Annotated in this window: 117 protein-coding genes and 5 pseudogenes; 57 read left to right on the top strand and 65 right to left on the bottom strand. The window is 47.3% G+C overall.

Annotation, left to right across the window (positions count from 1 at the left end; translation table 11 throughout):
- The 4 genes and pseudogenes from J0L70_RS24300 to J0L70_RS24285 form a co-directional block, all read left to right on the top strand.
- A partial coding sequence (locus J0L70_RS24300; protein ID WP_502711026.1) for an IS1 family transposase occupies nucleotides 1-98 on the top strand: 98 nt, incomplete at its 5' end.
- Nucleotides 99-329: 231 nt separating this feature from the next.
- Complete coding sequence (locus J0L70_RS24295; RefSeq protein ID WP_287456250.1) at nucleotides 330-1,559, top strand: hypothetical protein; 1,230 nt, start codon at nucleotides 330-332, stop codon at nucleotides 1,557-1,559.
- 101 nt (nucleotides 1,560-1,660) lie between these two features.
- Nucleotides 1,661-1,773: pseudogene (locus tag J0L70_RS24290) on the top strand (IS6 family transposase); the annotation flags it as partial.
- Between the two features lie 518 nt (nucleotides 1,774-2,291).
- Nucleotides 2,292-3,669 (top strand): annotated as a pseudogene (locus J0L70_RS24285) (IS110 family RNA-guided transposase).
- Nucleotides 3,670-3,688: 19 nt separating this feature from the next.
- Here the strand turns inward: J0L70_RS24285 and J0L70_RS24280 are convergent.
- Genes J0L70_RS24280 through J0L70_RS24250 form a run of 7 tightly spaced genes read right to left on the bottom strand, consistent with a single transcriptional unit; the run spans nucleotide 3,689 to nucleotide 6,740 of the window.
- Nucleotides 3,689-4,585 (bottom strand): ion channel, encoded by an 897-nt coding sequence (locus J0L70_RS24280; RefSeq protein WP_287456249.1) that lies wholly within the window; start codon nucleotides 4,583-4,585, stop codon nucleotides 3,689-3,691.
- 32 nt (nucleotides 4,586-4,617) lie between these two features.
- Nucleotides 4,618-4,998: a rhodanese-like domain-containing protein gene (locus tag J0L70_RS24275; protein WP_287456248.1), complete on the bottom strand. Its 381-nt coding sequence runs from the start codon at nucleotides 4,996-4,998 to the stop codon at nucleotides 4,618-4,620.
- 57 nt (nucleotides 4,999-5,055) lie between these two features.
- The gene (locus J0L70_RS24270) at nucleotides 5,056-5,457 is read right to left on the bottom strand and encodes a NifB/NifX family molybdenum-iron cluster-binding protein (RefSeq protein WP_287456247.1); all 402 of its coding nucleotides are present in this window, start codon (nucleotides 5,455-5,457) and stop codon (nucleotides 5,056-5,058) included.
- 52 nt (nucleotides 5,458-5,509) lie between these two features.
- Entirely contained in the window at nucleotides 5,510-6,046 is a 537-nt protein-coding gene (petC, locus tag J0L70_RS24265) for a cytochrome b6-f complex iron-sulfur subunit (RefSeq protein ID WP_287456246.1), read from the bottom strand.
- Between the two features lie 16 nt (nucleotides 6,047-6,062).
- Entirely contained in the window at nucleotides 6,063-6,284 is a 222-nt protein-coding gene (locus tag J0L70_RS24260; RefSeq protein ID WP_287456245.1) for a DUF302 domain-containing protein, read from the bottom strand.
- Nucleotides 6,202-6,492: a DUF302 domain-containing protein gene (locus J0L70_RS24255; protein WP_287456244.1), complete on the bottom strand. Its 291-nt coding sequence runs from the start codon at nucleotides 6,490-6,492 to the stop codon at nucleotides 6,202-6,204. Before J0L70_RS24255 ends, J0L70_RS24260 begins: the two co-directional genes overlap by 83 nt.
- Before the next feature lie 35 nt (nucleotides 6,493-6,527).
- On the bottom strand, nucleotides 6,528-6,740 hold the full coding sequence (locus J0L70_RS24250) for a YgaP family membrane protein (protein ID WP_287456243.1): 213 nt from the start codon (nucleotides 6,738-6,740) through the stop codon (nucleotides 6,528-6,530).
- A gap of 170 nt (nucleotides 6,741-6,910) precedes the next feature.
- Here J0L70_RS24250 and J0L70_RS24245 point away from each other — a divergent pair, with 170 nt between their 5' ends.
- Together J0L70_RS24245 and J0L70_RS24240 are read left to right on the top strand one after the other, a co-directional pair.
- A complete protein-coding gene (locus J0L70_RS24245) occupies nucleotides 6,911-7,399 on the top strand; it encodes a DUF4079 domain-containing protein (protein ID WP_287456242.1) in 489 nt (162 codons plus the stop codon).
- Nucleotides 7,400-7,607: 208 nt separating this feature from the next.
- Nucleotides 7,608-8,132, top strand: coding sequence for a GNAT family N-acetyltransferase (locus tag J0L70_RS24240; RefSeq protein ID WP_287456241.1), 525 nt, complete (start codon nucleotides 7,608-7,610; stop codon nucleotides 8,130-8,132).
- Between the two features lie 74 nt (nucleotides 8,133-8,206).
- Here J0L70_RS24240 and J0L70_RS24235 read toward each other — a convergent pair whose 3' ends face one another.
- The 5 genes from J0L70_RS24235 to J0L70_RS24215 all read right to left on the bottom strand — a co-directional run bounded on the left by J0L70_RS24235 (nucleotide 8,207) and on the right by J0L70_RS24215 (nucleotide 11,804).
- The gene (locus J0L70_RS24235; protein WP_287456240.1) at nucleotides 8,207-8,728 is read right to left on the bottom strand and encodes a rhodanese-like domain-containing protein; all 522 of its coding nucleotides are present in this window, start codon (nucleotides 8,726-8,728) and stop codon (nucleotides 8,207-8,209) included.
- Nucleotides 8,729-8,775: 47 nt separating this feature from the next.
- The gene (locus J0L70_RS24230; protein ID WP_287456239.1) at nucleotides 8,776-9,453 is read right to left on the bottom strand and encodes a class I SAM-dependent methyltransferase; all 678 of its coding nucleotides are present in this window, start codon (nucleotides 9,451-9,453) and stop codon (nucleotides 8,776-8,778) included.
- A 126-nt stretch (nucleotides 9,454-9,579) separates the two neighbouring features.
- Nucleotides 9,580-9,795, bottom strand: coding sequence for a hypothetical protein (locus J0L70_RS24225; protein ID WP_287456238.1), 216 nt, complete (start codon nucleotides 9,793-9,795; stop codon nucleotides 9,580-9,582).
- Between the two features lie 25 nt (nucleotides 9,796-9,820).
- Nucleotides 9,821-10,915: an NAD(P)H-dependent flavin oxidoreductase gene (locus tag J0L70_RS24220; RefSeq protein WP_287456237.1), complete on the bottom strand. Its 1,095-nt coding sequence runs from the start codon at nucleotides 10,913-10,915 to the stop codon at nucleotides 9,821-9,823.
- A 136-nt stretch (nucleotides 10,916-11,051) separates the two neighbouring features.
- Nucleotides 11,052-11,804, bottom strand: a complete 753-nt coding sequence (locus tag J0L70_RS24215; RefSeq protein ID WP_287456236.1) for a biliverdin-producing heme oxygenase — start codon at nucleotides 11,802-11,804, stop codon at nucleotides 11,052-11,054.
- Between the two features lie 160 nt (nucleotides 11,805-11,964).
- Here J0L70_RS24215 and J0L70_RS24210 point away from each other — a divergent pair.
- Nucleotides 11,965-12,086: pseudogene (locus J0L70_RS24210) on the top strand (photosystem II q(b) protein); the annotation flags it as partial.
- Between the two features lie 187 nt (nucleotides 12,087-12,273).
- Here J0L70_RS24210 and J0L70_RS24205 read toward each other — a convergent pair.
- The 10 genes and pseudogenes from J0L70_RS24205 to J0L70_RS24160 form a co-directional block, all read right to left on the bottom strand.
- Entirely contained in the window at nucleotides 12,274-12,897 is a 624-nt protein-coding gene (locus J0L70_RS24205; RefSeq protein ID WP_287456235.1) for an NUDIX domain-containing protein, read from the bottom strand.
- Nucleotides 12,890-13,873: a cysteine synthase A gene (gene cysK, locus J0L70_RS24200; protein ID WP_287456234.1), complete on the bottom strand. Its 984-nt coding sequence runs from the start codon at nucleotides 13,871-13,873 to the stop codon at nucleotides 12,890-12,892. Before cysK ends, J0L70_RS24205 begins: the two co-directional genes overlap by 8 nt.
- A 19-nt stretch (nucleotides 13,874-13,892) precedes the next feature.
- Nucleotides 13,893-16,613, bottom strand: a complete 2,721-nt coding sequence (locus tag J0L70_RS24195) for a cyclic nucleotide-binding domain-containing protein (protein ID WP_287456233.1) — start codon at nucleotides 16,611-16,613, stop codon at nucleotides 13,893-13,895.
- Nucleotides 16,614-16,626: 13 nt separating this feature from the next.
- Nucleotides 16,627-17,619 carry an arsenic resistance protein gene (locus J0L70_RS24190; RefSeq protein WP_287456232.1) on the bottom strand — a complete coding sequence of 331 codons (993 nt, stop codon included), beginning with the start codon at nucleotides 17,617-17,619 and terminating at the stop codon, nucleotides 16,627-16,629.
- A gap of 22 nt (nucleotides 17,620-17,641) precedes the next feature.
- Nucleotides 17,642-17,986 carry a hypothetical protein gene (locus J0L70_RS24185; RefSeq protein ID WP_287456230.1) on the bottom strand — a complete coding sequence of 115 codons (345 nt, stop codon included), beginning with the start codon at nucleotides 17,984-17,986 and terminating at the stop codon, nucleotides 17,642-17,644.
- A gap of 94 nt (nucleotides 17,987-18,080) precedes the next feature.
- Nucleotides 18,081-18,644 carry a ferritin-like domain-containing protein gene (locus J0L70_RS24180; protein WP_287456229.1) on the bottom strand — a complete coding sequence of 188 codons (564 nt, stop codon included), beginning with the start codon at nucleotides 18,642-18,644 and terminating at the stop codon, nucleotides 18,081-18,083.
- 13 nt (nucleotides 18,645-18,657) lie between these two features.
- Nucleotides 18,658-19,046 (bottom strand): annotated as a pseudogene (locus J0L70_RS24175) (DUF3122 domain-containing protein).
- A gap of 110 nt (nucleotides 19,047-19,156) precedes the next feature.
- Nucleotides 19,157-19,762, bottom strand: a complete 606-nt coding sequence (locus J0L70_RS24170; protein WP_287456227.1) for a Tll0287-like domain-containing protein — start codon at nucleotides 19,760-19,762, stop codon at nucleotides 19,157-19,159.
- Nucleotides 19,763-19,782: 20 nt separating this feature from the next.
- A complete protein-coding gene (locus J0L70_RS24165; RefSeq protein ID WP_287456225.1) occupies nucleotides 19,783-20,154 on the bottom strand; it encodes an ArsR/SmtB family transcription factor in 372 nt (123 codons plus the stop codon).
- Nucleotides 20,155-20,198: 44 nt separating this feature from the next.
- Nucleotides 20,199-21,500: an NAD(P)/FAD-dependent oxidoreductase gene (locus J0L70_RS24160; RefSeq protein ID WP_287456223.1), complete on the bottom strand. Its 1,302-nt coding sequence runs from the start codon at nucleotides 21,498-21,500 to the stop codon at nucleotides 20,199-20,201.
- 646 nt (nucleotides 21,501-22,146) lie between these two features.
- On the opposite strand from J0L70_RS24160, the gene J0L70_RS24155 reads away from it, so the two are divergent.
- Nucleotides 22,147-23,586 carry a dihydrolipoyl dehydrogenase family protein gene (locus J0L70_RS24155; protein ID WP_287456221.1) on the top strand — a complete coding sequence of 480 codons (1,440 nt, stop codon included), beginning with the start codon at nucleotides 22,147-22,149 and terminating at the stop codon, nucleotides 23,584-23,586.
- Nucleotides 23,587-23,656: 70 nt separating this feature from the next.
- A complete protein-coding gene (locus tag J0L70_RS24150) occupies nucleotides 23,657-24,061 on the top strand; it encodes a DUF302 domain-containing protein (RefSeq protein WP_190653905.1) in 405 nt (134 codons plus the stop codon).
- A gap of 40 nt (nucleotides 24,062-24,101) precedes the next feature.
- Here the strand turns inward: J0L70_RS24150 and J0L70_RS24145 are convergent, their stop codons facing one another.
- The 3 genes from J0L70_RS24145 to J0L70_RS24135 all read right to left on the bottom strand — a co-directional run bounded on the left by J0L70_RS24145 (nucleotide 24,102) and on the right by J0L70_RS24135 (nucleotide 27,245).
- Entirely contained in the window at nucleotides 24,102-24,689 is a 588-nt protein-coding gene (locus J0L70_RS24145) for a class I SAM-dependent methyltransferase (protein ID WP_190653906.1), read from the bottom strand.
- A 90-nt stretch (nucleotides 24,690-24,779) separates the two neighbouring features.
- Nucleotides 24,780-25,793, bottom strand: coding sequence for a cytochrome d ubiquinol oxidase subunit II (gene cydB, locus J0L70_RS24140; RefSeq protein WP_190653907.1), 1,014 nt, complete (start codon nucleotides 25,791-25,793; stop codon nucleotides 24,780-24,782).
- A gap of 9 nt (nucleotides 25,794-25,802) precedes the next feature.
- Nucleotides 25,803-27,245, bottom strand: a complete 1,443-nt coding sequence (locus J0L70_RS24135) for a cytochrome ubiquinol oxidase subunit I (protein WP_287456217.1) — start codon at nucleotides 27,243-27,245, stop codon at nucleotides 25,803-25,805.
- A 323-nt stretch (nucleotides 27,246-27,568) separates the two neighbouring features.
- On the opposite strand from J0L70_RS24135, the gene J0L70_RS24130 reads away from it, so the two are divergent.
- Nucleotides 27,569-27,745, top strand: coding sequence for a hypothetical protein (locus J0L70_RS24130; RefSeq protein WP_190653367.1), 177 nt, complete (start codon nucleotides 27,569-27,571; stop codon nucleotides 27,743-27,745).
- Nucleotides 27,746-27,833: 88 nt separating this feature from the next.
- Here the strand turns inward: J0L70_RS24130 and J0L70_RS24125 are convergent, their stop codons facing one another.
- Nucleotides 27,834-29,564 (bottom strand): type IV secretory system conjugative DNA transfer family protein, encoded by a 1,731-nt coding sequence (locus tag J0L70_RS24125; protein ID WP_287456215.1) that lies wholly within the window; start codon nucleotides 29,562-29,564, stop codon nucleotides 27,834-27,836.
- 110 nt (nucleotides 29,565-29,674) lie between these two features.
- Here J0L70_RS24125 and J0L70_RS24120 point away from each other — a divergent pair, with 110 nt between their 5' ends.
- From J0L70_RS24120 to J0L70_RS24090, 7 genes are all read left to right on the top strand, one after another.
- Nucleotides 29,675-30,319, top strand: a complete 645-nt coding sequence (locus J0L70_RS24120; protein ID WP_190653369.1) for a hypothetical protein — start codon at nucleotides 29,675-29,677, stop codon at nucleotides 30,317-30,319.
- Complete coding sequence (locus J0L70_RS24115; protein WP_287456214.1) at nucleotides 30,316-30,906, top strand: methyltransferase; 591 nt, start codon at nucleotides 30,316-30,318, stop codon at nucleotides 30,904-30,906. Before J0L70_RS24120 ends, J0L70_RS24115 begins: the two co-directional genes overlap by 4 nt.
- Nucleotides 30,907-30,949: 43 nt before the next feature.
- Nucleotides 30,950-31,198 carry a DUF5895 domain-containing protein gene (locus J0L70_RS24110; protein WP_287456213.1) on the top strand — a complete coding sequence of 83 codons (249 nt, stop codon included), beginning with the start codon at nucleotides 30,950-30,952 and terminating at the stop codon, nucleotides 31,196-31,198.
- Between the two features lie 14 nt (nucleotides 31,199-31,212).
- On the top strand, nucleotides 31,213-31,929 hold the full coding sequence (locus tag J0L70_RS24105) for a DUF5895 domain-containing protein (protein WP_287456211.1): 717 nt from the start codon (nucleotides 31,213-31,215) through the stop codon (nucleotides 31,927-31,929).
- Nucleotides 31,930-32,055: 126 nt separating this feature from the next.
- A complete protein-coding gene (locus J0L70_RS24100) occupies nucleotides 32,056-32,775 on the top strand; it encodes a LuxR C-terminal-related transcriptional regulator (RefSeq protein WP_287456210.1) in 720 nt (239 codons plus the stop codon).
- 39 nt (nucleotides 32,776-32,814) lie between these two features.
- The gene (locus J0L70_RS24095; RefSeq protein ID WP_287456209.1) at nucleotides 32,815-34,635 is read left to right on the top strand and encodes a DNA polymerase; all 1,821 of its coding nucleotides are present in this window, start codon (nucleotides 32,815-32,817) and stop codon (nucleotides 34,633-34,635) included.
- Nucleotides 34,636-34,719: 84 nt separating this feature from the next.
- On the top strand, nucleotides 34,720-35,274 hold the full coding sequence (locus tag J0L70_RS24090; protein ID WP_190653374.1) for a primosomal protein: 555 nt from the start codon (nucleotides 34,720-34,722) through the stop codon (nucleotides 35,272-35,274).
- Nucleotides 35,275-35,352: 78 nt separating this feature from the next.
- On the opposite strand, the gene J0L70_RS24085 is transcribed toward J0L70_RS24090, so the two are convergent.
- From J0L70_RS24085 to J0L70_RS24065, 5 genes are all read right to left on the bottom strand, one after another.
- A complete protein-coding gene (locus tag J0L70_RS24085) occupies nucleotides 35,353-36,135 on the bottom strand; it encodes a DUF6753 family protein (protein ID WP_190653375.1) in 783 nt (260 codons plus the stop codon).
- 14 nt (nucleotides 36,136-36,149) lie between these two features.
- On the bottom strand, nucleotides 36,150-37,001 hold the full coding sequence (locus J0L70_RS24080; RefSeq protein ID WP_287456207.1) for a P-loop NTPase family protein: 852 nt from the start codon (nucleotides 36,999-37,001) through the stop codon (nucleotides 36,150-36,152).
- A gap of 14 nt (nucleotides 37,002-37,015) precedes the next feature.
- Complete coding sequence (locus J0L70_RS24075; RefSeq protein WP_287456206.1) at nucleotides 37,016-38,110, bottom strand: ParM/StbA family protein; 1,095 nt, start codon at nucleotides 38,108-38,110, stop codon at nucleotides 37,016-37,018.
- A complete protein-coding gene (locus tag J0L70_RS24070) occupies nucleotides 38,097-38,537 on the bottom strand; it encodes a hypothetical protein (protein ID WP_287456205.1) in 441 nt (146 codons plus the stop codon). Before J0L70_RS24070 ends, J0L70_RS24075 begins: the two co-directional genes overlap by 14 nt.
- A gap of 169 nt (nucleotides 38,538-38,706) precedes the next feature.
- Nucleotides 38,707-38,952, bottom strand: a complete 246-nt coding sequence (locus J0L70_RS24065; RefSeq protein WP_190653379.1) for a helix-turn-helix domain-containing protein — start codon at nucleotides 38,950-38,952, stop codon at nucleotides 38,707-38,709.
- Nucleotides 38,953-39,559: 607 nt separating this feature from the next.
- Between J0L70_RS24065 and J0L70_RS24060 the strand changes: the two genes are divergently transcribed.
- The 3 genes from J0L70_RS24060 to J0L70_RS24050 all read left to right on the top strand — a co-directional run bounded on the left by J0L70_RS24060 (nucleotide 39,560) and on the right by J0L70_RS24050 (nucleotide 41,300).
- The gene (locus tag J0L70_RS24060; protein WP_287456204.1) at nucleotides 39,560-39,904 is read left to right on the top strand and encodes a hypothetical protein; all 345 of its coding nucleotides are present in this window, start codon (nucleotides 39,560-39,562) and stop codon (nucleotides 39,902-39,904) included.
- A gap of 549 nt (nucleotides 39,905-40,453) precedes the next feature.
- Nucleotides 40,454-40,771, top strand: a complete 318-nt coding sequence (locus J0L70_RS24055) for a plasmid mobilization protein (protein ID WP_287456203.1) — start codon at nucleotides 40,454-40,456, stop codon at nucleotides 40,769-40,771.
- Between the two features lie 4 nt (nucleotides 40,772-40,775).
- The gene (locus J0L70_RS24050; protein WP_287456202.1) at nucleotides 40,776-41,300 is read left to right on the top strand and encodes a relaxase/mobilization nuclease domain-containing protein; all 525 of its coding nucleotides are present in this window, start codon (nucleotides 40,776-40,778) and stop codon (nucleotides 41,298-41,300) included.
- 112 nt (nucleotides 41,301-41,412) lie between these two features.
- Here the strand turns inward: J0L70_RS24050 and J0L70_RS24045 are convergent, their stop codons facing one another.
- A complete protein-coding gene (locus J0L70_RS24045) occupies nucleotides 41,413-42,420 on the bottom strand; it encodes an NAD(P)-dependent alcohol dehydrogenase (protein WP_242044306.1) in 1,008 nt (335 codons plus the stop codon).
- A gap of 155 nt (nucleotides 42,421-42,575) precedes the next feature.
- Between J0L70_RS24045 and J0L70_RS24040 the strand changes: the two genes are divergently transcribed.
- From J0L70_RS24040 to J0L70_RS24010, 7 genes are all read left to right on the top strand, one after another.
- Entirely contained in the window at nucleotides 42,576-43,244 is a 669-nt protein-coding gene (locus tag J0L70_RS24040) for a TetR/AcrR family transcriptional regulator (RefSeq protein ID WP_287456201.1), read from the top strand.
- Nucleotides 43,241-43,738 carry a helicase-related protein gene (locus J0L70_RS24035; protein ID WP_287456200.1) on the top strand — a complete coding sequence of 166 codons (498 nt, stop codon included), beginning with the start codon at nucleotides 43,241-43,243 and terminating at the stop codon, nucleotides 43,736-43,738. Before J0L70_RS24040 ends, J0L70_RS24035 begins: the two co-directional genes overlap by 4 nt.
- Complete coding sequence (locus J0L70_RS24030; RefSeq protein ID WP_287456199.1) at nucleotides 43,671-43,940, top strand: hypothetical protein; 270 nt, start codon at nucleotides 43,671-43,673, stop codon at nucleotides 43,938-43,940. Before J0L70_RS24035 ends, J0L70_RS24030 begins: the two co-directional genes overlap by 68 nt.
- Before the next feature lie 51 nt (nucleotides 43,941-43,991).
- Nucleotides 43,992-44,180: a hypothetical protein gene (locus tag J0L70_RS24025; RefSeq protein ID WP_287456197.1), complete on the top strand. Its 189-nt coding sequence runs from the start codon at nucleotides 43,992-43,994 to the stop codon at nucleotides 44,178-44,180.
- Between the two features lie 2 nt (nucleotides 44,181-44,182).
- Nucleotides 44,183-44,770, top strand: coding sequence for a siphovirus Gp157 family protein (locus tag J0L70_RS24020; protein WP_287456196.1), 588 nt, complete (start codon nucleotides 44,183-44,185; stop codon nucleotides 44,768-44,770).
- A 97-nt stretch (nucleotides 44,771-44,867) separates the two neighbouring features.
- Complete coding sequence (locus J0L70_RS24015) at nucleotides 44,868-45,806, top strand: XamI family restriction endonuclease (protein WP_287456194.1); 939 nt, start codon at nucleotides 44,868-44,870, stop codon at nucleotides 45,804-45,806.
- Entirely contained in the window at nucleotides 45,806-47,377 is a 1,572-nt protein-coding gene (locus J0L70_RS24010) for an Eco57I restriction-modification methylase domain-containing protein (RefSeq protein WP_190649459.1), read from the top strand. The genes J0L70_RS24015 and J0L70_RS24010 overlap by 1 nt, the downstream gene beginning before the upstream one ends.
- A gap of 4 nt (nucleotides 47,378-47,381) precedes the next feature.
- Here J0L70_RS24010 and J0L70_RS24005 read toward each other — a convergent pair whose 3' ends face one another.
- The 8 genes from J0L70_RS24005 to J0L70_RS23970 are packed head-to-tail and all read right to left on the bottom strand — an operon-like array spanning nucleotide 47,382 to nucleotide 58,398.
- Nucleotides 47,382-47,963, bottom strand: coding sequence for a Uma2 family endonuclease (locus J0L70_RS24005; RefSeq protein ID WP_190649457.1), 582 nt, complete (start codon nucleotides 47,961-47,963; stop codon nucleotides 47,382-47,384).
- Between the two features lie 53 nt (nucleotides 47,964-48,016).
- Nucleotides 48,017-51,172: a hypothetical protein gene (locus J0L70_RS24000; RefSeq protein WP_190649455.1), complete on the bottom strand. Its 3,156-nt coding sequence runs from the start codon at nucleotides 51,170-51,172 to the stop codon at nucleotides 48,017-48,019.
- A gap of 3 nt (nucleotides 51,173-51,175) precedes the next feature.
- A complete protein-coding gene (locus J0L70_RS23995) occupies nucleotides 51,176-52,708 on the bottom strand; it encodes a hypothetical protein (RefSeq protein ID WP_190649453.1) in 1,533 nt (510 codons plus the stop codon).
- 8 nt (nucleotides 52,709-52,716) lie between these two features.
- Nucleotides 52,717-53,826: a hypothetical protein gene (locus J0L70_RS23990; RefSeq protein ID WP_190649451.1), complete on the bottom strand. Its 1,110-nt coding sequence runs from the start codon at nucleotides 53,824-53,826 to the stop codon at nucleotides 52,717-52,719.
- Between the two features lie 10 nt (nucleotides 53,827-53,836).
- Nucleotides 53,837-54,700, bottom strand: a complete 864-nt coding sequence (locus tag J0L70_RS23985; RefSeq protein ID WP_190649450.1) for a hypothetical protein — start codon at nucleotides 54,698-54,700, stop codon at nucleotides 53,837-53,839.
- An 11-nt stretch (nucleotides 54,701-54,711) separates the two neighbouring features.
- The gene (locus tag J0L70_RS23980; RefSeq protein WP_190649448.1) at nucleotides 54,712-57,498 is read right to left on the bottom strand and encodes a putative type IV secretion/conjugal transfer ATPase; all 2,787 of its coding nucleotides are present in this window, start codon (nucleotides 57,496-57,498) and stop codon (nucleotides 54,712-54,714) included.
- Nucleotides 57,495-57,836 (bottom strand): hypothetical protein, encoded by a 342-nt coding sequence (locus tag J0L70_RS23975; RefSeq protein WP_190649446.1) that lies wholly within the window; start codon nucleotides 57,834-57,836, stop codon nucleotides 57,495-57,497. The genes J0L70_RS23980 and J0L70_RS23975 overlap by 4 nt, the downstream gene beginning before the upstream one ends.
- A 4-nt stretch (nucleotides 57,837-57,840) precedes the next feature.
- Nucleotides 57,841-58,398 (bottom strand): hypothetical protein, encoded by a 558-nt coding sequence (locus J0L70_RS23970; RefSeq protein ID WP_199329366.1) that lies wholly within the window; start codon nucleotides 58,396-58,398, stop codon nucleotides 57,841-57,843.
- Between the two features lie 230 nt (nucleotides 58,399-58,628).
- Here J0L70_RS23970 and J0L70_RS23965 point away from each other — a divergent pair, with 230 nt between their 5' ends.
- Genes J0L70_RS23965 through J0L70_RS23950 form a run of 4 tightly spaced genes read left to right on the top strand, consistent with a single transcriptional unit; the run spans nucleotide 58,629 to nucleotide 62,896 of the window.
- Nucleotides 58,629-59,366, top strand: coding sequence for a hypothetical protein (locus tag J0L70_RS23965; RefSeq protein WP_190649443.1), 738 nt, complete (start codon nucleotides 58,629-58,631; stop codon nucleotides 59,364-59,366).
- A gap of 3 nt (nucleotides 59,367-59,369) precedes the next feature.
- Complete coding sequence (locus tag J0L70_RS23960) at nucleotides 59,370-60,920, top strand: TraB/TrbI/VirB10 family type IV secretion system protein (RefSeq protein WP_190649441.1); 1,551 nt, start codon at nucleotides 59,370-59,372, stop codon at nucleotides 60,918-60,920.
- Between the two features lie 2 nt (nucleotides 60,921-60,922).
- A complete protein-coding gene (locus J0L70_RS23955; protein ID WP_287456191.1) occupies nucleotides 60,923-61,375 on the top strand; it encodes a hypothetical protein in 453 nt (150 codons plus the stop codon).
- Between the two features lie 21 nt (nucleotides 61,376-61,396).
- Nucleotides 61,397-62,896, top strand: a complete 1,500-nt coding sequence (locus J0L70_RS23950; RefSeq protein WP_287456189.1) for a helix-turn-helix domain-containing protein — start codon at nucleotides 61,397-61,399, stop codon at nucleotides 62,894-62,896.
- Here the strand turns inward: J0L70_RS23950 and aac(6') are convergent.
- Entirely contained in the window at nucleotides 62,871-63,323 is a 453-nt protein-coding gene (gene aac(6') / locus J0L70_RS23945) for an aminoglycoside 6'-N-acetyltransferase (protein WP_287456188.1), read from the bottom strand. The genes J0L70_RS23950 and aac(6') overlap by 26 nt on opposite strands.
- Before the next feature lie 3 nt (nucleotides 63,324-63,326).
- Nucleotides 63,327-66,422 (bottom strand): HEAT repeat domain-containing protein, encoded by a 3,096-nt coding sequence (locus J0L70_RS23940; protein WP_287456186.1) that lies wholly within the window; start codon nucleotides 66,420-66,422, stop codon nucleotides 63,327-63,329.
- 98 nt (nucleotides 66,423-66,520) lie between these two features.
- On the opposite strand from J0L70_RS23940, the gene J0L70_RS23935 reads away from it, so the two are divergent.
- Together J0L70_RS23935 and J0L70_RS23930 are read left to right on the top strand one after the other, a co-directional pair.
- The gene (locus J0L70_RS23935; protein ID WP_287456185.1) at nucleotides 66,521-66,763 is read left to right on the top strand and encodes a hypothetical protein; all 243 of its coding nucleotides are present in this window, start codon (nucleotides 66,521-66,523) and stop codon (nucleotides 66,761-66,763) included.
- Between the two features lie 433 nt (nucleotides 66,764-67,196).
- Nucleotides 67,197-68,972 carry a hypothetical protein gene (locus tag J0L70_RS23930; protein ID WP_287456184.1) on the top strand — a complete coding sequence of 592 codons (1,776 nt, stop codon included), beginning with the start codon at nucleotides 67,197-67,199 and terminating at the stop codon, nucleotides 68,970-68,972.
- A gap of 9 nt (nucleotides 68,973-68,981) precedes the next feature.
- Here J0L70_RS23930 and J0L70_RS23925 read toward each other — a convergent pair whose 3' ends face one another.
- Nucleotides 68,982-69,632, bottom strand: coding sequence for a response regulator (locus J0L70_RS23925; protein ID WP_190649406.1), 651 nt, complete (start codon nucleotides 69,630-69,632; stop codon nucleotides 68,982-68,984).
- Nucleotides 69,633-70,153: 521 nt separating this feature from the next.
- Here J0L70_RS23925 and J0L70_RS23920 point away from each other — a divergent pair.
- The 4 genes from J0L70_RS23920 (at nucleotide 70,154) to J0L70_RS23905 (ending at nucleotide 73,575) form a co-directional block, all read left to right on the top strand.
- Entirely contained in the window at nucleotides 70,154-70,534 is a 381-nt protein-coding gene (locus J0L70_RS23920) for a hypothetical protein (RefSeq protein ID WP_190649404.1), read from the top strand.
- A 388-nt stretch (nucleotides 70,535-70,922) separates the two neighbouring features.
- A complete protein-coding gene (locus J0L70_RS23915) occupies nucleotides 70,923-72,026 on the top strand; it encodes a hybrid sensor histidine kinase/response regulator (RefSeq protein ID WP_190649402.1) in 1,104 nt (367 codons plus the stop codon).
- Between the two features lie 61 nt (nucleotides 72,027-72,087).
- Entirely contained in the window at nucleotides 72,088-72,957 is an 870-nt protein-coding gene (gene recA, locus J0L70_RS23910) for a recombinase RecA (protein ID WP_190649400.1), read from the top strand.
- 300 nt (nucleotides 72,958-73,257) lie between these two features.
- On the top strand, nucleotides 73,258-73,575 hold the full coding sequence (locus J0L70_RS23905; RefSeq protein ID WP_190649398.1) for a hypothetical protein: 318 nt from the start codon (nucleotides 73,258-73,260) through the stop codon (nucleotides 73,573-73,575).
- Between the two features lie 43 nt (nucleotides 73,576-73,618).
- On the opposite strand, the gene J0L70_RS23900 is transcribed toward J0L70_RS23905, so the two are convergent.
- The 3 genes from J0L70_RS23900 to J0L70_RS23890 all read right to left on the bottom strand — a co-directional run bounded on the left by J0L70_RS23900 (nucleotide 73,619) and on the right by J0L70_RS23890 (nucleotide 76,695).
- Complete coding sequence (locus J0L70_RS23900; RefSeq protein WP_190649396.1) at nucleotides 73,619-74,101, bottom strand: hypothetical protein; 483 nt, start codon at nucleotides 74,099-74,101, stop codon at nucleotides 73,619-73,621.
- Nucleotides 74,102-74,133: 32 nt separating this feature from the next.
- The gene (locus tag J0L70_RS23895) at nucleotides 74,134-75,054 is read right to left on the bottom strand and encodes a hypothetical protein (RefSeq protein ID WP_287456182.1); all 921 of its coding nucleotides are present in this window, start codon (nucleotides 75,052-75,054) and stop codon (nucleotides 74,134-74,136) included.
- An 84-nt stretch (nucleotides 75,055-75,138) separates the two neighbouring features.
- On the bottom strand, nucleotides 75,139-76,695 hold the full coding sequence (locus J0L70_RS23890) for an ATP-binding protein (RefSeq protein ID WP_287456181.1): 1,557 nt from the start codon (nucleotides 76,693-76,695) through the stop codon (nucleotides 75,139-75,141).
- A 190-nt stretch (nucleotides 76,696-76,885) separates the two neighbouring features.
- Here J0L70_RS23890 and J0L70_RS23885 point away from each other — a divergent pair, with 190 nt between their 5' ends.
- The 3 genes from J0L70_RS23885 to J0L70_RS23875 are packed head-to-tail and all read left to right on the top strand — an operon-like array spanning nucleotide 76,886 to nucleotide 79,697.
- A complete protein-coding gene (locus tag J0L70_RS23885) occupies nucleotides 76,886-78,679 on the top strand; it encodes a M23 family peptidase (RefSeq protein WP_190649392.1) in 1,794 nt (597 codons plus the stop codon).
- A gap of 17 nt (nucleotides 78,680-78,696) precedes the next feature.
- On the top strand, nucleotides 78,697-79,260 hold the full coding sequence (locus tag J0L70_RS23880) for a hypothetical protein (RefSeq protein WP_190649390.1): 564 nt from the start codon (nucleotides 78,697-78,699) through the stop codon (nucleotides 79,258-79,260).
- A gap of 50 nt (nucleotides 79,261-79,310) precedes the next feature.
- Nucleotides 79,311-79,697 (top strand): hypothetical protein, encoded by a 387-nt coding sequence (locus J0L70_RS23875; protein ID WP_190649388.1) that lies wholly within the window; start codon nucleotides 79,311-79,313, stop codon nucleotides 79,695-79,697.
- Here J0L70_RS23875 and J0L70_RS23870 read toward each other — a convergent pair.
- The 14 genes from J0L70_RS23870 to J0L70_RS23805 form a co-directional block, all read right to left on the bottom strand.
- Nucleotides 79,694-80,851, bottom strand: coding sequence for a tyrosine-type recombinase/integrase (locus J0L70_RS23870; protein WP_190649386.1), 1,158 nt, complete (start codon nucleotides 80,849-80,851; stop codon nucleotides 79,694-79,696). The two genes, J0L70_RS23875 and J0L70_RS23870, sit on opposite strands and share 4 nt — an antisense overlap.
- Nucleotides 80,852-81,704: 853 nt before the next feature.
- Nucleotides 81,705-84,413, bottom strand: coding sequence for a DUF3987 domain-containing protein (locus J0L70_RS23865; protein ID WP_287456179.1), 2,709 nt, complete (start codon nucleotides 84,411-84,413; stop codon nucleotides 81,705-81,707).
- Nucleotides 84,414-84,720: 307 nt separating this feature from the next.
- A complete protein-coding gene (locus J0L70_RS23860) occupies nucleotides 84,721-85,062 on the bottom strand; it encodes a hypothetical protein (RefSeq protein WP_287456178.1) in 342 nt (113 codons plus the stop codon).
- Nucleotides 85,063-85,353: a hypothetical protein gene (locus J0L70_RS23855; RefSeq protein ID WP_287456177.1), complete on the bottom strand. Its 291-nt coding sequence runs from the start codon at nucleotides 85,351-85,353 to the stop codon at nucleotides 85,063-85,065.
- Nucleotides 85,354-85,420: 67 nt separating this feature from the next.
- The gene (locus J0L70_RS23850; RefSeq protein ID WP_287456176.1) at nucleotides 85,421-85,549 is read right to left on the bottom strand and encodes a hypothetical protein; all 129 of its coding nucleotides are present in this window, start codon (nucleotides 85,547-85,549) and stop codon (nucleotides 85,421-85,423) included.
- A gap of 3 nt (nucleotides 85,550-85,552) precedes the next feature.
- Entirely contained in the window at nucleotides 85,553-85,726 is a 174-nt protein-coding gene (locus tag J0L70_RS23845; protein ID WP_287456175.1) for a hypothetical protein, read from the bottom strand.
- Nucleotides 85,727-85,915: 189 nt separating this feature from the next.
- The gene (locus J0L70_RS23840) at nucleotides 85,916-87,538 is read right to left on the bottom strand and encodes a hypothetical protein (protein ID WP_287456174.1); all 1,623 of its coding nucleotides are present in this window, start codon (nucleotides 87,536-87,538) and stop codon (nucleotides 85,916-85,918) included.
- Nucleotides 87,539-87,593: 55 nt separating this feature from the next.
- A complete protein-coding gene (locus tag J0L70_RS23835; protein WP_287456173.1) occupies nucleotides 87,594-88,286 on the bottom strand; it encodes a hypothetical protein in 693 nt (230 codons plus the stop codon).
- Nucleotides 88,287-88,346: 60 nt separating this feature from the next.
- Nucleotides 88,347-88,886 carry a hypothetical protein gene (locus J0L70_RS23830; RefSeq protein WP_287456172.1) on the bottom strand — a complete coding sequence of 180 codons (540 nt, stop codon included), beginning with the start codon at nucleotides 88,884-88,886 and terminating at the stop codon, nucleotides 88,347-88,349.
- 91 nt (nucleotides 88,887-88,977) lie between these two features.
- Complete coding sequence (locus J0L70_RS23825) at nucleotides 88,978-89,280, bottom strand: hypothetical protein (protein ID WP_287456171.1); 303 nt, start codon at nucleotides 89,278-89,280, stop codon at nucleotides 88,978-88,980.
- An 8-nt stretch (nucleotides 89,281-89,288) separates the two neighbouring features.
- A complete protein-coding gene (locus tag J0L70_RS23820; protein WP_287456170.1) occupies nucleotides 89,289-90,323 on the bottom strand; it encodes a ParM/StbA family protein in 1,035 nt (344 codons plus the stop codon).
- 65 nt (nucleotides 90,324-90,388) lie between these two features.
- Nucleotides 90,389-90,520 carry a hypothetical protein gene (locus J0L70_RS23815; RefSeq protein ID WP_287456169.1) on the bottom strand — a complete coding sequence of 44 codons (132 nt, stop codon included), beginning with the start codon at nucleotides 90,518-90,520 and terminating at the stop codon, nucleotides 90,389-90,391.
- Nucleotides 90,521-90,554: 34 nt separating this feature from the next.
- Nucleotides 90,555-90,758: a hypothetical protein gene (locus J0L70_RS23810; RefSeq protein WP_287456168.1), complete on the bottom strand. Its 204-nt coding sequence runs from the start codon at nucleotides 90,756-90,758 to the stop codon at nucleotides 90,555-90,557.
- Nucleotides 90,759-90,934: 176 nt separating this feature from the next.
- Complete coding sequence (locus tag J0L70_RS23805; RefSeq protein WP_287456167.1) at nucleotides 90,935-91,096, bottom strand: hypothetical protein; 162 nt, start codon at nucleotides 91,094-91,096, stop codon at nucleotides 90,935-90,937.
- A 262-nt stretch (nucleotides 91,097-91,358) separates the two neighbouring features.
- On the opposite strand from J0L70_RS23805, the gene J0L70_RS23800 reads away from it, so the two are divergent.
- The 5 genes from J0L70_RS23800 to J0L70_RS23780 all read left to right on the top strand — a co-directional run bounded on the left by J0L70_RS23800 (nucleotide 91,359) and on the right by J0L70_RS23780 (nucleotide 95,077).
- Complete coding sequence (locus J0L70_RS23800; protein ID WP_287456166.1) at nucleotides 91,359-91,637, top strand: YlcI/YnfO family protein; 279 nt, start codon at nucleotides 91,359-91,361, stop codon at nucleotides 91,635-91,637.
- On the top strand, nucleotides 91,634-92,158 hold the full coding sequence (locus J0L70_RS23795) for a hypothetical protein (protein ID WP_287456164.1): 525 nt from the start codon (nucleotides 91,634-91,636) through the stop codon (nucleotides 92,156-92,158). Before J0L70_RS23800 ends, J0L70_RS23795 begins: the two co-directional genes overlap by 4 nt.
- 340 nt (nucleotides 92,159-92,498) lie before the next feature.
- Nucleotides 92,499-93,137, top strand: coding sequence for a hypothetical protein (locus J0L70_RS23790; protein ID WP_287456163.1), 639 nt, complete (start codon nucleotides 92,499-92,501; stop codon nucleotides 93,135-93,137).
- 43 nt (nucleotides 93,138-93,180) lie between these two features.
- Nucleotides 93,181-93,603: a helix-turn-helix domain-containing protein gene (locus J0L70_RS23785; protein ID WP_287456162.1), complete on the top strand. Its 423-nt coding sequence runs from the start codon at nucleotides 93,181-93,183 to the stop codon at nucleotides 93,601-93,603.
- Nucleotides 93,604-93,682: 79 nt separating this feature from the next.
- The gene (locus tag J0L70_RS23780; RefSeq protein ID WP_287456160.1) at nucleotides 93,683-95,077 is read left to right on the top strand and encodes a pentapeptide repeat-containing protein; all 1,395 of its coding nucleotides are present in this window, start codon (nucleotides 93,683-93,685) and stop codon (nucleotides 95,075-95,077) included.
- A 133-nt stretch (nucleotides 95,078-95,210) separates the two neighbouring features.
- Here the strand turns inward: J0L70_RS23780 and J0L70_RS23775 are convergent, their stop codons facing one another.
- Nucleotides 95,211-95,468, bottom strand: coding sequence for a hypothetical protein (locus tag J0L70_RS23775; RefSeq protein WP_287456159.1), 258 nt, complete (start codon nucleotides 95,466-95,468; stop codon nucleotides 95,211-95,213).
- A 418-nt stretch (nucleotides 95,469-95,886) separates the two neighbouring features.
- Between J0L70_RS23775 and J0L70_RS23770 the strand changes: the two genes are divergently transcribed.
- Together J0L70_RS23770 and J0L70_RS23765 are read left to right on the top strand one after the other, a co-directional pair.
- Complete coding sequence (locus J0L70_RS23770; protein ID WP_287456158.1) at nucleotides 95,887-96,813, top strand: hypothetical protein; 927 nt, start codon at nucleotides 95,887-95,889, stop codon at nucleotides 96,811-96,813.
- A gap of 404 nt (nucleotides 96,814-97,217) precedes the next feature.
- Nucleotides 97,218-98,075, top strand: coding sequence for a trypsin-like peptidase domain-containing protein (locus J0L70_RS23765; protein ID WP_287456157.1), 858 nt, complete (start codon nucleotides 97,218-97,220; stop codon nucleotides 98,073-98,075).
- A 61-nt stretch (nucleotides 98,076-98,136) separates the two neighbouring features.
- On the opposite strand, the gene J0L70_RS23760 is transcribed toward J0L70_RS23765, so the two are convergent.
- Nucleotides 98,137-98,340 carry a hypothetical protein gene (locus tag J0L70_RS23760; RefSeq protein ID WP_287456156.1) on the bottom strand — a complete coding sequence of 68 codons (204 nt, stop codon included), beginning with the start codon at nucleotides 98,338-98,340 and terminating at the stop codon, nucleotides 98,137-98,139.
- 154 nt (nucleotides 98,341-98,494) lie between these two features.
- Here J0L70_RS23760 and J0L70_RS23755 point away from each other — a divergent pair, with 154 nt between their 5' ends.
- On the top strand, nucleotides 98,495-98,917 hold the full coding sequence (locus J0L70_RS23755) for a hypothetical protein (RefSeq protein WP_287456155.1): 423 nt from the start codon (nucleotides 98,495-98,497) through the stop codon (nucleotides 98,915-98,917).
- A 394-nt stretch (nucleotides 98,918-99,311) separates the two neighbouring features.
- Here J0L70_RS23755 and J0L70_RS23750 read toward each other — a convergent pair whose 3' ends face one another.
- Complete coding sequence (locus J0L70_RS23750) at nucleotides 99,312-99,524, bottom strand: hypothetical protein (RefSeq protein WP_287456154.1); 213 nt, start codon at nucleotides 99,522-99,524, stop codon at nucleotides 99,312-99,314.
- Nucleotides 99,525-99,869: 345 nt separating this feature from the next.
- On the opposite strand from J0L70_RS23750, the gene J0L70_RS23745 reads away from it, so the two are divergent.
- From J0L70_RS23745 to J0L70_RS23735, 3 genes are all read left to right on the top strand, one after another.
- Complete coding sequence (locus tag J0L70_RS23745) at nucleotides 99,870-100,439, top strand: J domain-containing protein (protein ID WP_287456153.1); 570 nt, start codon at nucleotides 99,870-99,872, stop codon at nucleotides 100,437-100,439.
- 32 nt (nucleotides 100,440-100,471) lie between these two features.
- On the top strand, nucleotides 100,472-101,515 hold the full coding sequence (locus tag J0L70_RS23740; protein WP_287456152.1) for a hypothetical protein: 1,044 nt from the start codon (nucleotides 100,472-100,474) through the stop codon (nucleotides 101,513-101,515).
- A gap of 238 nt (nucleotides 101,516-101,753) precedes the next feature.
- Nucleotides 101,754-102,290, top strand: a complete 537-nt coding sequence (locus J0L70_RS23735) for a hypothetical protein (RefSeq protein ID WP_287456150.1) — start codon at nucleotides 101,754-101,756, stop codon at nucleotides 102,288-102,290.
- Between the two features lie 51 nt (nucleotides 102,291-102,341).
- Here J0L70_RS23735 and J0L70_RS23730 read toward each other — a convergent pair whose 3' ends face one another.
- Nucleotides 102,342-102,512, bottom strand: coding sequence for a hypothetical protein (locus J0L70_RS23730; RefSeq protein ID WP_287456149.1), 171 nt, complete (start codon nucleotides 102,510-102,512; stop codon nucleotides 102,342-102,344).
- A 30-nt stretch (nucleotides 102,513-102,542) separates the two neighbouring features.
- Between J0L70_RS23730 and J0L70_RS23725 the strand changes: the two genes are divergently transcribed.
- On the top strand, nucleotides 102,543-103,307 hold the full coding sequence (locus J0L70_RS23725) for a tetratricopeptide repeat protein (RefSeq protein ID WP_287456148.1): 765 nt from the start codon (nucleotides 102,543-102,545) through the stop codon (nucleotides 103,305-103,307).
- A gap of 147 nt (nucleotides 103,308-103,454) precedes the next feature.
- Here J0L70_RS23725 and J0L70_RS23720 read toward each other — a convergent pair whose 3' ends face one another.
- On the bottom strand, nucleotides 103,455-104,570 hold the full coding sequence (locus tag J0L70_RS23720) for a tyrosine-type recombinase/integrase (protein WP_287456146.1): 1,116 nt from the start codon (nucleotides 104,568-104,570) through the stop codon (nucleotides 103,455-103,457).
- A 48-nt stretch (nucleotides 104,571-104,618) separates the two neighbouring features.
- Between J0L70_RS23720 and J0L70_RS23715 the strand changes: the two genes are divergently transcribed.
- The 5 genes and pseudogenes from J0L70_RS23715 to J0L70_RS23695 all read left to right on the top strand — a co-directional run.
- Complete coding sequence (locus J0L70_RS23715; protein ID WP_287456145.1) at nucleotides 104,619-104,762, top strand: hypothetical protein; 144 nt, start codon at nucleotides 104,619-104,621, stop codon at nucleotides 104,760-104,762.
- 221 nt (nucleotides 104,763-104,983) lie between these two features.
- On the top strand, nucleotides 104,984-105,124 hold the full coding sequence (locus tag J0L70_RS23710) for a hypothetical protein (RefSeq protein ID WP_287456143.1): 141 nt from the start codon (nucleotides 104,984-104,986) through the stop codon (nucleotides 105,122-105,124).
- 224 nt (nucleotides 105,125-105,348) lie between these two features.
- Entirely contained in the window at nucleotides 105,349-105,696 is a 348-nt protein-coding gene (locus J0L70_RS23705; RefSeq protein ID WP_287456142.1) for a hypothetical protein, read from the top strand.
- Nucleotides 105,697-105,721: 25 nt separating this feature from the next.
- Entirely contained in the window at nucleotides 105,722-105,916 is a 195-nt protein-coding gene (locus J0L70_RS23700) for a hypothetical protein (RefSeq protein WP_287456141.1), read from the top strand.
- Nucleotides 105,917-106,071: 155 nt separating this feature from the next.
- A pseudogene (locus J0L70_RS23695) lies at nucleotides 106,072-106,259 on the top strand (rhodanese-like domain-containing protein); the annotation flags it as partial.

The following is a 106,259-nucleotide window of genomic DNA, read 5'->3' as shown; positions in this document are numbered from 1 at the left end:
TTGCCAGAAAGACGATCTGTTTTTCCAAGACTGAGAAGATGCATGATACTGTGATTGGATTATTCATCAATCGTCATGAGTTCGGGCGAGCAGTATAACGTTATGCCCACACATCTAGAACACTACCCTCGAATCTTTGTAATCGTTATTGTTCTGCAATACTCCAGTAGGAATTTAGCCACGATCGCTCACAAGACGTTGGTGAAGAAGTTAAAAAAACATGACACGGCTTTCATCGCAATCGAGTAACTGGCACATCTTTTCAGTTTTGCGAAACGACCACAGCTATAACAAAGCATCCTTGCTTCTCAGATCATCGGTGAGCTTTTATGCGAATCTTTCTCTGTTTGATCCTGTTAGTGATTTCCTTTGCATTTCCCTTCGCTTCGCATGGACAATCGCCAGAATTTGAATCTTACCTCATCAATGGCAAGTTCCAAGCAGGCGAAACCGCGCTTCTGGCAAAACTACAACAAACGCCCAACGACGATCTCACTCGCTTTAGGGTCGGGGTTCTGCAATTAATGGACGGAACCGAACGACTCATGCAGTCACTCTACCGCTATGGACTGCGTCAGAATACACTGACTAGCTTTTTCCCGATTTTGCGCTTACCTGTCCCGCCCAACTCCAATCCGCAACCTGTCACTTACGAAGCGACGCGGCAGGTGCTTCAGACGTTGCTCAACGACCTTGCAAAAGTTCGATCAACACTTGACCCGATTCAAGACCCAACCATAAAACTTCCGATGCGGATCGGATTGACTCGCATGGACTTTAATGGCGATGGCAAGCTTGACAAGACAGAATCATTTTGGAATGTTCTCACTCGCATCACCGGAATTCGAGCGACCGAGCAAGCTGCCAAAGCGTTCACGATTAACTTTGATGCTGGAGATGTGGCTTGGCTACGGGGATACTGCAACTTGTTAGCGGCGATCGGGGAAACGGTTCTTGCCTACGATGAGCGTCAATTATTTGATGCCACCGCCCATTTAATGTTTACCAAACCCCAAACGCCTTATCCGTTTCTTGCAGATGGTCGAAAAGTGTTTCAGTATGGGGATAATCTTGATCTCGTCGATGTGGTCGCATTCTTTCATTTGATCAATTTCCCATTGCTAGAGCCGCAACGACTGACGACGGCACTACAGCATTTACAAACCACGCTGACACTCAGTCGCGACTCTTGGAAACTGATTGTTGCAGAAAAAGATAACGATCGAGAATGGTTACCGAATCCGAAGCAGAAGGGTGTGATTCCCAATGCTGTTGTGACTCAAGCCATGATCGATAGCTGGATTAGTTTCGTGGGGGAATCGGAAGATCTGTTAGCGGGTAAAAAGCTCGTTCCGTTTTGGCGCTCCCGCGAAATTCGAGGGATCAATCTCAACAAAGCGTTTACGCAGCCGCGCAACTTAGACTTAGTACTCTGGGTACAGGGAACTGCACCTGCGCCTTATCTGGAACTGGGCAAGCAGACCGATGCCAATGTTTGGCAACAACTTCTATCTGTATTTGGTGGACGCTTTTTCGGATTCGCGGCTTGGTTCAACTAGCGAAAACGGTTTTGTCGCAAAGATGATAGCTTAGGAAAGCTCAATTTTCTCTAACCTTGCTCAAAATGACGACTGCCTCGCTGTTCAAATAGCACCACTTTTTGCCTGAAATCATCTTGCTGAACGTGCGGTGGTATTGTCGCTACTCGTTGAGCTATCGGAATCTGGAGAGATGATAGCAAAAAGAGGAGTTGAAGTAGATCATGCCACAATCAAGATACTGTCCCATGCGTCCACGACTGACTCGAACCTGTTGCTGTAACTGTTCGAGCAATCCACTCTGATTCCAGTATTGTCCCACCAAAAGTGCTTCTGCCAACCAAGTTGGAATCGCAAGATTGGATTGTTCTGTTGCTGTGACTTCTAACAAATCTGCTACAGTATAGCTAACATTGTTTTCTGACATCGGGAACTGCCTCCATGCAGTACGACTCGATGTCTCTTTCTAGCGAATTAGTCGGGCTTTAGAACCCCCTCTGTGTCTTGTTTCCGGCATTTATCCTTGCACTGGTTGCGTATCTCGTGGGCATAGAAGGGAATCCTGAGTTTGAAGCCGAGGGGTCAATAGTACCCTGAAGGGTCTGATTAGGAGCGTGGTTCTGGGGTGTACTGGCAATGATATTGGTGAAGGGTGTAACCCTATCCCGTTTGAGAGATTAGCCATTCATTCTGCCCCAACTCAGGAGGTTCACCTGACTGAGGAGCATTATGGACAAGACCTCGCTAAAGCGGATGCAGCAGGAATCTGGGGCTCAAGCCTTACCTGCTGAATTTGCTCAACTTGAGCAACTGAATCTCCATGCTGCTTGCATTGATGTAGGGTCTGCTGAGCATTGGGTTTGCGTCCCTGCAGCAAGCAGCGAGAACAATGTCCGGGTGCTTTGGCTGCTTTACCCCAGACCTACAAGCAATAGCAACCTGGCTGAAAAGTTGTGGGGTGACAACGGTGGCGATGGAATCGACCGGAGTGCATTGGATTCCAGTCTTTCAGATTCTGGAGTCAGTCGGACTAGAGGTCAAGTTGGTGAATGCACATCATCTCAAAACCGTTCCTGGACGCAAGAGCGATGTGCTCGATTGTCAATGGCTGCAGAAATTACACACCTATGGTCTGTTAGCCGGGTCGTTTCGACCGGATGACCAAGTCTGTGTTTTACGCAGCTATGTTCGCCAACGCGAGCAATTGATTCAAAGTGCTGCAGTGCATATTCAACGCATGCAACACGCCTTGATTCAAATGAATCTGCATTTACATAAGGTGATTAGTGACATTACTGGTTTAACCGGCATGGCGATTATTCGAGCGATTGTGGCAGGAGAGCGTGATCTTCATGTCTTAGCCGGTCTCAAACACTCGCGCATCCGAAGTGCTCATGAGCAGATCGCTCAAGCCCTCAGTGGCAATTATCGGGCTGAGTTGGTGTTCATTTTGCAGCAAGAATTGGCGCTCTATGATCTCCATCAACAGCAGTTGGCTGCTTGTGACATGCAAATCGAGCAGTGCCTGCTGAGGTTTGATGCCAAAACGGATCAACCCCCTCCTGAAGCAAAGAACAAACGGCGCAAGACCACTCAAAATGCACCTGCTTTTGAGTTGCGCAAGCAGTTGTACCGGATCAGTGGCATCGATTTTACCCAGATTCCGGGTCTCGATGCATTAATTGTCCAGACGATCCTCTCCGAGGTGGGCTTAGATTCAACTCGTTTTCCCAGTGTCAAGCACTTCTGTTCCTGGTTGGGATTATGTCCTGGAGCGCGAATTACTGGAGGAAAGTCGGTGAGTTCTCAAACTCGCTCCGTCGTGAATCGAGCCACGAATGCTTTTCGCTTAGCCGCTCAAGCCGTCAGCCATAGTCATTCAGCTTTAGGAGCATTCTATCGGCGAATGCGCGCTCGTTTAGGAGCGCCTAAGGCAATTACGGCAACCGCTCACAAGATTGCACGTCTGTTTTACAAGCTGTGGTCTGTGGGTGGAACATATGCTGGCCCTGGAGAAAACTATTATGAGCAACAATACCGAGAACGCCTGGTGAAGCATCTGAAGAAAACAGCTCAGTTGCTTGGCTTTGAACTTGTGCCCCAGCCTCCTGCCGTCGAGAGTGTTTCTTGACAGAGGGATTTAATCAGGGTCAGGGTTCTGTCGGTACAACATCATGGAAATGAGTAAAGTCGATGTAGTATTCTCCACATTTGGTTGCGTGAATAATATCCACGAGTTGGTAATTCCATAAAATTTCTTGTGCTTGGTAAAGATGTCGGGCATGAACAGCTTGAGTCACCGTTTCATCAATGCCACTCAACGAAACAACAATTTGGGCTTTGAGTTGAGCTAAGGATTCTGCGGTTTGTCCCTGGAGAGGACTTTCTGCGTCGATCGGATGAATCGCTGTCCAAGTCAGTGCAAAGCTAGGAGTCTGACTACGTAAGAGCTGCAATGGATAAAGGCGGCGCATAAACTGACCTTCCAGACTGATTTCATCTCGCAATAGATATGCCCACATCTGGGCTTCTACAATTTGGTTGCCTCGCTGGTTAGCGGTGCGGAACATCAGTGTCGGCATCCCGTTGTAGCGGGTCACGACGGCAAAGCGACTGAAGAGAATACGGGCAGTGGATTGAGAGAAACGGGCAAACGCTAGCCCAGTGACGACTGCAAAACCCAATAGCCCGACCAATGCCTCAATCGTCACGACAGTATTGGCATACAAGGTTTGAGGATATAGGGCACCATAGCCGATCGATGCCAGTGTTTGCACACTGAAAAAGAACGCATCCCAAAATGATCCGGGTTGAGCATTGGCAATGCTATCTCCCCCAGCTAAATACGCCAGCGCAAATAGGGTATTCAGCATGCCATACACCAGCACAATCAGCAGGAGAAACCCTGACCAGGGAATCGTCAACAACATATGGTAGGGATCGCTCCAGTAAGAGTGCCAGACTCCAGAATTGGGTAGTTGCAAGACTCCTTTCGGCGCTAACCAGTGTTGTTGGTTTTTGAGTTGTCTCTTGGGTCGAACCTGCATAGTTCAGATTCACTCATCTCTATCTTAATGGGTTAGCCAGCTTGAGTTTTTAACTCCGTTTTCAAGCCCAGGCGACGCCATTCCACCATCCCGCCACTGATGTTGTAGACCCTTGTGAAACCTGCCTTCAGGAGTTGCCTCGCTGCAATAGGGCTACGGTGAGCCGTCAAACAGATAACGGCGATCGCCTGATCCTTGGACAATTCCTGAAACCATTGCGGCAAGAACCATTTCGAGATACCCAAACCCAGTAGAATTCGGGGCAGGCTGAGATTGCGGGCATTGGGGGCATGACCTGTGACGTACTCCAGAGAACTGCGAACATCAATCAGGAGGGGAGAATCAGGTAGGTGAGTAAATTCTGTGGGTGACAGATCAACCACAGTTTCATTTGGACTGGTCAGTTTGGACACAGGGCACCTCATTGCTAAGTTGGGCGATCGCGTAATTAGTGTGCAACTAGACGGAGCTTACGCCTGGTTACAGCCACATTCACCCTCAGGGTCATGTCCTTGCTCATGGTCATGGTGATGTTCAACTTCTTCTGAAGTCAGGATGGCGAGAGAACCTGTTAGATATGCCGTTATGGCTGCATCCAAGTCAGTTTCAGGGGTGATAATGGGCTGAATCCCCTTAGATTCCAAACGGCGGACTAATCCACGCCCCATACTGCCGCTAATCAGGACTTGTACTGTATCCAGGGAGTGAGGGTCTTTGGGCGAACTCTCATGAAAGCTCTGGTCTTTGGTCAGTTGTAGCAGTTCTTTGTTTTGGATGGTGCCATTGTCTACGTCATAAATCCAGAATTTTTGACAATGTCCGAGATGGGCAGTTACGTTAGTCTGGTTTTGGCTGGATACAGCAATTTTCATAGGATACCTAGCGATTGAAAAGAGAGAATTTCTTGGATATTGGCAACCCAGATCAAACCCACCAGGGGGGTTCTCCAGTGCGTGGATCGGTTTCGGTCCAGGGTGAAATTAAAATGCTGTTATCGATGACAGCAACGTGAACGATTTTGAGTGGAAGGGGAGCTGGACCGCGAACGACGGTTCCATCAGGGGCATAGAGAGAACCATGACAGGGACATTGAAACTGCTGATCGATTGCATTCCAGGGGAAAGTGCAGCCCAGGTGGGTGCAATTATCAACAATTCCCATAGCATCCAGCTTGTTATCTTCTTTGACGATCAGGTAAGTGGGTTCTCCTGCCAGACCTGCAACTAAGGCACGAGTGCCCGGTGCTTCTGCCAGAATTTGCGTCGCTGGGATTGGATTCCCCAGAATATCTTTAGCAAGAATGGCTCCCCCTGCTCCGGTTGTTTCTGCGGGAGGAATAAAGAACTTGCCAACGGTGTAGAGCGCAGAACCAGCGCTGGCAGCGACCGTGGCTCCGGTTAAAAAATTGAGCAGTTGTCGCCGCGATAGGGATGGACTTTCGAGTGGAAGACTGTCGTCCATGATGAACCTCCTTGCGTTAAATAACGTGTTCAGTTGGCAAAGCAGCCAGTTTGGCTTCAGGTAGGCGATCGATCACTCGTTGCATCTTCTGACTAGCATCGATCGCGATTTCTTTCGCTTTCGGGCTATGCAAAGTCAGAAACATCATCAACGGATCAACTGCTGAGACTTCGACGCTGCCATCTGCGTGTTCCTGCACCACGACATTGCAGGGGATATAACACACCCGCTTTGTCATCGGTTTGGAGCATTTGATAGGCAATCTGAGGATGGCAAGCTCCCAGAATTTTGTATTGACGAAACTCGATGTCCAGTTTCTTCTTGAAGGCAGTCTGCACGTCAATTTCAGTCAATACGCCCATGCCTTCCTGCTTGAGAGATTCGGTGACTTGAGCGATCTCCGCTTCAAAGGAGGCATCCACAACCTTGCTGAAGTGGTAGGTCATAGTATTTTCCTAAAAGAGTTGATGAGTGAATACTTCTACAGTTGTTCATCAGGTTGGTTGGTGTGAATCCCCAGGAGGCGATAAAGACCACAAAAACCAACCAGTGCGGTTATCAGCAGTATGCTACCCACAACGACTAGCCCAATGCCCAAGGCAGAACCGCTGTAGAGGAACAGTCCCGAATAAAACAGCACCGAAGCCAGCAGTAGACGGATCAAGCGATCGATTGAACCCACATTCGTTTTCATGACTGAAATCTCCAATATTGAACGGATGGCAAAAGCTTTGGTGGAGTAATGCCAGTAGCGATTCTCAAAGTCTTGCAAGGTTTTTTATTGTAACCTTCTTTAATATAACTAATTAGTCATAGAATAGTAAAGTGAATTTAAGACGTGCGATCAACTCAGAGGTAACTGTTATGAATTTTGAAGGTCTGGAGGCTCTCAACCCCTATCTCAGCTTTTTCCACCCCGTTACGATGTGGATCTCGTTGGTGGTTGCGCTCTACGCGATGTATCTAGGTGTGCAAGTCCGACGGGCGCGGTTGGCAGACGGCGATCTCAAGAAAGAACTGGTGAAGAGCCGGTTTGCGATTCGTCATCACCAAATTGGCTCCATCCTCCTGGCACTGATAGTGATGGGGGCGATCGGAGGTATCACCGTAACCTATATCAACAATGGCAAGATTGTGATTGGTCCCCACCTGTTTGCAGGCTTAGGAATGGTGGGGTTGGTTTCCACGTCTGCCGCGCTGGTTCCTTTTATGCAAAAGCAGGATTGGGTTCGCAGCCTCCACGTTTCGTTGAACTTGATTCTGCTGGGATTGTCTGGCTGGCAAGCCGTGACCGGGGTGCAAATTGTGCAAAAGATTCTGCGTCAGCTATTACCAAATGTTGCCAATCAGTGATGTTTGGTCACTGAAAACCTAATTGATTGAGCACGATCGCCTAAACCATAACTTTGACCATCCGTCTTTTGAAAATCTTGTTCGGAGAAGTACGAGTCAGTTCCGTCTCCCCATAAAGTGCGTGTACCGGACTGACCAAAATACTTTCTGCTCCGTTTTACGATTCTTGCAGCCAGTGACGCTAGTCGTTAGCATTTTTGGAAACTCCATGAAGATTCGAGAAGCTACAGCAGTCGATTCCGAACTGATCAGGAATCTACATCTTGACACTTTTGGCAAAGAAGAAGGCCCTGCTGTATCAAGGCTGGCGATTGATTTGCTAGCAGATGAGACTGCAAAGCCTTTGCTTGCCTTAATTGCCGAAAACGGAACAGATATTGTTGGTAGCATCATATTCAGCGCCGTAGGGGTGAGGGGCAGCGAGGGGATAGTCGCCTACATTCTCGCGCCGCTGGCAGTAGCAAGCGCCTTTCAGAGAAGGGGGGTCGGGCGTGCGCTGATTGAGCGCGGACTGAAAATGCTGAAAGATAGAGGCACCGACCTAGTGTTTGTCCTAGGAGATCCGAGGTACTACAGTCGGTTTGGCTTTACCCATAATCACCATGTCTCTCCGCCCTATGAACTGCCGTATCGCGAGGCATGGATGGCGATCGCACTGAGGGGTAATGCGCTTGAGTCAGCAAGTGGTCAGATCTTATGCGCTCGCTCGCTTAATGCTCCAGAGCACTGGTGAAAATTGCTAACGCTGTGGTTGCAGCGGCTTGACGAGCGATTACTAATCGGCCAACAAGTAGGCTAAGGGAATGATTACTGAGCGATCGCTTCCCCTGCTGCTTTCCAAGCAGCAAAGCTCGGCGGGAATCCCCGGACATTTTCATAATTCAACAGATGCAACGTCATGACTCCCATTGCCGATCGATAGCCCGTTGAACAGTACAACACCACAGAGTGATCGTGCGGGATTTTATCCAGACTATGAGTTAGAGTACGGAGTGGAATGTTGATGGCATCCGGAATATGTCCAGCACGATATTCGGAAGGTTCGCGCACATCTACCAAAATGGTTTGAGGATTTTTTAACTGATCTTTCAATCCTGCGACATTGCCGATCGTGTAATAGCCTAATGGAATTGAGATAAGAAAGCGATCAACTCCTGATTTTAGATTGAGAACTTCTTCAGGCACAGCTTGTATCTGTTCCTGAGATGCCGATCCAGCTGCTACGTCTAGAGTTGCTGCCATGATCGGGCTTTGTCCAACACCAGACAAAAGACAAACCCATAGGGCGAATCCCAGCAATATCGTCCGAATTGACTTCTTGAATAGCATAGATTTCTCCCAAAAGGGCTATTTCTTATTATCCCACCTTCTCATCATCACTTCCTCTGTTGGCGGGTTGCAACTCCGGCAATATGAGGGCTAACAATGGGAACAGACAGTCGGAATGATTGATAATTCACAGACTCAAAGCCTGCTGCTTCAAGATACATCCAAGTTTCCTGGTTTGGGTGACAGTGATCAAACACCGTTTTCCAGACTGGAGTAATCCCTTCTTGAACCGTGCGAGTAAAGGTGCCATTGGTCGCGGCAACGTGTTCAATGAAAACAAAAGTGCCACCCGGTTTGAGGACGCGTTGAATATCCTTCAAGGTGGCGTGAATGTTAGTTACAGAGCAAAGAACATAGGTGCTGACTACGGTATCAATACTGTCATCTTCAACAAGTAATATCTCAGCTCGTTCTCCATGCAGTTCAATAGTTTTGAGTCCGTGACGTTCTGCTTCTTGCTCAATGTAGGGATGCATGAAGGGATTCGGTTCTATCCCAATCCAGTGAATGTTGGTTGGGTAATAGGATAAATTTGCCCCTGCCCCCGGTCCAATTTCTAAAACTCTGCCATGCAAGTTGCTCAGGAGCGATCGTTTCAGGTCTGCCATTGTGGCATAGTTCTGGCAGTCGTGTAGTATAATTGCCCGATCATCAGCATGATTCGCTTTTGCCATACCCCAGGCAAACAGCCGTTGATGGCAACCCTTCAGAAATGAGATGTTCATGCGCTGGCTCACAGTAAACGGGGAACTTTCCCTAATTTATTCAACTTGTAATATTTTTCCTATGCTTTTTGTCTGCTCAACGAGTGAATGATCAAACCCCTTACTCAGCGAAACTTTCCAGCATCGTTACGGGAATGGCGATCGCAAAACTAGTGCATTCCCGCTAAGCTCGCTGATAGAATCAGAATCTGCACAAATCTGGATGCCTAGGCAAAAGCTCACCAGCAGGCTCATTGCCATGACAATGACGAAGAAGGCTTTCACAATTTCTTCCTGGCTTTGATAGGCAATAAAGGCAGAAAGCAAAGCGATCGCAAAAGGAATTAAGGAAGATGTTGTCATACGACTGATATGTAGTCCTGAAAGATTAAGCGACTAACTCTGCCATCAGCTCAGCAACAGGCATCATGTGTTTGGCACGTCCAGCATTGCTGCCTGAAAAAATCAGCCCGTTTTCAATATCCCCTCGTGCCGCTTTATCCAAGGCTTGAACAATGCAGTAGTATTGTTGTTCATCCCGGCATTTGCAAGCATGGAGACAATTGAATAAACACCGTTTTTCCAAATCAGGGGAACCTGCGATCGCCTTCTCCACAAATGCGTTCCGCAACGCTCGTCCTGGTAGTCCGACTGGGCTGGAAATAATCACCACATCCTCTGGTTTGGCATGGAGATGAAATTCTTTGTAGCGAATATCGGCATCACATTCGTTTGTAGTTATAAATCGGGTTCCAATTTGAACACCACTTGCACCCAATGCCAGCATCCGATCGATATCTACCCGATCCCACACACCGCCAGCGGCAATCACCGGAATGGTTTGACCCACTTCTTGTTGTAGATACGTTACTAATTCTGGGATGACCTGCTCTGCTTCCAAAGCGCGATCTCCCAACTCTTCCAATTTAGCCCCCAGATGTCCTCCTGCCGAATTGGGATTTTCCACCACAAACGCATCCGGCAATCGCCCATATTGGCGTTCCCATTTACGGCACATAATTCGAGCCGCACGAGTGCTGGATACGATCGGCACCAATGCCACTTTTGGATACGCGGCGGTATATTCCGGCAATTGCAGCGGCAAGCCTGCGCCAGAGATAATCAGATTGACCCCTTCTTCAGCCGCTGTCCGCACCAGCGTTTCATAATCTTGGGCAACGACCATCGCATTGATGCCCAGAATTCCAGTCGGGCTTAGCGTTCGTGCTTTTCTAATTTCATCAATCAGCGCCAACCGATTCGCCTCAAAAAACTGCTCTCTGCGTTTGCGACCATTTGGCTGATTAATATCAAAATATGGTGAGTTTAGTCCTAGCGCAGCAGCAGATATTATGCCAATTCCACCTGTATTGGCAACGGCAGCGGCGAGCTGTGCTCCAGAGATACGGATGCCCATGCCTCCCTGAACAATGGGATAGCGGGCAAGATGTTGACCAATTTGAAGCGAGGGTAAGAATGCCATAAATTCGTAGTTAACAGTAAAAATCAGTGGTTCCGCCCCTTCCGGTACCACCCTTGGTCAGGGAAGCCAAAGGCTTATTTCTTGATAATAAAGATGATTTGAGAAGAGGCAAAGTGGTTATCGCAGGTGGCAAAGCTTATTCTGAAGCAACTAACTCCACAGACGTATTGCCTGGAGCACGTTCGGTACTCCCCGGCTTGTCTTGTCGGGTGACGAGATCAAAGACATGATCACCGATCGCCGCTTTTACATCGTTTTCCAGCTCATGCATGACATTCCAGTTGAGTTTGAAAGCAGCATTGGCTTCATCCACAAGGCGTTGCATCGTCGCCTCATCAATCGGCAATGAATCGAGTGCTTGGCGATACTTCTCTTTAAAAGCACGTCTTGCTTCCACAGTCGGAATTTGTTCAAAAGTATGCAACCCGGTGCCCTGATCGGGCGGCAAATTCAACGCGGAACGGACAATGTTTTTCAAACTCTGTCCACCAGAGAGGTCACCCATATAACGGGTATAGGCATGGGCAACCAGGAGGGCTGGGTCTGAGTTAGCAACCTCACGAATGCGATCGACATAAACCCGACCCGACTCCAATGGCACAATCTGGTCTTGCCAGTGATTGCCATAATAGAACTCCAGATCCTTTTCCAGAGTGGCTTTTCGGTTCAGTTCAGGGAAATACATGGGACCCACGATCGGATGATCGGCATAACGCTGGAGTTCTGCTTCCAACGTGCTATAGACCAGATACAAATTGGCAAGCAACTTGCGGAAGGGTTCCCGTTCCACAATTCCCTTCAAGAAGCACTTCATAAATGCGGTATTTTCGGCAGCCGTATGGGACTGTTTGGTTCCATCCCGCAGGCTGCTGGCTAAAGTCTGATTCATATTAGGTTCCTCGTTGGCAATCGTTGATTTTGAAGGTCACACTCACAAGAATTGGAAGATACAGCGAGTAAGTGTCTTGTTGGTAATTATATAACTATAAAACTATAAAACGATTTAAAAGAATAATTGCGTTTTCTATCCTCATCATTAAGTTGCAATCATGACTACATTTTTGGAACGCCGCAGCCGGAGCAATTTTTGGGATAGATTCTGTAACTGGATTACCAGTACCGAGAATCGGCATATGTGGGTTGGTTTGGCATGCTGTCAATCCCAACACTCAGCCTGTTTAGACCAGCAGGTGATTGGGGGCGATCACCTGCGGTGGTTGAGAATGGCATTGGGGCAACGGCAATTTCAAAGTGGATGGTGAATAAAGAAGTCCGGTTTGGCATCTTACGAACAATAGCAATTACCGATGCAACCCAAGCAACTCCGTTACCAGATGTTATGAGATCATTCAAATTACTCAAGCATCGGGAACGCTTCCAAACTCGCATTGCCCAGAGTTTTGAACAGTTATTGCTGGATGCAAAGACAAGTTCAGCATTGCCCATTCCAGGAGCACGGCACGACATTGCAAGCAGTTGAGGTCTTGAAGTAACTGATGAGCGCCTGCGGCATTGACGGGGTAGGTGGTTGCAATAGCCTTGGGAAATAGGGTTGAGATGCTATGGATATGAGCTACGAAACCATACAGTTTTTGGTTGGAGAAGGAACTGTTCACTGCCCACCCTTCGGTGTTTAAAGGAATTAGTTGAGTGATATTTGCTGCTTCAATCCCTAATTCTCGCTTTAAGGTCGTGATCGCTGCCTCTTCAGAAGTCTGTCCCTCTGATACTCGACCACCCGGAAAATCCAATGTCACCTGCCCAACGCCAGGACGATAGCTTGAAGGCGGAAGCAAAAACTGACCATTCTGAATCGGTAAAACAATCACGGAATCTGTCTTCTCAATCCGCCAGTATTCCAGGATTTCCCCCTGATGGTCTTGCAGATGTTCGCCAATCAATGTTATCCAACGCGAATGCAGTTCCAGGAAGCGATCTTGCACTCGCCAGGGTTGGTTAGTATGAGATGGTATTTTAGCCATGACTTAATGCAGTGGGAGGCGCTTGTAAAGCAGTTTCTGTACTAATTTCGTGCCACATGGCTGTACTAAGATAGCGTTCGCCAGCACTGGGTTGAATAATCACAATCCGTTGATTCTGGTAGTGCGATCGTTGCCCGATGTGTAATCCCACATAGACCGCCGCTCCCGTTGAAATACCGCTCATAATGCCTTCTAGTTGCGCTAATTGTCGTCCTGTCTCGTAAGCCTGCACTTCGGTAACAGTGACAATTTCATCAATCAAATCCACTCGCAAGACATCCGGTATAAAGCCTGCGCCAATCCCTTGTAAATTATGTTCACCCGCAGGCTTGCCACTCAGCACCGCACTGTTTGCGGGTTCGACAGCAACAATCTGGAGGTTAGGATTTTGCTGTTTGAGATAGCGCCCAGCGCCTGTGAGAGTACCACCCGTCCCCACACCTAAGACCAATGCGGCGAGTTGTCCCTCGGTGTCCTGCCAGATTTCAGGTCCAGTGGTGTCGTAATGGATTTTGGGATTGGCAGGATTGCTGAACTGATGGGGTGAAAAGGCGTGGGGAAGTGTTGTAAGTAGCCGACTTGCATAGGCGATCGCCCCTTGCATATCTTCTACGGCAGGAGTCAAGATGACCTCTGCTCCATACGCCTGCATAATCTGCCGTCGTTCCTGACTCATGTTGTCTGGCATCGTCAGAATCAAGCGATAGCCTTTGGCGGCACACACCATCGCTAACCCAATGCCAGTATTACCGGAGGTCGCCTCCACGATCGTCGAAACTCTAGGTTGAATCAGCCCTACTCGTTCTGCTTCTAATATCATGCTGACGGCGATGCGATCTTTCACGGACTTTGCCGGATTCATGCCTTCTAGCTTCAGCACAATTTCAGCGACACAGCCAAACTGCTGGGGTAAACGTTGCAGCTTGACTAGCGGTGTGTGACCAGTCATTTCAGTAATGTCCTTATAAATATTCATAAAGTAAATTGAAAATTCCTCAGATAATGAGCCAGAAACTCGTCACCGTCAGTCCTGCGATTAACAGCAAATGAGGCAGATTGCTGAGCAATGTGCACTTGGTAATACGTAACAGCGGATAGACACTGAAAATCAGAGCGGAGAGTAGCGTGACTCCCTGAAGGAAAGCCACCACATCTATACTCCAGGTAAGAGTTGGTAAGCTCGCGCCGCTAAAGCCTAAGGTTCGCGCCAGAACAGGCAGAATTTGACCCGCTTCTGTGACTGCTGCTGGGATATAGTGCGCTAGATTGGCTGCCAGGGTAAAGGGCAGATAGGCGTAGATGACAGTGAGATAGGTGGGTTGTTCGGGATCAAGCAAGCGGGCGATCGCGTGCGTCCCATACGTCAATACAACCGGAAGACTCAGCAGGACAAGAACGATCGGCGTACTGGTCAGTAAATGATCTGCATCAATAGGAAGATCGTGAAATCCTAGCCAACCTAAAAGTCGTTGGGCATGGTGCATAAACACACCCCCAAACAGCAGCAAGAGGAGCGCGACTTCTGCCCAAAAGCCCCGGTGATTGTCCAGTAAATCTGACGTGGGAAACCGCAGGTTTAACTGCACTGAACGGTGAGGACAGGCTTTGAGGCAGGTCATACATAGCACACAGTCTCGGTTGTCCGGCAATTGTGCGGGATGCGAATAGAGCGGACATCCCCCCGTTGCCTGTCCTTCAGTCGGCAGGGCATCAACAAAGGTAACAGGGGTGACGCTACTGCCTTTATAGCAGCCGAATGTGCTGCACTGACTCCCACACACCTGTTGAGTCGATCGCAACTCCACCATTGCCAGTTTGGCAAACATCCCGTTCATGCCACCGATCGGGCAGAGATAACGGCACCAGAGCCGCCGCTCATAAATCAAGCTAAAAATCACCGCTCCGGCTGTAATCGTCAGAAGCAACCAGGCGGATAGATAGGCATGATGCGGTAAGTCCCAGAGCTTTTCCCACAGGTAAATCGCGACAAACCCACCAAATAAAATCCAGGCTCCCCAGCGATTCAGCCATTGCGTATTCCAGGTCAGTTGCTGACGTGGAAACAGCCACAGCGAAAGCCGCCGCAACCATTCGGCAGTAATCATGAAGGGGCAGACGGCACACCACAGTCGCCCAACAAAAACAAACAAAAACAAATAACCCGGCCACCACCATGCCCAAAAGAGATTCAGCGTCACACTGCTGTCTCGCGTCTGAGGTCCAAGGAACCCGGCGATCGTGACGGGGACAAAAAATGCCATCATCACCATCCAGATTCCCTCTGGATACCAGCGACTCAGCAACGCTTGCCGCAACCGGGGTACATGGGTGAGCAAATCCACCCGGAAGGCGTTTTTTGCAGACTGCACCGACCATAGCGCCTGTTCGGGAATCACGGTTTGTCCGGGTGGGGTCATGATCACCGCCCGATGCAGGATTTCTGCCAGTTCGGTGAGGTTGCCCGGATAGTCATAACTAATCAAGCGACGCAGATTGGACTGATCTAGGCTCAGTAGCGGACGATTTTGTTCCTGACAAAACTGGGCTAAAAAGTAACGGGCAAATGCTGGAATATCTGCCTTACGCTGGGGCAAGCTAAACAGCTTGATGGAAATTGCGTCTACGTCTGGCAAGTCTAGTTTGTCAGGAGAGGCAAAGATTAAGCGCACCCAGGACTGGACGGGTTTGGGCGGCTCGGTCGTCAGGGTGTTGGATCCACTCAGTCCATGATTCGGCAGGATGCCCCCCGTTTTGCAGTAGTGGAACACGCGGGCACGATCCCCCTCGCTCAACACCTGGATATTATTCAGCAGTAGCGTTCCCCGCTCCAACAGTTCGAGAATGCCCGGTTGTCCACCAATTCTGCCAAATAAAAAGTCGGTATTGAGTCTGCTATCCTCTGAGCGCGGCAACCTGGCACAATCTAGCTCCGCAAACGGTTGGTCTGCTAGGGCAGAGCGGGCATGGATCAGCCCTGCTAGAAAGGTTTTTCCGGTGCCCGGTTGGGCTTGAAACGCTACAGGCTTAAGGCTGGCAGCGGCTCGATCAATTTGTTCGATCAGCTTTTGGCTGGCTTTGCTGTGACCCAGGATCGTTTCCCCAATGGGAACTGCTTGAATATAGGACTGTAAGCCTTGAATCCGTCGTTGTTCCTGAGCAATCCGGGCACTGAACGCATTTAAGTCCTGTGCGAGCAGGGCGTTGAATAAGCGTTCAATTTCGGCGTGCTGCTGCATTAGTTGACGAAACCGAACCTGGGGTAAAAACCAGATTTCGCTAACCGTGAGGGCGATCGCCTGCGTCTGATGTCTGCTATTTTCGGGGTTTGCCATCAGCGACACATACCCAAACAGTTCGCCCGCATTGCGATAGCGAATCAGGGATTTGCCAATGGGAGAAAGGCGGGAAATTTCAACCGTGCCCCACTTCAGCAGATAGAGTCCAGTGGAGGGGTGTCCTTCTTGATAAATGAACGTCTGTGGTTCTACGCGAAAGCAGTAAAAGGATTGGGCGATCGCTTGCAATGCCTCTATGGGTAATTGTCCCCAAACCCGATGAAAACTTAACCAATTTCGACAATCTTCAATCGTCTTGTGATCAGGCTTCACGGCACTGGTGACATCTATGCTCAAGGGCAAAGGTTGATCGGTTGCAGTCAGCAGGGAAGGTTGAGTCGATGCTGTAGAGGATATGCAATTTTGACCAGAACCGGGCATAGCGATATGAGTCCTAACTGCTCTTTAATTGAACCGTTTCTTCAGCAGGACCAAAGATTTTATCGGTCAACTTCACATACCAGGCTGCTGCCTGTACCTGAATGATGTACGCCATCGCAATAATCAAGGCAATCTCAGAACCCTGTTCGCCACCAAAGACCGTAACGGCAATCGCCAATGCAATCGACAAATTCCGCATCACCGTACCGTAGACGAGAGCGATCGCATCTCCCCGGTTAAATAGCGACTTACCTACGATCGTACTCAAAAGGAAGTTGCCTAAATAGAGGATTGCCAGGGGAATCAAGAAAGACAGCAGGATCATTGGATTTGCTACGATGTCTTTTGCTTTCAGCGCCATAGCAACGAATACAACTCCTAGAACACCCAATGTTGAAAAGGCTGGAAACTTTTGTTTGAGGTTTTTGTTGTATTTGTCAGCACCGACCACCTGGATCACAATCAGACGGGTGGCAATTCCTAGTAGCATGGGCAGGAATACGATGATGGCAATTTGGCGGAATGTATCAGCAAGAGGGATTTCAATCACCGTTCCCATGAGCCACTTGGCATAAAAGGGAGTGGCGATCGATCCTAAAATCAGCCCAATCACGGTCATCTTTACGGCAGCACTGAGATTACCTTTGGCAAATCCAGTCCAGGAGATTGTCATGCCGCTGGTTGGCAGGAGGGATGCCAGAAGCAATCCCAGTGCAACTAAGGGGCGATCGGCAAAGAACGCTTTTCCCATTCCGTAAGCAAAGAAGGGAACAATAGCAAAGTTAATTAACTGAGTAATCAACTGCAATTTGTAATCTTTGCCAGACAGAACTTTTTGAATCTGCAAATTGATCATCATGGGATAAACCATGAGGAACGTGAGCGGTACAATCCAGGCTTTAAGCGGAGATGGATTGATCAAGTACCCTACGACAATACCAGCGACCATAGACGATGGAATCGTCCACACTAAATTCTTTTGAATGGCTTCTAATAACTTCCACACAGCAATGATGCTCCTTAGTTGTTTAGTGAGAAACTTGCAGACTGCGATCGAGTTCCGACACGAGTTGAGAAAGGCGATCGCGAACCTCATCAATTTTGGGAGACGGTTCGGCTTCGATGCCCATTGCTAACAGTTGCAGCCCAATCTCGATCGCATCTGACAATCCCATCATCAATACCAACATTTCCTCTGGATTATTGGTTACCTGAAAATTGACATGAATGGTAGCAGGGTTTTGCTGCTCCTGACCTTCTACTGCTCCAATTCGAGAAATTTTACTACCCCGAACGGTAGCGACATCGTTTACATTCCCCATGACTGTGATGTCATTGGTGTTGAGAGTATGGGTTACAAATTTGACGGTCATTGTTCTTACTCCTTCCTATTTCGTGTGAATCATGAAAATTTGCGTCTCAAAATTGACCTGGATGCAATGAGCATCCAGGCGATACATTGCCTGCTCAGTGTCTTGCTCGTCTGCCTGCCTGGTGTGGGTGGTATTCACCACCCACACCAGGATTATTAACACATCGTTCAAAAGCTGGCTTGTGATTGTTCTGTGAAACGTGACGCAGTTGAGTGAAAGCGGCCCGCAGATCCGGTTCCTGCACAAACTCTAGAAACCGGTCATACATCTGCACATTAGCAATTTCTGCCTTAACTCCCATCTGACAAGCATCCTGAAGAGTTGCAGGAGCCTCAATATTGCCAGCAAACGTATCGTCAGGAATGGGCAATCCATATTGCGTGAATAGCCTGTTCCAGAGTTGTACGTGCCGATCTTCAGCTTGAACAATATTGCTAAACGGGCGGATGGAACCAAACTGATCAATCACAGCATTGTAGAATGCACGGGCATAATATTCATCGTTAATGGCATCTATCATTGCCTGTTGGGTTCTGGAATCTGGCTGGGTTGGGTTAGATGCAAACGCCGAAAAGGTTATTAAGCCAACCAATCCAATACCGAAGATGATTGATTTCAAAGAGTTCCAGCTTTGTCTCTGCCAATTTCTGTTTTTCATATTCGATCTTTACTTAATAATTTGCCAGGGTTTGCCATTCCTTAACGAGGGAGGGAGGAACTCGCAGCGTCAGGGGAGAACCCTCTGCAGTCAGTAACCTCAAACGCCAGAGAAGTTCCGCTTGCAGTTGAGGAAGTAGTGGTTGTAAGTCATACTGTCCAACATTGGGTTCGGAGGCGTTGGCATCCGTGAAAATTTGTTGAGACGCATCTGCTGCGGTTAGCATTTCGCCCATCGAACTTTGGAGGGTCAGCGGTTGGGAACGATCGACCTTGTTCCCGGAAAGCCCACCAGCCGCAGGTAGAAGTGGCGACTGCCATCGGGACAAATGCGCTTGAAGGCGATCGCTTGCCAACTCATGCCATTCTGATCTTTGAGGTTTCGCCGCGATTGATAAACCACCTGACCGGGAGCCTCTTCCAGTTGGCGGATAGCAGCGATCGCTGGAGGAGTTTCAACCAAGCTCCAATGAAAGAACAGAACACCCAAACTGAGTACCAAAACGCCAACCTTCACTCCTGCATTGCCTGCTCTAGAGCCGCTTTTACATCAGGAATGAAGACGGCATACATACCCCGCAAATCTCCCACATGGAAGTTATAGGCTAAATCTTGGGGATAGTTATCTTTCACAAACTGTGGCCGATTGTTGCCTGCACCGTGACAGGCTAAACAGCTTGCTTCGACATTAATGCGGCGATAGTAGCGAGTTCCTTCCTGCCCGTTGATCGTTTCCCGATCCCAAAATCCCATTAAATCAGGATTTTGTTCAAAGCGAGCCAGCGCAATTTTTGAGGGCAAATTGTCGGGTGCGTGATCCGGATTGCGATACTTGCTGGCGATCTGTTTCACCTGCCATTGATTCTCTTGGCTGAGCTGCATGGCTCGCATTCCTACAGGTTTGCAAACTTCTTTCATGGTTTGTATTGTAGGTTCTTCAGTGTGTCCTTCCAGCATGGATGCCAGTCCCGATCGCAAACCATCCAACAACTCAATTTCCTGTACCGCTTTCGCTAGTTCTGCGGGGTCAGATTGTGCCAAAGCATTGGCTGGATTGATATTGAACAAGGCGATCACCAACCCGATGCCAACTATCATTCGATAAATGCGCTTTAACATACCACTCCTTTATTCAAAACTTAATAGTCTCTTCGGAATTCATGGCAGCGATGCTGAGCAAGTTCTTCTCGAACACTGCAACAAACTAACATTAACGCTGTATCAATCAAGCAGTAATACCGAAAAATTCCTTCTCGACGGCAAGTGACAATTCCAGTTGCTTTAAGCAACTGAAGATGTTTAGAAACGTTCGCTTGTAACAATCCGGTTTGCTCACAGAGTTCTTGAACATTTCTCTCGCCATCACACAGGATGGTTAGAATTCGTAATCGGGCGGGTTCGCCTAGGAGTTTGAAGCGATTAGCTAATTGTTCAAACTCATCATTTCCAAAGATGTTGTTTGGTGGTGTTTCACCAGCGTGATCGAAATGATCTGTTCGATTGATAGTCATAGCGATTCCAGGGGTTCATGGGTTCCCAGAGGAGAAAGGTTGCATTAAACATTAACAACGGTCTTTTGTGGAGTGGGGGCTGGTTTTACCAGATCAACTCCAAACAATGCCTTGAGTCCCAATCGCTCAAACCAGGGAACCGCTGCCCCAAACCGCATTTTGGTCATAAAGTATTGCTCAAATGCCGTTTTGCCCCAAACCACCCAGGGACCTTGCACCGCGTAAGCGTATCGCCGTTGCTGAGTTGCAGGGTCAGGTAAAACAGGAGCCGCTACGTAAAGAATTCCAGTATCCCCAAATTCGGCAAAGCAAATGGCTTCCAGAGTTGGCACTGTCAACGGAGCTTGAATTGCACCCAATTCAACAGCGATATTGTGGGCAACTGCCATTCCCATCGCTTCCGTCATTTGACCACTCTTGGGCATCCCGATCGCCACATGGGCTTGGTCGGGTTGTGTCAGATTGACACTGACCCCCAGAGCGTAGATCTCTGGAAACTGTGGATGTTGTTGGGTCGGTAGGATGGGAATAAACCCTTTCTCAGTTCCTAAACCAGGTGTATTGAGGATAAATTGCACTCCCCGGAAGGCAGGCAGAATCATCGCGTAGTCTTGTGGCAGAGTGCGACCGTTATCAAGGGTGATGTGGTCAGGGGCGATCGCGGTAATGGCGGCATCGGCAATAATTTCAACTCCATGTTTCCGTAACAACGCCTCCGTGAGTTTCTGAGCGTTTTTCACTCCGCTGACGCCCAGGTGTCCGGCGTAGGGTTCAGGGGTGACGAGCGTTAAGGTTGCCTTGTCCCGGAGTCCTTTGCGCCGCAAAATCCAGTCTGCCATGAGGACAAATTCGTAAGCAGGACCAAAGCATCCGGCTCCCGGTGCGGCTCCTACAACGAAATGACCGGGCTTTTCGAGAAACTGAAGCCATGCTTCTCGTGCTTCCAGCGCATGGGAGGCAGAACAAATGGAATGGGTGTAGCCTCCATGCGGTCCCAATCCGGGAATCTGGTCAAAGGCAAAGCCCGGACCCGTGGCAATCACTACATAGTCATAATCAATCGTCTGCCCATTCTCAACAGTGATCCATTTGCTGTGAGGATTAAACGCCGTTACCCGACCATTGACCAGATCCAAACCATGTTGTCTGGCTAACGGCTCTATCTCAAGCTGAAAGTGATCCAATGGGTCAATGTCCAGGGCAACTCGCGCCAGACCAGGAATAAAGGTAAATTTAGGTTGGTCTGAGATGAGTGTGACAGTATGGCAATCGGGCAATAAATGCCTCAACTCATACGCCGTTGGCAACCCCCCTAACCCTGCACCGATCACTACAATATTTGCCATATTTATGCCGCTCCTATAGTTCAGGTCAATCAGCTTTGCCAACGTCATGACCAGTTGAGTCAATGCATTCAAAGCATCTGCTGAGGAACACTCAAGGTTCTACGTCTCCCTCGAACCCCCAATTAGCTTTGCTTGAAGTTCAGTTTTTTAAAGCTCTTGATCGACAGGCACGAATACCTCCTGGCAGGGCATCCAAAGCCAATTCCATGTAACTCGCTTGAATCGCCCTTTTGATACTATATAACCATACGACAATATAAAGTTCAAGCTGTATCTATTATTTTTTTGTTAAAAACTGTAAATCTTGCTCCATCCTGTACAAAGAGAAGTGCAAGAGAGGGCAAGGGTTCCACCTTCGCTGAGGTATGAAGCCTGCGTGTTAATTTCCTTGGCTCTCCTTGGATTCAGGCACGATCGTAGCCCAATCTCAAAATCAGAATTACTACTCCGTTGCCGCATTTGTTGACAAGATAACTGTATGGTTATATAAACAAATATAGGATTGTGAACAAAGGGGTTCGCTACATTGATTGGCAGTTGGTGTAATGCAAGGAGTTTCCTTTGTGGAACTCACCCCTGACTTGTTTGCTTTTGTCCTTTTAAGAATCCCACCCATTCTATCGATACGTTTGTAAGGGGTTAAGTCATGGCATACGACTATGATGTTCTGGTGATTGGTATGGGGCCTGCTGGCATGGCTGTATCTGCAATGGCAGCGGAAATGGATCTTAAGGTTTGCGGCATTGAGAGCCATCGCCTAGGCGGAGAGTGTATGAATGTGGGATGTATTCCCAGTAAGGCATTACTTCGCATGGCGAAAACTCGTAATGCAGTACGCCTGCTCGATCGCATGGAACTGGAAACCGTCTCCCTGCCCCAGGTACGCAATCCCTTTCAGCGCATCCAATCGGATATTCATTACATCAACAACAGCAAAACGAAGCGAATGTTTGAGAAGGTCGATCTGGTTCTCCAACAGGGAACCGCTTCCTTCGTAGATCCACACACGGTTGCTGTAGGCGATTTCCAAGAAGACGGCACAGCCGAATGCACCATCATCGCCAAGCGTATCTTCATCGCCACTGGAACTCAACCCGCCATTCCTCCCTTCCCCGGCATTGACTCGGTAGAGGTGCTGACGAATAACAATTTGTTCAGCCTTGATCGCATTCCCGAAAGTCTTGTGATTTTGGGAGGTGGCGCGATCGCCTGTGAAATGGCTCAAGCGTTTTCCCGTCTGGGGAGTCGCTGCACGATGATCATTCGCGGCCCGAATTTGCTGCGAGGGGTTGATGCCGATGCTGTGAAATTGTTGGAAGATACCTTTCAGCAAGAAGGCATTGAGATCTTGCGCCGTCAGACGATTCAGCAAATTATGCCGACACCAGAGGGTGGGGTAAAAGTGCTGACAGAAGAGGGTGAGGTTGTGGAAGCCGAAAAACTTCTGGTTGCCACAGGTCGCAAGATGGACTTTTCGGGGCTAAACCTGGAAAAGGCAGGGGTCAAATATGACTCCACAGGGATTCAGGTCAACCCCTATCTGCAAACGAGCCAGAAGCATATTTTCGCGGTAGGAGATTGCAACGGCTATGCTCAATTTTCTCACGCTGCTATGCACCAGGGCATGATCGCCCTGATCAACACGCTGATGCCTCACCCCCTCAAACAGGATTTCCGTCAATTCGTCGTGCCTTGGACGGTCTTCACCGAACCCCAAATTTCTCATGTTGGCCCGAGTGAGGAAGATCTGCAAGCGCAGAAAACTGCTTACGAAACGGTGCAAGTGCGCTACGAAGATTATGGAGCAGCGATCGCAGAGGGAGTTGATATCGGGTTTGTCAAAGTGCTGACCAATGCCACTGGAAAACTCTTTGCGGCGACGGTGGTGGGGGAAGGGTCAGGAGAGATGGTCAACGAGTGGGGATTAGCCATCCAGCGCAAATTGCGAATGGTGGACATTCTATTCCTCCAGCACTCGTTCCCATCGATGGCGTTTCTCAATAAACGCATTGCCGAAACCTGGATGATGAAGCGGATGAAATTGTCCTGGCTTAGGGCGATCACACGTACGCTGTATCGTCTGTAGATCGACTATTCCGATCAGTTACGGCTTGTCTTCAAGGTTTGTTTTTTGTAGTTCATTAGGACATTCAATCATGTATCATTTCAGCAAAGTTGTTGATTGTTCATTTGATGAGGCGATCGCTCAGGTTACTGAAGCACTCCAGCAAGAAGGCATGGGAGTGTTAACCGAAATTGACGCACAGGCCGCTTTCAAGAAGAAGCTGGGAGTTGATTTCCGTCGCTATCGCATTCTGGGAGCCTGTCATCCTCAAACGGCTTATCAGATGCTTCATGAGGATGATAAAGCTGGAGTGTTGTACCCCTGTAACGTAGTTGTGCAGGAACATGAAGATGGTCGTGTGGAAGTGTCAGCCGTTGATCCGATCGCGATGTTTGCCGCGATTCCTTCCCCCAATGCAAAGGAAATTGCCACGAATGCCAGCCAGAAGGTGAAGGCGGTGATCGCTCGCCTCCCTGCGGTTCAATCCCTAGTCTAAATGGGATAATATAGCAGTTTTTTGCTCGATAAGCGGTCGATTATGCTTTCATAGCAACCACTTGCACAACTGAACTGCGTCCTTGATGAAATAACCCTTCCTGGATGTCTCGCTCCAATTCAACCGCGTGCTTAAACTCCAAGCCTTCCAATTCTTGCTGGAGGACGGTTAATTCCACCGTCAACTCAGCAGTGGGTGGGCCTCCCGTTTTGAATTGGAGTTGACGGGGGGTATATGCCTCTAACACAAATACTCCGCCCGATCGCAATCCAGAAACCACCTGCCGATGAACATGGGCGCGGACAATCGGAGGGAGATGACAGAAGATAGAGACGATCGCATTCCAAGAATTTGGTTGAATGGGAAATTCAGCCAGATCTGCGATGATCGTTTCTATCTCTACAGAACGCTCTGCTGACAATTTTCGGGCTTTCTCCAATCCGACAGAAGAAGCATCAACTGCTGTCACCTGGTATCCTTGTTGCGCTAGATATACCCCATTTCTGCCTTCTCCATCTGCCAGACAGAGAACTTGCCCCTTGGGGATCTGCTGAACCACTTCCACCAGAAAATCATTGGGGTGCTTACCATACACATATTCAGCTTGGCTGTAGCGTTCATTCCACATAATTCATATCACAATTTAAGACCATGGGATCTTGAGAAGGTGATTGAGAGGTGATGAGAAAAATTACTCTTTTATCATCTCACTCTCTCATTACTCTCCATACACATCACCAACGACTTTGCCTCGGAACACTACATAATTGTAGATGTTGTAAAACAACATAATGGGAATCAGAAAGCCAATAAAGATAAGCATGAATACTAACGCACTGGGAGCAGCAGCAGCTTGGTAGATTGTGATTTGGTTCGGGATGATGTAAGGAAATACGATTAGTCCTAACCCAATAAAAGTGAGTAAGAAGATCAGCATCGTCCAGATCAAGGGCGTGTTTTCTTCTTCCCGATTAAGGCTTCGTAAGAGCAGTCCCACCAGCACCACACCCAGTACCGGAATGACAGCAAAGATGTAAACCAACGGTGGGCTAAACAATCGAGTTCGTGCCGCTTCATAGACGATGGGAGTGGCGATCGTGATTAAAATTGCGCCAATAAACGTGGTGATCGCGGCAAGCTTAGCAGTGCGAAAGTGAGTTTTTTGTAATTCTCCTTCCGTTTTCAAAATGAGATAAGTAGAGCCAATCAGGACATAGCCCTGGATCAAAGTGAGGGCAACCAGGAGCGATCGCCAGTCTAACCAATCCCAGGTGGAGCCGATAAAGTGACCGGCCTCATCCACCGCGATCCCTTCAATCACGCTACCTAGCGCAAAGCCCTGTCCCAGTGCCGCCATAAAGCTGCCAGCCCCGAAGGCAAAGTTCCACAGAAACTTTCGATCGGAATGCTCTCGGAATTCAAACGCCACCGCCCGAAAAATCAGCCCGAAAATCATCATGAAAATGGGGATATACAGGGCATTGAGGATCGTGCTATAAGCCAGGGGGAACGCTCCAAACAAGGCTCCCCCCATCAGCACTAGCCAGGTTTCATTCGCATCCCAAATGTTCCCCAGACTGGTCATCAAAAGGCTCCGGCGTGCTTCATCTGAACTGGTCAGAGAAAGAATGCCAACCCCCAGATCAAAGCCATCCAGCAGAACATAAAGAAACAGGAACAGTGCTAGAATCACAAACCAAACTTGCGGCAAAAAGTGGAGTAATGCGTCCATATTAGTGACCTACTGTTGAGCCTCTACAGGACGTTGATCAGGAACAAATGTCGCGGGTTCTGTTTCGATCGCCGATTGATTGTCTAGCCCTGGTACGGGCAACTCTAGATTGGGGCCGTGGCGGATAATTCGACTCCCAAAGTACAGCGTTGAGACAAACAGAATGGAGTAAACCACCGCAAACAGGGTGAGGGAAGTCAGCACATTGCTGGCGGGAAGTTGAGACGCTGCATCAGCGGTGCGAATTTGCCCGTACAGCGTCCAGGGTTGTCGCCCTACACAGCGGACAATCCAGCCTGATTCAACGGCGATGTAGCCCAGCGGAGCGGCAAAAATCCAGGTGCGGAGGAACCACTTTTGCTGAGCAATTTTTTCAGGTGAGAGGTTACCCAATAGCCATTTCAGCACGCTCCACAGCATCAATCCCGCCAAAAAGAAGCCAATCCCACTCATAATCCGGAACGAATAGTAGATCAGTCCCACCATGCGAGGGCGATCGCTCGGTGCCCATTCTTTCAAGCCCCGGATGGGTTCAGACAGGTTCTTCTTAAATTCCAGGATGTAGCCTAACCCATTCGGGATGGTAATTTCCCATTTATTGGTTTGGCTGGCTTCATCGGGGAGTGCAAGCAGGCTCCAATCGGCAGGCTGTCCAGCAGGACTAGTTTCCCACTTAGCTTCCATCGCCGCCAGTTTGGTGGGTTGATAGTGAGCCACTTGCTCAGCGCTCAGGTGTCCGATGTAGATTTGCAGTGGGGTAACGGTGATCGCAGCGGCTAGCACAATTTTGAGCGATCGGGCAAAGAAGGTTTGATGGCGGTTGTTGAGAATATACCAGGCACTAATGCCACCAATCACAAATAAAGAGGTTTCCAGCGTGGCAAAAAACATGTGCAACACGCTTTTCACCATAAAAGGATTCGAGATCGCCTGGAAGTAATCACTGACGATGAACTTACCATCGACCATCTCACCGCCTGCTGGGGTTTGTAGCCAAGAATTTGCCACCAAAATCCAGAAAGTGGACAGATTAGCACCAAAGGCAACCATGATGGTGGCAAGGTAGTGAATCACTGGATGCACCCGCTCCCAACCGAACAGCATAATGCCTAGAAAGCCCGCTTCTAGCATGAACGCCATTGCGCCTTCAAAGCCAAGAATGCTGCCCAAAAAATCACCCACGGCTTCCGAGAAGGGTGCCCAGTTCGTCCCAAACTGAAACTCCATTGGTAATCCTGATGCCACGCCAATGCCAAAGTTGAGGACGTAGAGCTTTGACCAGAAGCGGGCATGATGGTAATAATCTGGGTTGCGTGTCTTTAACCACATTCCTTCGACAATCACCAGATAAATTGCCATCCCAGTCGTCAGGACGGGCCAGAGCATATGAAAGATAGCAGTGAGTGCAAACTGCATCCGAGAGAGCGCAACAGTGTCCGCAAGAAACTGCATGAATGTCTACCTTCGTAATATTTCAAGTCTTTAGGTTACTTTCTGGTTTTGCCAAGTTGACAAAAGGATTGATTACCTGATCGAGCAATGAGATGGGTCTCAGCATGTTGAATTTGTTGCTCTAGATTGTTCAGAAGTCCATTAAGGTTGCTAGTCATAAAAAGTGCAAACCCGACTTTGTTAAGTTAATCTTCTAATCTGAATATAAAACTATTCAATCATATAATCAGTATATTGGCTGACATATTCCTGTTTGTTTTGTCAAAAGACTCAGTAATAAGCCGCCAGACTTGATAAAACCTCATTGAAAAAGGAGTGCGATTATGACCGTCAAGTATGTCACGCATCTTCTGAAAACCGGAGATGTCACGGTCACGGGTTACATTGAAGATGCTTTGACCGTGACAGGGCAACGGGTTTCTCGTATTGGCGCTGTGGAAAGACAGGAAGAACAAAACCCGCTAGCCATCCATGTTAATAGAACAGAAGTCAAATACTGAAGTAGTTTCAATAGGTGCTACGGAGACGCTAGATGGTCTAATACATTTGAATAGCTCTCCGCGTTTCCCATCGCTGGATTGCTGCCCTTCATTTCGACGATCTCTCTTCATCTAGATCTAGCAGGGGTAGCAGCTTTTCTGCGGCTTCAATTCGAGCATACAATGCCTCAGTTAGCGCTTGGCGATCCAATAAGTTAACTCGTCGCTGCAACGCAGGCTTAACTTGCTGTTCCCATAACTGCTCGGTTCGCTTGCGGTATGCGAACTCGGATTGCGCGATCTCAATTTTCAACAAATAGGGAATCGAGCCTTCACCCCGCGATCGATATGCTGGATTCGTAATCACGCACTTCCCTTGCTCAAATCGCAAAATCTCATCAGGGGTCAGGATTGAAATCTTCTGAAGCGACTCATTCCAACTCGTTGAGCGGTTTTGATGGACTCCCGTACTTTGGCTGGTTGATCGATTCCGTACCGTGATTTCCTTTTCACCATACCGTTTTGAGTATTCTTCGGCAGTTTTGAAGTCGCCAGGATTGAACAAAATGTGAGTGCTACAGGCGTATGCGATTGCATTCCCTAATTTCTCGCCATACTGCTCATAAAGCTGATTCAGCGATTGAATTCCTAGTAGAAAACAAGCACCATTCGATCGATACTCATTAATCCACTGTGGCAAACGTTCCAGCTTCAAAGATGGTAACTCATCAAGTGAAATAATCAAGGGATCTGTACGAGGTTGAGAGAGATTCGCGACAATTACTAAATGCAATGCTGCGGCTAACAATGAACCAATCACACCCCGACGAGCATCATCCAGTTTGAAGACAATCATCTGTCTGCCCTGAATTTGAGTTGGAATGTCTGATTCGCCAATAAAAGAGCGAAGTAAATCTGCTTGGATAAAGTTGCTAAATGTTGCAGCAGCAGTCGTGAGAATTCCAGAAATCGTTTTCTCTGCATCTTTCGCACTCAGGAACTGATTGAAAGAGGTCGCAATCCATTCATCGAGTTGACGCGACTGAACGGCATGATTCAGCCGTTCAACTAAGTTGGGCAGTCGCAACAAGGCGTAAACCATTGCCATATCTGCGTGTTGAGTCACTTTTGCTAATTGTAATAATGCTTTGGCAAGTAAATCCCCAGCCGTTGAGAAAAACTCATCACTCTTGCCACCCTTTGAAGCATTGCGATTGATCACCTGTCCGATCTCGCCTGCCATGACGGAATCATAGCCATCTCGCATAAAGTCAAGCGGATTTAGGACTCCACTGTATGGTTCACCCGGTGCAAACACCCAAACTTGATATCCATAACGAGCCGCGAGAGCAGCATGAAGTTGCATTTGTGAACCTTTCTTATCGTAGAGAATGACCGGAAATCCTTGAACAAAGGCACTCTCCAAAGCAGAGTCGATCACACTGGCAGTTTTTCCGCTTCCAGGTGTCCCAATAACCAAGGTACTGCGTTGAGCATCCGGTAGATAAAGGGTTGGGGGTGTTCCTAGTAATGTTTGCAGACGAGTTCCAACTCCTCCTAATGAACCTTTGAGCCAAGATCTCGGCTTTCCACACCAGAGCGTGATGCGATCGTGCTTCCGTTCTCGAATTTGCTTCAGTGCTGTATTCACCGCAGCCAGCTTTTCAGCCGTTCCCACCATTCGCCCAGTCGTAATCTTGCCTTTACGGTTACCACTGATACGTAGTAGAACGATGACGACAACTAGCACACTTACAAGTAACCAACTTCCAGGTGCTTGTTCACCCTGAAAAAGTTTGAGTAAAGGAGAGAAATAGTTGTCTAGGGAAATCTGAGACATAAGAAGGCTACAGTACAGCAACGCTAATCATGTGCTGTTCAATGTCACCCATACACTGCTAAATGGGCTGATTTTAATCGCTATCTGGGAGATGACTCGAAGAGGTCGATATGCCTTCCGGCAAGTCAGGCAGCAGCATTTCATCAGCGTGTATGTTATTAACGATCGCAGATTTTCAACCCTCTCACCCCCCGTTACAGTCTTCTCGGTTTCAATCCCTACAAGAGCATTTACAGTTGGCGATTCGACAACAGCAGATGGGACTACCGATTCAGCCTTTGTTGGACAACAATCCGACATTGCGATCGCTGGTTGAGCAAGTTCAGGAATTGCTTCCGAATTCACTACAGTCCAACAAAAAACTAAAACTACAGCATCCGATTTCGGCTCATTTGTGCGATCGCGCTTATGTACAGGTTGAGATCAATGTTGGCTTTCATCATGGGTTTCCCAAGCTGTTTGAGTGGGCGATTCGAGAGCCAGAGTTGAATTGGGTGGATCGCATCAAACTGTGGGCAGCAACCCAGCATTATGAAGCAGACCCAAATCAAGTCAAACTGATTGTCTTGGCGTTGCACCCAGATCGACCTGTCAAGAAAGCAATGCACTGCTGGAATGAAGATTTGCAAGCGATCACGACACAGACATTGCTCACTCAATTAAAGGATCAATCTAGCGCTGAGCCAATTGATCCTTCTAATCAACCTAACATTGACACGATTGATTTAAGTAGCATTCATGAAGTCGCACTATGAACATCATCAATTTTCCGTCCAAGCTCCGATCTCTTTATGATGAAATTCTTCAAAACCCTCCCTATGGCTGGTTTCCCTCAACTCCAGAATTGACAGAAATCATGCTGGAACAAGTCGTCATTGAAGCCCGAATGCAAGCATTAGAGCCGAGCGCGGGATCAGGCGTGTTAGCAGAAGCCATGAGAAATCAGGGCATTGAAGTAGATGTCATCGAACGTGATCCACGATTTCAACTTCTACTCTTTCAACAAGGATTTAGGCTCGTTGGGCAAGATTTCTTAGCTTGTCAGCCGATTCAGCAATACGATCTGATTTTGATGAATCCTCCCTTCTCTGCCAGCATTCATCAGCGCGGCGTTGATTTACTACATATCAAGCGGGCTTACGATGAGTTTCTTGCTGCAAATGGTCAATTGGTCAGTGTAGTGAGCAATTCGATGAAGCATACAAGTTGTCCGAGGGCACAGCATTTTCGGAGCTTTTTACATCGCGTTCAAGCTGAACTGATCGAGCTTCCGTTTGAGATTTTCTGGAACAGCGATCGCCCCGTCACTGTCGAGAGCCATCTAGTCATTATCAGGAAATAGGTGGCTATCGCCCCTTTTGCAGTGATGAATTGAATGTTGGGTTATGGTCAACACCAAAGCAAAATCTTCTCGAACCACAACCGTCAAAGCCGCCAAAGCTGCGAAGCCAAAAGCAATCGCTTTTGAGATCGATCCAGAACTGCTGCATGAGTCGTATAACCAAATTCGTCGTCCGCAGTTGCCGTATGGCATTGTGGTAAACGATAAACCCGCAGGAATTCTAATCCCAACTGACCAACTGGACAAAGCAGGTTGGCTCAATCTACCCACTGAGAAGAACTGCACACGGTAGAACTCACTGAAGAAGTGAATGGACTGCTAATCACTGAAACTCGAATGCTCGTGCTGGCATTTGTTCCAGAATACATTCGCTACAAGAACGACGTTGAAGATTTAGGCAGCACTGTAGTTGGACTCTATGACGAATATCGCAATGCGTTTGACAAGAAGACGATGGATGCCTGCTCAGAACACGCGATCGTCTTTCTCGACGAAGACAATCAACCGTTGCACACGACCCCGATCGTCGTGCGTTTCAAGAATGTGGCGCTATGGAGTTTCAAATCTGCGCGTGAAGAGTTCTACCGCAAGCTCGAAAGAACGTTCTCGGATTATTCCGGACAACGCTACTCCGGCAAAAGTGACAAGTGGCGCAGTCTGGGCGTTCTGGAGGTCACGTTCAAGGCGGTAAAAGAAGGTGAAGGCAACAATAAATCGTGGTGCTGCAAGACTGAAGCGATTACCTCACCCATGATCGAGAACTTGCCTCAGCTTTTCCTTGGAACTTCAACCACCAAAGCACTGATCTGGGGTATTCACGACAACATTGCAGGTTTTACCGAACCGCAAGCGTTGCCATCCCTCTCCGCAGAACCTGACCTGCTCCCAGGCGCAACTCAGCGACTCAAATCGGCTCGATTAGAACTGGATGATGAACTGGATGACCTCAACATTTTGGATACTGATGCAGAGACGCTGTCGGACGACGAGTTTGACTTTGACGATGACGAACTGGAAGATTGAGCCATCTGCAATTTTTGTCCAGGTGACTGCGATCGTTTAGTCATCTGGATGATGCCTGACCGCCCCCTTCGATGTCATTAATACTGGGCAAAGACGTGTAAAAATGACATCAGAAGGGGAATCAGGATGGTCAACCAGACGATTCGGATTATCTTAATCGAGCCACAGGATTTAGTCAGAGTTGGACTCGCAACAGCGCTGCCAAAACAGATTCCAAAAGCAGAAGTCGTCGGTCATGGGGCAACTGGCGAGAAAGGCTTAGCATTGGTCAAAGCCAAGTTCCCCGCGATCGTCGTTTTAGATCTTGACCTTCCTCAAATGCACGGACTCGACGTAATTCAGTCGCTCAAGCAGCAGTATCCCAAAATCAAAATTATGGTACTGACCGCAAACCGGGAACCTGAAATGATTCTATCTGCGTTTGATAGGGGCGCTGATTCTTATTGCCTTCAGCATCATTCGATTGGATTGATTACGACTGCGTTGCAGCAAACCTATCAAGGCAATCATTGGATTGATCCTGCGATCGCACATCATCTCCTGCAACAGAAATCGCAACCTGTACACCAAGAAGCCGCTGCGGAATCTACAGCAGCCGTTCAGCTATTCGAGGAATCGTGGCAAATGGTCGAACATTTGACGACACGCGAAGTTGATGTGCTGGAACTCTTGACGAAGGGACTGACCAATAAAGAAATTGCCGCTCGTCTTTACATTGGGAATGGCACGGTTAAAGGTCATGTTTCAATGCTGATGCAGAAATTTGGCGCACATAGTCGAACGGAAGTTGCCAGTCGTGCGCTTGATTCTGGGATTTTGCGCCAGTATCGACGGAATCTCGCATAGCGACCGCCACGAGCCTGGGAAGATTTATCGCCACTTTCCATGTCCATCGATTTTTACAGCTATGACGACACGCAAGATCATGCTCAAATTCACCACTGTTCTGTCGTTCGATCTGCTTATCCTTATCAGTTCGTGGATTCGGATGCGGATTTAGAAACTGCGATCGCACCCTTGTTCAATGCTCCAATTTTAGCGATCGATACCGAAACGACTGGCATCGACCCGCACTGCGATCGACTCCGGCTCATTCAACTGGCTATCCCCAATCAGCCTGTCGTAGTCGTCGATTTGTTCAAGCTTCAGCAACTGAGCCAACTCAAATCCCTGCTGCAAAGCTCTGTTCTCAAAATTGGACATCATCTCAAATTCGATTGGCAGTTCCTCACCCAAGCTGGATTACAGCTTCAGCCACCTTTTTTCGACACGCAGCTCGCATTCAAAGTGTGGACAGCAGGCATTCCACTGCGATCGTCATTACAAGCCGTCGTCGAAAAGCTATTAAGCATAACTCTGAACAAAACGCTACAGCAGAGCGATTTTTCTCAAGATAGACTCACTTCTAAGCAAATCCAATATGCTGCAACTGATGCAGGGATTTTGCTACCTGTTTATGATGCGTTAGTTCAACGATTGATCGTTGCTGAACTGAGTGAGATCGCGCAGCTTGAATCTCAGTGTATGCCTGCTTTTGCTCAGATGGAGCTTCATGGCTTTGGCATCGATCGAGAACGACTGCGATCGCAATCCATTGACCTCAAAGCACAACAAACGCAGGTTCTCACTCAAATTCGTCAGCAGCTTCGATTACCCGGAGTACAGCAGTCTAATTTATTTTCTGAACATCCAAATGAGATTAATCCCAACTCATCGGCTCAGATCAAACAAGCACTGGCAGCAGATGGGGTAGTAGTCAAATCGACGAGTCAGAGATCGCTTCTTCCAGTCGCCGATCAACACCCTGCTATTCCTGTTTTACTGCTGTACCGACAGTTGACGAAACTGATTGACAGTTTTTACGAACCCCTGCCACAGACCATTCACTCAACAACTCAGCGAATTCATCCAACTTGGTATCAACTGGGAGCGCGATCCGGTAGAGCCAGTTGCCGCAATCCAGCACTCCAAACCATTCCTCGACAGAAGCAACTGCGACAGTGTTTCGTGGCAGCACCGGGGAACGTCATGATCAAAAGTGATTATGGGCAAATTGAACTGCGGATTGTTGCCAAAATCAGCAATGACCCAGAGCTAAAGCGAGCTTTTCAAGCTGGGGAAGACTTACACTGCTTGACAGCCGCATTCCTACTCGATAAGCTCCCTGCATCAATCACTGAAGAAGAGCGACGACTGGCGAAAGCGATTAACTTTGGGCTGATCTACGGGATGGGCGCAGCCAAACTTCAGAGTCAGGCTTTGATCAAATATGGCGTTTCGCTCAGTTTGGCTGATGCTAGACGATTCCGGAAACGCTTCTTTGAGTTATACCCTGGCATTAAGGCATGGCATGAGCAGATGAAACAAAACGTCTATGTGCATTCAATTAAAAATTGCAGAACGCTCACGGGCAGAAGGCGACTTTGGCGAGATCGTCCCAACCTGAACGAAATGATCAACCATCCCGTTCAAGGACTGAATGCCGATATTACCAAGATGGCGTTGGTGCAACTGAGCCAACGATTGCCGCCGGATGCTCGATTGATTGGGATGCTACATGATGAGATTTTGGTGGAATGCCCTGAAGCGATCGCACTGAATGTGAGTCAACTTGTTGAACGCTACATGATTAAAGTTGCTCAACACATTCTGAATCCAATTCCAGTCACGGTCGATGTACAAATCGGTCAGAGCTGGGCAGGATGAGAATGAATGAAGGCGGCATTCTCAATGCCTTGCCGCCTCTGGCGGCGAATGGGGTGAAAGTGATGAGAAAGGAGTCTCATTCCAATGGTCACAACGAACAAAGTCAAGAATGGAACCACCAGAACGACAAAGTCAGTTGCTAAATCAAGCGCAACGCTGGATTTGAGCGATCCGAGAGTCGCAGTCAAAGCCATTCGGAACGCATTGTTTCAAACTTACAAAATCAAAATGCCATTGCGAGCGGAGAGTGCAACGGTTCCTGCTTACTACGGATTGCGAGAAATTTTAGGCAATGCTGTCTCCGCGTCAGTCAAACGCAACAACGGCACTTTCGATTGGCAAGCTTGGAACACCAAAGTCTTTCCGAAGCTCTTTGGTGAACCGGATGCGCTCAAGTTTGAATTGGCAGTGATGGCGCAGATCGCATCTAACTTTGATGCCTCCATTCCTGAAGACTCGGAAGCTGGCATTCGCACTTTAATCGAAGTGAATCGTCGATCTCTGGAACGCCGCAATAATCGCAAATCCAATGAGCCAGATGTACCAGATGTGTTGGATAGTTTGGATGACTTGGATTTGGATGATGAGGACGAAGATGAGTTGCTTGACGAAGATGATTCGGATCTCGATGACGAATAATTGAATGTCTGCGAATGTCTGACCTACTGCATGAGCCTGATTCTTGTGAGTCAGGCTTTATTTTTTGCTAACCTCAACTTATTGCCGATTTGATCGTATCCATAGTGTACAGAATCCAGAGTCTACTTTTTGCTCTCCGCTTCTGAGAACCACACCTAGCTTTTTCGCTTGATCCTCACAGGCAAATCGTCCTTGCCAGTTGCGAATTAGTAAATCTTGATTCCAAGTCATCATTTCCCTGGCAAATTGACCTTCTCGGCTCATTGCCCATTTGAGCGTATTGGCTTCATCAAGCGTGAGTTGACGCTTACCAGACGGATCAGCTTCTATCTGAGATCGCTGCCACTGCGCGTACATCCATCCAGCGCCCCCTCCGACTCCTGCGGCAACAGTAAGAATGACTGCGGCAACGATCGTCGAAGCTGCGCTCAACTGGTGCATAAATTGATCGATCGCGGTTTTGCGAATCAACGCCTGGACAGTTTGCGCGATCGCAGTTCTCTGAGCCTCTAGCGCAGTTCTCTCATACTCTTTCAGTCCCTCACGATAGTCTGTCACCTGCCGATAAACATCGTCCCGCCATTGTTCAAACAGAGCATTCAGATCCTTTGGCTTTTCCTCTAGTAAAGCTTGCAGTCGCCCAGTCGCAGCCATCAAAATAAATGCTGGATCATCAGAATCGAGATTGTACTGCATCAACACTTCAAGCACTTTAGCTTTAACGTGATCCGGCTCTCCAATCAGCAAATGATCTAGTGCAGAATTCATATGCACAGGTAATTTAGCAACATTAGCGTGAGGTGGGGTTGCAATAATGTCATCATCAAGCAGCAATATCTCGTCAGGGGATTGGCGAACCATAATTCAGTTTCTCGCTATTTGGACTTACTAGGGGCGAATCCTTTCAGGCTGGCTTTCTGGGGTTGAGTTTTTTCTTGCAGTTGAATCGCTTGAGATCGCTTCAGTACCTCGGGTTTTGTCGGCACATTGTCCCAAATCTGAGTTGCGTCTATGGCTTGCGAGAATTGTTTGAGAAACGTCGCGATACGCTGGCGTTCGAGCAGATGAAATTGATCAGAGGGTGCAATTGCTTCCGCCAAACTCCAGCCTAAACTTTCCCAGCGATCGCGCTCATACGGCGGAAATTTTGGAAAATCGATGACCTTGACTTGAGGCGATTCAAAGACTAATTGCCAGGGTTTACCTGCTGCTGTTTTTGCTGTTTCGAGCGTACTAGTAAATTCTCGCCATTGTCGATCGGTTGCAAGATGTAGGTTGCGAACAAACACATGCGTCACACGATCAGCGTAGCTTGAGTAATCATCCAGGGATTGCTCAAACAGTGTTAAAGTTTGTGGACTTGGATTACACAAAAACCATTTAACTAAGCGAATCGGTTCACTATCCTGTGTTAGTTCTAGCAATCCAGTTCTCTTAAACCAGCCTGAAACAAAACTATGGGAGCCTGCTGGTAAATTGACAACTGAAATTAAACCGCGTTCTACTACATTCCAGATTTGATCGAGATCCTGATATTCGATTTCGCTGAGGATGAGCGCGATCGCATCCGCATAAAACTTCTTGACGTTGTAGTGATGCGCTTCATCCGCATCGAATAGCTGAACTGGATACTGATGCACTTGGTTGTAGTGTGCCATTGCACAGGTAAACAGTGATTTGCCTCGCCCGCCTCCTGAGCCATCGACGAGATGAATTGTGGGTTGCATAGTCCTATCCTCAATCAAGCGGTGTGTTGAAGGTGACGTGAGCAAGCATATTGAAACAATGCCCATACGTCTGAAAGCCGATGCCTATAATTGCTGCTGTCCACAGTTTCAGGAACTTCAATGCTTGCATGGAATGAAATGTGGTTGCCAAAGAAGTCTACTAAATCTGGTGCAATTAAATTCGTGGTTCCACCCGCGAAGATCCATTCATCAATTGGATCTGGAACGGCTTCCTGTAACCAGGACAGAAGTGCATGAATGTAATCAGCTTTAGCTTGCTGGGTCGCTTTTACCAATTGTTGGATCTCTTCGTCTCGATAATGGGTTGAGCGTGCAATCGCGTTAAATGCCCTTTCATCTTTCGAGGCAATCCACCGCACAACAGCAGGTAGTAATCGTTCCGGTGGTTGCCCACTTGTTTGTTGCTCAATTTGCTCCAAACATCGAATGAAACCGAGGTTCGAGGATTTGAAGACTGATACCATGCCTTGATTGAAGGTGATGACACTTGCGTTTCGGTGTCCAATCATGGCGATCGCAATCTGACGCATTGCAAAATCACCATTCACAGCATTCGCATAATGAATTGCAATTCCGGCTCCTTCAGGCTGACAGTCAAATTGAATGAGTTTGACCTCTATAGAACCCGTCGCAGTTTGGAATTGATTCAGTACAATCTGAAGTTGACGTTCAACGCGATCGCGGTCAGCGTACTCATTCGGCGGCAATACACAAGATAACGAAAGCTCAAATTGCTGAGGCAACTGCAACCGCTGCTGAATCACCCAAATTGCTGCCAACGTCTTATAAATTGCCCGCTCGAACTTAGGTTGATTCAAACCCGCATGGGCATGAAACCGCTTGGCAAAGTGTCCGACTGCCCAGCAATCCTGACCCAACTTCACCCAGGCGCGGTTCTCTGGGCAAACCGCAACGATTTGAGCCTGACCGCAATCCAACCTTGTAGAAAACACTTGGATCACTTCAGAAGCCATCACTAAGCTGGCTGGCGTTTGCGATTGTTCATGCAGGGCATAGATGACCTTTGTTGCAGAACCACCGAAATCGATCGCAGCAACTAATCGATGAGGCTGATTAACGATGCTCATAAGCTTGTCCCGATGCGTTGAAATCTGCGAAGTCAAACGGATTGAAAAGAGAGGTAGCAGTGCGAAATTCAGCGTGATCGATCGCATCAGGCTGGGCAAACGTTGATTGACCTGTCTCCCAGTCGTAGAGCGGAGTCTGTAGCTTGTGCCCATCGGGTAAACAAGCATTGACTTGTACTGCAATCAGCGTGACTTGGGCTAACAAAGCGGAGATAGACAGTCTTCCAGCATTTTGCAATGACTCCGTTGAGGCAGAACCTTCAATGAAGGCTTGAGGTAAGTAAAACGCAATTGCTGCATCTAGCAAAAAGGTATGAATGCTTTTGTAGGGATGCTCTTTGAGGTAGCGGATCAAGTGAGCATACTGTGAAGTTGCAGGAACTCGCAATCGGCACGACAGTTCGACTTGCTCGATAGTGTTGCTCATGATAAATACTAGGGCAAACAACACTCTGACCTTAAAGGAAGAGCGCGGCATTTCGCCTCTGAAAAATGGCAGGAAAAGAAACGGCGATACTCTTCTACCGTTTTGCTATTCCTGCCAAATGGCAGAGGCAACCTGTTCAGATTGCCCTGCTAACCGCTCCAAGTTGAATTTAATCTGGGTTTGAAGGGGTCTGGTCTTGTTCTAGATAAAGCGCGATAAACTGTTCCGCTGCTGTGGGTTCGATTACTCGTAAGCCTTTGATGACGTTTGTCACTGCTTCAGCTAACGGATCGCTAATCTCATTTACCCATTGATGCACAGTAGAGCGGTTAATTCCCATTGCGATCGCTAATCGATTTTGACTAATTCCATGTTCTGTTAGAACTTGCTTGAGGGATTGTCCTGCTTTTGCCATATTTCCTCCTACTCACGGTAGTGCCGTTTTGCTAGATGAGTCTGATAGAGAATGTACCCCTTTCAACGAACTGCTCATTGAGAGAAATCGGTTCAGCACCCTGAAATTATGAATCACTGTTTTGCAATACTGGTATGCAGTTTGAGTTCGAGCCATGCTTCAAACTCGTCGATCATTTGCATCCTTACCCTTTATGTGTTGTCATTTTCACAAGGTAGCAAACGTTCTGACCTCCTGATTTCTTCGTAAATCCGGACATTTGCTTGGTTCAAATCGTCATATCCTAGACCAAGCCAGCGTTTGAAGGCTTTAACTCAACGCTTTCATGAGGTCGATATCACTTAGCCTTAGACAAACCGAGTTTGTGCAGAATAGCTGCTACTTTCCTTATCAAATCTAATGTTCGTGGCTTTTGAGCAATAGATGAATGCAACTCACACAACTCAATCTGGACAGCTATTAGCTGTCATATTTTTTACATGGTGTGATAGCGCTCGCCTTCAGCAAAAGCAAAGCTCCCGCAACCGAAATAAATCAACGACCACAGGTCGCGATCGAAGCGAGTTCATTACTCAACAATTATTTCTGAATTACAAGGAGAAACACGATGGTTCGCAATTCACATCAACCTCTGATTGATACCGCGACGGCTCATTTGAATGGCGAAGTTCAAGTTCGGATGGTCTTTAACACCTTACGAGAAATGACCGGACGAGTACTCGAACTGAAAGCAGCGAAACAAGGCAAAATGTTTGATTGGAAAGCATTCAAGACTGCATTTGAGAAACAGTATGGCAAACTGAGCTTGGATGAATTGATGGCGGAAGCGACGAAGTTTGGAATGGCCTCAATTGAGGCAGTTCGCGCTCAGCGTCAGCGGCAACTTGCCACGTTCTACAAGCGTCAGCGAGCATTCAATCGAGCAAGCGATCACAATGCACTGATCGCCTAAGCAATTTTGCCTCATCACGCCATTGGTGAGGCAAAGTTACCCCTACTTCATCGCCTTCAGCATGGCACTCTGCGGCGAAATTCCACAGTTTATCCTGGTACTCTGCATCTGCTGTTTATTTGCCCCTCATCACGCCTCAGTTCGATCAAAACGGAGCTTTTTCAGAGTGGCATTTTGTGGCAACGAGAACGACAATGCTAGAGTTGCCGCAAAATGCCTCATTCTATTTGCCAGATTCTACAGGGAAGTCATATCAATCGTGAATTCAGCCGCAGAATGCGGCGAGAGCTAATCAGGCAGCACTCGATTTTGAAAGGCTCAATCCTGTCAAAAATCATGGCAAGCTATGTCAACACCCGTACAAATAGCCAAGGAAGAATAGTTGAATGCGATTTGCCGCAAAAATCGCTATGATTTGGGCATTGGCTAGTGAAGCTCGATCTAATCAATCAACTACACAAGATAAAACTGAAATCGTTGATGCGATCGTTGCAGCATTCTTCCCCCGCATCAACCCATCAAGCATTTTGTAGCGCTCGTATTTCGATTATGGCGAAAACGTCAAAATACCCTCATCGCATTGAATTCCGCGCAACCGCAGAGGAATATCAACGAGCAGAGCACCTAGCAAGTCAATCGGATCTAACCGTTAGCGATTTACTGAGAGTTCTCTTGCAGCAAGCTGAATCCACTGATCCAGCCAGATCGCAGCAATTAATCCAGCTTTATCAAAGACTGGGTAACATTGCCAAAAATCTCAATCAATTGAACACAAACTACCCCAGCAAGTCAGGCTCTACGTCCTTAGATGAAGCGGTGGAACTGATTAACGACGCAAGAAAACTGATTGTTCAATCTATTCAATAATCTGATGATTGGTAAACATTTCAAAGGCAAAGCCTTCTATCCGATTCTCAATTACGCACTGAGCAAACCCGACGCGCAACTGCTCGAAACGAATCTGGCGACTTTTACGCCCGCTGATCTAGCACAGGAATTGAACTGTCTGAGACGTTTGAATACCAAAGTTGTGCGGTGTATGTATCATGCTTCGCTCAGTTTGCCTTTGGGCGAACGCTTGGACGATCGATCCTGGTGTGAAGCCGCGCAAGCATTTTTTCGACAAATGGGCTTTGATGATAATCCTTATGTCGTTGTGCGGCATTGCGATCGCGCTCATGACCACATTCATATCATCACAAGTCGGATTCGCTTTGATGGCTCTTGCGTATCAGATCGATGGGATCACTATCGACTGCAAGCAGTGACCAGACAATTGGAGCAAATGTTCGAGCTAACACCAGTGCCAGCGTGTTGGGAAGTACCACAGTCCCCAGAGATTCAACTGAAAGAGAAGGCAAGTTGCCTGCCTCAGAAAAAGCAAATCGAGTTATAGCGATCTCGTAGAGATATCTGAAGCAGATCGCGCCGTTTTAGGGTGCAAGTGATTAACCACAAGCCAGCAGTTTCAGCATTTTTTGCACCCTAAATGCGATCACACGACCGCTTCAAGCCCCTGCCGCTCCAATCCGGATCGCCACTTTCCCTCGCACTTGCCGCTGTTCGAGCGCACGAATCGCCGTAGGGACTTCATTTAAGGAATAACAGCGATCGACAAAGGGACGCATCTTGCCCGATTCAATCAACTCTTTCAAAACAATTAGATCTACTGCATTCGGCTTAGTCGCTAGAAACTTCACCGTGCGACGACTGATTTTTGAAATCCCCGCTCCAAATAACATTACCTGGAACAATCGAGCCGTAGATCCTCCCACAAGTGCATAGACACCCTTGGGTTTCACCGCAGGCAATACCTCAAAAACGGAATGGTAAGCAGCCGCATCTAGAATCAAGTCATACTGCGGTTGATTCATTGTTGGAATCGCATTCAGAACGTGATCTGCCCCAAGGGTTCGCATCATCTCGCTTTTACTGGGACTGCATACTGCTGTGACCTCTGCACCAAACGCTTTGGCAATCTGCACTGCAAACGACCCAACCCCGCCAGCCGCGCCGTTCACCAACACCTTTTGTCCTGCTTGAATCTGCCCCACGTCTCGCAGTCCTTGAAGTGCTGCCAATGCGGAAACCGGAACCGTTGCCGCTTCCTCAAACGTCAGATTCGTCGGCTTCAAGGCAAATGCCGTTTCAGGGGCACACACGTATTCCGCAAACGTCCCAAACCCCGATTCTGACAAATCTCCAAAGACGGCATCTCCCGGCTTGAACCGCGTCACTGCCTTACCGACTGCTTCTACTGTTCCCGCTGCGTCACATCCCAGGATTTTGATCCGGGGCGATCTAAGTCCGCCATAAATCAAGCGAAGCAAAAATGGCGTTCCTCGCATCAGATGCCAGTCTCCCGCATGGACAGCAGCGGCATGAACTCTCACCAACACGCCATTGTCTGGCACTACAGGTCGCGCGACTTCTGCCAATTTCAACACATCCGCAGAACCATATTCGGTTTGCACGATCGCTTTCATCGTCTGAGTCGAGGGGCTGATTGCTTCCATGATGTTCTCCAGTGATAGGAGGCACTTGCCCAAGTCTGAGCTAATCCTCCTAAGATTAGACTTACAGTGTAAGTTTAACTTACGGCGTAAGTTTGTCAAGATGAGGGGCGAGTCAGTGCAACTCGAACTAATACTCGGAATTCGTGAAGGACGATATGGCTAAGACGCAAGATTCAAACCTCATCCCTCAACTGCCCCTGAGTCGAGAACGGGTGTTAGCGACTGCCCTCCGCCTTGCCGATGAGGAAGGGATTGAGGCACTTTCCATGCGCAAGCTTGCCCAAGTCTTGGGTGTCAAGGCAATGTCGCTTTACAACCATGTGACGAACAAAGACGACTTAATCGATGGCCTTGTGGAGCTCGTCATTAGCGAGATTGAGTTACCGGATTTGACGATCGACTGGAAGACGGCAATGCGGCAGCGATCGCGCTCTGCTCATACTGTTTTGCTCCGTCACCCCTGGGCAACGATACCGATCGTGTCACGGGTGAATGTGGGTTCCGCGATGTTGCGCTATATTGATGCCACGCTGGGCTGTCTCCATGCGGCAGGCTTTTCGCTGGAGATGGCGGATCATGCCTGGAATGCGATCGACAGTCACATTTACGGCTTTACGCTTCAGGAGTTGAACTTCCCGTTTGAGCCATCGGAGTATGCAGAAGCTGCAAAAATGGGTCTGCCGCTGATTTCAGCAGAACAATATCCCCACATGAACTATCTCACTCATCGCGTCATCGATGGCAGCTATGACGGACTCCATGATTTTGAGTTTGGACTCGATTTGATTCTGAATGGACTGGATCAGTTGCGAAAGCCAACTTGACAGATTTGGGTGGGATCAATTTAGGGTGCAATTCACTCAGCCTAGAGCAACAGTTATCTGAAACCTTAGAACTGGAATCTGTGATGGAGGCTTACGATCGCTATCAAGCCAAATTTCCAAATCACACGGTTGGACTTTTGCATGGTCGAATGAATGGGGAAGAGAAGCAAAGTGTGATCGCGCAATTCCGCAATCACCAAACCCAAATTCTCGTTTCAACCACTGTGATTGAAGTTGGAATCGACATTCCAAACGCAACTGTAATCGTAATTGAACATGCTGAACGATTTGGTTTGTCTCAACTACACCAACTTCGGGGACGAGTCGGACGCGGGCACACACAGTCGTACTGCTTACTGATGAATACTTCGGATTCGACGACTGCTAGGGAACGTCTTGAAGTTTTAGAACGATCGGCGAATGGGTTTGCGGACACGCTTCGCGGGAGCCGAAGGCAACGCAGAAATAGATCTTCAGCTTCGGGATGCAGGTGAAATTCTAGGAACTTCTCAAGCAGGCGCTCCCAGGTTCGCGATCGCAGATTTAGTGAAAGATGCTGCGATTTTAGAACAAGCCCGCGCAGCAGCAGAACAAGTTGTCCAGAAAGGTGAACGCTTAAGACATTGGGATCTGCTACTTCAGGAAGCAGCGCGGCGAAATCATCAAAAGCTTAATCCAGATGCTGCACTCAACTAATACTAACCGCTACCGCGTCAGTAATGTTGACTTTGGCTCAAGCAGAACATTATGAAACCTTCCATTGTTCGTCGAATTGCTCAAATTTTGAAATTGCTTCAGAATCCTAGTTCTGATGGCAAAATGGGGCTACGCATAACCCGTCCTGAAGCGTTGAACGCTGATGCTCAGTTGCTCACTCAGCTTGAAGCAGAAATTACAACTCGGCAGGATTACTATCAAATTTGCGGGAGATGGTGACGATGGCAAACTCGATTCCTCAATCAGTGGCAGTGCGATCGCTCAAGGGCATCAGCATTCTGGCATCGCAAACTTGGCAAGAGCTAGATGCCGCCGAAACCCCAGAGCAAGAAGCCGAAATTGTTCAACAGCTTTGGCAACTCCAAGAAAGCGAGGAAGCCGCGATCGATGCTCATGCTGAATTAGCAGATCAGATTGATGCCGAAATCACGGCACTCAAGGCGCGAATGGAGCATCTCGTTAAAATCCATACCGCAGAGATTGAACGGCTCACCCGCTGGCGCGAACGACTCGATGAGACGATTCTGACGCTCAATTCCGCAGACTTGATAGCGCAAGAAGCGATCGGGCAACATCGACGCATTCGGATCAAGCTGAATCCGCCATCCTGTGAAGTGATTGACTTCGGGCAGGTTCCAGAGGACTACATCACCGTCAAAGAGATTGTGGAACGCAAAGTAGACAAAACGGCAGTTAAAAATGCGTGGAAGCAAGGGATACCAGTACCAGGGACTTTAGTGGAACGTAAGCGCAAAGTGGTCTATGAAATTGCACCCACCAGCTTGGAACAGATGAAAGCTTCGACCTAACGCTGTTTCAACCTGTAGTCGTGATTTTCTGCAACAAGTTCTTTGCATCAGTGAACTGTAGGAGTACAGTAGAACTGTTTTCGTATGCAGGACTCACATGGCTGTAAATCGTGACAAACCGAATCGTTGGAACGCAGATATGGCTCAGTCTGTGGATCTGTATAACAATTGGTTCATGACTTTTGCGCCACAGGCATTTCATGACACTCGTATTCAGGTCACAGAAGTTGTCGCAGCCGCCCTGCGAACCACCGATAATCTGCAAAACTTACAGCCACAGATTCTGCAACAGAATCCTCAGATCCTCGCAACGCTGAGAATGTGTACCTGCCCACCGCTGGCACGAGATCGATTAATTGGGCTAGCCGCTGTTTCTAAAAGTCTAGTGGAGCGATTAGAAAAAGGAAGGTTGCCTACTCGATTGAAGGCCGAGCAATTGAGCGAAGAACTTGGCAAAATCACAACGCTCATTTCAAGATTGGTAGATCGCGATATCTTTACCTGGCTCACCACCGATCAATCTCCTACAGAAGCTGAACGTTATCGTGCTGCAACGATCATTGCTGATCGCTTGTGCGGGGCATCCACCGATCCGATCGTTCGCAATGCTCAAGAAATGCGGCAACTTCAGGAGATTGCAGTATGGCTAAACGCGCATCACTACCGGGAACTTCCTGCCGGACAGAGAGTGCGATTCACTGAAATGCCACCTGGAACTTACAGTTTTCGGTTAAATGTCCCTGTGAATTTAACAACAGAAGGAGAGAAAACAATCAATATTCCAATTGATGCAGTGATTATGCGGCAGACCGCACATCCAGGAGATTTTCCGGTGCTGGTAGAGGCAAAATCAGCGGGAGACTTCACCAATGTGAATAAGCGGAAGAAAGAAGAAGCTCAGAAAATGAGACAATTACGCGCCACCTATGGCGAACAGATCGAATTCGTTTTATTCTTGTGTGGCTACTTTGATAGCAGCTACTTGGGCTACGAAGCGGCTGAAGGGATTGATTGGGTTTGGGAAGCACCGGATTGATGATTTTACAGACCTCGGATTATAAGCAACTTGACCTCACATCGATCGAGTGCCAGCGAGTGCTAGAGCAGGCTCGGTTGGATACTGCTAAAAGTGCAGCAGAGCGCAATCGGCTAGGGCAATTTGCGACTCCCAATGCACTCGCGAGCGCAATTCTCAACTACTCAAAATCTTTGCTCTCCCCTAAAGAAAAAGTTCGCTTTCTCGATCCTGCGATCGGCACAGGTTCTTTCTATTCTGCATTACTTCAAACCTTCTCCAGCGAACAGATTGAACGTGCGATCGGGTACGAAATTGATCCGAATGTGGCTGAGATCGCTCAAAAACTCTGGAAATCCTCTTCTCTTAAAGTTGAGTGTTCCGATTTTACAAAAATTGCGACTCCAAAGCACGAGCAATCCAAAGCAAACCTGCTCATTTGCAATCCGCCCTATGTTCGACATCATCACCTATCTACGACAGAGAAGCAGTTGCTCAGAGAGCTTGCGATCGCGCGGTCTGGAATTCAACTCAGTGGTTTGGCTGGACTGTATTGCTATTTTCTACTAGCCGCGCATGAGTGGATGACTGAAGGAGGGTTAGCTTGTTGGTTGATTCCATCTGAGTTCATGGATGTCAACTACGGCAAGCAAATCAAATCATATTTACTCAATAGCGTGAGTTTACTGCGAGTTCATCGCTTTGAACCAGAAGATTTACAGTTTGGTGATGCTTTAGTTTCATCTTCAATCATTTGGTTTCGCAACACTCGACTTCAACAAGATCATGCAGTCGAATTTACATTTAGCGGTAGCATTGACAAGCCTCTTATCACAAAGCTGATTTCAACCAAGACGCTGAGGACTTCAGCAAAATGGACACAAATTACGGTCGCTTCCCAACGTCAAGATGCGCCGCAAGCTAAGTTGTCCGATTTATTTGAGATTAAGCGAGGAGTAGCAACTGGAGCCAATCAGTTCTTCATCCTCACACCTAAGCAGATCGAAGCCTTCGAGATTTCTCAGGAGTTTCTTACCCCAATCCTGCCTAGTTCTCGATATTTACCGAGCGATGAAATCTTGGCAGATGAACAAGGCAATCCAGTTCTCGATCGTAAGCTGTTTCTACTCACCTGTACAGATTCACCAGAGAAACTACAAAGAGAAAGTCCTGCTGTTTGGAAATACCTTCAGAGTGGAGTAAAGGCTGGCGTTGCGGAGGGGTATTTGTGTCGGCATCGATCTCTCTGGTACTTGCAAGAGAATCGACAACCTGCGCCGTTTCTGTGTACTTACATGGGTAGAACAGGCGCGAAGCGAGGTAATCCATTTCGGTTTATTCTGAATCATTCGAGTGCGATCGCGCCCAACGTTTACTTGATGATGTATCCCAAGTCTGACCTTGCGCGTCTTCTCTCTACTCATCCTGAACAATGCCATTCTATCTGGAATGCACTTAAGTCAATTCCAGTGCAACACTTGATTGCAGAAGGTCGAGTCTATGGCGATGGATTACACAAATTGGAACCTAAAGAATTAGCAAGTGCATCAGCAGAAGAATTGTTGAGAATTATAGAAACAATCGTTAAGTGAATGACTAGGAAATCGCATTCCGAAACGCGCGAATTGCTTCTACTGTATCTGTCTCAGCGATTAAGAGACAACGCTTGAGCAGTTCAATATCGAGATTTTCCAGTCCAGGCAGTTCACTCCGCACAATCTGTTCATAGCCCTCCGCTCGCAGGTGATACAGTGCCAACGTGCCATCTTGCCAAAACCAAACTTCTGGCACACCCAGGGCTAGATACCGCGCTAATTTATCGACCCCTCCGCTCGTGAAGACCACCTCAATTGATAAATCTGGAATTGGTTTCGCCCGTCCTAAACAGTACGACTCATCTGCTTGCACCGCTGCAACGCCTTCACGTTCCTGATCTTTAGACCGAGTGGGCACGAAAAGGATACCTTTCTCTGCCAAAAAGGTCGTCACAAAATACCCAATCATGTGGGCGAAGAGTTCGTGGGCTTCTCCAGGCATGAGAATCTCAATCACTCCCTCATAAAATGACAATTTTGCACCCGGAGAATCCTGCAATCCTTGCCGCACCAGTTTGAAGCCTTCCCAAGTCCCTGGCAAGGTCAGCAGCTGGTCAGTCGTTCGGTCTTGCAGTTGAACCATTGCGATCGCTTTCGGAATTTTCTTGCCCTTATTTTAGCCGAGATTCAGGCTCGTCATCGCTCGACGATCGATTGTCGCTTTCGAGAACCCGCATCTCGTTGCTGCATCATTTGCTGGAATTCATCTGCATCCGTTTGACTCAGGAATTGACTCACTGCCCCAGATGCAAAATTGCCCTGACAGACTAATCTGTTGCCATTATCTTCTACAGTGTAGTCGCCAGTGATTGATGCAATCGCAGTCCACCGCTCCCCAATCGGCAACTCCACCGACTCGGCTGGCGACGACAGCAATTGATAAGTTTGCGCGATCGCCGCAGCTAGACGGCGCTGCACTGCATTCTGTTCGTCTGATATCGAAGGCTCTGGTGACAGCACAAGCTGATCACTTACTCGCAATTGCACCATCGAGCGCGTAAAGTCTTCAACCGTTGCCTCAAATCGGGTTCCAATTGGTAGTTTTGCTGTTTCTGGTGCGAAGGTTCCAAGCACACCACCTCCGACGACTTGTAGCACTGGAATCCCATTCATCGCATAGTACTTCGGATGCTCCGGTTCAAGGGCATAGGGAACCACTTCAATCTCAATTTGACCTTGCCAGCGAGAGAAATCTTCATTGGCATAGTCGTTGTGAGTAATGCCGATCACTTTAATTTGGCTCACCTCAAAGTTCTGGAGCTGCTCCGTTACTTGCTCGGTCATCAGCGTGTATGCCAGCGATGCTTTTCCAGTATCGCCAACTGAATGCGCCCAAGTAAAATCAGCAGGCGGAACCACTCGTAAATCGTTGGGAATGCGATCGACATCCACCACCTGATGCCCAAACTGTTGCTGCAAGACAGCCGCATTGCGCTCAGATAGCGTCGGCAAGTAAAAATCGACCACGGGTAAAGCAGGATTGACGATCGCTTCATACTCAATATGGCGTGCTTCAAGCATTTGCATCCAAGTCTGCGCCCGATCAAATGGAACACTCAATTCGTGAGCTTCCAATTCATAGGGGCTCTTGGGTAAGCTGTACGTGCCTTGGCTAAAAGTAATCGGTAATTTTGCTGCAACGCTCATCGATTGTTTGCGAGGGCGATCCAGTTCTGGGCGAGTGTGTTGGGTGTACCAAATCGCTGCGGCAATCGATCGCTGTTCTTCAGGAGTGGAGAACGTCTCGTTGATTTCAGCGCGAAAGGATTCGTTTAGGGCAGAGATCGCCACCCTAAATCCTTCCGCATCCTCCCCAACCAGTTGTCGAATCTGCGCTGTTGCTTGCTGTGCACGTTCCTTCAGATTCTCTGCCCAATCCAAAGCATCGGTATCGAGTTCAGCACGATCAAAGAGATACCGAAAATGTTCACGAGGCAGCGATTGAAGTTGAGTTGCTTCCCAGAGTGGATTGATTTCGGCTGCTAGCACACACACTACTGAAACCTCTGGTTGCCCTGATGCTTGCGTCGGCAGAGCGAATTGACGGTACAGTCTTGGATCTTTCTGGAAATCAAAAAATGGTGAAGGATGCTTTTCACACCATTGCTTTGCATCGTCGAGTAACTTCGGGTCAATCGTTTCAGTACGCTCTGCACTTTTGGGAGAATCAACCTCGACCTGAAGCGCTGCCATCAATCGATTCAGAAGTTGATGTCGTGATTTCTCAAACTGCCGTTGATTGTGCGGTGAAGCCGATTCCTCCTCTGTTGGCACAGCCGTATGAACTCGCCCGATTAGCATTGCAACTCGTCCGATTCCATTTTGACAAACGGCTGCTGCGACTTTCGGCAAGGTATTGTACACGAACTGCCCCTGTTCAGTTTGGACTTCAGTGTAAGGGACTTTGGGGCGTTTAACGATCGACGGAAAGCGATTTGGCTCTCCGGCTCGAAGCGTCTCCTTAGCAATGTTGGGTATCCACTGCGCCGGAGTCGCAATCAGTTGATCGCCATCAAAATCACATTGATGATATTCAGCCGCATCACGGGGATTAATCCATACGACACCTTCCGTTTGAGAAAGCGTTGGATCATGAACATTCCGATAAATGCGAATGTTGTCGGAAGAAACGATCGGGTAACGAGTCACAACGACATTGCCTTTTGGTAAGTGAGGCGCACAAATCATTCCGCGAGGCAGTTCTCGTCCAGGTTGTGCCATACCAGAACTATGCTGGAAACCAGAGTTCACAGCCAATTCACGCCAGCGACTTGCCGTTTGTGATTCTAAGAAATCCACCACCTTCGGCGCGTACAGCAATAATCCATAGCGATCGTGCCTCAGAATCGAAATCATGCGAGATTCTTGAGGTTCCTGCTCGTCACCTTCTGTATCGCTTTGCTCTTGGTCGTAGCGTTGGACAACATATTGAGCAAGCTGCTTTGGGTCACGTTGCTTTTCGGCCAACTCCTGTGCTTTCTTCAAGGTTGGCTTTAGGAAATCAGCAAGTACTGCTGACTTGGAGTACCACATCGAGAATTGCCAGGAATTGCTATATCGTGCTACCTCAGCATTTGCACGATTGCCCAGAACGACCTGCGAAAGTTCGTACTCTCCGCACGGCAATGCTTCTAGCTGATCTTTGTGAATGCCTTTGATTGAGGATCGATCCAATACGAAATCAACATTGCTTGGTAACGTCGGATCGACCAAAACCGTTCCCTTTGCTAAAAAGCTGAAGCCTAAATCAGATGATGCTGTGTGCGCCATGCGGAATTGGAAAGGGCGATCTGGTGTAGTTCCATCGAAGGCTAGCGATCGCATTAACTGAGGAGAGATTCTGCCGTGACAATCGTGCGTTTTGTAAGCCGCAAATTCAGGATCGGTGTAATCGACTAACTTCAGTTTTAGCGTTTCGATTGTCGTAGTGCCTTTGTAGCAATCACTAACCAATAACGAGCCATAACGACATGCTGCATCTCGTTCCGCCGCAAAGAATTGGGTTATTTGTTCAGCAAGGGTGGGGTCAGCAAAGTAGAAATTGCGATCTGAACTAAATGTCAGTTTACGAATCATCCCATCCTCGAATCGAGCCGCTTTGAGATTGTCTGCATTCAAGGAAGCACGATCCAGTTTAACCAGCGCCAATGATTTGAGATCCTGAGACGAAAAAAGCTGCTCTAGTAAGGTATGACGCAAAATTTGAGGCTCCAGCCATTGACGCTCACCTAATTGTGTCACATAGCACACAGGAACCGATAATCCACCCCCTTCTAGCTGTTTTGTCTCCATCTGTTATAACTCCGGGAGACGTTGGCGGTTAAGCTGTCGTTGCCGCTGATGTCGCATCGGCTCAGGCTGTTCAAGCGCTTCGGGAGCCAAATCCTGAGCCAAAGATTCTATTTCCGCGGATGGAATGGAACAGTGATTAATTTGAGGTGACTTGTTTTCAGACAACACTGCCGCAAAGACTAGCTCCCTATTCTTCGCGCTATGACCAATCATGGATTGTGTGCCATCGGCTTGGCGCTCTGTTACATCAAACTCATACTTCGGTTCTCCTTCCCCGTCTGTCCAAGCAAATGTGATGGCGCGATCACCAAACTGAACTTGTTGCTGAAAACTTTCGATCATCCGCAGTGCGATCGTATGATCAACAGTTGGTTGCTCGTCCACAAGCGCATCCAGTACGTCTAATCCTGAATTTTGTTCCTTTTGGAATGCCGCTATCACTTCAGATTGCTCCGTAACCTGCTGCTCTAACCGTATCATCATGGCTTCGAGTTGATCTAAGCGTTGTGAAAGCTGTTGCAAGTATTCTTCAATCTGATTCAGTTGCTCTTTGATCGCAGTTTGTCGATCCAGCTTGAGCGGTTGCAATGTTGAGAGCGATGAATCGAGCGTTTTAGATAGCTTGTTGGTCTGACGAGTGAGGACATTTGCTGCTTCTGTGAATGGTTCAGCAATTTCAGGCAGGTTTGCGGGTGCTTCAGGAGGTTCAGTCGCGACTTCTAATTCCTCAGCCCGATCGAACAACTGATCCAGCCGATTTGCTTGTTGAGTCGCAAAATGGGCAATCCGCTTGAGGCGCGATCGATATCTCTGATCCGGATTATCCAACGTTTTCATCAAAGCAAAGGCGACCGCCGCCGCACTTGTTGCAAACTGACTCGTTCCTCCTGCTAAATTGATGCCATCAATGCCAGCGCTATTACTTCTTGCCAATTCTTGACTCGCATAATTAGCAGTATCCAATACATTTGCAGTGACAGAATCAGGCGATTGCATTCTTGGTTGAACAGTGGAACCTCGTTGAGAACGAGATTGATCGGCAGTTTGAGTCCGTTGGGGAGTAATCGCTTCATCAATCAATCCCACTGAACTTAAAGTTTCATCGATCCTTGATAGCTCATCATCCTCTAAACCCATGTCTTCATCTAAGGTAGCTGCTTGCTCTAAACCCAGCACAGCAGAGAGGGAAGAGGGCGTGAAATAGTGATCCTCCACAGGTAAATTAATTCCAGCGGCTTTGAGGTTTTTCACTAGATAAGAGCCACTGGTGCGCTCATCGGGATATTGCTGCAAGTAGAACCGGAAACCGCACACTTCGCCATCCCGCTCACACAGTTCCATCCCGATCGGGGCTTTTCCGGTCGTCTGTGAAAACTGCTCAACGTGCGTTTTCACCTCTTCCCACGACGACAACTCACCGACCGGAGCGGCAGAGAGCGCTTTTGCCAGCGTATTGTAAACGTGCTTCAATCGTGCTGGATCGGTGAGATGAGCATAGGCATTGCGAGTTCGGCTTTTTCGCGTAGTGGCAACCATGAGTCCTCCTACATCCGGCGAATGACGAGGGACGTAACTGCACCCGTGAGATTAGAGAGTCCGTTAAACACTGCACCTCCTGAATTGTTCAAGGCGTTATAGAGCGCAATTCCACCACCACCGGAAACGAACGTAACCAAGACAGGCGCAAAGATAGCAATGAAAACAGGGAAAGCCAGGTCTGAGATGGCTTGGGCCTCCGCGATCACTAAAATTGACGCGACTAGCCCAACGAGCAGATTCCAACCGAGTTGCATCCCAAACAAGGACATAAAGCCAATGCCCCATGCCCAGATCGGTTTACTGCCGAGTGGAAGGACACTCAATGCCATTGCGATCGGAGCAAATAGAGCCGTGAGTAGCAATGCAGCTTCCAGCGCATTCAGAAACGCCCAAGTCAGTGCCCAAAGGAGTGTTTCGACCAGCTTGAGCAGGGGAACCGTAATAAATTCAGCGACATTGATGCCCTCGCCTCCGTTCAGAATGGCTTGAGCAAATCTCTGTAGCGAATTCAGTGTTCCTTGATTCGCCTGTTCTGCCGCACTCACAATCCGCTCTACCGCCTCTCGCTTCGCCGGATCATTCCAGCAGGCAATCAGTGCATCTCCGGTTTTATCTCGACATTCCAAGTAAATGGCTTCAATTTGGGTTCGACCTGCCTGTGACAGCGCTACATTAGAAATCGCTTGATTGAACGTCAATCCGCCTACTTGAATCTCTAGCACTTCACGAATCTGTACGGTCGCTACTTGACGCATCAGAAGAACGGTGTTTGCCAGTAGCTGACCGTTTCCAGATAAGAAAAACATGACGACTAGCGGATACACAAACATCGTGACCAGATCTGACCAAGATTGACGAGCGAGAATTTCCTTGCCTTCTTTGAGTGCTAGAAAGAGAATCGACACTGCCCCCAAGATCAAAGCAAATCGGACTAGTGCCAGCCACAACCCAACTTCTCCAGATGCCGCACTGGTTCTAAAAATCGTTTGCCACGCCTGATCCCAGGCACCAGAAGTGGCACGACTCAGTTCCAGCGTATTGATGATTGTATTTTCGGCAGTTCCAGCTTGATTACTGCCGGGGAGTTGTGCAAGTAGAGCAATCGTTAGCATCACACCCCGACTCCTACTCCCCTAAAGTAGAACTTAATACAGGAGGATTCGATTCTGCGCGAGAACGACGCTGTGAGGTTGTTTCGGCGGTTAGAGATTTGCTCCCTGGAAGATTGAGCCACGCGATTCCTTGTGTCACGGATCTTGCTGTTGCTTTTTCCGTTCTGCGATCGCTCACATTCCGCCCTAATGTTAACTCTGCAATCTGCGACTGCAACAACAGATCATGAGCACGATCGATCCGCGATTGTTCAGCCTCATCAAACAAAGCCGCATCAACCTCAGCTTGCTGTCCCAACTGAGCCGAGACATTTTGAAGAATCTGCTGAGTCACATCCAAACTTTGGGATTCATCTGCGAGAAACCGATTAGATTGAACGGCTTGGCTGACTCCATCTCGTTTTTGCTGACCTCGGATTTGAGCCTGTTCACTCAGTGTTGAGCCATAAGCTGTGCCCCGGCTTGCATTCCATTCTGAGGTGCGAGACAAATCGTTTCTGATGCTGAAGCTCGGTTCATTGCTTCGGTTTTCCAGAGCGGCTGCGAGTTGTGTCGGTGGTGCTTGGTCTTGATTGCCTTGAGTAATATTGGCAGTGAGTTGGGCTAGATCGGGAATGCCGAGGGATGCGATCGCAGAATCTAGCAATTGGTCGATCGTACCTTGTTCAACTCCAAAGAACTTGGCAATGTTTAACCAACGATTCGGAATCTGGCTACTGATATTGAAGCGATTTTGGAGCGGACCTGCAAAGCCATCAGTACTGATGGGTAGTCCACTCGCATCGGTTAATTGAGCATTCGCACGTTGAATTTGAAGCATGCTCAATGCTGCTGCAATCAGAACTGTGATGAGTAATTTTCGATTGAATGAACGCATTTTGATCTCCTTCAAATTTGAGTAAAACCGTTTCCTTCCTTCAGAGCAGCAACATAGATAGGGGTGAAAGCTGCTAAACCTCGAATTCTGCCGCTTTCTGTGATGGGAAATTGAGTGAGGGCGCGATCGCGGGCTGCCCGTTCGTCTTCTCCACTTGCCACCGTTGCCAATAGCATCTCTGCGGGGTAGTAGCGGCTATCCCAAAATCGTCCACTCCGCTCAATTAACCAGCAGGAATACAAACTCGATCGGCGCGGTAGATAGGCTTCTGAAGCATTGCGAACAATCGTTTCGAGCGGATAGCCAAGATATTGTTGAAACGAGGCACATGCGCTCTGGACTAACCTTCCAGTAATGCGGTAGGTCAAGTTTTGTAGAATCATTGCTCCAGCAGAACAGGCTGCGATCGTATCCGGGTCTTGCGACGACAGCAGAATCGAAATTCCATCTTTTCGAGCCGTCGCACAAAGTTCACCGACCACCTTGGCAAACCCATCTTTCTTCAGCAGTGTCGATAACTCATCGCCGACAAATAAGCTTTTTGGATGCGACAGCGCATTGCGAATACAAGCGCCATGCGCCACGATCGACAACGCGAGAGAATCAAAATCATTCGTCAGTCCCGTCAATGCGAAAAACTTCATGAACGGTTCTGGAGACACATTGCTGGGTCGCCCAATTGCATCGCCTAGAGGAGAAACCAGAATTGCCTGAAGTCGGGCACGAATTTGATTAATCGCTTGAGCATCGATCGCTTCAAAAGAGTTTAGATTTAGCCGCTCTTTCGAGACGAATCGTAGGAAATCATGCAGCGTTGGCATCTGCTGCCATTCCGAAGACTGCCAACCGAATTGGAATGCTAGATTGTACCGCTCGATAATATCAGTATCTTCGAGAAATACATCCAGGGTTTGCAGCAACAAGTCATCCACTCGCTGAGCAAGGTGTGGTTGATGCAGTTTGCCCATCACGATCGTATTGAGCGCTTGCCTCACAAACTCTCGCCAAGATTTGAGCCGAGAATCGAATTCGTCCCCTCGAAACGCTCTTAGATCAGGTGGCTGCAATAGATTGTCATGAGCAGTGCGGATGTCGATATATGCGCCACGCTCAGATCCCAATGCTTCCACTAATGTTTTGAAAGTTGATTCTCCTGCCGAAGTGGGCATATCCATTCCAACGATTGGGATGTTGCAGAGCAAGGCTCGAAAGATGAATTGCGATAACAAAACCGATTTTCCTGAACCGCTTTGTCCAGTTAGCAAAGCATGAACCGTTTGGCTCTCAAACAGATCAATATAAATCGGCTTGCCGCCTGCTGTGATGAACTCGATACCTTGCGAGTCTAAATCGCGTGGCACGGTGAGCGGTAGTACTCCAGCTACAGTTTCGTTATCGAGCGTTAGTCGTCGATCTTCCGTATCCAGCAGTCCGTTGAATTCTAGAAGCCGTTGGAGGGTAATCGGCAAGGTTTGTAACCAGACCTGCCAGCAGACATGGCGAGATCGCACCACATTCGCCGATCCAAAACTATGCGCCAATAGTTCGCAAGCCTGATCAAGTTCATCCGTTGTATTGCGCCAGACGGTGAACACAACCGCGACATGGAGTGCGATCGCGCCTTGGTAAAGCTTACGCTGAGCCTCAAAACTCTCTTCCGCTTTAACCTCTGCCCCAATATCTCGCCCTTGTCCCTGTGTGAGTGCGCGAGTCGATGCAGTACGAGATTGACGTGCAGTTCTGGCTAAGTTGTCATTGATTAGAAATCGGGACGCAGGCACAATCTCAACCCAAACTTCGGTATCACGAACATAAGGCTGAGACATTGCTTTCCATATCGCTGCGAGTTGCGTCCGCGTATTGAGCCATCCTTCTACAGCATCTTGCATCACCAATAGCCCACCAACGCGACGATTCACCCAAACACATTCGCGGTTTTGACGGTGTTCAGGGCAGGCAGATTGTCCTTGAGAGCCTTGAATCAGAATCGTGGTGGAATGTCGTTCTGAATGAGTAATTTCGACGAATTCTGTTCCTGAAATTGCAGGTTGCCAAACTAACAATTGAGGAATGGGCGGTGCAATCATGCGATTGAATTGCTGCCAAAGCCAGTTCCACAGTGCCTCAGCATTAAGCGGCGTAATTTCTAGTCCAGCTTTGGTGTTCAGTAACCTTTCCCAGTTCAGGAAAGCATCATGCCCATCATTCATCAGCTTGTGCAAGAACTGCTGCGACTGCTCGTGCTTCCCGCCTCGCATGGCATCTAGAAGATTTGTCATGCGTTGCGAGAGCTTACTAATCCAATCACTCCATCGGGCTTGACCAGTAGCATTGATTGTATATGTGCAAAAGATCAGCGAAGTCCACTGCCGTCGCGTTCCTTCGTGGGTGAGTTGTTGAATCCGCTTTTGCTCGGAGCGTCCAAGCACGATCGCTAAAGGAACAGTCGTTCTGCTAATCAATTGCTCTAAAGCGTACTGGCGCTGAGTGTCATCGGCAAAGCAACTGAAGTAAAACCGGAGCGATTCTCCGATCGCACATTCTTTCATTGCCTCTTCGAGTTGAGATGCGATCGCCATGACTTCTTCTCGCGTCAGTTCAGGATGCAAGCCTTGAAGCCTAAAGCCAAACACCAATTGCCACAGATTACCTCGATTCAGTAAATACGCACCAATATCGCGGTTATCTTTTAGCAATCGCACCATACAGCACAAATCTAAGCAGTTCTCAAATGGATAGAACTGCTGTTTTTGATCGCTTTGAGAGAGAATTGTCGTTGATTTGAGCTTATTTTTCATTTCCTTGCTGAGCATTTATTTCGGCAGCGAGCAGGTCGATGGAGCAAAGGGAGATAACGAACATAGCCCGTCATCCAATCGTGACCAGGGGGCGACTTAAAGCGATCGAGAAAGTGGTAAGCGCGTTTTCCAGTCAAGAGCCACCAGGTCGAGATTAGCCAAAGTGACATCGCAAAAAAGACTGCTAAACCCAAATTGAACAATTCCATCGTGACGAGCCAGGACGCAATCAGAATGCTAATCCAAGGCAAGATCTGATTGGCAGGAATCGGTCCAATACTCGGAATTTTGCCCAGAGCTTTGTTGACCTTGATAAACGTCTTGTCTGGATCTCTCATACAGTTAGCTTTCCGGGACGAAGATAGCAGTGATTACGTCCAGCCCCAGAACAATGCCAAAGGCTAATCCCACTTGGGTTGCGATCGGTCGCCAGTCATTGCCTTGTTGCGCCTGGTTATAGGCAAACAGAGCAGCAGCGGCAACCAAGAGAAGAAATACAGCCCGAATCACGTTGAATACAAGCGCGATCGCTTCTTCTGAAATTCCTTCTCCGCCGCCCGCACTTTCAGATGCAAGTTGAGTGATGAATTCTTCCATACCAGAGAGAAAGATCGCATGGGCAGGCATTACTGTACTAACCAGAAGTGCGATCGCACCAAACACGACCAGCAAACTGCGGGAGGAGGTTTTCCGTCGCCAGCCTTTACGGTAAGGCAAGCGATCGCAAATCCGACGAAACGAGCAAATGAGCAGGAGCAGCAGCGCAAACCATGCCATCAAAATCGGAGCCTTCCAGAGAAAGTAGCCTAACATCGCCGTCCAAGTGGTCAGCCACGGATAATCCTGCGCCGTAAAGCTGTAAACAGCGGTTCTAGAAGAGTGAGAACGAATCGGATACATAAATCAACCAGCGATACTGCTGGCTTATCTTGCACAGCAACTTAGAGTAATCGCCCCTGCTATTTGTCCAAAATTCCAGAACGTTGGAGGAACTCATGTTGAAGCGGCCAGGGAGGGTAAAACTTATGGTTACGATCGCTGCACTCCTCCCATCTAGCAGAGGACAAACGGCAGAGGACAACCAAACCAGAGACACTGGAAAATATGCCTGAACCGTACTATGTCTGGCTATGAGGCAAATTCGACGATTTCAGCCGCCGAGCCTGCTATCCGAAAGCAAGAATCTACTTCCACTTTGCTTTGCTGCATTGAGCTTCTTTGTAGGGATTCAAACGCTATTAATTCTATTTCTAAGTTGGCGCGTCAATACACTGGCAGAACGCAAGATAACCTTTGTGCAATTGGTCGATGGTCGTGCAGTTGCGATGCGTGAGGAGGCTGGAACCTACCGCACTGCTGAAACGATTAAGAATGTAGTGCGGCAATGGGCAACTCTTACTTGGAGTTGGGAAAGCAAGCTGCCTGGAACCAATCAGTCCGATAGGGGGCAGAAAGTTGGCAATCAAAAGCTAACAACAACCGCTTATCTCGCTTCTTTTTTGCTGAGTGGCAAACAGAAACCTGAAGGCTCTAGCTTTCGGGAAGAATCGAGGCGAATGATTTCAGAGTTAACGCCTGCGGGGGTCTTTAGTGGCAATGTACGATCAACAATTCTCATTCGCCACGTCTCAGAACCGAGAACGATCGCGCTTGGCAAATATGAAGTAGATCTGATCGCTACCCGTAATGTGGTTGAGCAATCCGGACAAATCGAAGAAATTCCGTTTAATCGCACCTTTACGCTAGAAGCGGTAGACATTCCGCGATCGCCGCTTGGCAAAACCGCAACGGAAGTTGAGCGCGTCATTTACAGCATTCGAGAAGCCGGACTCGAAATTACCGATATCAAGCCTTTTAACCCCAATTAGCCTATGTCTTCTCTCCAAAATAAAATTCGAGTCATTTCTACGCCGGAAACCGCCTCTGATTCAATTGATGCGACAGAAGCGGCTCAATTGGTCGGCTACAGCCCGAACGAAACCGAGAAGCTGATTGACGATCAATACAAACTGATTCAGGAAAACGAAGGTGGGGATACTCGTCCCAGTTATGAGCATCCGATCATTCGCTTTGCCAGTGTTGCCTTGCCTCTGGGGGCATTGGGCGGCGGTGCGTTAGGCATCTGGTTCCTTCTCTTTGCGCCTAAAAATAATCCGGCAGCAGAACCTGTGACTTCAGCTACACCAACCCCCAGTCTCGTTCCCAACGCGGAGGGAAGACTGAAAAGCCAACTCGCGTTTCAAGATCAGCAGACTTCTCTAGAGAAGGCAAAATCTACGACGCAAACGAAACCCAAGAAGTCACCCGCGAAACCGTCAACTCAAAAAGCGACTGAACCAAACCGATCTCCTCCGGTTCGACGCATTGCAAGCACTGAACCAGAGCCACCACGCAGAGTTTATTCTGTTTCGGCTCCAACTCCGGTAGTGACTCGCACAGTCGCAGCAACTCAAGCCGTTAAACCGCCTAAAGCACCTGATCCCTACACTCAGTGGAATACATTAGCAAAACTAGGACAGCAGCAAGCGGAGAAGATTACAGATTCAGCTACGTCCCAACGGACAGTAATTGCTTCTAATTCAACGATTCCAATGGTTCAAGTCGGTATGGAAGAAGCAGATGAAGCTGCAACAGAACGACCAGAAGTCGTGGTCAATCCAATGAGTACAGAGAATACAGTTCAAACTGATGCCGCAAGATCCAGATCAATCCCTTCTGAAGTAGCATCTCCAAGTTCAGTTAGGCAACCAGAATTTTCACCTTCCGATTTATCCAATCCGCCGATGCAAATTGCGATCGGAACTACAATTCCGGCAAAAGTTGTTGTTCCCGCAATTGCCACTGAGAGTAACCGAGAGCGTGCTTTAGTTGAGATTACAGAAGACGTACCTGCGATCGACAATCGAATCGCGTTACCTAAAGGGACGCTCATTGCAACTGAAATCGTCAAAGTTGATCCGCAGACGCATCTCGTTCATCAAAATGCAGTTGCAATCGTCTACAGAAATCGTCTCGGAAACATCCAACAGCAGCAACTGCCAGCAGGGAGTTTAGCGATACGTGGCAGGGATGGCACACCTTTAATCGCTCAAGCAAGCCAGAAATCAGAGGATCATACAGGACGAGATCTTCTAATCGCAACATTGAGCGGTGTCGCCAAAGCTAGCGAGGTGATCAATCTCCCTCAAGCAGAGAACGTAATCAGCAGCGATAGTTTTGGTAACACGCAAATTTCACGCCGCACGAATCGTCAGCCCGATCTGTTGGCAGCAGCGATCGAAGGTGTGCTGGAAACGACAGTCGATCTCCTAAAGCAACGAGCCGAGCAGCCCCCAACAGCCCGTCAAGCACCAATACTTACGATTCCAAAAGATCAACCCGTCTCACTGGTCTTCACATCCTTCTTTGAAATTCAGCGCTAACCATGAAGCCATTCTCAGTATTGTTCACCCTCAGCATTGTGCTGCTGGCTCCCGGTTTTGCTCAAGCTCATCCTCGCCCAATCAGAACAGTTGCGCCAATATCTCGTGCGATCGCAATCAAAGTTTGGGCTGGACGAATCACAGCGATCGACTTCAGCCGCACAAATCAGAAAATCACCAGCGTTGTCCTCGCCGATCCGTCCAGGCTGGTCTATACGCTGGATACTCCCATTACATCGGGTCAAGCTTTAACGCTTTTTCTGCGGCAAATTGAACCGCTGAAGTTTCCAGGTGTCACGTCTTCAAAACAAACCAATCTATTGATCAAAACGATCGATCCACAGGGCAAGCCGCAGCTTCATTCGTTTGAGATTGCTATTGCTACCGGAACGCCAGAATACAGCATTGTCGAAGCTTCTCGAACAGTACCGCAAGGATGGATTCATCGCCGTTAACAATATCAGTCAATGAACATCATGACTCAAGCTTCTAACTATGCAAATCGGCGAGGTCGCTACCCCGCTTTTTCCCGCCCAACGACGAGTCCAGATTTATTTCCGGATGGTTCAACAGATCGACTTGCTTCTAACCGTCTCATTTGGGAAAGTTGCAACATCTTGACGCAAGGCGAAGATTTGGGCTGGCTTCAGAATGATCAAGATTTACCGCACTACAAAAGCCTTGTAGCGAAAGGAAAAGGCTACATTTCATTCTGGCTCACAGAAGATCTTCACACCGACCACCCTGCGATCTTGGAAAGTGAAGCGGCGTTGGCACTGATTGAGCAGTTCGATATTCGTGCAGCTTGTCTACATCTGATCTATGCAGCGCACGCCACTCAACTCGAACGCCCGTGGGAGCAATCCTTCGTCCTCAGTGATGTGCAACTCGAACACTACTTGGGGCTGAATCGCAATAAAAAGCTGAACAAGCAACAGAAGTTAGAGCAAATGTTGGAGTGGGCAAAGCAACCTTGCCGACTGTTGGTTTACATCTCCTATCCCTCTCAGGGTAAAGTGCCGATGTTCTCAGTCAGTCGAACTTGGCTTTGGGAGATTGCTGAACCGATCCTGCACTATCAAAACTGCTTCACGGATGCTCAAGGCAAGCCGATTGGCAGCAAAAAATTGATGGGATTTACACTGAAAGTCCGATGTGGGCATTGGGCAGAGTACTTCTTGAATGAAGAGCGACGATGTAATGAGTTAGGTTACTACGAATGCGGCATTTTGTCGAAACAGATCTTGCATGACTTGATGGGGATGTGGCATCACCAGGAGGGAGCCGCTCGATTGATCACCTGGTTACTCTTCAAAACGAGAGTGAATCGGTCTAGCCCAATCACGGTCGAAACCTTGATGAAGGTTGCTTTTGGAGAAGCAGCCCTGCAAGCGGCTCGAACAGATTCGCAAGAACGAAAAACCATTGTGCGGAAGTGGATTTGTGTTTTACGATCGCTCCTCTCCAAAGGTTGGCAGATTACCCCTGATGCGAAGACTTACCCAATGCAGTATTGGGTTGAGACACCAACGATAAAAGAATTAGAACAGATTCCAGATGATCCAGACGATGCGATCGCATTTTGGACAGACGATGCAAACGCACCGAAGGACAAACAGTTAACGCACACCAAGCGACGAGTTCGCGGCAGCTTTGAGCCTTTACTGACGGGGCGGCTCTGGATTAATCCCCCTGGCAACATTATGCACAAACTTGACCCCGCTCCAAAAGTCGATCGAATATCTAGGTCTAAATCAAGGAAAGCTGCTGACTCAGCTAAGCTGTCAACTTCCCAAATAATCCAGTCTGGGCATCAGTTGAAGCAATTCAGAATTGCAAAAGGGTGGAGTCAGGCTGAGCTAGCAGAGCAACTCGATCGCAGCGTCAGTTGGGTCAAGATGGTAGAAAGTGGTAAACGGCAAATTCAATCGATTGATCAAAGTAAACTGCTTAATGAGACGCAACCACAGGCTTAATAAAACAGACAACTCGTTCAACTTCTTCAAATCCAATATGCGTATGAAATTCATAGCTCTCTGTGTTTTCGAGCAGCGCATCTGAAGCCAATTGAGTACACCCTTGTTCAACCGCCCACTGTTCAGCATATTGAATCAGAGCTTTTCCAAGACCTTGCTTACGGTAATTTTCTTTGACGTAGATTCCCTCGATGTAGGCAACTGGACTTTGGGTTGCGCCTGGAACGTAATCATGACGTAGCGAAAGATTCATGAATGCGATCGCGCTTCCATCCTCCGCTCTCGCCAAAAATGCAGCTTCACGAGGGGACTGAAGAATTGTAGTCAAACTGGCGTGCATTTCTTCAATTGAATTATCTGACCAGAGTTGCATTGCCAGATCTAGCCATTCGTTGAAGTCAGCTTGAGTTATTTTGATAATGTCCATGGTCTATGTAGTGCAATCGTGATCGTTTTCGGGTAGCTCGGCATTAGTAGTATCAAGAGACTCATGCCATGCTTGATAAAAATCTGAATACCTTATTCTTTGAGCGCATAGCCAAACAATCTGATAAATCTGGATATAACGCATAGTGCTTGTGAACTGTTGATTTTGTAGATAGCTCTTCAACCCCAAAACTGTCAGATAGCAAAGCCGCCGCTGATTAGGGCTATTTATAATTTGATCAAAAACTCTAACAGTTACTGCCAGCAGATTATTAGAGTTCTGTACGAAATCAATAAGTATCTCAACAACTTTTTCATCACCAACAGAGATCCTTCCTAAAATTTCAATTATTATTTGTAAGGTCAGGGTGTCTGTACAAGTGAAAAGTTGTTTGGTCAATTCTTCAACTACTCTTGGATAGTCTGACTTAGCGTATTCTAGTATCTCTTGAATAGCCCAACTTCGAGCCAGATTAGGAGAGTTACTACCCAGCAAATCTGTATTTGATTTGCTGTTCATCCAAAATTTCTCTGATTCAGTTATTTCTTCCTGGCTATACTCATGAGCGTCGTAGTTATAAGTTATGGTAGAACCCTGTTCCAAAAGCTTTTTTGCTTGATAAGAAATATAGTTGTCTGAACTACTTGATAGCTCAAACAGTGTATCTCTAGCTGTAACATCTCCACTATCAAAACTCAGCATAGACCATGCTGCTTGAAGACGATCATCAGCATTATTTGATGAATTCATCCTTCGTTTAAGGAATTCTCTTGGTAATGGATCGCCAGGTGAAATTCTGCCCAAGGTTTTAACAATCAAATCTTGCTCTTCTTTGATTACTGCTGTATGTAGTATGTTTTTTAGTCTATTAATGGCTGGTTCACTTTTATGTGCAATCTTAATTAGACTTTTAGAAGCTTCAGAGCGCGCAAAGAAGAAGTTCTGAACTGGCACGTATTGATAAAAATCTTTGCACTGAATGATTTGAATCAGTACATCGATAGCTTTTGAGTTATTTTCACCTAATAAGCCTAAAATTTTAGCCGCTTTAAGAGCAACATCTGCATTAGGATGTGTATTATTAATCGAATCAGGAATAAAGGCTGAAATTATAGTCTCTACAAGTTTTTCCGTATCTGTTTCCAATAATGCCAATTCTGCCATCAATGGAATCGGATCTAGAAAGTTCTGCCACTTACCTCCTGACTGATCAAAGAAACCAAAGTATAACTTGCTCGCCTCCAAAACAATCAAATCTGAGAGCTTGCAATCTTTAAACTCCGCCGTACATGCAGCAGCTATAAAAATAGCTTGAATCTCATAACATCCAAGACATCCATCCTTAAATTCTATTAATTCTCTAATTAATCTATTCTTCCTATCTTCTAATGTTTTGTCATCGCGTCCTAGCCATAACAATAAGACCTCTTTGAATTTTGGTTCAAAAACTCGGTAACAACTTTCTGAAAGGCTAGGATTATCAACACTATGCTTCAGAAAGAATTGTTCGTCACAGATTGCTAATGCTGCAAAATACTCCTGAAAGGTTGGATGAAAAAACGTATAGACTTTTTCCGAAAATTCATCAGAATCTCTAGCAATTTGCAGCCAGCCAAGATTGAGAGCCAACCAGAAATCGGAGCCATCCTCATCAGGATCACCCAGTTCAGAAAATACCAACTCATAAGATAAGCGAAATGGCGATGCTTCCTTATCTAAAGCACGACACGCCAACCGACCGAGGGCTTGATTGAGTTTCTCTTGTTGAGCTACCGTATTTGGGAAAAAACCATAGTTCAAGTCTTTCTTCTTCCACTTAGTTCGATTCCATTTGTAAAACTCACTGACAAATCGCTTGTACAGTTCAGCTTTTGTCGCAGGCAAGCTCTCATGCTCATGCCACGTTGTACAAAGCATCATTAATCGTAGTGGGTTACAAGCGAGTTGCTGAAGTCGAGCCTGCTCAGGAAGAGCAAGCGCAGTTCTGAGACGCTCACCACTTAATTCATCGCTCTTGCGAAATCCACTTCTGATGAACTGTTCTACCTGAGTCGGATAATGAAATTCTTTTGTACGATAAGTTTGGAAATCCCTCAATGCATTGATATCTGCATCCCAAACATTGACTCGACAGGTTAGAACAATGTGTGACTGAGCAAGCCAACTCCGAAGCTGATTGTTGACCTCACGCAGCGTAATTCCCGACGATGCAACAATTTCATCAGCCCCATCTAGTAAAAACCATATTCGCTGTTGACCGAGTTGTTTCAAAAAATCAGATCTGATTTCTTCAGTCACATCTGAGATGGCATCTTCTAACCACACCTGCGTCAGGTAATCTTTCAATCGCTGCAACTCACCATTTTTAATCAAGTCGCCCAGTGAAATCCAAATCGGTAGCCCCAGCTTCTGATCCAGAATCCAGAACGCGATGTGCTGTAGAAGGGTTGTCTTTCCTGCTCCAGGTTCACCCACAATGGCAATACGATCGCTCTTACCCTGCCGCAAGACCTGCTCCCGAAACACCTCATACTCGATCGGTGGCTTCTCCTCATATCGATCAGTTGGACGTTCAGGACGAACTTCTTGGCTCACACGGTCTGGCTCCTTCCGTTCAATCAACGCTAATGAAACAAAAACCTCGTCATCCAAGAGATCAAACTGCATTGCCTCAGAAGCAATGACTTCATTTGTGCTGAGTTTCTTCTGACGATCGAGCATTGCTCGGCAAATCTGCTGCCAATTGATGCGATGATTCTCACCTCGTCCGTAGCCTGCCTCAATCAATAATTGGCGTAAACATTTCCAATCGACTTTATCCTCACCCGGCAAAATTCTAAGAATTTGAGAGCTAACGCCTCTCGACAAAGCAGTATTAACTGTGCCTTTCCCAACAAAGCATTGCTTTGCAATTTCCTCCTTATCTAAACCACAAAGTATGCCCTTCAAATAGCGCCAAACTTGAGGATCAATCTGTCCGCTCACTTCCAAATCAGCGCGAAGCCTACCCAGGTCAAAATCGCGGTCGGCTTGCTCGAAAGGAGAAGATTGTGAGGAATCCAAAGACATCAGAGCTTGAGGAATCGAAAAGGTATTCAATGTGACACTGGCACAATGCTAACAGATTGCTAACGATTGTGAGGCGACATCAGAAAGATACATTCATAAGCTGGATTCATTGAGTTCAACTGAAATTAATGGAACCCCTAAATTCTGTCTCTTCCAAATTTGAAGTTCAACCTGTTCGGGTTATCGTAACCAATCCCAACTCTATCGAGCCTCCCTCTGCCTGGATGCAATACGGAACTAGCCCAACCGAAATCATCTTGGCGATCGCGATCGTGATCACATCGCTGGCTGGCATGATTGGAGCGATCGCGCTGCTGGTACAAGTTCTCGTGCCCGTCATGAGATCGAATTCATCTCAACCCAAGCAATAGCTCATTTTTAGGGTGCAAGAAAAGACAGAAATCAGAGCATTTCAAGGTTTTCTGCACCCTAAAATCGCGCTTTCAGCTTCACGGAAATACCCCTCATCCTGCTTCAGTGTCACAATCTTATCTGCCAGTAAATCCATTGCAGTGCAAAGCGATCGTCGTTAGAGGAATGTTAAAAAATACCCCTCACTTATTCCAGAAATACCCCTCACCTATTCCAGAAATACCTCCCACTCTGTCTTAAAGTTACAAAAAAATTCCTGCATCTCTTCCCCTATCAGCGTCGCAAAAAATGGTCACACGTCTGATTCTTCTGATCAGATTGATCGCACCCTGGTTCAAAGTCCAATTTGTGACCACTGCTAGGCTATGACGGAATTCGATGCAGTCGAGGTAGTCTATCGTTCACGCAACGTCACAGCGATCGTTTCAATTTGTGGAAGAGGACAACGAGTTTCTCAGTCTCTTCCCGCATCGCTATGACTTCATCTGGGCAGCACATACAGTAGCCAACGCCAAAGTCGAATGGCAAACGGAAACGCGCTACCCACTAAGCGATCGCATCATTCAACAAGGTTCTTCCCTCTACGGCGTTCGCTTCGGCTCCCAAACTCAGTACTTTCTGCTCGATATCGACATCAATAGCCCCTACCATCCCAATCAAGACCCATTCGCTATTCCTTCGATTGTGGCAGCTGTGGAACCGTTAGGAATCGTTCGCTATATCGGTTGCATATCGAGCTACAGCGGGGGCTTACATCTGTACTTTCCGTTTCAGCAAATCCAGGATTCTTGGAAGATTGCGATCTCGCTCACCACCCTGCTCGAAAACGCTGGCTTCAAACTGCATCCTGGACAGCTCGAACTCTTCCCCAATCCCAAACCCTACAGCACTGAGCCGAGCTTATTCAATGCTCACCGCTTACCATTGCAAATCGGTTCATATCTCGTGAATCAGGACTTTCAACCGATTTGGAGTAGCCATGATCGCTTCGTCGAGCAATGGAAATTCGCTCAAGCTCGAAACGACTTGGATACTGATGTTCTCAGGCGAATTCTCAAACAATTGAAGCGACCACCTTTCCAGTTTTCTGGCAAGGCAGATAAATTCCTGAGCGACTTAAATGCTGAAATCGAAGCAGGCTGGACAGACTACGGGCAAACTAACCGTCTGCTCGGTCGAATTGCGATGCGGACTTACATCTTCCACCATGTTCTCTTCGGCGGCAAACCACTAGAAGGACAAGCTTTGATTGATGAAATTGTGGCAGTGGCGAGAGCACTCCCTGGTTACTCAGAATGGTGCCGTCATCAGCATGAGATCAAACATCGTGCAGCAGAATGGGCAAGGTGTATCGAAAACAGTCGCTATTTTCACTATGGCGAACGAGCAAAGAAAACCAATGTAGAAACCCCATCGACTTGGAATCAGCAACAATTGGAAAATGCCAGAGTTCGGATTCGAGATGCGATCACAGATTTAATAGAACAAGATATTTTAGCAACTGGAGCAACTGCTCGATTTCAGCAATTGCTTCAATTCGGCATTGGTGGCAGTACTCTGTATCGTCATCGAGATTTATGGCATCCGGCTCATCTCACCGACCTCCCCCAGACCCCCTCTAGCTTCAAATCGAACTGCCCGTTAGATTGCAATGGAGGAGCATCTAACGGGCACTGTCCGACAAGCTTATTTCCCATGGATGGCAGTAATGCTACTCAGGGCAATAGTTCTAGCAATTTAGAGGAGTTCAATTCAGAGGATTCAGGTCGTAATGCTTCTGAATCTACTACGATCGACCCCACTCAAATCCATGCTTTACTTCAAGCAACGCGGCTGCGCTTACAAGCGGAGCAAGTAGCACGACAGCAAGCAGCTGAACTCATCAAACAGCAACAGGAACAGCAAAAAAATGAACTTGCTCGAGCTAGGCAGATTAACAGGATGCAGCAGTTTCTAAACTCTGGCGATTCTATTTTGATTGCAGAAGCCATGACTTGGGCGCAGGCTCATCCCAATATTCTTGATCTCCGGCAATGGGTTTTGATGTTTGATAGCTCAACCCAGATCAAGCAGGAGCATTTACGCTGTGCGATCGCGCATCTACTCCATCAACTCAATCTTGATCCATTGAATGAGTTCGAGTTGGATCACGCTGAATTGCACACCCTGCTCATGGATTTGAAAGAGCGTTTTCTAGATTCCAGTTAACGGAACAAATTATTCGATGATTCTGGCTTTCATTGCGATCGCGGCTGCCTCAGTTCGATCATTTGCTCGAAGCTTGCCCAAAATACTGCGGACATGATGTTTGACCGTTCCCAAACTGAGAAAGAGCTTTTCTGCGATCGAGTTATTCGTATGACCCTGCACAATCAATCCCAATACCTCGACTTCCTGCGTCGTTAAGGGAGAATCTTCGAGCATTGCATTGAGGTTCGCTTGCTGCGTGTGCTTCAAGACAATTCGTGCGATCGCAGGGTCTAACCACGGCTCACCTGCATAAGTTATTTTCAGTGCTTCGAGAAGTAGCCTGTTCTTAATCGTCTTGATGCAGTAAGAGTCAACGCCTGCCGCGAGTGCTTTGAACACCATTGACTCATCAATGTAGCCTGTCAAAATCAGAAACTTTGTCTCCGCCCGATTATGCTTAGAGGATCGGAACCGTTGAATCAGTTCGATGCCCGTAAAATCGGGCAGTCCGACATCGACGATCGCGACATCGGGCTGAGTTTCCTGCAACAAAATCAATCCATCCGTCGCTGTCGCCGCCTCTCCAACAATCTGAATGTCAGATTGTTGGGCTAACGCATTTTTAATCCCCGTACAAAGTAGACTGTGATCCTCAATCATCGCAACACGCATCTTCATGTTGATCACCCTGTCATCATTTGGTTTGCAACGCAGCTTCACGCATTCCAACCCTGCTTCTCTCGCCATTATTGCTGAGTCGCAAAGTTTGAATCGTTCGAGGTTCAAGCCAGAAGGTGAGACTCGAATTATCCCGTCCCAATCGCTTGAGTGGTCTATTTCTTCGTAGCAATGAACCCTCTGTATGGCAGACCGAAACCCTGATTGCGTTACGAGAGATTACAAAACGGATTGAAGCTAATGTGAAGCTTGCAACAGACTTTGTAAAAATCTGATTAAGTAGGACTCTATAAAATAGGTCTTGATTTCTGGCTCCGTCTTGTTCCAAATTTCAAATTGGCACATCTTGATCAGAAATTGCCCTCGCTCCCTGAACCGATCTCAATTTAGCTTCAGTAAGGAAACGATTTAGATAGTTTCCTCAAATATGGTCTTTTCGTGAAACTGGAGTACCGCTACTGCGTCAGATGAAATGATCCCGATAGGATGAAAACCGACCACCCCTTCGCGATGGTTGTCTTATGCCCCAAGCAAAATCCAAATCCGCTTCAACTGATCCTCCTGACCCTGACCAAGCCTGCCGTCCGACTTTTTACATGACTGCTGAATTGCTTGCCGCGATCGATGAGCAATGCACTACGGAAAGCAACAAGAAACGCTCTCCGCTCGTGTCAGAAATTTTGCAAGTTGTGTTGACCTCTGAGTTGGGTCAAGAACTACGATCGCAAGCTCTAGCAAGCCAACACAGCCTGGCTGAGGAACTAAAGCGCAATCTCATCTTGTTCAATCCGGCGGTTCCACTGGATCAAATCCGTTCCCTTGCAACCAATAGCCAACGAAACCCAGATCAGATGGTCATTCATCTCATCTTGTTAGGATTGCAAGCCTATCAGCAAGGCTAACCTGGAAGTTCACCAGTTCTATAATTTCTGCTCCAAGTTTAGAATTCACTCTGATCAATACCAGAATAGACGCATTAAAAAGTGACCACTTGCTTGTGCAGAATTAGAGACTCATGGTTCCTCAAAATTGGCTGTTTTTATACCTTATTGAGCGAATTTATGACTCGGTCTTGACTTCACAAATTCAGCCAATTTCGTTACACTACCTGAACTAAGTAATATTCCTGAAATCTATCTCTTTTTCTTACATGGGTGATCTAAGCCAATGTCTCGATTTCTCTGGATTGAGACGTTAGCTAAAGTCTCAAAATTAGCACGATTCAGGGTTAGGGTGCAGTTTTAGGGTGCAGTCTGATTTGTCATTCTGATCGAGATAATGTGTGAATCTATGCACTCAAGATCCGCTTCCTCAGTTGTTCCCGTTCCAACTATTCTTCTCGTTGATGATACTCCCAGCAGTCTGCAATTGCTCCAAGAAGCATTGCAACAGCAAGGCTACCAAGTTGCAATTGCACAGACTGGACAAGAAGCCCTCACCTTTATCACAAATGCACCACCCGACCTAATTTTGCTCGATGTCGTCATGCCTGGAATGGATGGCTACGAGGTCACGCGACAAATTCACCAGAACACAGCTTTGCCCTTCATTCCAATCGTTCTGATCACGGCTTACGACTACTCGTTGATGGAGGTATTTGAAGCAGGCGCGATCGACATTGTTGAAAAATCAAACTCGCTTGATGAATTAGTGGCGCGAGTTGAGAGTTTGCTTGCTCTCAAGCAAATCTGGAATGACCAAATCCAAACCTCGCAAGAACAAGCCTCAATGATGGTGGGACTCACGCATGATCTGAGGACACCGATTGTAGCTGCCAATCAAATGCTGGAACAAATTCAAGTTGGAGATTTTGGCAACACATTGCTGGACTTGCAACCGCCGTTAGCGCAGTTGATTAGCAATAACCAAGCAATGCTCAACATTGTCGAGACTGCTCTAGAAACTTATCAATACGACACCCAGGACAAAGCACTTGCATTTTTCCCAGTAGACCTGGTGGAACTGAGCCGAGAGGTGTTAGCAGAACTGCGATCGCTTGCGACTCAGAAAGGGATCGAACTGCGATTAGTCAATGCTGGATTCGTTGAAGCAAGGGGCGATCGCTTAGAGCTACATCGCTTGCTCACGAATCTAGTCAGTAATGCAATTCGATTCACAGACGTAGGCTTTGTGGAAATTCGGCTCCGAAGAGTCTTGATCGATCAGGCTGACTGGGCAGTCATTGAAGTAATCGATACAGGTACTGGCATCTCTGAAACACAGCAGGAACAGTTATTCAGGCGATTTACACCCGGTCAGAGTTCTCAATCGGGAAATGGGTTAGGACTTTATCTATGTCAGCAGATCGTTACCGCACACCAAGGCAGAATCGAGGTGCAATCTATCCTTTCTGAAGGAACCACATTTACCATCCAAATTCCGGCAATCAGGTAAGTTATTTGCTGGAAGGCAAGCTACCGCTCAGACAGGGCTGATCACTCACCTTCCAGCAGTTATGACGCATTCCACAACCGATTCATCCGTTCAAAAGCTGATTCAGAACATCGATCGACAATATGGCTATGGCACACTCATGCGCCTTGGCGACACTCGACGATTGGACATCAAGACGTTAGACTTGGGGATTCCGAAGCTCGACAATATCTTGGGTGGAGGATTGCCTCAAGGTCGCATCATTGAAATTTTCGGTCCTGAAGGCTCAGGCAAAACTACACTTGCCCTCCATGCTATCCTGCAAGCGCAACAGTATGGCGGAACTGCCGCATTCATTGACGCAGAACACGCGCTTGATCCAGAGTATGCCCGTCAATTGGGAGTTGACACAGATAACTTACTTATCTCACAACCGGATTCTGCTGAAATGGCACTGGCACTCGTTGAAACCTTAATTGAGTCGAAAGCGATCTCTGTCATTGTGATTGATTCCGTCGCTGCCTTGATTCCCGAAGCAGAGCGCGATGCCGAAATTGGTGATTACCTTGTCGGCATTCACTCTCGACTGATGAGCAAAGCTTTGCGCCGTATCGTGGCACGGTTCAATGCCACCCAATCCCAATGCATCGTCATCTTTACTAATCAACTTCGCTACCTGCAAGGTGTCGTCTATGGTTCACCGGAAACGACTACAGGCGGTCGGGCACTACGCTTTTATGCTTCTCTGCGTCTGGAGGTGCGACGGATTCAAACACTGAAACGAGGGACAGACGAATATGGCATCGTTGTCAAGGTGAAAGCCGTCAAAAATAAGGTCGCATCGCCATTTCGTTCCGTTGAACTGAACCTCCAATTTGGCAGGGGCTTCGTGCCTGACGAAAAGCTACCGTTCAATCAAAGCGATCCACAGTTGGTGTCCGATGAGTTTTAGGGTGCAGCGAAACCTGGATCAGACATGCTATTGCAACAATCTTAGGCGTTGCTGAATGTAAGTATGATTTGCCCTCATCCCCAGCCCTTCTCTTCAGGGAGAAGGGAGCTAGAAACCTCTTGTTCCCTCTCCTTAGGGAGAGGGTTAGGGCGGTTCGGAATTCATACGCTGATTCAGCAACGCCCAATCTTGCACCCTAAATTAAGTTCGCCTGACTTCAGCCTTCAAGTTTAGGGTGCATAACTTTGCTTACTGACTAGGCATTGCAGTGAATCGTTGCACCCTAAATTTTGCTGAATTATGTCCCGGAAGTGTCCTTGTTTCCAGCATTCTATTACCGTTGAAGAATTGCTTCAACTTGCCTGCCAACTTTCGCCTTTGGAACTTGGCGAATTGATCGCAGCCTTATCAGCATTGAAAGAAGCGATCATACAAGACCAAGAAATCCTAGCCACTACAATGAACACCACTAGAGATCGCAATCAGAATGGCAAATCAGCCCATATTGCTTGGAAGCAAATCAATGGATGCGGTCCTTATCCCTATTTGCGATTCCGAGAAGGCAAGAGGTATCGCAGCTATTATCTCAAAGGACTTAAAAAAGAAGCCAAGAGGTGACGATCTCACAAAGATAGCTTCCTTTAAAAAGTAATCGTGATTACTAGGAAATCCATAGAGGAACCAGCTTCTCACCCTCGACCACTAAAACACCAGTTACGCGAGGAGTTTTAGATTGGTTAAGAATGTATTCCTCTAATTCGTTGGAAGTTTCACAAGCAGCCTCGTGAATCCGCTCAACTTTAGCTTTGAGCAGATTGATCAAGGTTTGGCTTTCTTGCACAAATGCTAGAACGTCTGAATAGCGATAAACATGACCATGTAGCAGATGCCACTTTCGAGTCGTGTAGAGCTGTTCATAAAATCGTTTCATCTGCTCTCGAATAAAATCATTGAGGAACTGGTCTAGCTCTGCATCAAGCGCACCAAGCGCATCCAATTTTACACAAGCTTCGTGAAAGGATCCATCAACATCTGCCACTCGAATTTCATTAGAAATTTGTCGGAAGAACAAATCCAAGTAAGACCCTTGATAGAGTAACGCCTCAATATCACGCAGAAGTTGACGTGCTTGTTTAATGTGCATAGTAGAGGGGGATATAAAGTGGTTTGAATCAATTAGCTCAAAAGATAGTTGACAACTCGTTGAGCGCGAGCTTCAAAAAACTTGGACTCTTGATGATGAATAGTCCGAAGAACTGCATTGCATTGCGTCAATGAATGGTGATCCAGAATTTGCCCAATCTGTGTCACGAGTTGATATGCACCCAAAGCGACTAACGATGCAGAGACAATGTGCAGAACGGGAACCAACACTGGGAGAAAGGCTGGGATCGCAGCAAATGCAGCACTACTAACGCCCCCGGTTAAAGCTCCTTCCAGACCACTTAGAAATGTAGCAACAATCGCTTGATCGAGTTCTATTTCTCCTCGCTCTACAGCTAGAAAGTGCGTCAGCCCTGATAGTAGAATTGCTACTGTACCTCCAGCGACTGCGCCCGTTGCCGCTGCATGGCTGACTTCTACAATTGCGCTCTTAATTTGATACTGTCGAATTGCTTTGAGCGGACGTTTTGCACCTTCCGAAACTTGTTGAGCGGAAACATTCGATTCTTGAACGTTTGAATTTTTCGGGGATTGAGCTTGCTGTTTAGGAGTTCTGATTTCCTGATTTCCGTATGCGCCACTTTTCGCCGCATTGTCTGCTAATCCTGCGCTGCGCTTATGTTGCTGTTCTCGAATAACGTTGCCGGAAAAACGATCTCGAATTTGAATGTCAGGGGAATTTTTTCCATTGATGCCTAAAACGTCAACCTGGACTTTTCCACCTAAATGAAATTGCTGATCCATTGCATCGAGAAATTCAAAGGCAAAGCCTTCACGACAGGCAATTGGCGAATTGCTCTGTTCCACCATCTTAATTTGAAACTTGCTTCCCAAATCTCGAATATTCTGTGAGACGAATCGAGCGTTTCCATTGAGATAGAAACTTGTACCCATGAAAAAATCTGACCGTTTGACGGATTGTTGTTCGTCCATGTTCATTCAATGCAGATGGAGTATCCTTAGTAATCCTCGTCACCTCGTCCAGCTCAAATCAGCAACGCACACTTTATAAATTCTTCATTGATCGGTTGATATTTTCTCATGTACTTGGAAAAGTTTTTGCTCTGGTAATGTCCATTGGCTGCGATCGTAAGAAGCCGCCGGACGCGCAAAAGACGCTCGGTTCCGAATTGCCAAAATTGCTTCCTCTTCCCGAATCATGGCAGGAACGATTAGAGAACGCTGTTCTAACAAATCTGCGATCGCACACCGTCCCGGTCTACCTTGATAAAACACCTCCTGCGCCGTCTTCCGCACTATCAACGCAATCTCAGCAGGCGTACAAAGATGAGTCATCTTGAGCAACTTTCGCCACTCGGACTCGGTGAACTTGGGCAAAGTTGGAAAGTACTTGGCTAGATGCACCTCGAAAATATCTTTCCTCGCGCCTGCATGAGGTAAATCGACAAACACGATCGTATCAAAGCGGCGAATCAATTCCGGTGGCAGCTTCTCTAAACGATTGCAGGTCGCAACCACATAGACAGGCTCAATTCGCTCTTGCATCCAAGTCAGTAATTTGTTTGCTAATCGCCCCTCAATGCCCCCATCTGTGTCCGAATTCCACCCTGCAAAGCCTTTGTCAAAGTCATCAAAGAAGAGAACGACTGGAGCGTTAACGCAGCACTGTTCTAGTAAAAAATCCAGATTGCGTTCAGATTGACCTGGCTTTGGCGACCTCAAACTTCCCCAGTTCGCTGCTAACAGAGGCACACCCATTTTATGAGCAGCATATTTAGCAGACAGGCTTTTTCCGGTTCCGGGTGGTCCCCACAGCAGAATCCCTTTCGGCAATGACAGCCCGTACTTCCTGGCATCCGGTGATAGCAAAGCACAGTCTCGATCCAAAATTGCTTCTAGTAAGTCCAGTCCCATCGGTTGTACATCGGGCTGTGCCATGAATTCTAAGCCGCGCTGTTGGAGCTTCGAGACTTTGTAAGTCAGGAGCGATCGCGCCCAATCCTCGACGGTACAGCAAGTTCCTTTGTGTCGCTCTAAAACAATTTTCAATTCCCCTAGCGGCAACCCTAGACAAGCCCGACTGATGCGGTGCAAGACTTCTGGGTCATTCAGGGTAGAGTAAACCGATTGGATGAGATCATTGACGACTTGAGGATTGGGGAGCGGGTAACGCAGAGTCGGAATGAGTGGAATCAACGATATTGGCAGATGAATCACATCGTCAATCAGAAGTAGCTCTAGATTAGGATGAAATCGTAATTCATAAAATGTGTCAATCAATTTCGCAATGATTGCTGGATCTAGTTCGCCTGCTTGATTAAGCGTGAGCAAACCTTCGATAACAAACACACCCTTCTCGTAGTGAGATAAGATAAACCACAAAATATTAGGAATTGCATCGTAGTATTCAGTCGAAAACTGAAGGCGCCCGTTCAGCAATTCAACCTTTTGCAGATGTTGAGTACCGCGACTCCAGAAGCAAAGTCCATTTTTGGCAGATTGTAAGGACTGCTCCAGCAGAATATGTCGTTCTGTCGCTGGCGCTTGGATTGCCACAATCTGAACTTGCGATCGCAATAGTTGAATCAGATCGTTCATCAAGGAAGGCATCATTGTCGTGAAAGAAAGAACAATGATCGAGTGAATCAGAATGACTGCTGATTGTCCTCTCCACATTGGGGGTCAAACCTCTGCCAAATAGTAGAGTCACAGCCTATTGCAGCTTAACAAAGTGCCATTTTCCAGAGGCAGGCGGTCGCAGTCTCTTCTTACAACAAAAGGCAGTGTTTTGAGACGACTGGCTATGTTGCGACCTCGAAGGATCTTGCGCCGCCCCTTGCTCTGGGTTCAGGTAATTCTAGTTTGTCTAGCTTGCAGTCTTTGGATCGTCAGCACGATCAATCCTGGGCAACCAACAGAGACTTCCCTACCCACGCAAATCGAAACTACTCAAACCGGACAGTCGTTGCTCCTGCCGGATTGGAGCGTGATCAGTTTGTCGATGCTGCCACCAATTCAGACCAGTGGACAGGTGATGCTTTCGGATCGTTCGGTTCATTGGACGGCAGGACAACAGATCGATGAAGTCTTGAGATTGGGTGACTTAGCGCACGCCCTCCATGCCGAGGAGTTAACACTGAACCTCATTACAGAACGCAGCGGCATCACAACCCAAGATACTGCGTTGAGTCAGTTTGAATTAGCCACTCAACAAACCCTTGGGCATCTTGCTGCGATTGTCCCTAATCTAGCTGAGCGCAAAATTAGCGAAGTTCCGCCCATCCGTGAGTTGGTGGGCAATAAGCCAGGGCAAACGATCGCACAACTGTTAGCCAGTGATCCTGTGATCGCATCTCGCCCACTCAAGTCCATCAATCTCACTCCCTATCAACTTTCTGCCATTCCTAATCTCGATGCGGTTCCCCTCAAGAATTTCCAAAATTGGCAGACTGCGATCGTCAGTCAGGTTCCTGGGTTGAGCCAACTTCCTCTCAATGCTTTTCCTCAACCGCTCAATTTAGTAGGCGGCACAATTGCTCGAATTGACATAATTTATGGCGCAAAAGAAGCAAAGCGGAATCGCACGATTTCCGGTTCCTACCAACAAGGGTTCAGTGTTGCTTGTACTGGCAATTGCGCCTACATCGAACTGGATGATTTAGAAAATACGGGACGGAATCGGCGGAATCGTTCAGAAGGACTGCAATGGATTTCCGGCAAGTATCAAACCGTGGACGGTGGAGAAGGCTGTTTAGCAGGCATCAATGCAGGCAAAGAACCCACGGGGCGACATCCCTTTGGCTCACTGTTCAAAGTTGTCGTGATGGAACCCAGTGAGCAAACCGATCAAGTCGATACCACCTTGTATTTTCGATTCAGTAGCGTCTGTGGTTCATCACCCTACATTCTGGGACCTGTTCCCTTCTTCCGGTATTCCACGAACTCCCTCATGTTCATTGGTGCATCGGATTGGCAAGCAAGCTTAACCGGACGAGCCACTTCCAGTCAAGCTGTCCGTTCCGCAGAGCAAGCATCCCCTGAGTCTACCGACTCCTCGCGACGAATTCCTAGCCGTTGCTCAGGTCAAACCGTACAAAGCATCTATTTAGATCGATTTGCTCAAGCGTTAGCTGCACTTGAAAGTCAGCAAGACTACATGGCAGTTGGAGTGTACACCTGTGCGGATGACGAAAAGAACTGCGGTCGAGCATTAGGCAAATATCAGTTCATGCCATACAACGAGTTTGCGACCGCACTGATTCAAGCCAAACCGGGTGGAACTGAATTCCTGAAACGTGTTCAAAACGGTGACTTACCCAGTGAGCGCGACTTGATGCAATTCTTCCCACCTGCGGATCAAGATCAAGCTTTTCAGAATTCCATTGTCCAAAAAATCAATGCCAGTGCTGAGGAAGTTGACCCACGAACAGGGCAACGCTTCACGAGCGATCGCTTAATCGAACGTGTTGCCCAAAAACACTTTGGCGGTGATGCTGCTGCGATCGATAGTCAAAGCTCGGATGTATTTGGAGCTTTATCTTTATCTGACTACGGAATCAAAGCAAGACAGCACTATCAAGCGAATCGAAACTGCTGAAAACTCCACTTACACTCATGAATCGAATTCGACTATCTTTTCCATCTCCATCTAAATCATTGCTGCGATTTATATTGCTGCTCAAAGTTGGGATTGTCATTGCTCTTTTGGTTGCAGGATTCAACTTATCTGGTTGCACTAGACAGAATCTTGTCTTGGTAGGAACACCTTTGGAATGGAAGGATGCTGAGGGCATCCCACAAGAAACGTTGTACAGCTTTATTCAACAATCTACTTCGCTCTCTTTAGAGCAACAGAAAACAGTCCCAGTTCAAATTGCTTATTTACATGGCAAAGAGGAGCTTTTTTTTCTCAACTTCTCTCAAGCCTCTGAGTTATGTGGCGAGTTGGGTTGCCTCATCGTTGCTTTCCAGGCTAATCGTCCCCACTCTTTGGCTTGGAGTACCTATTTGTCCCCAAACTTACCCAAGTCGATCCCACTCATTGCTCAGACTGGGACTCAATCAGTTCGATCGCTCATTGTGAATCAATTGGAGGGAAACCAGATTCGACAAATGCTCTATGCCTGGAACGGTTCTGAGTATCACCTAGAAAAAAGCATCAAAGTAAATGGTTACTAATCACTCACAAATTTTGTGTCTTCTACGCTCATCTTTAGCAATGTTGCCTTATGAATCAAGAAGATCCTACTATCCTTTTGCAACAAGCGATCGCACTCTTTCAGCGAGCCGAAGCACTTTTAGAAGAAGTCAATGCCAAAGTTGCCCAACTAGAAATACCTACAATTGTTCCTGAGTGGATCGATAAACATGATGCCGCTAAAATCGTTTGCAAGCACTGGAAAACCTTGGATCGTTGGCGAGTCGCAGAAGGGAGCAGCCTAGTAGAGGGAATTCACTGGCAGCATGATGGTGGCGAAGTTGTCTACCACGCAGAACTTCTCAAAGATTGGTATCGAAATCGGAGTAACCCCGTTGCTCACTATCGAGCGATCGAGCATTTCACCCGCAACTCGTCCAGTAATCAACCGAAGAAGCGTGGACGCAAGGCAAGTTAATCATCACCCAAAAAATCGGGTGGCGCATTCGGTTTTCCATAATCACCCACGTAGTTCCGAAATAAAGTCCGTGGATCATGCCCTAGACGTTGTGCAACACTTGCGGGATTTTCCTCATACTCATAAATTGAGATCGTCGCATTCGTGTGCCGACTGATGTAGGGACGACGATAATCAATCTCCAACTTTTTCAGAATGGTCTTCCAAGCTCGTTTCGCAAAATTACGTGGGTTGATGATCCTGCCCCGACGAGATGGAAAAACGGAGGCATTAGGATCAGCATTTTCAGGGCGACGTGCCTGGACTAGCTTTTGTAAACGTGGTGTCAGTGGGAAGGAACGCGCTTCATTGGTTTTGGTGGCTTTGCGATCGCCATCAACCGTAACACTTTCTCCAATCCAAACTTCCCCGCAGTCATCACTAAAATGTTTCCAACACAACGCTACAGCCTCTCCAGTCCGGCATCCAACCCCTAGGAAGAACTCCACAAAATCGCCGTAGTAAGAATATTCGGGATCAAGGCGAAATCCTTGTACAATTTTCCGAACTTCTTCAATGCTGAGGGGTTTCTTTTTCTGTTTCGGTGGAACTTTATGCTTCTCGCACAATCGAGTCCAAGGATTCTTATGATCACTTGGGATTCTCGCATCTTCAATTCCCCAATCCCAAGCTGCCGATGCAAGGTAAAGCTTATCTCTCACGGTCACAGGGGCTAGGTTTTCGCTCTGGGTTAACCAATCTCGGAATGTGATCGCTTCTGCCTCTCCGACACTCAACACTGCTTTGGATTTGAAGAACTTTCTGAGATGGGTGAGCAATCCTCGGTACTTAATCAGCGTTGATTTGTAGACATAAGGCGTTTTTGCTGCAATGAACTTTTCAAACAGATCTACAACCGTCAATTTGCCATTCGCACGATCGCCCCGGTACTTCCGCAAAGTAGGGTCAAAAAGCTGATTTACAATGTCTCGCTCAATTAACTTGGCTTGCAGTTCTGCCGCTGCTCGATTGGCTTTTGTATCGGGTAGCCCGATCGCAATTTCGTAGCGTTTTCCATTTCCCCCCAATTCGACTGACCAAGACCAGCGAAGATAGAGGCGATCGTCGTTGGAACGTACTGTCACTGTGCCTTTTGACGCTTTTGAGGATGGCATTGGGGGGAATCTCCATTGGGGTGACAACAGGATCTCTTTCCCCCCAATTCTCCCCCAACAAACCTCCCAAATCGCCCTAAATCGTCCCGCCTAATTGACACTACGAAGACAGAAAATTCTCATTAAAAAACCGTACAACCCTTAAGTTGTACGGTTTTCGTTAATCGGAGCGGCGGGATTTGAACCCACGACCCCTACTACCCCAAGGTAGGCAGTAAATCCCTAAAACCTTCATCAGAAGGGAGATAGAGCGTTCTCAATAAGTGGTATGCCATTGAGAACGCCAGTTGCCCTACTTCAAACAAGTAGGGGTCGTTGATTTCATTTGATAAAAAAAAACAGCCTATTTATTTTTTATATCCTCAATATCCTCAATGTCCTCAAATCGATGAAGCCCTTACAGTGAGAGGCTTCCAGTTGAGGATATTGTATCCTCACTGATGTCCTCAATTTTTGAGGACAAGTGATTCTTCGGGTGTCAGGCGGCGAAAAAAAAAACCACATCCTCAAAAAACGAGAACGTGGTTTTGGTGAATTTTTTACTGGAATTAACTTGCCTTCCTTCTTGGATTACCAGGCATCGATCTTTGAAACTCTGAGATCGCGTTGAGGTGCATATTTCTGTCTGACTGGCTAACCGCTACAAGCCAAATTTGGATCATCTTCTTGTTGTAGGTGATGCGTCCCCGCTCGTTTGGTTGAAACCAGTGAATCCCTTTGTGCCATGCAAGAGGATCGAGCGGGTTGTCTCTCCCGTGTGTTCTGCGACGGTCGATCGTAGATTCAGACTCGCTAAGAAGCTCTTGAATCTCTCTTAGAGAACAAATCTCAAGGAATTCATTGTATGCTCTGCTCACGACGCTACCTCCACCGTGTTAGGGAACGGTCGTAGATCATTTTCGTTAAATGATTGTTCCTGTCCTTCAAGTGTGCGGCAGACAGCCATTCCGTTGCTGTATCCAACGACATTCATGCGGAAAAGGAATCGCTCAATCATTTTGAGATTCCGACCGCAGTAAAGCACTTCATCCCCCTGCTTGTATTTTTGCTTCTGAGCCTGACTGTCCTCAACGATCTCCTCAGTTTTGGCTTGAGCCTGACTGTCCTCAATGATCTCCTCAGTTTTGGATCGAGGTTGAGCATGATCTGTAAAAGCGCGAAAACAAATCTTCTTCTCGCCTTGAATTTCCCCGTATCCCATCTCTGCTAGTTGCTTGAAGAAGCCTTGAACGTCCTCTTTTTTCCAGCCAAATTTCTTCCGCTCGTAGAGACCGTTTACATCTCGCGCAGAGATCCAGTCGTTTTTCGATTTTGCAAGCTCAAGAATCTTGAGGAGGTTGCTAGACAGGGCAAATTCCTTGGAGTCCGAGCTTTTGTAAATCGCTTCGATCTGCTGGGCAGCAAAATAGGTTAGTTGTGTTGCCTTCACGATTACGTGTTTTGGAATTACCGAGCTAGGGATCACTCTTCCTGCTGCAATTTCATAAATTATGTGCAGGTTGATGGCTAGTTTGCCGATTCGCCCCTGAGACTTGCCCCATACAGCGCGCATGGCTTGGTTTGGGTCGCTGGCGCGTAGTACTTCCAAGCGGTCGCAAACTCCCTGAAAATACTTGAATGCCTCTCGATTTAGTGTGTACTCCATCTCTGGAAGAGCTTGAGCCTTTCGATATAAATCCAAAAGCAAGTCTTGAAGGTCAACCGTACCGGAATCGTCCGGCATCACTGCTGCGACTGTGGGTTGTAAGACGAATATAAATCTCGCCCATTTCCCGTCCGGATCTCGCCCATCTCCTAGAAGTTGTTCGAGAACGCTAGGCTGAATTCCTCCAAAGATCGCCAGATTGAGGCAATCAACATCGTCTCGTAATCCTTCGGATCTTAGGATTTGTCCACCCTGCCCATCGTAATACTCCAGTAAGTCTTGAGAATCAGATCCTCTGCCGCCTCGATACTGATTGAGTCCTGCGAAAATCGAGGAAAGCTCATCGGTCACCCAGACCATCGGTTGATCGGGAACTCGTGAAACTTGCCGTAAAATTGCTTCTCCAGTTGTGCGTGTGAAGAATGGGATTTTGCGCTGCGGCTCCGGCGGTTTTTCCTGATCTTTCTCAAGACCTTTGCATCGTTGCTGCCAGTCCTCCATTTCGGCTTGATGAAGCTCTTTGAAATCATTTTTGACTTCTTTCAATGGCGAGGTGATCGTCGCTTTTGTGACTGGCGTTTTTCTTTGGGATGCTTCAGCGCACATGGCAACAAACAAGTTTGGCGCGACACTGAAGCCGATCGAGCGATTCAGAACAACTTCTGTCCCGTTTCTATGACTACCAGAAATCCCTGCAAGCAAGGCAAAAAGATAACATTCTGGTCTTAAGGACTGCCACTTTGCTAGTTGTAGAATCGGCTTCGAGTATATTTCAGGTAGTTGCTCTGAGATGTCGATCGTTGCTTGACGCGCTTTGATTAAAGCATCAAGATCAATGGCGATTTCGGGTAGCTGTTGTACGTCGTCATGCTCAGACTTTGCAGCATCATAGGCTCTTTTGATTTCAACGGTTGAAATGCCTGCGCTTTTCGCGATCTGCATGAACTCAAACTGCAAGTCAGATTCAGGTAGGTTGTGTTTGACTAGCTCAATGATTTGAGATCGGATTTGGCTGATCGGCATTGGTTGAACGGTTGGCAAGGCAACTAAATTGTTTGTTTTTTGCTGGGCTTCCGCAACTAAACTGCGCTTACCTTCAACCGCACCAACAATCTGTTCAGCGGTTGCACCTGATTCAATCCAGTCCGCAATGTCCAAGCCGCCACTATTCGGCAGCGCTTTCCACAAAGGCGATTCAGGGAAGGCATAGAGCCATTTAGCACCCGGATACATTGCTTCGACTGCTTCAGCGTACTTAACGCCTGTTTGATCACGATCTGGGCAGATTACTAACGATGCGCCTTCGAGAAGTTTGGAATAGTCGCCATACTTGCCGAGCGATGCACTTCCACCGATTGAAGTTGTCGCTGGGAGTCCAAGTTTCCACATTGCATCAGCGCAAACTTCACCTTCAACGAAGAAGACTGTCTTGCCTTCTGCGATCGCTGCTTTGATTTCTTGATGGCGATACAGGGCGAGTGCTTTCTTGAGTGGCTCCTTGACTGATTCATCGAGTTTGCTGCCAGCAACCCACTGTCCATTAACGCAATACTCTTGCCAGATCTTCCGTCCACCTTCGCCGTCATCAACGCGGCGTGTGCGGATTGATGGCTCGCCATCAATGTCCGTATGCGTCCATGCGCGGCTTGCCTTGGGGCGAACTGGCTTAGCCTCCTGCTGCTTGTCCTTCCAGGGCGCAATTGCTTCGCGAACCTCAGCGCGATCGCATCCGTTGTAGCAGGTGTAAGCGTTGGTGTTGAGATTGACCGACAAATCATTTCCACCGCAGATCGGGCAGTAATACTTGTCTTTCTTGCCTTTGACTGGAGTGAGCTTGTCAACGTGTTCGCCCATGCGAAATTTGTCAGAGCCTTGCCCTTGAGTCGAGCTTGGGCTAGTATTGGAGTAATTAGACATTTTTTCACCTGACCCGCACCTAATGGATAGCCGCCAAGCATTCAGCATTAGATGCGGGTTCTTCTATTTGTTGTGGTTAAAGGTCTTGGGGGCGCTGCCGCGACAGCGTTGGCTATTTTGTCAGTCCGCGATAGAGTTTTCGCGGTTAATTTCTTGAAAGTTTCGTTGAATGTGGGACTGACTCCCCTCACAGTATCGCGCTGCAACTGCCTTGTTTTAGATCGTGGCATCGCGCCCAGATCAGAAATTTCTTGCTTAAGTGCAATGTAGCATTCTTGCTCCGTGCATTGTGCAAGCGCTACTTGCATCACAAAACAACAATGTTGATCCGATCAGAGTTTTGATCAACGAAGTGCTTTGCGATAGCAACTGCAAGGCGAATCTTTTTGCTTCTGTTTGGCAGTTCGGGGAACAGTTTGTCGATTTGCTCCAGATCGCGTTGAGCGATGTTGATGCTAGTGCCTTTGCCCTTGTTCATATGTTTGCTTCCTTTGTTGCTAAGACCTAGCGAAGTATCGCTAGTCCGTACAAGAAAAAGATATTCAGAGCTGTCTAAAGAGTCCGCAAAACAGTTTTTTGAGTTTGATTTTGGAGCAAACCGTCTATCCCTGAATGCCGCCTGTCTTTTGCTTTCCAACAAGTAAATCATTCAACGCTCCGAAATCATTGCAAGCTCTTCGCTCTCGATCGCCAAGTCAACCGCCGCCACAAACATCAATGTTGAGAGAGCGTCGTTTAAGTCCTGGTACATGCGATCGCTGATTGTTGCCCCGCTCCAAGCTTCCGATAGAACGACTCGAAGCCAGCCATCAAGAGGAGAGATCGTCAGCCAGTAGGCATCGTTATCTAAATGAATATTCGCTAGAATCTGCCCCTGAATTAGCTCAATATCCCCAAAGCCTTTCGCTGCCAAAGTTTTGATGATTTCCGAAACTTTCATCGTCTAATTTCCACATAATTGAATTCTCAAAACATCCGAGTATCTTGTCCGGGAACGCGCAAACTGTTTAATCTTTCCTCGCCACACAGCGAGGCTTTTTGTTGCGCCAGCGCTTCAATTTTTGCCCCGGTTTCAGAACGCTTGGTTCTTCCGGCTTTGCCTCGATTAGTGCAAGCTGATCATCGTTTGTCTTCATAGTTCAAAATCCAAATAATTTTGCTTCGATTGCTTTTGAAATTTGCCCTCTTGCAGCGTTGACGCTGATTGAAACAATGCCTCGTTCTGGATGGCTCCAAAGCTGATGTGAGCCTTTTGCAAAACGTTTGAACCGCCATCCTTGAGCGATTAGTTTCTGTTTGAATTGTGCGGTCATTTCATGCATTCTCCTAATAGTTTGATAGCTTAATTGTAGCGAGAGCCAATTCTGTATCACCTGTATCGGCTTCTGTATCGTATCGGCTGTATCGCCTGTATCGTATCGGCTGTATTGCCTGTATCTTCGTCGATACAGTGCCGATACAGGGCATTTCGATACGGGCGATACAGCCGATACTGGTAGTTACTAACTGTTAGCAAAGAATGTCCCATTTACCTCGTAGATTTCTCCATCTATTGCCATCACATCCAGGTAAAGCTTGATGTCATCGGTAGACATTCCCTTAACAGGTTTTCTTGCTCTTGCTGACAGGTCGCGAGGTTTAGAGCCTTCAGAGTTTGCTAATAAGAAGCGCTTGATTTCTGCTCTGATTTCCTGCTCTGTTGATTCAGTTTTGTCCTCACTTGCAACTGCAACTGGTTCATGCTCAAAGTTGCTTTCAACCGTCCAGCTTTTCTCAAGATGAACACGCGGATTAAGGCTGACTGAATTCCACTTCTTTAGCGTTGGATTCGAGTTCGCTAACTTGTCGATCGCGCTTTTAGGAAGTGATTCGATCGGATACCATTGCTTATCGTTTTTGCAATATGCAAGTGCATGACAATTCAGGAATCTTGGATCGTTTGAATCGATTTTTGGTGCGCTAAACGTACCGTTATCCCCCGTTGCAAATTGCATTGCTTTGGGTGCTGCAAGCGTGATTCCGACAAATGATCCGAGCGCGTCTTTACTCACTCCCTTGATGCCTCCGAGTCCAGCAAGGCTGACGACTGGGGAAATGATGAGCATGAATCGGTGGTGACATTGGTTGAGCGTTGCAGAACTGATTGCAACTCCTAGCATCCATTCCCCGAATGTTTTCTTCGACTCGGCATAGTCAGAGCTAACTGCATTCATCGGGATCGATCCGAGCAGATTCAGCGTATCTCGAATCTCATCAATGACAAGTAGGCAAGGAGCATCAGCCGTCGATCGCTGCGACTCCCAGAAGTTGATCAGGTTGAAGATGTCCCGTGCGGCTGCAAGTTGCTGATCCGGAGTGCGAGTTTCAGGATTCAGGTGAGCATCTGAATAACTCCAGTACCAGTTCTCACCCGCGAATTGCTTAATTGTGCAGGTGAGTAGCTTGCCATTGGGGAATCGTGACTTGAAGCCTTGCATCAATTGAGCAGCAAGGATGCCTTTACCTGTGCGAGGCGGAGCGCACAAGAAGGTCGATCGCAAATCAGAAAGATAATGCTCAGTGATGGACTTTGGGATAGGTGCACCTTCCACCGTCTGAGCAGGAACATTAATCGCGCTCGGTTCTCCTAGCTGAGTCGTCATTCGCACTCCTTCAGGTACTGATTCTGGTAGTGCTGGACTCTGAGCAGACAGAAATTGCTCGACTCGTTTTGCTGGTAGTTCAGATTCTGGGACTAACGCTCTAAGCGTCCGCTTGGCACAACTCGTCAGCTTTTGCCGATGTTTCAGTGCAGTCAATAATTGAGAGCGCACTTCATCCACGCCATGATGCTCAATCCAGAGAATCATGTCCGCATCCGTCTTGATGAGATGTGCTACACATCCGGCATTGCGCCGCTCAAAAGCATTGTTCCTCCAATTGTTCTGAAACCGTTTGAACATGCCATAAGCGGGAACGGCTGCTAATGCTCCACCTACAACCGGATTAGCTGAGAGGATGAATCCCCCAACTCCAAGAAAGACGGTGGCTGCTAACGGGATTCCGACACTGGTTTCAGTTGGCAGTGCGCGATCGTGAACGAGTTCGATATCCGAAACTTCTTTCGGATCATTGAATAGAAACATAATTAGTCTCCGTGCTAGGGATTTAAAAAAGGACGCTCGAAAGCGCCCCTGATGGTTAGTTGTCTGCGTTCTTGTGGCTCCAAATCCATTGACCAACGATGATCAACGCGATAATTACAAGTTCGGTGCTGAAACATCCCCAAAGGATTGCTGCGACCTGGTTAAAGTTGATTGGACTTAAATCGCCAATTGTCAATCCTGCGATAAACGCATTCCAGCTTCGGATTGGAGGATAGGCTTTGAGGTTGATCAGAAATTCTGCAACGAAAGCAGCAAGAGCAATCCAGCCGCTAGCGGCAATAAAAAAGAATGGAACTCTCGTAGCGCGTCGTTTCAGCTTCCGAATTTGTCCATCAGACTCATGCTGCGAACCCTGGCGATCGAGTTCCTTTCGTGCTTCTCTTACAGCCGTTCGATGTGCCCGTCGATCAAGTGCGATCAGAATCCAAATCACTTGTGCCAAGTTCACCAAGAACCACAGAATCACGGCTCCAGTTGCGAAGTAGAGCAGGTGAAGTAAATCCATCGCCCAACCCACGATCGGGGTATTGGATGGCTTAAATTCAGGCAACCCCAGCACTTTCATGTAAGGCATAAGGTTCACCTGGATTAACTTCAAAGCCAATGCAGCGAGAATTGCAAAAATGACGATCGCAGCGATCATCATGAATGGATTGTCATTATCTGCAACTCTGTCTTTCCAGTTTGGTTTGTAGTGGTTGTTTTGCTTGTTCGCCGTATCTGTCATAGTTGAATTACCTCTGTGCTAGGGGTGAGGGCTGGAAACTTCCTAGCCCTTCAATCTTGTTTACTGTTTGAGTGATGGACGGCTTAGACCTTTCTCGCGCTCTTGTGCTTTCTTCATCCGAGTCCGATCGCTCGTAACCGCGATCGACCGTGCAACGGCATACCCTCTTGATGGATCAAGCTGCATAACAGCAGTCGTGCCATACAAATCACAGACGGTGATGTCTCGACCGATGAAGTGCTTCGGATTAATCGGTCGGTTCGGATTCTTTTGGTAGAGCGGCGCGTAAGCACCCGATAGAATCGGTACACCTTCTTGGATTGTGGTTGCGAGGTTGGGATTAGCAAGCGTCACAATCACTTCACAGCCTTTGTCGTATCGCTCATTGGCAATTCCTTCTGATGCCTGCAACGTTAACTTCTGCGCTTCCAACTTCTGGTTCTCTTCCAGTCTTGCTTTGTTGGCTTGTGCAACGTTCTGATTGCGCTGCAAGTTTTCCTGAATCGAGGGAATCTGCGTAACGAGGGTGACGGTCGCAATCCCGCCGATTAAAATTCCGAGCCAATGCTCACCGAGCCATTCTTGAAAGTCTTCTTTCATTTTCGATGTGCCTCATAAAACTGCTGAGTGACTGGTGAAGCCGATCACTTCGCCCTAGGAAAGTTCAGAGATCGGCTTTTGCGAGTCATTTCTAGATGTTTCGGAACGATTGAGCAAGATTCGGCTTGGTTTCGCTCAAAACCGTTGTCTCTATTGCCTTTTCAGGTTTTTTGGATGAATCCTGCTTGTACTGGGCAGTACTATCAACTTTCGGTTCTGTTTTAGGTGCAAACTGAGTCGAAAGTGATGAGTACTTGCCAGTACTGCCGAGTACTGATGTGATAATGTGCGATGCTGCGTCATCTAATGAGCAGAACTCACCAGTACTCACCAGTACTTGCAGTTTTGAAATTGCCGTTTCGCTCAGCACTACTGAGTTTTTTCGTTGTGCCATTGTGCTACCTACGCCAAACTCAGGAAGTGATAGTACGAACCTCGTACACTAGCTGTTTGAGCATCGCTGTCTACCCAGAAGTTCGGGTTAGCTTTCAGTAGTCTTTCTCGCAGAAGCATCGCGCCGCCGCCAGAGAATAGAATCTGCTCTGCTTGGGTCAAAATCGCTTCGTGCTGGCTGAAGATCATCCCGATGACATCATCTTTCCAGCGCTCCAGATGACGGGTTCTGATTGCTTCCCATTGCTGATCGTCAATCTTTGCAATCTTGCCTTGCTTCAGTGCGATCGCGATTTGGGTGTCTTTCACTGTCTTGGGCGTGTCAGTGGTTCCGAGTAGTGCAGTTCTCACTTCGTCATCGGATGCGATCGCAGATGCCAGATTGAACACTCCAAACTGAATCGGCTCACCCTTAATCGGTTCCCCTGCATCATCAAGTAACCAAACTTCGACGGTTCGATAACCAATCTCAATGCTTAGGGTGTAGCCGGATTTCAACTGATTCAATTCAGAGGCAAGCCAGTAAGCACCTACGCCTTCTGGGACAAGCTCAACTGAATCGACAACAACATCAACCTCACGTCCGTTTCGGGTAAATTGATGCCGCCCTAGAATCTGATCTTCAATGCGTTGCTTAACTACTGGATCAAAGTAGCTGTGATGGCTCATCACGATGCGTAAATGACCTCCATGCGCGCCTCCGTTGTCTTCAGGCAGAAGCAACGGCATTAACAGGAATGCTGCCATTTCAGACTTGTCTTTGCCAAGAGTAGCGATCGATTGGTGATCGCCTAGTGCAGGCATCTCACCGAACCAGATCGTTTCGCCGTCTTTGGTCTGAATTTGCGGACTAGATTGAGTTCCTTTTCCACGGGCAACTCTGTCGATCGTGTGCGTCCATGCTGAATGCACAATCAAAGGATTGATGTCGCCTTCACCGTACCGTTTGCCCTGACTGTTCGAGATTTCAATGCTGATAAGTTTGGGCGAATATCCAACTTTGTTTCTTAGCGCTAGTGCAGCGCGATCAGGTGAGTAGTTCATTGTTGATGCTCCTAGATATGTGAACAAAAAAGGCTCTAACCTTGAGTCAGAGCCAGTCGGGAGATTTAACGCTTCGCGTCAAAGTTTGTGATCGGCGGACGATCTTGTGGAGCCTGCCTGGTTTGTGACTTTGCTGGAGTCAAGTAGATGAAAGCGCAGGCTCCAAGCACAGCCAGAAGCAGAAATTTTTTCAGCATAGTTACCTCAATAATTTGATGGTTGTTGATTTGGCTAATCGAGTTGCCCCGTTGCAGGCATCGCGGGAAGTTGCAGATTCGGAATCTTGATGTCAATTCCGCGCTCCGACAGCCAAGGCAGAAGCGCTAAGCCGAAGTAGTTTCGAGTTTTGCGTGCAGTTGAAATCGCCCAGTTGCAGATGAAGCCGATTGCAGTAAAGAATGCAACTATGTTTTCCCAAATCGTTTTGTAGTCCACCGCTACAGTTGCCTGATCGAAGTCATCAACATGAAATGTGATTCTGCGCGAGATGTAAGCTCCGAGTGATAAGCCAATTAATAGAGTGAGTATTTGAATGTCTCCTGAAATGAGTGAGTACTGGAAGAATCCAGAGGATCGCTTTGCGGAATAAGCAAAGGCAATCTCTGAAATCTCTAAGCAGGCATCAAATCATCGAAGCTGGAGCCAGTCACAGCAAGAGCCTCTTGCAATGAATCTTCGGTGCAAACTTCGAGTCGATCCCATCGATCCTCAACACGGCAAAATCCCGTGCCGGATTCGATGCAGTAATAAAAAGTGCCGTCGAAATAAGTCATTGAAATATCCAAACTCAGGAGAGTGAAGCGTTTCGTTTCTCACAGCTATGTAGTCTCTGCCTGGGTTTCGGCTCACCCAGCAACCTATTCGCCTCGCTCACATATTTAATGTAGCGCACTTATTGTAAAAGTGCTGCACTTTAATATAAAAATGTCTGCGCGCATTATCTACAAATTGGTCATTCTTCTAATAATAGGTGCAGCACTTATTCAAAAAGAAGCGATACACTGTAGGAAGTAAGTTTTAATGAGGTGAATAAACATGAACGCGCTGCCCGTGCCTACGGTTTCTATGCCGACAAATAAGCAACGATTAACGCTCAATCTTCCGCCTGAGCTATACGAGGCGTTAGAGGCTTGCGCGACTAGAGCCAATCGGACATTGGCAAATCAAGCGACGATCGCGCTTGAGGAGTTCCTGTTAAAAACTGGAGACTTAACTGCGCCTGTAAAGTTGGCGCTTCAGGGAAGACCACGAAAGAAAGCAGGTAAGACATCCTCCGAAAATGCAAAGCAAGCATCGGAGGACTCTGAACCATGAAACCAACCACTGAACAAATCCAAAACTGGCTCCACTCCGAGCAAATCTCCCAATGGATCGCCAGCCGTCATTCAGACCTCGGCAAGGCAATTTTGGAGAATCTGCCGGAACTCATTGCAAACTATGATCCGCAAGCCAATTGTGACTGGACAGCAAAATTCGCCCTGTCAGATGGAATCCAACGGGCGATCGGCGTGAATCGCCATCATTGGCTTTTCTGGGTCGGGACAGGCATTGCAATTCGAGAATGCGATTATTCGTTGTTAGACCACTTAGCCTCCCTCCCCACCCCGGCAGAGAGCGACATTCGCAAAGCTCGACTGTTAGCAGAGCAAGGCTTCAGTCGTGGACAGATTTACGAAGTTCTGGACTGCAATCTATCGCCAGAAATTGAAGACGCGATCGCGCTAGGGCATGAGCAGTCACACGGCAAATCGCTTTATCGGCGCGCGGTCGAAGATCATCACTTCCCGTCCATCGTCAGGATTTTGAAGCGATTTGGATGGCGAGCGGCAGGTTAGCGCCGCACCAGTGCAGCACGCTGAAATCCAATCAGAGCAAGCGTTATTTCGATTCCAATAACGCTTTGTGCAGCGCTTTGTGCCGCACCTTTATTCGCGACCTCGGCAAACTGCTTAAAACCAAAAAACCGCGCCCAGTCGCCCAGGCACGGCTTTTCAGAGAATTTTATCGCTAAGTAAAAGATACGAAAAAATCTCCAAAAAAGAAACAACGAGCCTGCTGGGAATCGTCGTTTCTTCTATTAGACGCTGGCTTATGTCAGACGGCAAAGAGCACTTATGATAACCATATCTTATCAAGTTTTGCGTAAAATATAGATACAAATTATTAATTGGGCTTATGTCAGAACAACAGCAAGAAGAGCAAACACTTGACTCCTTACGGCAGCAATTCGTCGAATATGCTGTGCAATCAACGTTTGCAGCCCACGGTGGGGATATGCAGAATTTCAATGAGTTTTGGGATCTGGTTGGCAAGTCAATTGAACTAGATTCAAATCACAAGGTCATTATCCACGGCAAAGTTGCCAACGATTTTTTGACGGCGTTCAAGGCTTCAAAGGAACTTCGAGAGAAATTCTTTCAGCCGGATTTCCAGACACAGCAGACACAGCAGACACAGCAACCTCAGACGGCAACAGCTAAGGCAGCGGCAACGCCTGATGTTTTGTATGTGAGCCAAGCGCAACTCAATGATCGCAGGTTCATGCGGCAAGTGCCTGAGATTACTGCTGCCATTCAAGCAGGTCGCGTCAAAGTTGACGATGCTAAGGCAGTGCAGGACGTTGCTGAACTCAAAACTTTTCTGACTCCGAAAGCAGAAGCGTCGCCCACAGCAAAGCCAGCGCCCAAACGAACTACAGAGATCAGCAAGGATGATCTACTGAATCGAACCATTACTCGCAGACTTGAGCAGGAATGGGCATCCGAGGGCGGATATTTGGCAGCGATTTCAAAAGGCTTGATCAAAGTTGTTTAACTGGCTAATTGAGTAAAGCTGAGCGCAAAGCGAAACAAAAAAGATGGCGAAAAATCTAAACTCCAAACAGTTAGAAGCTCTACAGCGTCTAGCTTCTGGGCAATCCTATCGAGAAATTCAGGATGCGTTGGACGTTTCGCCAGCGACAATCAATCGATGGCGGCGAAAATTTGCCAGTGTCCTGCAAGAACAGACTGAGGAAATTGCTAAGGAAATTGCCGAAAGTATTGCTGAAAGCCGCTTGCAGAGTGTTGAGATTTTGCAGAATGCTTTGACCCATTTAGACGGCTTGCTTTACCGGGCAGAGTCAATCGAGGAAAAGCTCTCTGTCATCAACATGACGTTGAAAGCCTTTCAAATTCTGAATTCTCCCCAGATTCAAGGCAGCGTTTCAATTCAGCAGCAGGAGCCAGAGAGTAAGGTTATTGTGCTTTTGCCAGACAATGGTAGGGACTCTGTTCTTTAGAACGGGGGAGCGGAATTCCTTTGAGAAGCCTGTATCTAGGATTCAGGTGATTTTTTTACTTCCCCTCACCTAGGAGTCAATGAATATATTTAATTGGTCGGAATCTCACAACAAGCAAGCAAATAAGAAGCAAATAGCGAGACTTCTTATGAGACAGAGGCAAATGAGAAAGCTTTTGCCCTCTGTTACCGCCTCAATCCTAGCCGTCATTATTGGATATCTTGGCTGGAATACTTGCTTGCTTCAGGTAGAAATAGATTCATTTGCTCAGAAATTTAACCGTGTAAGCGATATTGAGAAACGGTTGACCCTTGAGAAAGAGCGATTAACCCTAATCAACAATTTGAATACGTCTCGGGCGCAGATTATTGGAGGAGCTTTGGTTTTGATTTCCGCTTATATTGGGTGGCGAAACCTGAAAATATCAGAAGACAAACAGGCCACAGACCGTTTCACTAAAGCAGTTGAACAGTTAGGTCACTCTGATATTTCTATCCGATTAGGTGGGATTTATGGTTTAGAGCGAATTGCCCATACCTCTGACGAAGAGTATTGGCAAGTAATGGAGATTCTGACAGCTTACTTGAGAGAGAAAGCGCCATGGCCACCAAGGAACACTAAGGATGGAAAAGAAGTAGAGCAAGGACAGAAAGAAGTAGATATAAGGCCTTGGACTGTTAATGTTGAAAGCTTCATAGTAGAAACTCTACCAGAGCAAGGGCAGAAAGAAGTAGAGATACCACCGAAAGCCGATATTCAGGCTGTTCTAACTGTGCTGAGCCGACGAAAGCATTCTTTTTTGGACGGAGAGGAACACCCATTGGATCTCCGCAAAACGGATTTGAGATGGGCAGATTTACGATCAATTAAACTACAAGGAGCGTTGCTGTTCGGTTCTCATTTAGAAGGGGCGCACCTAGAGGAAGCTATTTTATCAGGAGTCAATCTAGAGGGAACACATCTAGAGGGAACACATCTAGAGGGGGCGCACCTAGAGGGAGCTATTTTATCAGGAGTCAATCTAGAGGGAACACATCTAGAGGGAGCGCACCTAGAGGGAGCTATTTTATCAAGAGCCCACTTAAAGGGAACCTACCTAAAGGGAACCAACCTAAAGGGAGCTGTTCTATGGGGAGCTGATCTACGGGGATCTGTTCTATGGGGAGCTGATTTAGAAGACGCTGATCTAAGACGAGCCAATTTAGGAAAAACTTCGCTCTTGAAAGATGGAGACGTAGTCTTGGAAGATGGAGCGATAGCAGAATTAAAGCTAATAGATGCCTATGTAGAGGGAGTCGATTTGAAAGGCGTCAACTTAAAGGGAGCTGATCTAGAGGGCGCTAATCTAGAGGGCGCTAGACTACAGGGAGCTAATCTAGAAGAAGCTAAGGGACTTAAACTACCTCAACTTGAAAAGGCTGTAGTCGATGAGAGCACCATTCTTCCCGCCTACCTAAATAGTCAAGCTACCTGAAGAAAGGCAGTGATGTCCGCGACGTAATTAATTCCAGCAAGAAGCTGCTCTTCGACAAGAGCAGCTTTGGAAGTCTCTAACGAGGCTAAGCGATGGACAAGTCGTGTTTGTCCTAGACAACAGTTGCGACCCTTCACCCGATTAACGAAGTCCTGCCACAGTCCTTACAGAGAATTCGCTGCAATCTCGTTCCGTCTTTGCGAGGCTTGCCTTTCCCCGATCGAATCGTTTGCCCTGAACCGCATTTGGGGCAATCCAGGGAAATCACCTTCTGAGAAATCTCTTCCTGGGAATCTGTCGGCTGCAACTCTGCCTGTTTCTGCTGCGCCTCTTCCCAAGCGTCGAATTTCGCTATTGCATCCAAAAGGCATTTGAGCCGTTCGCTTGCCATTTCCGCTTGCCAGATCGTTTACACGATTTTGCCAGCAACTATCAGAAAAAACGGTAGTTCAAATGCCTAAAAAAGATTTTGCGCCTGATCCCAGGAAGTCAGAGACATTGCCTAAGCAGCAGGATCGCGATCGTGAACGCTAAGAAAAGGATTGAGCCTGGTTACTCAATCCTTTTCTTAGCTTGGAATTGAGCCTTTTTTATGTCACTGGGACTTCTGCGGGTGATCAGGCATTCTGTTAAACCTTGTTGAACAGGAAATTAAACAGAATAGTACTAGCTTTCTTTACGAAGAAATACGGATTTTTTTGGCTTGATTGCCCCGACGAGAGGTAATATGCGGAACATACGTTGGTCTAACTTGCCAAATTCCAGGATTAGGCAGAAAGAGTTCACCTAACCTCTTAGTTCTAGTGTTGATGAAAGATATGAAAGCATCTGAGAAAAGCAAGGCACAACAAGCTATCAGCCGAATTCAAAGCGGTGATTTTCATGCAGTTGATGTTGACAGTTTATTGATAACACTAAGACCTTATTCGGGTGGGAGTGGTGTCTTTAGAGAGATTGCAGATTTAGTAGCCCACAATAATGAACGGGACAGAGGTATCGCAAATGAGTCGCTTGAAGGTTTTTATCTTACCTTTAGATATTTTCTTGAATATGTTTCACCAAATTTAGCATTAGACCTTGAAACTCCTTTTCCTTTATATATTAGAAAATTAATCCTTTACCAAGTAAACAAATGTGATGAAAGTGAACTGTCAAAGCACTTTAAACTCACAAGGCACAAGCTCGACATCCAAATAAGAAACCTATTTAAGGAAGACAGGAAAAACAAAACAAGTTGTCTGACGAGGAAAATTAAGCCGGAAATTTTTGCCGCGATTCAGTTTCTTCTAGAAAGAATTTATTCTTTACCTTCGTTTACGCAAGAAATTCTGATTGATGAAATTATCAGAGTTGTTGACAAAAATGCTCTTGAGCTTAACGAAGTTCAGTTCAGATCTCAAGAGTCGAAAATAACCCTGTGCATTCTACTACTATTTCATAACGTATCTTTTAACTTTAATGGTTACAAATTCGGTTCTAGCAAGATAGCCTGTGGGGAATCTTCTAGCGATCTTCAGGTTTGGGGAAGTATTATTCTGAACAAAGACGGAGTGGATATAACCTTCCTTTGTACACTAATCACAACAAACTTAAAGGTGGAAGATTGGTGTGACGAGACTTTATTCAGTCTAGAGCCTGTAAGTCAGGACGAGCCAAATCTTCTACTGCGGCGCGTTAATTTTGAGTTAGACATAGATATAAGCGATGACTTCAAACTATGTAAGGCTATTTCCTAATCAGGCAAGCTCACTGTCTTAATATGAGTCTCAAATCCTGTACTACACGCCTGGACTAATTTTGGACTTCTTGAGTTTTGTATTACAAGTAATACGTTAGCTACAACTTAAGAAACTCGTGAGACTGGAATCTTGGATCTAGTCCATATTAAAAACGCTGCAACATCCCATGTAAAAGGAATTACAGCGTTTTTCGTGGTTTTGGACTGCTGCATTCGTCCGCAGAAGTTCCGTATGGGGTCAACGTTTTACACAGACCGAGAATAATCTTAACTAGACAACTTCACGGTAACTTTACGAAAATAGTCACGCTGTAAATTTCTCTGTGTCACGTGTTTATATAACAGTACAAACTTTCTAAGGTTTGCAACCATTTGAAGTTAGTAAATCCAACAGTTTTAACTATGCGTAAGGTCAACGTTCAAAATCTCTTGAGCTACGTACCCGTCCACATCACCTTAAGGTTTGGGGAAACAAATTTAGGCGTTGGTACAGCATTCTTCTATACCCATGAAGGTCAAGACTATCTCATAACGAATTGGCATAACGTGTCAGGTCGCGACCCTCAGAACTACTCCCTTCTGTCAAAAGAAGCCGGAATACCCGACAATATTTTACTCAGACTGCCTTATCCAGAGGCTTTAGAGGATGGCACTCTAGTCATAAAGTGGCTTCCGAGCTCACTGAATCTATATAACGACAAAGATCAAACACTGCCTGTATGGTGGGAACACCCCCAACATGGATCAGATGTTGATGTAGTAGCAATACATATACGGCGACCTAGTGAGACAAAATCAATACCAGCAAATAATGAGGTTCTAGATTTAGAAAAACTTCAGTTTGAACCAGGAATGGACGTTTTTGTTTTAGGTTTCCCGCTCGGCATTAGCGGCGGGGGACGCTTTCCGATCTGGAAACGTGGAAGTATTGCCTCGGAGCCTGATGCCCATATCGACAACCTACCGAAAATGTACATTGATACAGCCACAAGACAAGGAATGTCAGGAGCGCCTGTATACGCCCAGGAAACAGGAGTTTGGGTGCCAGAAGGAAAAACATTGCACGACTTTGAACACTTGGCTTTCGGCAAGGGATACCGCTTTCTTGGAATATATTCTGGGCGCATCCTGGGAAGCGATCCGCTTCACGCACAGCTTGGGATCGTATGGAAAGAGGAGGCGATCCTGGACATTATACGATCGGAAAAAACTGGAATTCCATCCAACGAACTAACAAGCAAATCAACAGAAGCTTCCTAGAAATTGATTGAAAAATTTGGATGATTAGACCGTTGCATTGCCCGTTTAGAATTCCCAACGCTCAGCGATCGCACTCGGAGCCATAGAGAATTGTCCTTGTACCAGACGGGGAGAACCGGACACACCAATACCCATCGGCTAACCAGACGCGCACCGGATGATAGGCAAGACAGCCCGCCACGATAAGCACAATCGTTGAAGGGATGATGACCGCCAACGCCGGAATCAAAACACTCGGTCTTACTTGCCACGGGGAATTCTTCATCGCTGTCTTTCTGGGAACGGGTTCAGGGTTCCCAGATTGAGACTTGGAAGTGCGATCGCAAAATCCACGGTCTTGTTTTTGACGATGCCCCTACCGTAGCAGTACCAGTTATTAGTCGATAACCTTGATTTGTTGCCAGCCGAAGGATTGCGACATGGAAGACAGGACAGAGATTGACGCGGATTTGAGAGCAAAACTTGACGAGTACGTCAAGTTAAAGGAAGACGCAGAACTCCACAAATTTCTCTACGAAAAAACAGTCGCTAAGCTACGAGAGCTTGATAAAGAGATATCAGAAGCAGTTGCCCCAGAACTCACGCCAGAGAAACTCTTCATCTCCTACGTAATCGAAGAAATTCAAGAACCGCCCACAAGAGGCAGGAAGCGAAAAGAGCCGGACAAGGACTTTCGATACATGGTCGCTAATTTATCGCCAAAAACAGACGAGCATGGATTATCGATGTATGTCAGCCGCAATGTCCACGTACTGTCCGAGGACGAAAGCAGCTCTCGATCACTTCAGCGACTTTTTGAAGAGTTTAAAAGAAAGAAAAGTGAGGATACTGACCCAGGTTGAAACCGGAAGTCGATGCGGAAATCTACGCAACTTCATCATCACTTTACGATCGTACTCAAGCAGGGACGGCAAGATGGAAAGTTGCGATTTAGATAGGGGCACGTCAATGCTTTTCACCTGGGGGATGATCTGTTTGATCGTTGGACTGGTTTTCAGTCCTCTATTAATTGGTGTCCCGATCCTGTGCTTATCAGCAGTGCTTTTCTTTTGCTCGTTCTGTAAAAACGCCTTCGCTCCGGGCAAGGGCCAGAAGACAAAGAGCGAACAGCCAGTTGAGCGATCGAAGGTGGAAACCCTGGATGACTGGGAGTGACGTTGCCGTGCCCATCACTTGAGTCGAACAGAACCTTGGTTAACTCCGAGGGCATCGCCATGAAGACAGGGGTGAATGACTCTAATCCGCCGATGTAGGTTTCCCTTGCATCAAAATCGCTTCCCCGAACAGATGCAAGTCCTCAAAATACTCGTCAACTAATTTTTTATGTTCTGGGAACGCAGCATAAGTCGCAGCGACCGCCGAATCATATTCATCGTCGGAGTCAAAAGGGAGAGACATAACGAATTCATCGATTTCAGCACGGATTTCGCTTTTGAGTTTACCGGACATGGAGTTTTGCTTGGTAAGTGTTTGAGGGCAAATCTATCAAGCTATTTAAGTCTATGCCAAACTAATCCGGAATTTCACGTAGTTTCACTGTCACTTTACGATCGTCGTAGAGAAGGAGCAACAAGATAGAGTGTCGCGATTTGGATAGGGGTACAGCAATCGAAAATGCTTCCGAAAAGTATTTATCAGGATTAACTTTCAGAGCGCATTAAATAAATAGGCTTTCTATACATCCTGTATAAAAATAGTGATTTTTTCCCATACTTATCTCAGTATGCAATGATCACCCTCGGCTTTTAGCTTCAGCTATAAAGCTGCTACCCGCGCATTATGGAAGGTCAAACAGTGACTAATGCAATTGAGTCTAAAATCCAGGAACTTGTAACCAAGTACGGTTACGATGCTGGAGTATTAAATGATTTTGCGGAATTTGTTCAATCTCAACCAAAACCCCGCAAGAGAAAAACTGCCACATCAACTGGCAAAACACCCACTACATCAACTCGTAAGCCAAAAGCGCTTAGTCTGAAAGAGCTACAGGATGCTGTCGTCATCGCTTTTGAGTGCAGTAATATCAAAGCGTTGAAAAAACATGATGCCTTCAAATTAGCGATTGCAGGTCGCGATCTTAATCTCCGTACAAAAGACACTTGGCTTGCCCTATACCGCGAATGGGTCGGAGTGCCTGAGAGCGAACAGCATGAAGAAGGACCAAGCTGCATCAATGGAATTGATGTTCTCAAAAACTTTCGTCCTTGGCATGTGTTTAACCTCGATCCTCACAATGCAACTTCAGATGACATCAATGCAGCATTTCGTCGTCTAGCCAAACAACATCACCCGGATGTTGGAGGGCAACGCGAAGTATTTGAGCGGCTACAAAAAATGCGCGATTCGCTCCTGGCGTTTCGTTAACGGCAACTAACCTGACCCAAGAACCAAGCGACATGAACTCCCGTAAATACGATTTGCTGTCTGACGATGAGACTGCTCAAATTCTTGGTATTTCAAAAGCAAGGCTGTATAACGTCTGCGCCGCTTTTGATCACCGTAAGGATGATGAATGGGAATTAACTGAAGGCGAGCATTTTGAGTGGCTCAGCAAGAACATCGGCACTCGCCGCTTCTACGAAGAAGGGGCAATGGCAATTGCCAAATACCTCGAAGAAACAGATACATCAGGCTTCTTCGCTAGTTTTTTTGATGCGGTAATAGAGCGATTTACTCAGCGGCGCAAACGGACTCGTCAAATGTTGGTTCGTCGTCGAGTGATTCAGGAGTTTCAGGATCTCAATGGAGTGATCGTTAAGGGTGATCTGGTCTTCATCGATCGTCCTCGTGTCATCCGCATTCTAGATACAAACGGAAAAGGATTAAACGCAGCAGCAAAGCGAGAACAAAATAATTGCAGCCTAAAAGGGCGAGAGCCGATGGAGACAGGAGTTCACTTTGAGCGCATAGAGGATGTTGAGTATTGGAGCCAGCGGGGGTTGGCACGTGTTGCACAGAATATGTCTGAGAACTTGGGGCAGAAATCTCGTAGGGCTTGGACTGAGGCTGTTAACGAAATTGTTGAGGATGCCGTTAACCAGCAGAAAAAATATCTGGATTCATTCGATGCTCGCGTGAGAAGAGCGATGGATCAGGTGAAAGCGGCTGCTAATCGTAAATGTCAAGTCAGCTTGGTCAAGCAGACTCCAGCAAACCCTTTTGATTTGCACGCACATCACCTTTTTGACAAGGCGACACGACGGGACTTAGCAGCATTCCACGACAATTTGTTAGTGATGCACAAAGATATACACTGTGGTTTTCATAATTGGCACGGGAGCGATAGCTGTGAACCAAAACACTTTGTTGAATACCTAACCACTGTGGAATCTTGGCGTTTTAACAATAAAAAGATGTCCGAGCATTTGCACAGCTTGATCAATCGTCTTGAAAAGTTGCAGGGAGATTTTGAAAGCAGACCTCACTTAACACAGAACTGAATTAGCTTAGAAGTAGCCTTCCCAAATCAATCGCGCTCCAATGTGGCGACGGCTGCCATTACGGTCAAAATCATCCTCCTTACTAGAGTTCAACTTGGAAAGTTTGGGAAATATCGAGTGTAGACGGTCGATCACGTCCCTAAATGTTTACAGTCAGATGAGGTTTGCGTGAACCGCCGTGTCCCCTCAATGAGTTAGCAGATAATTGCAGACACGAACTCAAAAAGGAATCAATCTTATGAGAATAAGCTTGCCTCTCACAAAAACGGTTGCTGGTAATGTTAGAAAGCACGATTCCTATCGCGAGGCATGGGAGCGCATTCGAGCCGCTCAAGAGAACAATTTCTTCTTAGAAGCTATCACGATTCAGGAGAGCATCATTTCGGATCGCTTAATCAGTTATTTGTCAGGTTCGACAGTCCGTAATCCCCTTTGTCTAGAAGGAAAGTTTATTCCGTTCAAGCAGTTAATTGACTACTGGCGAGCCGAGTTTCCCGAAGGGATCACCATCCAGGACTATCCAAACCTGATCGAAGCGGTTGACCAGTGGCGAGTAGCCCGAAATAAAGCCGTTCATGCGATCGTCAAGTCAGAGCCAGGGCAACCCACTCAGCCCATTGATGTGTTTTTGGAAAAAGCGAAAGCGGCAGCAGTGGAAGGAGAGCGGTTGACGAAGGAGGTCTGCAAGTGGCGAAATCGCGAGAAAACAAAAGAACGGCGCTCGTCCTTGCGCGAGAAGCCAGGACTATCACGGAAAAGTAAACAAAAGTCTTGACCTAATGCGACTGGCACAATCACCAGCGTTTATTAGGTGTCAAGCATAAAGTTAACGAAAGAATGCGGGTTTCGGCGAGGAATTCTGCGAATATAGCAGACGTGCCGGATGGAAGCCAAAATGAAGTTTGCGGACTGAACTAAATGAAGCAAAAATCGCATCCAGAATTTCACGCGGATTCACACTCACTTTACGATCGCACCAGAACCAATCTGTCAGCATCGTAAGCGTGTTTCTGTGGTGGATGGCTCTATGAAAATTGCGGCAATCGGCTTAGCTGGATTGGGGATTGTGTGTGCGGGTGTCTGGGCGGTTGCGTTGGTCGTCAAGAACAATCCGCCCGTTGCGACTTCGGTTGAGTCCTCGCCTGTTCCTACAACTCAAGCCACTGGCTCTGGCGGTGGATCTGCATTTGACGAAACATCAAAGGAAACTTGTGGAGATCCGCCAGATGCAAACGCAACCTGGTATGCAGTATTTATCGATGGCGGAAATCTTAATGAGGTCCACAGAAAATATTGCAAAGACGCGATCGCTGTAAATCGACAAGATTCTGGCAAGGCATCGATCCAGGTTGCCAGTTTTAGCGATCGCGCTAGGGCAGAAGCTTTTGCAAAGTCGGTTAGTGGTGAGGTGTCGAGGTATGAGCCGAAAGTGGCTACATCGGACGCTTCTGAGTCTAAAGCGGCAAGGCTGCAAAAGACATTTGCTATTAACGAATCGGACTCCTTAACTGCAAAAGCGGCGAAGTATTACGGACAAGAAAACTACGCGAAATCATTGGAGTTGTTTGAGCAAATCCTCGAATCTGATCCAACTAATCCGCGAATCTGGATGAATGTTGGAGAGGTACATCACAAACTAGGCGACGACTACAATGCAAAGCTGGCAATGGATAAGTCGAGAGAACTCTACTTGGCACAAGGGGATGAGGGCGGAATAAAACAAGTCGAAGGACTTTTAGAAAGCTGGAGCAGTCAAAGCAGCGCGAACGGGATACGGAAAAGAAGCCACTAATCAACCTGCCTATGAACTCTCCTTGTTAGTTAATAAAAAATTGAGGACATTGATATATATATTTGAGGACATTGTGTCCTCACTTAAAAGTATTGATATATATAACTTTTAAGTTAATTGAGGACATTGAGGACATTGAGGACACGATCACAAAATTTCTGGCAGTCTTGCGTTGGATTTGATGCAGCCCGCATAGTGTTCGTAAATCATTTTCACCGATGTTCGGGTCAGCTTTGCCACTACCGCAGGGTCTTCTCCCTGCGACAGCCAATAGCTGATCAATGTTGATCGTGTGTTGTATGGCTTTCGGTAGGGGAGATTGAGTTTGGCGAGTACTTTTTTCCAGGGTCGCTGCCTGAAGTCACGATCATTCAAGTAACCACCACTAGGGCGAGGAAATATCAAATCATCAGGGTTTACACCAATAGCCCTACGGCGCTGCAATAGTTTTTGCAACGACTGGCTTAGGGGGACGTGCCCAGATGCCTCTGTTTTAGTCGTCTTCAGGCAGCCGCGATAATACGCCTCACCAATCCAAATTGAAGAGCAATCCTCGTTAACGTGCTTCCAGCGAAGAGCGATCGCCTCGCCCGGTCTACAGCCCGTTCCAAGCATGAATTCAACGTAGTCCGCATAGAACGAGTAATGTCGGTCACTTCTGAACCCTGCGATGATTGCCTTGATTTCTTCAACGGTGAATGGGTTAGCAGGCTTTGTTTTCCCTGGTTTGACGCCCTTGCAGATTTTTTTCCAGGGGTTCTTGTCGAGTAGATTCTCTTCAATTGCCCAGTCCCAGCAGGCAGACACTAAGGTAAGTCGCTCCTTGAGAGTGTTCGCTGTCATTGGGCGCTTTGTGTTTGGCAGAATGCGTTCTGATAGCCATTGCCGAAACTGATCCGCCTTTTCTGCCGTGACCGTCTTAGCCTGCTGCTCTCGAAAGAACTGCTTCAAGTAGCCCAATGTGGCGCGGTATTTAGTCAGGCTCTGATCGTAGATTTCGCGTGATTTTGCCACCATGAATTTCTCAAACAGATCCGTCACCTTGAGAGATTGCCTTGCCTCAAGCTCTGGCTTGTATTTGACGAGGGTAGGGTCAAACTGACCATAAGCAATGTCACGTTCAATTTCATCCGCTTTCATCTGAGCAATAACCCGATTGCGGGGGCTGTCTGCCAATCCAAGCGTCAAAACATGACGCTTGCCGTGGAGTGACCACCGTAAGCGTAGATTCCCCCTTAAATTCTCGATTTTTGGTATTGGCATCCGTTCTTTTCTCAAAACTTGAAACGATTGGTATCGGATACCAGTTTCATGCCAATATCTGAATTTCTCCTAGCGGAAGTGACGTTCTATGAAGCTCTTATTGAGAATTGGGTGAGCCTTGAAAGCTATACCCTGAAACGACAAAAGCCAGTCTATGACTGGCTTTCATTCAATCGGAGCGGCGGGATTTGAACCCACGACCCCTACTACCCCAAAGTAGAAATATATTGATAAAAGCTGCTTTTTAAACAGGGTTTTATAACTCAAACAAATTGGTATACCAAAAAATATTCCAATTCTTATAAGAATATTATAGGAACTGGAATATTTTTGTACTGTTAATTTCGCCTTAATCCAAACAGTCTGTGATCGACAAATCCAATCTGAGAATCCTAACCCCCTGCCCAGCGGCAATGGAGGAAATCAGCGCGATCAATGACTTAGTGATGAATTTCGAGCCAACATCTGCTCCCATGACGATCGCGGCATGGCTGATTCTAGTGTTAATGCTTGGGCTAGTAGACTGGGGATTTTGGGCAGAGCGGCGCGATTGATGGCGCGATTGATAAGGTAGCAGGCTTTTTCACTAGACCTGTTGGGGAATAGTGAAAAAAATCGCTGAAATGCTGATATGGAGAGGGTTTGAAGGATTTTGCGATTAAATCGCTGAAATGCCTACTACGAAAGGGTTTTAAGGATTTTTGAGTTTATTCCCCAACAACTCTACTTGAGAAGCGCTCATGATTAATGTGAGATAAATCTCAGTAGATACTCAGCGATGACAAAAAAGCGTCCCCGATTATTAAAAGGCACAACAAATCTAGCGATGCTAGTTGCCATGACTGTCCGTAACGAGATGGAGGACTTTCATTGCAAACACCTGAGCGACGCACAAATGAAGGAACCCAACCCAATAATTAGAAACGCGATCGCAACTGCTCTCTACACCGCCAGAAACTATAGCGAAGACGAAGCTTCGTTTGAATGGACAAATTTTCAATTAAAGCTGATTCCTGAATACTGGGAGGAGCCTGAGTTAACCGAGGATTTTCGTAAGCTTGTGAAGTCGCTTCGGCGGCATCGGGAAGCGTTGCAGAAATCTTCAGGCACAGCAGGGGAACCCTAAGCCTGTTCCCTCAAGATTTGCGCCAATGGAAAATCAATGGACGGTTCACCCCTGGAAAGTAGTGCAAGGGGTAGGAGTCTCAGTTCTGGCTATCGTGGTTCTCGCCTTCATCTACGGCAAATTTATCCATCACCCGTTGCGGATCTGGCTGGCAGATGGGGAATGGTGCTTAAGATTTTCTCCAGATGGATCGGGAAAAGTCCTCTACGGCTCCGAGTGAGATCGTTAACAGATTTAGATACTCCAGCCTTGTTTTTCTCTGGTTTGATAAGCTTGAGTAGCTCTGACAGAATCTCTATCAGTGGGATTGCAGCAGAGTCATGGGCAATGGGTGCCAGTCAGACTTCTTCAATCTTCTTTGATAAGGAAACAGTGATGAAATATCTCGCAGTAGCTCTCCTCTCTTGCATCGTTCTGTCCAGTGAGATACTAGCTCCTTCTAGAAATCAGGCAGCGATCGCCGCTCCCAAACCCCCTTTAGATAATCCGGCAATTGATATGCCAGGGTATTTGCGCGTTTCCTATGAAGCTGCAAAGCATCGGGAGACACGCCGAATTTCTGA

The organism is Leptolyngbya sp. UWPOB_LEPTO1 (assembly GCF_017302695.1).
GTDB lineage: Bacteria > Cyanobacteriota > Cyanobacteriia > Leptolyngbyales > Leptolyngbyaceae > Leptolyngbya > Leptolyngbya boryana.
This window is presented reverse-complemented; position numbering and strand designations above follow the sequence as displayed.

Coding starts and splice junctions, on each gene's coding strand:
- J0L70_RS23855 (WP_287456177.1), bottom strand. CDS start 85,353: ATGAAAGTTTCGGAAATCATCAAAACTTTGGCAGCGAAAGGCTTTGGG.
- J0L70_RS23850 (WP_287456176.1), bottom strand. CDS start 85,549: ATGAAGACAAACGATGATCAGCTTGCACTAATCGAGGCAAAGCCGGAA.
- J0L70_RS24045 (WP_242044306.1), bottom strand. CDS start 42,420: ATGGAAGCAATCAGCCCCTCGACTCAGACGATGAAAGCGATCGTGCAA.
- J0L70_RS23980 (WP_190649448.1), bottom strand. CDS start 57,498: ATGAAAAATAAGCTCAAATCAACGACAATTCTCTCTCAAAGCGATCAA.
- J0L70_RS23915 (WP_190649402.1), top strand. CDS start 70,923: ATGCACTCAAGATCCGCTTCCTCAGTTGTTCCCGTTCCAACTATTCTT.
- J0L70_RS23735 (WP_287456150.1), top strand. CDS start 101,754: ATGAGAATAAGCTTGCCTCTCACAAAAACGGTTGCTGGTAATGTTAGA.
- J0L70_RS23890 (WP_287456181.1), bottom strand. CDS start 76,695: ATGATGCCTTCCTTGATGAACGATCTGATTCAACTATTGCGATCGCAA.
- J0L70_RS23905 (WP_190649398.1), top strand. CDS start 73,258: ATGTCCCGGAAGTGTCCTTGTTTCCAGCATTCTATTACCGTTGAAGAA.
- J0L70_RS24095 (WP_287456209.1), top strand. CDS start 32,815: ATGTCCATCGATTTTTACAGCTATGACGACACGCAAGATCATGCTCAA.
- J0L70_RS24065 (WP_190653379.1), bottom strand. CDS start 38,952: ATGGCAAAAGCAGGACAATCCCTCAAGCAAGTTCTAACAGAACATGGA.
- J0L70_RS24060 (WP_287456204.1), top strand. CDS start 39,560: ATGGTTCGCAATTCACATCAACCTCTGATTGATACCGCGACGGCTCAT.
- J0L70_RS23740 (WP_287456152.1), top strand. CDS start 100,472: ATGAACTCCCGTAAATACGATTTGCTGTCTGACGATGAGACTGCTCAA.
- J0L70_RS24165 (WP_287456225.1), bottom strand. CDS start 20,154: ATGACTATCAATCGAACAGATCATTTCGATCACGCTGGTGAAACACCA.
- J0L70_RS23830 (WP_287456172.1), bottom strand. CDS start 88,886: ATGAAAGAAGACTTTCAAGAATGGCTCGGTGAGCATTGGCTCGGAATT.
- J0L70_RS23870 (WP_190649386.1), bottom strand. CDS start 80,851: ATGCCATCCTCAAAAGCGTCAAAAGGCACAGTGACAGTACGTTCCAAC.
- J0L70_RS24125 (WP_287456215.1), bottom strand. CDS start 29,564: ATGTCTCAGATTTCCCTAGACAACTATTTCTCTCCTTTACTCAAACTT.
- J0L70_RS24010 (WP_190649459.1), top strand. CDS start 45,806: ATGATTTTACAGACCTCGGATTATAAGCAACTTGACCTCACATCGATC.
- J0L70_RS23710 (WP_287456143.1), top strand. CDS start 104,984: ATGGAGGAAATCAGCGCGATCAATGACTTAGTGATGAATTTCGAGCCA.
- J0L70_RS23775 (WP_287456159.1), bottom strand. CDS start 95,468: ATGGCAAGCGAACGGCTCAAATGCCTTTTGGATGCAATAGCGAAATTC.
- J0L70_RS23935 (WP_287456185.1), top strand. CDS start 66,521: ATGGAACCCCTAAATTCTGTCTCTTCCAAATTTGAAGTTCAACCTGTT.
- J0L70_RS23825 (WP_287456171.1), bottom strand. CDS start 89,280: ATGGCACAACGAAAAAACTCAGTAGTGCTGAGCGAAACGGCAATTTCA.
- J0L70_RS23950 (WP_287456189.1), top strand. CDS start 61,397: ATGACTCAAGCTTCTAACTATGCAAATCGGCGAGGTCGCTACCCCGCT.
- cydB (WP_190653907.1), bottom strand. CDS start 25,793: ATGGACGCATTACTCCACTTTTTGCCGCAAGTTTGGTTTGTGATTCTA.
- J0L70_RS24220 (WP_287456237.1), bottom strand. CDS start 10,915: ATGGCATTCTTACCCTCGCTTCAAATTGGTCAACATCTTGCCCGCTAT.
- J0L70_RS23995 (WP_190649453.1), bottom strand. CDS start 52,708: ATGGTTGCCACTACGCGAAAAAGCCGAACTCGCAATGCCTATGCTCAT.
- J0L70_RS23705 (WP_287456142.1), top strand. CDS start 105,349: ATGACAAAAAAGCGTCCCCGATTATTAAAAGGCACAACAAATCTAGCG.
- J0L70_RS23795 (WP_287456164.1), top strand. CDS start 91,634: ATGAAACCAACCACTGAACAAATCCAAAACTGGCTCCACTCCGAGCAA.
- J0L70_RS23880 (WP_190649390.1), top strand. CDS start 78,697: ATGAATCGAATTCGACTATCTTTTCCATCTCCATCTAAATCATTGCTG.
- J0L70_RS24245 (WP_287456242.1), top strand. CDS start 6,911: ATGAATTTTGAAGGTCTGGAGGCTCTCAACCCCTATCTCAGCTTTTTC.
- J0L70_RS24090 (WP_190653374.1), top strand. CDS start 34,720: ATGGTCACAACGAACAAAGTCAAGAATGGAACCACCAGAACGACAAAG.
- J0L70_RS24255 (WP_287456244.1), bottom strand. CDS start 6,492: ATGACCTACCACTTCAGCAAGGTTGTGGATGCCTCCTTTGAAGCGGAG.
- cysK (WP_287456234.1), bottom strand. CDS start 13,873: ATGAATATTTATAAGGACATTACTGAAATGACTGGTCACACACCGCTA.
- J0L70_RS23865 (WP_287456179.1), bottom strand. CDS start 84,413: ATGTCTAATTACTCCAATACTAGCCCAAGCTCGACTCAAGGGCAAGGC.
- J0L70_RS23780 (WP_287456160.1), top strand. CDS start 93,683: ATGAATATATTTAATTGGTCGGAATCTCACAACAAGCAAGCAAATAAG.
- J0L70_RS24235 (WP_287456240.1), bottom strand. CDS start 8,728: ATGCTATTCAAGAAGTCAATTCGGACGATATTGCTGGGATTCGCCCTA.
- J0L70_RS24110 (WP_287456213.1), top strand. CDS start 30,950: ATGGTCAACACCAAAGCAAAATCTTCTCGAACCACAACCGTCAAAGCC.
- J0L70_RS24000 (WP_190649455.1), bottom strand. CDS start 51,172: ATGGAGACAAAACAGCTAGAAGGGGGTGGATTATCGGTTCCTGTGTGC.
- J0L70_RS24075 (WP_287456206.1), bottom strand. CDS start 38,110: ATGAGCATCGTTAATCAGCCTCATCGATTAGTTGCTGCGATCGATTTC.
- J0L70_RS24240 (WP_287456241.1), top strand. CDS start 7,608: ATGAAGATTCGAGAAGCTACAGCAGTCGATTCCGAACTGATCAGGAAT.
- J0L70_RS24135 (WP_287456217.1), bottom strand. CDS start 27,245: ATGCAGTTTCTTGCGGACACTGTTGCGCTCTCTCGGATGCAGTTTGCA.
- J0L70_RS24225 (WP_287456238.1), bottom strand. CDS start 9,795: ATGACAACATCTTCCTTAATTCCTTTTGCGATCGCTTTGCTTTCTGCC.
- petC (WP_287456246.1), bottom strand. CDS start 6,046: ATGGACGACAGTCTTCCACTCGAAAGTCCATCCCTATCGCGGCGACAA.
- J0L70_RS23755 (WP_287456155.1), top strand. CDS start 98,495: ATGGAAGACAGGACAGAGATTGACGCGGATTTGAGAGCAAAACTTGAC.
- J0L70_RS24115 (WP_287456214.1), top strand. CDS start 30,316: ATGAACATCATCAATTTTCCGTCCAAGCTCCGATCTCTTTATGATGAA.
- J0L70_RS23815 (WP_287456169.1), bottom strand. CDS start 90,520: ATGCTGAAAAAATTTCTGCTTCTGGCTGTGCTTGGAGCCTGCGCTTTC.
- J0L70_RS23765 (WP_287456157.1), top strand. CDS start 97,218: ATGCGTAAGGTCAACGTTCAAAATCTCTTGAGCTACGTACCCGTCCAC.
- J0L70_RS23955 (WP_287456191.1), top strand. CDS start 60,923: ATGAAGCCATTCTCAGTATTGTTCACCCTCAGCATTGTGCTGCTGGCT.
- J0L70_RS24015 (WP_287456194.1), top strand. CDS start 44,868: ATGGCTGTAAATCGTGACAAACCGAATCGTTGGAACGCAGATATGGCT.
- J0L70_RS24205 (WP_287456235.1), bottom strand. CDS start 12,897: ATGGCTAAAATACCATCTCATACTAACCAACCCTGGCGAGTGCAAGAT.
- J0L70_RS24040 (WP_287456201.1), top strand. CDS start 42,576: ATGGCTAAGACGCAAGATTCAAACCTCATCCCTCAACTGCCCCTGAGT.
- J0L70_RS23750 (WP_287456154.1), bottom strand. CDS start 99,524: ATGTCCGGTAAACTCAAAAGCGAAATCCGTGCTGAAATCGATGAATTC.
- J0L70_RS23785 (WP_287456162.1), top strand. CDS start 93,181: ATGGCGAAAAATCTAAACTCCAAACAGTTAGAAGCTCTACAGCGTCTA.
- J0L70_RS24160 (WP_287456223.1), bottom strand. CDS start 21,500: ATGGCAAATATTGTAGTGATCGGTGCAGGGTTAGGGGGGTTGCCAACG.
- J0L70_RS24250 (WP_287456243.1), bottom strand. CDS start 6,740: ATGAAAACGAATGTGGGTTCAATCGATCGCTTGATCCGTCTACTGCTG.
- J0L70_RS23975 (WP_190649446.1), bottom strand. CDS start 57,836: ATGAGAGATCCAGACAAGACGTTTATCAAGGTCAACAAAGCTCTGGGC.
- J0L70_RS24170 (WP_287456227.1), bottom strand. CDS start 19,762: ATGTTAAAGCGCATTTATCGAATGATAGTTGGCATCGGGTTGGTGATC.
- J0L70_RS23700 (WP_287456141.1), top strand. CDS start 105,722: ATGGAAAATCAATGGACGGTTCACCCCTGGAAAGTAGTGCAAGGGGTA.
- J0L70_RS23725 (WP_287456148.1), top strand. CDS start 102,543: ATGAAAATTGCGGCAATCGGCTTAGCTGGATTGGGGATTGTGTGTGCG.
- J0L70_RS23965 (WP_190649443.1), top strand. CDS start 58,629: ATGAGGCAAATTCGACGATTTCAGCCGCCGAGCCTGCTATCCGAAAGC.
- J0L70_RS23960 (WP_190649441.1), top strand. CDS start 59,370: ATGTCTTCTCTCCAAAATAAAATTCGAGTCATTTCTACGCCGGAAACC.
- J0L70_RS23790 (WP_287456163.1), top strand. CDS start 92,499: ATGTCAGAACAACAGCAAGAAGAGCAAACACTTGACTCCTTACGGCAG.
- J0L70_RS23835 (WP_287456173.1), bottom strand. CDS start 88,286: ATGACAGATACGGCGAACAAGCAAAACAACCACTACAAACCAAACTGG.
- J0L70_RS24295 (WP_287456250.1), top strand. CDS start 330: ATGCGAATCTTTCTCTGTTTGATCCTGTTAGTGATTTCCTTTGCATTT.
- J0L70_RS23860 (WP_287456178.1), bottom strand. CDS start 85,062: ATGATTTACTTGTTGGAAAGCAAAAGACAGGCGGCATTCAGGGATAGA.
- J0L70_RS24070 (WP_287456205.1), bottom strand. CDS start 38,537: ATGAGCAACACTATCGAGCAAGTCGAACTGTCGTGCCGATTGCGAGTT.
- J0L70_RS23920 (WP_190649404.1), top strand. CDS start 70,154: ATGCCCCAAGCAAAATCCAAATCCGCTTCAACTGATCCTCCTGACCCT.
- J0L70_RS24005 (WP_190649457.1), bottom strand. CDS start 47,963: ATGGTTCAACTGCAAGACCGAACGACTGACCAGCTGCTGACCTTGCCA.
- J0L70_RS23760 (WP_287456156.1), bottom strand. CDS start 98,340: ATGAAGAATTCCCCGTGGCAAGTAAGACCGAGTGTTTTGATTCCGGCG.
- J0L70_RS23985 (WP_190649450.1), bottom strand. CDS start 54,700: ATGCGTTCATTCAATCGAAAATTACTCATCACAGTTCTGATTGCAGCA.
- J0L70_RS24155 (WP_287456221.1), top strand. CDS start 22,147: ATGGCATACGACTATGATGTTCTGGTGATTGGTATGGGGCCTGCTGGC.
- J0L70_RS24050 (WP_287456202.1), top strand. CDS start 40,776: ATGATTGGTAAACATTTCAAAGGCAAAGCCTTCTATCCGATTCTCAAT.
- recA (WP_190649400.1), top strand. CDS start 72,088: ATGACGCATTCCACAACCGATTCATCCGTTCAAAAGCTGATTCAGAAC.
- J0L70_RS23820 (WP_287456170.1), bottom strand. CDS start 90,323: ATGAACTACTCACCTGATCGCGCTGCACTAGCGCTAAGAAACAAAGTT.
- J0L70_RS24195 (WP_287456233.1), bottom strand. CDS start 16,613: ATGCCCGGTTCTGGTCAAAATTGCATATCCTCTACAGCATCGACTCAA.
- J0L70_RS23715 (WP_287456145.1), top strand. CDS start 104,619: ATGCCAATATCTGAATTTCTCCTAGCGGAAGTGACGTTCTATGAAGCT.
- J0L70_RS23840 (WP_287456174.1), bottom strand. CDS start 87,538: ATGTTTCTATTCAATGATCCGAAAGAAGTTTCGGATATCGAACTCGTT.
- J0L70_RS24145 (WP_190653906.1), bottom strand. CDS start 24,689: ATGTGGAATGAACGCTACAGCCAAGCTGAATATGTGTATGGTAAGCAC.
- J0L70_RS23845 (WP_287456175.1), bottom strand. CDS start 85,726: ATGACCGCACAATTCAAACAGAAACTAATCGCTCAAGGATGGCGGTTC.
- J0L70_RS24025 (WP_287456197.1), top strand. CDS start 43,992: ATGAAACCTTCCATTGTTCGTCGAATTGCTCAAATTTTGAAATTGCTT.
- J0L70_RS23925 (WP_190649406.1), bottom strand. CDS start 69,632: ATGAAGATGCGTGTTGCGATGATTGAGGATCACAGTCTACTTTGTACG.
- J0L70_RS24230 (WP_287456239.1), bottom strand. CDS start 9,453: ATGAACATCTCATTTCTGAAGGGTTGCCATCAACGGCTGTTTGCCTGG.
- J0L70_RS24270 (WP_287456247.1), bottom strand. CDS start 5,457: ATGAAAATTGCTGTATCCAGCCAAAACCAGACTAACGTAACTGCCCAT.
- J0L70_RS24085 (WP_190653375.1), bottom strand. CDS start 36,135: ATGGTTCGCCAATCCCCTGACGAGATATTGCTGCTTGATGATGACATT.
- J0L70_RS24215 (WP_287456236.1), bottom strand. CDS start 11,804: ATGAATCAGACTTTAGCCAGCAGCCTGCGGGATGGAACCAAACAGTCC.
- J0L70_RS24260 (WP_287456245.1), bottom strand. CDS start 6,284: ATGACAAAGCGGGTGTGTTATATCCCCTGCAATGTCGTGGTGCAGGAA.
- J0L70_RS24130 (WP_190653367.1), top strand. CDS start 27,569: ATGACCGTCAAGTATGTCACGCATCTTCTGAAAACCGGAGATGTCACG.
- J0L70_RS24080 (WP_287456207.1), bottom strand. CDS start 37,001: ATGCAACCCACAATTCATCTCGTCGATGGCTCAGGAGGCGGGCGAGGC.
- J0L70_RS23800 (WP_287456166.1), top strand. CDS start 91,359: ATGAACGCGCTGCCCGTGCCTACGGTTTCTATGCCGACAAATAAGCAA.
- J0L70_RS23720 (WP_287456146.1), bottom strand. CDS start 104,570: ATGCCAATACCAAAAATCGAGAATTTAAGGGGGAATCTACGCTTACGG.
- J0L70_RS24100 (WP_287456210.1), top strand. CDS start 32,056: ATGGTCAACCAGACGATTCGGATTATCTTAATCGAGCCACAGGATTTA.
- J0L70_RS24020 (WP_287456196.1), top strand. CDS start 44,183: ATGGCAAACTCGATTCCTCAATCAGTGGCAGTGCGATCGCTCAAGGGC.
- J0L70_RS24180 (WP_287456229.1), bottom strand. CDS start 18,644: ATGAAAAACAGAAATTGGCAGAGACAAAGCTGGAACTCTTTGAAATCA.
- J0L70_RS23730 (WP_287456149.1), bottom strand. CDS start 102,512: ATGCTGACAGATTGGTTCTGGTGCGATCGTAAAGTGAGTGTGAATCCG.
- J0L70_RS24150 (WP_190653905.1), top strand. CDS start 23,657: ATGTATCATTTCAGCAAAGTTGTTGATTGTTCATTTGATGAGGCGATC.
- J0L70_RS23805 (WP_287456167.1), bottom strand. CDS start 91,096: ATGACTTATTTCGACGGCACTTTTTATTACTGCATCGAATCCGGCACG.
- J0L70_RS24120 (WP_190653369.1), top strand. CDS start 29,675: ATGCCTTCCGGCAAGTCAGGCAGCAGCATTTCATCAGCGTGTATGTTA.
- J0L70_RS23885 (WP_190649392.1), top strand. CDS start 76,886: ATGTTGCGACCTCGAAGGATCTTGCGCCGCCCCTTGCTCTGGGTTCAG.
- J0L70_RS23875 (WP_190649388.1), top strand. CDS start 79,311: ATGAATCAAGAAGATCCTACTATCCTTTTGCAACAAGCGATCGCACTC.
- J0L70_RS23970 (WP_199329366.1), bottom strand. CDS start 58,398: ATGTATCCGATTCGTTCTCACTCTTCTAGAACCGCTGTTTACAGCTTT.
- J0L70_RS24280 (WP_287456249.1), bottom strand. CDS start 4,585: ATGCAGGTTCGACCCAAGAGACAACTCAAAAACCAACAACACTGGTTA.
- J0L70_RS24185 (WP_287456230.1), bottom strand. CDS start 17,986: ATGACCGTCAAATTTGTAACCCATACTCTCAACACCAATGACATCACA.
- J0L70_RS24055 (WP_287456203.1), top strand. CDS start 40,454: ATGGCGAAAACGTCAAAATACCCTCATCGCATTGAATTCCGCGCAACC.
- J0L70_RS23900 (WP_190649396.1), bottom strand. CDS start 74,101: ATGCACATTAAACAAGCACGTCAACTTCTGCGTGATATTGAGGCGTTA.
- J0L70_RS23895 (WP_287456182.1), bottom strand. CDS start 75,054: ATGGACGAACAACAATCCGTCAAACGGTCAGATTTTTTCATGGGTACA.
- J0L70_RS23770 (WP_287456158.1), top strand. CDS start 95,887: ATGAAAGATATGAAAGCATCTGAGAAAAGCAAGGCACAACAAGCTATC.